General features: G+C 67.3%; 106 protein-coding genes and 2 tRNA genes (2 of these 108 only partly in view). 62 read left to right on the top strand and 46 right to left on the bottom strand.

The window, feature by feature from the left end:
* Together IL252_RS12245 and IL252_RS12240 are read right to left on the bottom strand one after the other, a co-directional pair.
* Positions 1-461, bottom strand: the 5' portion of a protein-coding gene (locus IL252_RS12245) for a hypothetical protein (protein ID WP_208628228.1). 10 nt of this gene lie to the left of the window's left edge; the window shows 461 of its 471 coding nt (coding positions 1-461); the start codon lies at positions 459-461; its stop codon lies off the left edge, out of view.
* Positions 462-629: 168 nt separating this feature from the next.
* Positions 630-3074 carry a glycoside hydrolase family 2 protein gene (locus IL252_RS12240; RefSeq protein ID WP_208628227.1) on the bottom strand — a complete coding sequence of 815 codons (2445 nt, stop codon included), beginning with the start codon at positions 3072-3074 and terminating at the stop codon, positions 630-632.
* A gap of 455 nt (positions 3075-3529) precedes the next feature.
* Between IL252_RS12240 and IL252_RS12235 the strand changes: the two genes are divergently transcribed.
* On the top strand, positions 3530-6727 hold the full coding sequence (locus IL252_RS12235) for a glycoside hydrolase family 38 C-terminal domain-containing protein (RefSeq protein ID WP_208628226.1): 3198 nt from the start codon (positions 3530-3532) through the stop codon (positions 6725-6727).
* Positions 6728-6985: 258 nt separating this feature from the next.
* Positions 6986-7510 carry a hypothetical protein gene (locus IL252_RS12230; RefSeq protein ID WP_153553011.1) on the top strand — a complete coding sequence of 175 codons (525 nt, stop codon included), beginning with the start codon at positions 6986-6988 and terminating at the stop codon, positions 7508-7510.
* Between the two features lie 101 nt (positions 7511-7611).
* On the opposite strand, the gene IL252_RS12225 is transcribed toward IL252_RS12230, so the two are convergent.
* Both IL252_RS12225 and IL252_RS12220 read right to left on the bottom strand, forming a co-directional pair.
* Positions 7612-9111 carry a cobyric acid synthase gene (locus IL252_RS12225; protein ID WP_208628225.1) on the bottom strand — a complete coding sequence of 500 codons (1500 nt, stop codon included), beginning with the start codon at positions 9109-9111 and terminating at the stop codon, positions 7612-7614.
* Positions 9108-10406, bottom strand: coding sequence for a cobyrinic acid a,c-diamide synthase (locus IL252_RS12220; RefSeq protein WP_208628224.1), 1299 nt, complete (start codon positions 10404-10406; stop codon positions 9108-9110). Before IL252_RS12220 ends, IL252_RS12225 begins: the two co-directional genes overlap by 4 nt.
* Positions 10407-10755: 349 nt before the next feature.
* On the opposite strand from IL252_RS12220, the gene IL252_RS12215 reads away from it, so the two are divergent.
* Entirely contained in the window at positions 10756-11544 is a 789-nt protein-coding gene (locus IL252_RS12215; protein WP_208628223.1) for a CbiX/SirB N-terminal domain-containing protein, read from the top strand.
* Between the two features lie 87 nt (positions 11545-11631).
* Here IL252_RS12215 and IL252_RS12210 read toward each other — a convergent pair whose 3' ends face one another.
* From IL252_RS12210 to IL252_RS12200, 3 genes are read right to left on the bottom strand one after another with little or no spacing between them, the layout of a single operon-like run.
* Positions 11632-12390, bottom strand: coding sequence for a cobalt-precorrin-7 (C(5))-methyltransferase (locus IL252_RS12210; RefSeq protein ID WP_208628222.1), 759 nt, complete (start codon positions 12388-12390; stop codon positions 11632-11634).
* Positions 12387-13166, bottom strand: coding sequence for a precorrin-8X methylmutase (locus IL252_RS12205; protein WP_208628221.1), 780 nt, complete (start codon positions 13164-13166; stop codon positions 12387-12389). Before IL252_RS12205 ends, IL252_RS12210 begins: the two co-directional genes overlap by 4 nt.
* Positions 13156-17121 (bottom strand): cobaltochelatase subunit CobN, encoded by a 3966-nt coding sequence (locus IL252_RS12200; protein WP_208628220.1) that lies wholly within the window; start codon positions 17119-17121, stop codon positions 13156-13158. Before IL252_RS12200 ends, IL252_RS12205 begins: the two co-directional genes overlap by 11 nt.
* Before the next feature lie 34 nt (positions 17122-17155).
* On the opposite strand from IL252_RS12200, the gene IL252_RS12195 reads away from it, so the two are divergent.
* From IL252_RS12195 to IL252_RS12180, 4 genes are read left to right on the top strand one after another with little or no spacing between them, the layout of a single operon-like run.
* Entirely contained in the window at positions 17156-19309 is a 2154-nt protein-coding gene (locus IL252_RS12195) for an ATP-binding protein (protein ID WP_208628219.1), read from the top strand.
* 51 nt (positions 19310-19360) lie between these two features.
* The gene (locus IL252_RS12190; RefSeq protein ID WP_153553019.1) at positions 19361-19549 is read left to right on the top strand and encodes a CbtB domain-containing protein; all 189 of its coding nucleotides are present in this window, start codon (positions 19361-19363) and stop codon (positions 19547-19549) included.
* A gap of 2 nt (positions 19550-19551) precedes the next feature.
* Positions 19552-20445, top strand: a complete 894-nt coding sequence (locus tag IL252_RS12185) for a CbtA family protein (RefSeq protein WP_208628218.1) — start codon at positions 19552-19554, stop codon at positions 20443-20445.
* Entirely contained in the window at positions 20445-20774 is a 330-nt protein-coding gene (locus IL252_RS12180) for a ferredoxin (RefSeq protein WP_208628217.1), read from the top strand. The genes IL252_RS12185 and IL252_RS12180 overlap by 1 nt, the downstream gene beginning before the upstream one ends.
* Before the next feature lie 83 nt (positions 20775-20857).
* On the opposite strand, the gene IL252_RS12175 is transcribed toward IL252_RS12180, so the two are convergent.
* The 12 genes from IL252_RS12175 to IL252_RS12120 form a co-directional block, all read right to left on the bottom strand.
* Positions 20858-22120 (bottom strand): PQQ-binding-like beta-propeller repeat protein, encoded by a 1263-nt coding sequence (locus IL252_RS12175; RefSeq protein ID WP_208628216.1) that lies wholly within the window; start codon positions 22118-22120, stop codon positions 20858-20860.
* A complete protein-coding gene (locus IL252_RS12170) occupies positions 22113-22484 on the bottom strand; it encodes a DUF3209 family protein (protein ID WP_170093895.1) in 372 nt (123 codons plus the stop codon). The genes IL252_RS12175 and IL252_RS12170 overlap by 8 nt, the downstream gene beginning before the upstream one ends.
* Positions 22481-23713, bottom strand: coding sequence for a CbiX/SirB N-terminal domain-containing protein (locus IL252_RS12165; protein WP_170093896.1), 1233 nt, complete (start codon positions 23711-23713; stop codon positions 22481-22483). Before IL252_RS12165 ends, IL252_RS12170 begins: the two co-directional genes overlap by 4 nt.
* Positions 23710-24426: a cobalamin biosynthesis protein gene (locus IL252_RS12160; RefSeq protein WP_208628215.1), complete on the bottom strand. Its 717-nt coding sequence runs from the start codon at positions 24424-24426 to the stop codon at positions 23710-23712. The genes IL252_RS12165 and IL252_RS12160 overlap by 4 nt, the downstream gene beginning before the upstream one ends.
* Complete coding sequence (locus IL252_RS12155; protein ID WP_208628214.1) at positions 24419-24661, bottom strand: ferredoxin; 243 nt, start codon at positions 24659-24661, stop codon at positions 24419-24421. Before IL252_RS12155 ends, IL252_RS12160 begins: the two co-directional genes overlap by 8 nt.
* The gene (gene cobJ / locus IL252_RS12150; protein WP_208628213.1) at positions 24651-25625 is read right to left on the bottom strand and encodes a precorrin-3B C(17)-methyltransferase; all 975 of its coding nucleotides are present in this window, start codon (positions 25623-25625) and stop codon (positions 24651-24653) included. Before cobJ ends, IL252_RS12155 begins: the two co-directional genes overlap by 11 nt.
* A 2-nt stretch (positions 25626-25627) precedes the next feature.
* Positions 25628-26614: a precorrin-3B C(17)-methyltransferase gene (locus IL252_RS12145; RefSeq protein WP_208628212.1), complete on the bottom strand. Its 987-nt coding sequence runs from the start codon at positions 26612-26614 to the stop codon at positions 25628-25630.
* Position 26615: 1 nt separating this feature from the next.
* Positions 26616-27608 (bottom strand): cobalt-precorrin 5A hydrolase, encoded by a 993-nt coding sequence (cbiG, locus tag IL252_RS12140; protein WP_208628211.1) that lies wholly within the window; start codon positions 27606-27608, stop codon positions 26616-26618.
* 2 nt (positions 27609-27610) lie between these two features.
* The gene (locus tag IL252_RS12135; protein ID WP_208628210.1) at positions 27611-28474 is read right to left on the bottom strand and encodes a cobalt-precorrin-4/precorrin-4 C(11)-methyltransferase; all 864 of its coding nucleotides are present in this window, start codon (positions 28472-28474) and stop codon (positions 27611-27613) included.
* On the bottom strand, positions 28471-29241 hold the full coding sequence (locus IL252_RS12130) for a cobalt-factor II C(20)-methyltransferase (RefSeq protein ID WP_170093903.1): 771 nt from the start codon (positions 29239-29241) through the stop codon (positions 28471-28473). The genes IL252_RS12135 and IL252_RS12130 overlap by 4 nt, the downstream gene beginning before the upstream one ends.
* Complete coding sequence (cbiT, locus tag IL252_RS12125) at positions 29238-29798, bottom strand: precorrin-6Y C5,15-methyltransferase (decarboxylating) subunit CbiT (protein ID WP_208628209.1); 561 nt, start codon at positions 29796-29798, stop codon at positions 29238-29240. Before cbiT ends, IL252_RS12130 begins: the two co-directional genes overlap by 4 nt.
* 87 nt (positions 29799-29885) lie before the next feature.
* Entirely contained in the window at positions 29886-30455 is a 570-nt protein-coding gene (locus IL252_RS12120; RefSeq protein WP_208628208.1) for a response regulator, read from the bottom strand.
* A gap of 183 nt (positions 30456-30638) precedes the next feature.
* Here IL252_RS12120 and IL252_RS12115 point away from each other — a divergent pair, with 183 nt between their 5' ends.
* Entirely contained in the window at positions 30639-32201 is a 1563-nt protein-coding gene (locus IL252_RS12115) for a TrkH family potassium uptake protein (RefSeq protein WP_208628207.1), read from the top strand.
* Between the two features lie 64 nt (positions 32202-32265).
* Positions 32266-33603 (top strand): Trk system potassium transporter TrkA, encoded by a 1338-nt coding sequence (trkA, locus tag IL252_RS12110; protein WP_208628206.1) that lies wholly within the window; start codon positions 32266-32268, stop codon positions 33601-33603.
* An 82-nt stretch (positions 33604-33685) separates the two neighbouring features.
* On the opposite strand, the gene IL252_RS12105 is transcribed toward trkA, so the two are convergent.
* The 5 genes from IL252_RS12105 to IL252_RS12085 all read right to left on the bottom strand — a co-directional run bounded on the left by IL252_RS12105 (position 33686) and on the right by IL252_RS12085 (position 37710).
* A complete protein-coding gene (locus IL252_RS12105; protein ID WP_208628205.1) occupies positions 33686-34531 on the bottom strand; it encodes a TatD family hydrolase in 846 nt (281 codons plus the stop codon).
* A gap of 34 nt (positions 34532-34565) precedes the next feature.
* A complete protein-coding gene (locus IL252_RS12100; protein WP_208628204.1) occupies positions 34566-35024 on the bottom strand; it encodes an NYN domain-containing protein in 459 nt (152 codons plus the stop codon).
* Positions 35025-35171: 147 nt separating this feature from the next.
* Entirely contained in the window at positions 35172-35681 is a 510-nt protein-coding gene (locus IL252_RS12095) for a hypothetical protein (RefSeq protein WP_208628203.1), read from the bottom strand.
* A gap of 437 nt (positions 35682-36118) precedes the next feature.
* Entirely contained in the window at positions 36119-36406 is a 288-nt protein-coding gene (locus IL252_RS12090; protein WP_208628202.1) for an amphi-Trp domain-containing protein, read from the bottom strand.
* A 122-nt stretch (positions 36407-36528) separates the two neighbouring features.
* On the bottom strand, positions 36529-37710 hold the full coding sequence (locus tag IL252_RS12085) for an MFS transporter (protein ID WP_208628201.1): 1182 nt from the start codon (positions 37708-37710) through the stop codon (positions 36529-36531).
* 120 nt (positions 37711-37830) lie between these two features.
* Here IL252_RS12085 and IL252_RS12080 point away from each other — a divergent pair, with 120 nt between their 5' ends.
* Entirely contained in the window at positions 37831-38859 is a 1029-nt protein-coding gene (locus IL252_RS12080; protein ID WP_208628200.1) for an LLM class flavin-dependent oxidoreductase, read from the top strand.
* Positions 38860-38864: 5 nt separating this feature from the next.
* On the opposite strand, the gene IL252_RS12075 is transcribed toward IL252_RS12080, so the two are convergent.
* Positions 38865-40250 carry an MFS transporter gene (locus IL252_RS12075; RefSeq protein WP_208628199.1) on the bottom strand — a complete coding sequence of 462 codons (1386 nt, stop codon included), beginning with the start codon at positions 40248-40250 and terminating at the stop codon, positions 38865-38867.
* 110 nt (positions 40251-40360) lie between these two features.
* On the opposite strand from IL252_RS12075, the gene IL252_RS12070 reads away from it, so the two are divergent.
* Positions 40361-42520, top strand: coding sequence for a glycoside hydrolase family 3 C-terminal domain-containing protein (locus IL252_RS12070; RefSeq protein WP_208628198.1), 2160 nt, complete (start codon positions 40361-40363; stop codon positions 42518-42520).
* A gap of 9 nt (positions 42521-42529) precedes the next feature.
* Here the strand turns inward: IL252_RS12070 and IL252_RS12065 are convergent, their stop codons facing one another.
* On the bottom strand, positions 42530-42937 hold the full coding sequence (locus IL252_RS12065) for a disulfide bond formation protein B (RefSeq protein ID WP_208628197.1): 408 nt from the start codon (positions 42935-42937) through the stop codon (positions 42530-42532).
* 231 nt (positions 42938-43168) lie between these two features.
* On the opposite strand from IL252_RS12065, the gene IL252_RS12060 reads away from it, so the two are divergent.
* The 4 genes from IL252_RS12060 (at position 43169) to gcvH (ending at position 47195) form a co-directional block, all read left to right on the top strand.
* Positions 43169-44623: a cytochrome ubiquinol oxidase subunit I gene (locus IL252_RS12060; RefSeq protein WP_208628196.1), complete on the top strand. Its 1455-nt coding sequence runs from the start codon at positions 43169-43171 to the stop codon at positions 44621-44623.
* Positions 44616-45605 carry a cytochrome d ubiquinol oxidase subunit II gene (locus tag IL252_RS12055; RefSeq protein WP_208628195.1) on the top strand — a complete coding sequence of 330 codons (990 nt, stop codon included), beginning with the start codon at positions 44616-44618 and terminating at the stop codon, positions 45603-45605. The genes IL252_RS12060 and IL252_RS12055 overlap by 8 nt, the downstream gene beginning before the upstream one ends.
* A gap of 121 nt (positions 45606-45726) precedes the next feature.
* Positions 45727-46818, top strand: coding sequence for a glycine cleavage system aminomethyltransferase GcvT (gene gcvT / locus IL252_RS12050; RefSeq protein ID WP_208628194.1), 1092 nt, complete (start codon positions 45727-45729; stop codon positions 46816-46818).
* Positions 46815-47195, top strand: a complete 381-nt coding sequence (gcvH, locus tag IL252_RS12045) for a glycine cleavage system protein GcvH (RefSeq protein ID WP_208628193.1) — start codon at positions 46815-46817, stop codon at positions 47193-47195. The genes gcvT and gcvH overlap by 4 nt, the downstream gene beginning before the upstream one ends.
* Before the next feature lie 22 nt (positions 47196-47217).
* On the opposite strand, the gene IL252_RS12040 is transcribed toward gcvH, so the two are convergent.
* Positions 47218-47772 (bottom strand): hypothetical protein, encoded by a 555-nt coding sequence (locus IL252_RS12040; RefSeq protein WP_208628192.1) that lies wholly within the window; start codon positions 47770-47772, stop codon positions 47218-47220.
* 125 nt (positions 47773-47897) lie between these two features.
* Here IL252_RS12040 and gcvPA point away from each other — a divergent pair, with 125 nt between their 5' ends.
* The 4 genes from gcvPA (at position 47898) to IL252_RS12020 (ending at position 54335) form a co-directional block, all read left to right on the top strand.
* Positions 47898-49235: an aminomethyl-transferring glycine dehydrogenase subunit GcvPA gene (gcvPA, locus tag IL252_RS12035; RefSeq protein WP_208628191.1), complete on the top strand. Its 1338-nt coding sequence runs from the start codon at positions 47898-47900 to the stop codon at positions 49233-49235.
* A complete protein-coding gene (gene gcvPB, locus IL252_RS12030) occupies positions 49232-50647 on the top strand; it encodes an aminomethyl-transferring glycine dehydrogenase subunit GcvPB (protein ID WP_208628190.1) in 1416 nt (471 codons plus the stop codon). Before gcvPA ends, gcvPB begins: the two co-directional genes overlap by 4 nt.
* A gap of 50 nt (positions 50648-50697) precedes the next feature.
* The gene (locus IL252_RS12025; RefSeq protein WP_015762852.1) at positions 50698-51126 is read left to right on the top strand and encodes a CopG family ribbon-helix-helix protein; all 429 of its coding nucleotides are present in this window, start codon (positions 50698-50700) and stop codon (positions 51124-51126) included.
* Positions 51127-51206: 80 nt separating this feature from the next.
* Positions 51207-54335 (top strand): PAS domain S-box protein, encoded by a 3129-nt coding sequence (locus IL252_RS12020; RefSeq protein WP_208628189.1) that lies wholly within the window; start codon positions 51207-51209, stop codon positions 54333-54335.
* A 2-nt stretch (positions 54336-54337) separates the two neighbouring features.
* On the opposite strand, the gene IL252_RS12015 is transcribed toward IL252_RS12020, so the two are convergent.
* From IL252_RS12015 to IL252_RS12000, 4 genes are all read right to left on the bottom strand, one after another.
* The gene (locus IL252_RS12015) at positions 54338-54703 is read right to left on the bottom strand and encodes a response regulator (RefSeq protein ID WP_208628188.1); all 366 of its coding nucleotides are present in this window, start codon (positions 54701-54703) and stop codon (positions 54338-54340) included.
* 129 nt (positions 54704-54832) lie between these two features.
* Positions 54833-55024: a hypothetical protein gene (locus IL252_RS12010; protein WP_170093928.1), complete on the bottom strand. Its 192-nt coding sequence runs from the start codon at positions 55022-55024 to the stop codon at positions 54833-54835.
* A 126-nt stretch (positions 55025-55150) separates the two neighbouring features.
* On the bottom strand, positions 55151-55321 hold the full coding sequence (locus IL252_RS12005) for a hypothetical protein (RefSeq protein ID WP_170093929.1): 171 nt from the start codon (positions 55319-55321) through the stop codon (positions 55151-55153).
* Positions 55322-55464: 143 nt separating this feature from the next.
* A complete protein-coding gene (locus IL252_RS12000) occupies positions 55465-56199 on the bottom strand; it encodes a sporulation protein (RefSeq protein WP_208628187.1) in 735 nt (244 codons plus the stop codon).
* Positions 56200-56343: 144 nt separating this feature from the next.
* Here IL252_RS12000 and IL252_RS11995 point away from each other — a divergent pair, with 144 nt between their 5' ends.
* From IL252_RS11995 to IL252_RS11985, 3 genes are all read left to right on the top strand, one after another.
* The gene (locus IL252_RS11995) at positions 56344-56877 is read left to right on the top strand and encodes a cob(I)yrinic acid a,c-diamide adenosyltransferase (RefSeq protein WP_153553055.1); all 534 of its coding nucleotides are present in this window, start codon (positions 56344-56346) and stop codon (positions 56875-56877) included.
* Between the two features lie 90 nt (positions 56878-56967).
* Positions 56968-58215, top strand: a complete 1248-nt coding sequence (locus tag IL252_RS11990) for a HEAT repeat domain-containing protein (protein WP_208628186.1) — start codon at positions 56968-56970, stop codon at positions 58213-58215.
* Between the two features lie 46 nt (positions 58216-58261).
* Positions 58262-59872 carry a phospholipase D-like domain-containing protein gene (locus tag IL252_RS11985; RefSeq protein ID WP_208628185.1) on the top strand — a complete coding sequence of 537 codons (1611 nt, stop codon included), beginning with the start codon at positions 58262-58264 and terminating at the stop codon, positions 59870-59872.
* Position 59873: 1 nt separating this feature from the next.
* On the opposite strand, the gene IL252_RS11980 is transcribed toward IL252_RS11985, so the two are convergent.
* Positions 59874-61784, bottom strand: coding sequence for a DHH family phosphoesterase (locus IL252_RS11980; protein WP_208628184.1), 1911 nt, complete (start codon positions 61782-61784; stop codon positions 59874-59876).
* Positions 61785-62008: 224 nt separating this feature from the next.
* On the opposite strand from IL252_RS11980, the gene IL252_RS11975 reads away from it, so the two are divergent.
* The gene (locus tag IL252_RS11975) at positions 62009-62500 is read left to right on the top strand and encodes a Mov34/MPN/PAD-1 family protein (RefSeq protein ID WP_153553059.1); all 492 of its coding nucleotides are present in this window, start codon (positions 62009-62011) and stop codon (positions 62498-62500) included.
* Positions 62497-62925: an adenylyltransferase/cytidyltransferase family protein gene (locus IL252_RS11970; protein WP_208628183.1), complete on the top strand. Its 429-nt coding sequence runs from the start codon at positions 62497-62499 to the stop codon at positions 62923-62925. Before IL252_RS11975 ends, IL252_RS11970 begins: the two co-directional genes overlap by 4 nt.
* 296 nt (positions 62926-63221) lie before the next feature.
* Here IL252_RS11970 and IL252_RS11965 read toward each other — a convergent pair whose 3' ends face one another.
* Positions 63222-64382: a pyridoxal phosphate-dependent aminotransferase gene (locus tag IL252_RS11965; RefSeq protein ID WP_208628182.1), complete on the bottom strand. Its 1161-nt coding sequence runs from the start codon at positions 64380-64382 to the stop codon at positions 63222-63224.
* 34 nt (positions 64383-64416) lie between these two features.
* Positions 64417-64830 (bottom strand): 6,7-dimethyl-8-ribityllumazine synthase, encoded by a 414-nt coding sequence (gene ribH / locus IL252_RS11960; RefSeq protein WP_153553063.1) that lies wholly within the window; start codon positions 64828-64830, stop codon positions 64417-64419.
* 122 nt (positions 64831-64952) lie between these two features.
* Between ribH and IL252_RS11955 the strand changes: the two genes are divergently transcribed.
* The 15 genes from IL252_RS11955 to IL252_RS11885 all read left to right on the top strand — a co-directional run bounded on the left by IL252_RS11955 (position 64953) and on the right by IL252_RS11885 (position 80406).
* Entirely contained in the window at positions 64953-66923 is a 1971-nt protein-coding gene (locus tag IL252_RS11955; RefSeq protein ID WP_208628181.1) for a flippase activity-associated protein Agl23, read from the top strand.
* On the top strand, positions 66920-68083 hold the full coding sequence (locus tag IL252_RS11950; protein ID WP_208628180.1) for a 5-(carboxyamino)imidazole ribonucleotide synthase: 1164 nt from the start codon (positions 66920-66922) through the stop codon (positions 68081-68083). Before IL252_RS11955 ends, IL252_RS11950 begins: the two co-directional genes overlap by 4 nt.
* A gap of 197 nt (positions 68084-68280) precedes the next feature.
* A complete protein-coding gene (locus IL252_RS11945) occupies positions 68281-68709 on the top strand; it encodes a hypothetical protein (protein WP_170093940.1) in 429 nt (142 codons plus the stop codon).
* 50 nt (positions 68710-68759) lie between these two features.
* Positions 68760-69416 carry a 5-(carboxyamino)imidazole ribonucleotide mutase gene (gene purE, locus IL252_RS11940; protein ID WP_208628179.1) on the top strand — a complete coding sequence of 219 codons (657 nt, stop codon included), beginning with the start codon at positions 68760-68762 and terminating at the stop codon, positions 69414-69416.
* Positions 69417-69709: 293 nt separating this feature from the next.
* Positions 69710-70126: an NADH-quinone oxidoreductase subunit A gene (locus IL252_RS11935; protein ID WP_015762872.1), complete on the top strand. Its 417-nt coding sequence runs from the start codon at positions 69710-69712 to the stop codon at positions 70124-70126.
* Positions 70119-70808: an NADH-quinone oxidoreductase subunit B gene (locus tag IL252_RS11930; RefSeq protein WP_015762873.1), complete on the top strand. Its 690-nt coding sequence runs from the start codon at positions 70119-70121 to the stop codon at positions 70806-70808. The genes IL252_RS11935 and IL252_RS11930 overlap by 8 nt, the downstream gene beginning before the upstream one ends.
* Before the next feature lie 16 nt (positions 70809-70824).
* Positions 70825-72507, top strand: a complete 1683-nt coding sequence (locus tag IL252_RS11925) for an NADH-quinone oxidoreductase subunit D (RefSeq protein ID WP_170093942.1) — start codon at positions 70825-70827, stop codon at positions 72505-72507.
* Positions 72507-73562 (top strand): complex I subunit 1 family protein, encoded by a 1056-nt coding sequence (locus tag IL252_RS11920; protein ID WP_208628178.1) that lies wholly within the window; start codon positions 72507-72509, stop codon positions 73560-73562. The genes IL252_RS11925 and IL252_RS11920 overlap by 1 nt, the downstream gene beginning before the upstream one ends.
* A 34-nt stretch (positions 73563-73596) precedes the next feature.
* The gene (locus IL252_RS11915; protein ID WP_015762876.1) at positions 73597-74058 is read left to right on the top strand and encodes an NADH-quinone oxidoreductase subunit I; all 462 of its coding nucleotides are present in this window, start codon (positions 73597-73599) and stop codon (positions 74056-74058) included.
* A gap of 323 nt (positions 74059-74381) precedes the next feature.
* Positions 74382-74651 carry an NADH-quinone oxidoreductase subunit J gene (locus IL252_RS11910; protein ID WP_164731981.1) on the top strand — a complete coding sequence of 90 codons (270 nt, stop codon included), beginning with the start codon at positions 74382-74384 and terminating at the stop codon, positions 74649-74651.
* Positions 74648-74971, top strand: coding sequence for a proton-conducting membrane transporter (locus IL252_RS11905; RefSeq protein WP_153553071.1), 324 nt, complete (start codon positions 74648-74650; stop codon positions 74969-74971). Before IL252_RS11910 ends, IL252_RS11905 begins: the two co-directional genes overlap by 4 nt.
* Positions 74968-75270: an NADH-quinone oxidoreductase subunit NuoK gene (gene nuoK / locus IL252_RS11900; RefSeq protein WP_015762879.1), complete on the top strand. Its 303-nt coding sequence runs from the start codon at positions 74968-74970 to the stop codon at positions 75268-75270. The genes IL252_RS11905 and nuoK overlap by 4 nt, the downstream gene beginning before the upstream one ends.
* A gap of 1 nt (position 75271) precedes the next feature.
* Positions 75272-77347: an NADH-quinone oxidoreductase subunit L gene (gene nuoL, locus IL252_RS11895; protein WP_208628177.1), complete on the top strand. Its 2076-nt coding sequence runs from the start codon at positions 75272-75274 to the stop codon at positions 77345-77347.
* A complete protein-coding gene (locus IL252_RS11890) occupies positions 77348-78916 on the top strand; it encodes a NuoM family protein (RefSeq protein ID WP_208628176.1) in 1569 nt (522 codons plus the stop codon).
* A complete protein-coding gene (locus IL252_RS11885; RefSeq protein WP_208628175.1) occupies positions 78916-80406 on the top strand; it encodes an NADH-quinone oxidoreductase subunit N in 1491 nt (496 codons plus the stop codon). Before IL252_RS11890 ends, IL252_RS11885 begins: the two co-directional genes overlap by 1 nt.
* Here IL252_RS11885 and IL252_RS11880 read toward each other — a convergent pair.
* Positions 80403-81350 (bottom strand): MBL fold metallo-hydrolase, encoded by a 948-nt coding sequence (locus tag IL252_RS11880; RefSeq protein ID WP_208628174.1) that lies wholly within the window; start codon positions 81348-81350, stop codon positions 80403-80405. The two genes, IL252_RS11885 and IL252_RS11880, sit on opposite strands and share 4 nt — an antisense overlap.
* A gap of 89 nt (positions 81351-81439) precedes the next feature.
* Between IL252_RS11880 and IL252_RS11875 the strand changes: the two genes are divergently transcribed.
* The 3 genes from IL252_RS11875 to IL252_RS11865 all read left to right on the top strand — a co-directional run bounded on the left by IL252_RS11875 (position 81440) and on the right by IL252_RS11865 (position 82720).
* Positions 81440-81700 carry a hypothetical protein gene (locus tag IL252_RS11875; protein WP_208628173.1) on the top strand — a complete coding sequence of 87 codons (261 nt, stop codon included), beginning with the start codon at positions 81440-81442 and terminating at the stop codon, positions 81698-81700.
* A gap of 48 nt (positions 81701-81748) precedes the next feature.
* Positions 81749-81822 (top strand) — tRNA-Val (locus IL252_RS11870).
* A gap of 334 nt (positions 81823-82156) precedes the next feature.
* Complete coding sequence (locus tag IL252_RS11865) at positions 82157-82720, top strand: hypothetical protein (RefSeq protein WP_153553078.1); 564 nt, start codon at positions 82157-82159, stop codon at positions 82718-82720.
* A gap of 36 nt (positions 82721-82756) precedes the next feature.
* Here IL252_RS11865 and IL252_RS11860 read toward each other — a convergent pair whose 3' ends face one another.
* Complete coding sequence (locus IL252_RS11860; protein WP_153553079.1) at positions 82757-83119, bottom strand: hypothetical protein; 363 nt, start codon at positions 83117-83119, stop codon at positions 82757-82759.
* A gap of 111 nt (positions 83120-83230) precedes the next feature.
* On the opposite strand from IL252_RS11860, the gene IL252_RS11855 reads away from it, so the two are divergent.
* From IL252_RS11855 to IL252_RS11825, 7 genes are all read left to right on the top strand, one after another.
* On the top strand, positions 83231-84016 hold the full coding sequence (locus tag IL252_RS11855) for a sulfite exporter TauE/SafE family protein (RefSeq protein ID WP_208628172.1): 786 nt from the start codon (positions 83231-83233) through the stop codon (positions 84014-84016).
* A gap of 80 nt (positions 84017-84096) precedes the next feature.
* Entirely contained in the window at positions 84097-85245 is a 1149-nt protein-coding gene (locus tag IL252_RS11850) for a thiamine ABC transporter substrate binding subunit (protein WP_208628171.1), read from the top strand.
* Between the two features lies 1 nt (position 85246).
* Positions 85247-86944 carry an iron ABC transporter permease gene (locus IL252_RS11845; protein WP_208628170.1) on the top strand — a complete coding sequence of 566 codons (1698 nt, stop codon included), beginning with the start codon at positions 85247-85249 and terminating at the stop codon, positions 86942-86944.
* A complete protein-coding gene (locus IL252_RS11840) occupies positions 86941-87999 on the top strand; it encodes an ABC transporter ATP-binding protein (protein ID WP_208628169.1) in 1059 nt (352 codons plus the stop codon). The genes IL252_RS11845 and IL252_RS11840 overlap by 4 nt, the downstream gene beginning before the upstream one ends.
* Before the next feature lie 58 nt (positions 88000-88057).
* The gene (locus tag IL252_RS11835; protein WP_153553083.1) at positions 88058-89065 is read left to right on the top strand and encodes an AIR synthase family protein; all 1008 of its coding nucleotides are present in this window, start codon (positions 88058-88060) and stop codon (positions 89063-89065) included.
* A 68-nt stretch (positions 89066-89133) separates the two neighbouring features.
* Complete coding sequence (locus IL252_RS11830) at positions 89134-89385, top strand: hypothetical protein (RefSeq protein WP_208628168.1); 252 nt, start codon at positions 89134-89136, stop codon at positions 89383-89385.
* A 54-nt stretch (positions 89386-89439) separates the two neighbouring features.
* Positions 89440-90744, top strand: coding sequence for a glycoside hydrolase family 68 protein (locus IL252_RS11825; RefSeq protein ID WP_208628167.1), 1305 nt, complete (start codon positions 89440-89442; stop codon positions 90742-90744).
* Between the two features lie 97 nt (positions 90745-90841).
* Here IL252_RS11825 and IL252_RS11820 read toward each other — a convergent pair whose 3' ends face one another.
* The 4 genes from IL252_RS11820 to IL252_RS11810 form a co-directional block, all read right to left on the bottom strand.
* The gene (locus IL252_RS11820) at positions 90842-92959 is read right to left on the bottom strand and encodes a glycoside hydrolase family 32 protein (protein WP_208628166.1); all 2118 of its coding nucleotides are present in this window, start codon (positions 92957-92959) and stop codon (positions 90842-90844) included.
* 131 nt (positions 92960-93090) lie between these two features.
* Positions 93091-93219, bottom strand: a complete 129-nt coding sequence (locus IL252_RS17745; protein WP_279634285.1) for a hypothetical protein — start codon at positions 93217-93219, stop codon at positions 93091-93093.
* Positions 93220-93488: 269 nt separating this feature from the next.
* On the bottom strand, positions 93489-94598 hold the full coding sequence (locus IL252_RS11815; protein ID WP_170093957.1) for a rod shape-determining protein: 1110 nt from the start codon (positions 94596-94598) through the stop codon (positions 93489-93491).
* A gap of 109 nt (positions 94599-94707) precedes the next feature.
* Positions 94708-95196, bottom strand: a complete 489-nt coding sequence (locus IL252_RS11810) for a FlaD/FlaE family flagellar protein (protein WP_208628165.1) — start codon at positions 95194-95196, stop codon at positions 94708-94710.
* A gap of 173 nt (positions 95197-95369) precedes the next feature.
* Here IL252_RS11810 and IL252_RS11805 point away from each other — a divergent pair, with 173 nt between their 5' ends.
* The 7 genes from IL252_RS11805 to artA all read left to right on the top strand — a co-directional run bounded on the left by IL252_RS11805 (position 95370) and on the right by artA (position 104470).
* Positions 95370-96281, top strand: coding sequence for a ParA family protein (locus IL252_RS11805; protein ID WP_153553089.1), 912 nt, complete (start codon positions 95370-95372; stop codon positions 96279-96281).
* Positions 96278-97570 carry a chemotaxis protein CheW gene (locus IL252_RS11800; RefSeq protein WP_208628164.1) on the top strand — a complete coding sequence of 431 codons (1293 nt, stop codon included), beginning with the start codon at positions 96278-96280 and terminating at the stop codon, positions 97568-97570. Before IL252_RS11805 ends, IL252_RS11800 begins: the two co-directional genes overlap by 4 nt.
* Before the next feature lie 135 nt (positions 97571-97705).
* Positions 97706-98812: a GTP-binding protein gene (locus tag IL252_RS11795; RefSeq protein ID WP_153553091.1), complete on the top strand. Its 1107-nt coding sequence runs from the start codon at positions 97706-97708 to the stop codon at positions 98810-98812.
* 3 nt (positions 98813-98815) lie between these two features.
* Complete coding sequence (locus IL252_RS11790) at positions 98816-99250, top strand: TIGR04206 family protein (protein WP_170093961.1); 435 nt, start codon at positions 98816-98818, stop codon at positions 99248-99250.
* Positions 99251-99294: 44 nt separating this feature from the next.
* Positions 99295-100047, top strand: coding sequence for a VOC family protein (locus IL252_RS11785; protein WP_208628163.1), 753 nt, complete (start codon positions 99295-99297; stop codon positions 100045-100047).
* Between the two features lie 406 nt (positions 100048-100453).
* Entirely contained in the window at positions 100454-103369 is a 2916-nt protein-coding gene (locus IL252_RS11780; RefSeq protein WP_208628162.1) for a BGTF surface domain-containing protein, read from the top strand.
* A gap of 126 nt (positions 103370-103495) precedes the next feature.
* On the top strand, positions 103496-104470 hold the full coding sequence (artA, locus tag IL252_RS11775; protein ID WP_208628161.1) for an archaeosortase A: 975 nt from the start codon (positions 103496-103498) through the stop codon (positions 104468-104470).
* On the opposite strand, the gene dph5 is transcribed toward artA, so the two are convergent.
* Positions 104467-105243 carry a diphthine synthase gene (gene dph5, locus IL252_RS11770; RefSeq protein ID WP_208628160.1) on the bottom strand — a complete coding sequence of 259 codons (777 nt, stop codon included), beginning with the start codon at positions 105241-105243 and terminating at the stop codon, positions 104467-104469. The genes artA and dph5 overlap by 4 nt on opposite strands.
* Before the next feature lie 75 nt (positions 105244-105318).
* Between dph5 and IL252_RS11765 the strand changes: the two genes are divergently transcribed.
* The 3 genes from IL252_RS11765 to IL252_RS11755 all read left to right on the top strand — a co-directional run bounded on the left by IL252_RS11765 (position 105319) and on the right by IL252_RS11755 (position 107985).
* A complete protein-coding gene (locus IL252_RS11765) occupies positions 105319-106320 on the top strand; it encodes a class I SAM-dependent methyltransferase family protein (RefSeq protein ID WP_208628159.1) in 1002 nt (333 codons plus the stop codon).
* Positions 106321-106395: 75 nt separating this feature from the next.
* Positions 106396-106469: transfer RNA gene (locus IL252_RS11760), tRNA-Thr, on the top strand.
* A 310-nt stretch (positions 106470-106779) separates the two neighbouring features.
* Positions 106780-107985: an NAD(P)/FAD-dependent oxidoreductase gene (locus IL252_RS11755; RefSeq protein WP_208628158.1), complete on the top strand. Its 1206-nt coding sequence runs from the start codon at positions 106780-106782 to the stop codon at positions 107983-107985.
* Between the two features lie 19 nt (positions 107986-108004).
* Here IL252_RS11755 and IL252_RS11750 read toward each other — a convergent pair whose 3' ends face one another.
* From IL252_RS11750 to IL252_RS11740, 3 genes are all read right to left on the bottom strand, one after another.
* Entirely contained in the window at positions 108005-108643 is a 639-nt protein-coding gene (locus IL252_RS11750) for a hypothetical protein (RefSeq protein WP_208628157.1), read from the bottom strand.
* Between the two features lie 133 nt (positions 108644-108776).
* Positions 108777-109019 carry a flagella cluster protein gene (locus IL252_RS11745; protein ID WP_208628156.1) on the bottom strand — a complete coding sequence of 81 codons (243 nt, stop codon included), beginning with the start codon at positions 109017-109019 and terminating at the stop codon, positions 108777-108779.
* Between the two features lie 41 nt (positions 109020-109060).
* A complete protein-coding gene (locus tag IL252_RS11740; protein WP_170093983.1) occupies positions 109061-109933 on the bottom strand; it encodes a heme-copper oxidase subunit III in 873 nt (290 codons plus the stop codon).
* A gap of 119 nt (positions 109934-110052) precedes the next feature.
* Here IL252_RS11740 and IL252_RS11735 point away from each other — a divergent pair, with 119 nt between their 5' ends.
* From IL252_RS11735 to IL252_RS11725, 3 genes are read left to right on the top strand one after another with little or no spacing between them, the layout of a single operon-like run.
* Positions 110053-111417, top strand: coding sequence for a hypothetical protein (locus tag IL252_RS11735; RefSeq protein ID WP_208628155.1), 1365 nt, complete (start codon positions 110053-110055; stop codon positions 111415-111417).
* A complete protein-coding gene (locus tag IL252_RS11730; protein WP_208628154.1) occupies positions 111414-111671 on the top strand; it encodes a C2H2-type zinc finger protein in 258 nt (85 codons plus the stop codon). The genes IL252_RS11735 and IL252_RS11730 overlap by 4 nt, the downstream gene beginning before the upstream one ends.
* 57 nt (positions 111672-111728) lie before the next feature.
* On the top strand, positions 111729-112013 hold the full coding sequence (locus IL252_RS11725) for a DNA-directed RNA polymerase subunit L (RefSeq protein WP_015762916.1): 285 nt from the start codon (positions 111729-111731) through the stop codon (positions 112011-112013).
* A gap of 23 nt (positions 112014-112036) precedes the next feature.
* Here the strand turns inward: IL252_RS11725 and IL252_RS11720 are convergent, their stop codons facing one another.
* A complete protein-coding gene (locus IL252_RS11720; RefSeq protein ID WP_208628153.1) occupies positions 112037-112861 on the bottom strand; it encodes a hypothetical protein in 825 nt (274 codons plus the stop codon).
* Between the two features lie 77 nt (positions 112862-112938).
* Positions 112939-112987: the 3' portion of an imidazole glycerol phosphate synthase subunit HisF gene (gene hisF / locus IL252_RS11715; protein WP_208628152.1), read on the bottom strand. It continues 767 nt past the right edge of the window; only the last 49 of its 816 coding nucleotides appear in the window; its start codon lies beyond the right edge, outside the window; it ends in the stop codon at positions 112939-112941.

Genomic DNA, 112987 nt, shown 5'->3' with positions numbered 1-112987 from the left:
CTCCCACCGTCCGTGTCGACGGCGGTGACGGTCGCGACGCCGTCGTCGACCGAGACCAGGAGGCCGGTACAGCCCTCGGCGGCCACCTCCCAGAGGTAGTCGGTCGTCTCGCCGGTGGCGCGCACGCGGGCCCGGAGAACGTGTCGCCCGCTCCGGTCGACGACATCTTCGAGCAGCACGTGTCGGTCTTCGTCCGCGTTTCGGCCCGGTACCGTGACGCGCTCGTCGAACACGACCTCTCGCACGACGAGCACGTCGAGAAACACCGTCAGCTCGACCGTGTGGGGTCGTCCGTCGGCGTTGAGGAGCCGGAGCCCGCCCTGTGACACGCCGCTGTCTGTACACCCGCCGTCGGTTCCGGCCGAGAGGCACCCGCTCAGTGCGGTCAGGCCGCCGAGACCGGCCAGCAGGCGACGCCGCTCCAGTGTTCGCCCGGTGGTGTCGCTGTGCCTGCAAGTCACACAGGTGGATCGCCGCACCACGCTATAATGCTTGGGGACGAGGCGCGCTCGACGCCTCGGTCGAGGGAAACATCGACAGTGGCCCGTCTCATACTGCCGGCTGTCACTGTTGCAAGATATTTCGACCCCGTGGTCGAGAAATCCTTCACAGACGTACAGCCGGCAGTATCAGTACGTCTCGCGGAGGTGTGTCACGTCGAGGGCCGCGAGCGCGTCGGCGATCTCCGAGCGGTCGGCGTCGCTCTCGACGGTGATCGTCCGGGACTCACCGGGGACGAGGTGGAAGTAGTTGTCCGAGAACGGCTCGGACAGCGGGGCGTCGAGTGTCACCCACAGCGCCGGCACGTCCGTCTCCAGGGTCACTCTCCGTCCGTCGACGCGCACCTCGATGTCGGGTACGCGAAGGTCGAGTCGCTTGTAGGGCTCGCGGAACGCGATCGAGGGGTACGACTCGACGGGGCCGTCGAAGTCGGCCCGAACGAGGCAGTTCGACGACTCGACATCCGGGGCGACCGCGTCGACGTCGACGGTCAGTGGCGTCGTACTGTCGAGTGCGGACACGGTCGTGTCGTGTGACGCTGCGTGGATTCGCTCCCCGTTGAGCGTCCAGACTTCCACGGTGAGCGTCCCAGTGACCGCCTCGGGTCGATCGCTGGTCAGCCACACCTCGACGCCGTCGTCGGTCACCGTCGTCGAGACCAGCAGCGGTGCGAAGATCCGGCGAGCGACGTACTGGCTGGCCTTCCAGTCGCCGCCGTACTCGATCGACGACCAGGAGGCACACGGCCAGAGGTCGTTGAGCTGCCAGTACAGCGCCCCCATCGTGTGTGGCCGCTGTCGCCGCCAGTGCTCGATCGCGGTCTGCATCGCCATGCTCTGCTGGATCTGGCTCAGGTACGTGAACGTCTCGAAGGAGAAGGGCGTCCGGAAGTTGTCGGTCATCCGCGAGAGGATCCGGCCGTTGCCGCCGGGGCTGCGCTGGTGGTGTTCCATCAGCGGGGCGGTCGGGTTGAGTTCGTCTGCGGGCAGCACCGACGCGAGCAGCTCCGGCGACGGGAACGACTGGTAGCCGAACTCGGAGACGAACCGCGGTTCGGTCTCCTCGTAGGCGTCGAAGGAGGCCCCGCTGTGCCACACGTCCCAGTAGTGGATGTCACCCCGTTCTGTCATGTAGGGGTCGTCGTACTCGCGACCGCTGGAGGGCGAGGCCGACCAGTAGGGCCGCGACGGGTCTTCCTCGGCGACGATCTCGTCGAGCGTTTCGAGGAAGATCGCCTCGTAGTCGGCTTCGAGGCTGTCGATGTGGTCCTCGTCGGCCCACCAGTTGTGCAGTCCCTCCTCGTTCTCGTTGTTGCCACACCACAGCGCGAGGCTCGGGTGGTTGGCCAGCCGGCGGACCTGATAGCGCGCCTCGGCGGCCACCGTCTCGCGGAACGCCTCGTCGGCGGGGTACAGCGAACAGGCGAACATGAAGTCCTGCCAGACGAGCAGGCCGAGTTCGTCACAGCGCTCGTAGAAGGCGTCGCGTTCGTAGTGGCCGCCGCCCCAGACACGGATCATGTTCATGTTCGCGCTGGCGGCGCTGTCCAGCAGATCGGTGTACTCCGTCTCGTCGACGCGGCCGTGAAGCGCCTCCATCGGGATCCAGTTGGCCCCTTTGGCGAACACCGGCACGCCGTTGACCGCGAAGGCGAAGGACTCCCCGGCGTCGTCTTCCTCGCGGCACAGCTCGATCTTCCGGAATCCCACGCGGTCGGTCGTCCGCTCGGTGTCGTGGTCGCTCTCGACGGTGACCGTCAGGTCGTACAGCGGCTGGTCGCCGTAGCCGTTGGGCCACCACAGGTCGGGGTCGGTGACGGTGAGTTCGAGCGTGTGCTCCTCCCGACCGCCGTCGAGTCCCACCGTTACGGACTCGGTTGTTCCGGCGACGTTCGCGGTCAGCGTCGCCTCGGTCTCTGCCGGCACGTCGAGGCCGACGTCGACGGTCAGGTCGACGCCGTCGTCGTGGTGGTCCTGTCGGCTCTTCGTGTAGGTGATGCGGGGTCCGGAGTGGCCCACCAGCTCTACGTCGCGCCAGATGCCCATCGTCGGCAGGCACGGCCCCCAGTCCCAGCCGTAGTGACAGGCGGCCTTGCGGATGTGGTTGCGGTCGGGCACGTCCTGGGGGTAGCGCATCACCGGCACGTCGTAGGGATGGTCTGCCGCCCGCTGGCTGCTGTACTCGACCGGCGACTGGAACCGGATCTCGACCTCGTTCGTTCCGGGTTCGAGGGCGTCGCCGACGGGAAACTCGTAGCGGCGATGCATGTTGTCCGTCCTGCCGACCCTGGTGTCGTTGACCCGGACCGTGGCGACGGTGTCCAGCCCGTGACAGACGAGCGTCTGTCGTGCCTCGGACAGCAGCGTCTCGTCGACCTCGACGGTTCGCCGGTAGCACCAGTCGCGCTCGGCGACCCACTGGACTTCGAGTTCGTTGTCGGCCTCGTATGGGTCCTGGATGGTGCCGGCCGCCAGCAGATCGCTGTACACGTCGCCGGGGACCGTCGCTGGAAACTGCTGGCCCCCGTCTGCCGGGCGACACTGCCAGCTACCGTTGAGAGAGTGGCGTTCCATGTACGCGCTTATCGCGCTCTGGGCAATAACTCTATCGGGGCCGCCAGCGGTCGTGTTTAGTTGAGCGAATGCGGCCGTTGCTGCACCGAAAGCCCTCGGCACGCTAGACGGATCTGTGCCGGATATTCTTCCGCCGGTCGAATAGTGCCGGCGCAGATCCGCCTACCGCGCCTCGCCCTTTCATCCACCAGGCTTGTTGACAGTGCCACCAGCTACGCCCTGGCGGATGACAGGGCGAGCGTCGTTCCGGGAACCCGGACCCCGAAAGCACCGACCGGAGCGCAGCAGTGGTCCCGGGACCGGAACGGCACGAGGGCTTTCGGTGTCTACAGGCCGGAAGATGCAGCGGCTTATCTGAACACGATCCCGCCAGCGCCCGCTCGCCGGTCCGTGTGGTGTGGCGACGACGACCGAGACCCTCGACACTTAAGGTGATCGCTCGAACAGTGGGTAGCATGCGCGACACCAGCAGCGCGAAACGCGCCGACGAGACCGAGGAGCGCCTCCAGCGCCTCCGGGTCGCACAGCGCAGCGAGATCGACACCATCTCACACCACGAGACGCGAGCGTTTCTGACGCCCGAGCAGGCCCGCGAACGGTCCTTCGAGCCGTGCTCGGTCGGCGTCACGTGGGAGCGGGGCCGGGAGACCGAGCCCGACGACCGTCGGGACGCCGACGCAGACGTGCTCACCGGCCAGGTCTCTGAAGAGCAGGCGGTCGGCCGGAACGTCTGGTTTCGCCTCCAGTGTACCGTCCCCGAGTCGATGGCGGGCCTGCCGGTGTACCTCCGTTTCGTGGCCGAACCGCTGTACGGATCGAGCCACCACGGCGACCCGCGCGTGGAGTCGCTGTGTTTCCGGGACGGGACGCCGGTCAAGTCCTTCGACAACGGCCACGACTCCTACAAGCTCGTCGACGAGGCCGCGGGCGGGGAGTCGTTCGACCTCCTCGTCGAGGCCGGAACGACGACCCTGTGGGGTAACCTCGGCGTCGACGAGTTCACGCTGGAGACCGCCGAACTGTACGCCGAGCGGCCGGCGGTGGCGGATCTCCACCGCCACGTGTCGATCTGTAACGACCTCCGCGAGCAGTACGACGAGGACTCGCCCAACCACGGTCGGCTGCTCGACGCCCTCGTCGCGGCCAGTCACACGTTCGCCTTCGACGCCGACTCCGAGGCCGAGTATCGAGAGAGCGCCCGCGCCGCGATCGAGGAACTGGAAGCAGTCGAGACGGAACTGACCTCGGATCTCACCGGCCAGCAACTGACCGCCGTCGGCCACGCCCACCTCGACCTGGCGTGGCACTGGCCGTGGTCGGAGACGGTCCGCAAGTGCGGGCGGTCGTTCTCGAACGTGCTGACGCTGATGGACGACTACCCCGAGTTCACGTTCATGCAGAGCCAGCCCCACCTCTACGAGTGGATCCGCGACCGCTACCCCGAGCAGTTCGACCAGATCGACCGGCTGATCGACGACGGCCAGTGGCAACCCGAAGGGGCGCTGTGGGTCGAGTCAGACATCAACAACGCGGGCGAGGAGGCCCTCGCCAGACAGTACCTGCTGGGCAAGCGCTACTTCCGCGAGGAGTTCGACGTAGACCCCGAGGTGACGTTCATTCCCGACGTGTTCGGCTACAGTGCCGGCCTGCCGGGGATCGCGCAGGCGGCAGACTGCCCGTACTTCCTCACCCAGAAGATGTCCTGGAGCGAGATCAACGACTTCCCACACAGCACGTTCCGCTGGGCTGGCATCGACGGCTCGGAGGTGCTCGCACACTTCCCGCCGGGGGACACCTACAACGGCCAGATGGACGTCGAAGAGATCACCCACTCGGTGTACAACGACGCCCAGAACGCGACGACGACGGACCGGGCGTACCTGTTTGGCTGGGGCGACGGCGGCGGCGGCCCCACTCGCGAGATGATCGAGAAGGGCCAGGTCGTCGACGACATCGAGGCCCTGCCGGACGTCGAACACGGGTCGCTCGCGGGGCTGTTCGACCGGCTGGAACGCAACTACGACGACTATCCCGTCTGGAACGGCGAGCTGTACCTCGAAAAACACCGCGGGACCCTCACCAGTCAGGCCCAGACCAAGCGAAACAACCGCAAGGGCGAGTACGCTCTCCGGGAGGCGGAGCTGTGGTGTTCGCTCGCGCTGGCGACGACCGACTTCGACTACCCGCACGAACGGCTCCAGGACGCCTGGAAGGTGCTCCTGTTCAACCAGTTCCACGACATCCTGCCGGGCTCGTCCCAGACGGACGTGTACGCCGACGCCGACCGGGACTACGAGCGTGTCTTCGAGACGGCCGCAGACGCGCGGGCGGCGGCGCTCGATGCACTGCTCGGCGAGCCCGCGGACGGCGACCGCCTCGCCGTGACGAATCCCCTGTCGTGGGCACACGAGAGCGTCGCCACCGTCCCCGCCGAGGACGTGTCCGGTGACGCCGACGACCTGGTCGGGACAGCCGACGGCGACGAGCTGGCCGTCCAGTCGACGACTGCCGGCGTCGGCGACGACACGGCGGACGTGGTGCTCGTCGAGACTCCGGAGCTGCCAGCGATGGGCGCGACGACGCTCTCGCTGGAGGACGCTGCCGAGCCGGCCGCGACGCCCTTCGAGGTGTCGACCGACCGGCTCTCGAACGGGCTCGTGACGGTGTCGTTCGAGAGCGACGGCACCGTCTCCGTCTACGACGAGGAACACGACCGGGCGGTCCTCGACGAACCGGGCAACAGGCTGATGCTGTACCGCGACCAGCCCCGCTACTTCGAAGCGTGGGACATCGAAGAGGACGTCTACGAGGTCGGCGACCAGCTCCCGGCCCCGGAGACGACGGTCGTCGAGGACGGCCCCGTTCGAGCCACGGTCCGCCAGCGCCGCTCGTTCGGCGACTCCTCGCTCGTCCAGGAAATCTCGCTCTACCGGGACTCCCGGCGCGTGGAGTTCCGGACGGAAATCGACTGGCAGGAAGAAGAGAAGCTCCTCAAGGCTCACTTCCCGGCCGGCGTGTCGGCCACCAGCGCGACCTACGACACGCACTTTGGCCACCACGAGCGAGACACCCACAGCAACACCTCGTGGGACGCCGCCCGGTGGGAGGAGGCGGGCGGGCAGTGGGTCGACGTGTCCGAGACCGACTACGGCGTCGCCCTGCTCAACGACTGCAAGTACGGGGTCAACGTCGACGGGACCGACATCTCCCTGTCGCTGCTGCGCGCGCCGAACCACCCAGACCCCGAGGCCGACCGCGGCACCCACGAGTTCACGTACACGCTGCTCGCCCACGAGGACGGCCCGGCCCAGGCCGGTGTCGACCGCGCTGCCGGCGAACTGAACGCGACCACGCGAGCCCGCCCGGTCGACGAGGCGGCCGCGGTCGCACCCGTGACCGTCGGTGACGAGGACGTGGTCGTCTCGGCGATCAAGCGCGCCGAAGACAGCGACGACGAACTCGTCGTCCGCCTGTACGAATCGGCCGGCCGCCACGTCGACACGACCGTCGACTTCGAGTTCGCCGTCACCGACGCCCGAGAGACGAACCTCGTCGAAGACACCCGTGACACCCGGACGGTCGACGACTCGCAGCTGTCGCTGTCGTTCGATCCCTTCGAGATCAAGACGATCGCAGTCCAGATAGGCGACTGACGGGAGCGATTCCGCAGCTCTTCTGGTGTATATCTGAATACGAGGGCCAAATCACCTCGGTCTACAATTGAATGCCTCAGTCCCTCATTGAAAATGGCCTCACTCGTACCATATTGAGAAACGAAGGGATTATTTGAGTGTGGGGGTGCCTATCCTGACGGAACTGGCACACGGTGCCACAACGCCGCCACTGTCTCTCGTCCTCTGCCCGCGACCGCAGCCACAGTCTTTTCGCCGTCGGCGGTCGGACGCCCGGACATGGAGCAGTTCGTCGCCGAGAACCTCGACTACTACGCGGAGACGCAGGGTGTGTTGCCCGAACGGCTCGACGCCGTCGGCGAGACGTACCGCGAACAGGGGTACCTGACCCGCGACCAGCTCTACGAGATCGCCTACGAGTCCTCCACGCGCAGCGCCTACCACGTCGAGTCGAACCCGGACGAGCGCTGTCGGGAGGTGACCCGAAACGTCCGCACCGTCGACGGCGACTTCTCGAAGATCCAGTTGCTCACCGGGCTCAGTGGCTTCAAGGCCCCGACCGCGTCGTGCGTGCTCGCCGCACTCGACGGCGACCGCCACGCCGTCGTCGACACGCGCGTCTGGGCGTCCCTGGAGCGAACGGGGTACCTGGAGGGGCGCAAAGAGTCGTTCGACGCGGCCGACTACGTGACGATGATCGAGCCGATCAGGGCCATCGCCGAGGAGACCGGGTATCGACCGGTCGAGGTCGGGTACGCGCTGTTCGCCCACGACGACCGCGTCCGTGAGGGGACGCTCCACTGATACTGCCGGCTGTCACTTCGTGACGATCTTCGCCACCCCGGGGTGGCGAAATCATTCACAGACGTACAGCCGGTATATGGGGAGACCCCTTCGAGCCGCGATCACGACTCGGAGCGGCCTGCTGGGAGATCGAGGGCGGACAGATCGAGTTCGCGGACCAGCGCCGCGGCGTCGTCGAACGGCGTCTGAGCCGACCGCTCGCTGCTCGGCCTGGTCCGGCCGGCGTGTGCGTACACCGCGTCGACGAACGCCGACCGCACCTGTTCGTTCTCGAAGAGGCCGTGGAGATAGGTGCCGAGTACGTCCTGTGTCGCGGCGCTGTCGGGACCGAGTGGCTGGTGGGCCGACGCTGCGACGCTCGTCTCGCCCATGTGGATCTCGTAGCCCGAGGCCGTCCCGGTCGCACCGTCGATTGGGCCGACGCCGTCGACCGCGACAGTGACCTGCTCGACGCGCTTGGTCTCGCTAAAGCGGGTTTCGACCGGGAGGCGGCCGACGCCCGCGACGGTCTCCGCGTCGCCGGTGCCTTCGACGCTGGCGTTCGTGATCCGTTCGCCAAGCAGCTGGTAGCCGCCACAGAGTCCGACGACCGGGCCGGCAAACGTCCGGATAGCCTCGTCGAGACCGGCCTCACGCAGCGCCAGCAGGTCGTCGACGGTGTTTTTCGTGCCGGGGAGGACGAGTCCGTCGACCCGGTCCAGCGCCCCATCGAGTGGGCAGTAGGCGACCCGGACGCCGGGCACGGCGGCCAGCGGTTCGAGATCGGTAAAATTCGAGATGTGGGGCAGTCGGGGGACGCCGACCGTGACGGTCGCCGCGTCCGGGACGCCGTCGTCGGCACCGACGACGGCCCGCTGGTCCCTGGCGGGGAGCGAGAGGCTGTCTTCCGCCGGCAGGCCGGGATCGTCGTAGGGGAGCACGCCGAGGACCGGGACGCCGGTACGGGCTTCGAGTTCGTCGATCCCGTCCGCGAGCAGCGTCGGGTCGCCCCGGAACTTCGTGATCGCGACGCCAGCGACCCGCTCTCGGATGGCTGCCGGCGCGAGTTCGAGCGTCCCGTAGAGACTGGCGAAGACACCGCCTCGCTCGATGTCACCGAGCACGAGGACGCTCGCGTCTGTAAAGCGCGCGGTCTCGACGTTGGCGAGGTCGCGGTCCTGGAGGTTGATCTCGGCGGCGCTGCCGGCCCCCTCGGCGACGATCACGCTGTACTCGTCTGCCAGTCGCTCGTAGGCGTCTCTGGCCGCGCTGCGAGCGTGCTCCCAGTGGTCGTCGTAGTAGGTCCGGGCCTCGTAGTGGCCGACCGCCTCGCCGTCGATCACGAGCTGGCTCTCCCCGTCGCCGCGGGGCTTCAGCAGGACCGGGTTCGTGTCCGTCGTCGGTGTGATCCCGGCGGCGCGGGCCTGGACGTACTGCGAGACGCCGATCTCTCCCCAGTCGCCGTCGGGCGTCGCCACCGCGTGGGCGTTGTTGCTCATGTTCTGGGCTTTGAACGGCGCGACCGAGACGCCCCGCCGTGCCAGCAGTCGGCACAGTCCCGCGACGACGGTGCTCTTGCCGACGTGACTCGCGGTTCCGGCGACGAGGATCGTCGTCGTCATAGGGCGTCGAGGAAGCGATCGAAAGCACCGCTCTCGGGGTGGCAGTGGCAGTACGTCCCCAGTGTCCGATACTCCGTGAGGCCGTCGCTCCCGTCTTCGATCCCGTCGCCCCGCGCTACGTCGAACGCGAAGGTGGCGTCTCGACCGACGGTCGCACTGGAGTAGTGAAACTCGTGGCCCCGTCGGCGCTGTCCCGCTCCGGCCGTGAGCGTGTCCCTCTTGGCGGTCAGTTCGACGTGATCGAGCGCCTGATAGCGGTCGTGCATCGTGACCGTCGCCGGGAGGACGCCGGCCATCGAGTGGGTGTCGCCGTCGGTCGTCGTCAGCGTCTCGGACAGCGTCATCAGCCCACCGCACTCGCCGTAGACGGGGAGCCCGTCGGCCGCTCGGCGGGCGAGCGTATCGAGCGCGGGACTGTCTGCCAGCGCGTCGCCGTGGCGTTCCGGATAGCCGCCAGGGAGGTAGACGCCGTCGCAGTCGGGCAGCGGGTCGTCCGTCGTCGGGGCGAACGTCGTCACGTCGGCGCGTTCCCGGAGCCGCTCGACGGTGGCCGGGTAGTAGAACTGAAACGCCGCGTCGCGGGCGACGGCGATCCGGCGATCCGTCGGCGACGTACTCGACGCAGCGTCCGGGCGGGGCGGTGCGCTGGCGACCTCGGCGAGGCGCTCCGTGCGGAGGTGTGTCGCGGCCTCGGACAGAGCGGTCTCTTCGAGGGGCGCTTCGGTCCCCATGTGGAGCCCGAGATGGCGATCCGGAATCTCCAGGTCTTCCCGGGGCGGGATGCGACCGAAGTACTCGATGCCGTCGGGCAACGCCGTCCGGACGCCCTCGGCGTGACGACCGCCGTGGGCCCGCTGGGCGATCACGCCCGCAACGTCGATCTCGCGGCCGATCGACGCGGCGTACTGCTGGAAGCCAAGCGCCGTCGCGGCGACACTCTCCATGCCGGCGCTGGCGTCGACCACCAGGACGACCGGCAGCGACAGCGTCTCTGCGACCATCGCCGTACTCGAACAGTCCCCGTCGTACAGCCCCATCACGCCCTCGACGACGCAGATGTCGCCGTCGCCCCGGTAGTAGTTGCGCCGGAGCCCGGTCTCGCCTTCGAGCCACTGGTCGAGCGTGCGCGAGGGGCGGCCGGCAACGTGTTCGTGATGGCTGGGATCGATGAAATCGGGGCCGGCCTTCGCGGGCTGGACCGCGTAACCGGCGTCGTCCAGCGCTCGGATCGTGGCCAGCGTCGCGACGGTCTTGCCGACGCCAGAACTCGTTCCGCCCAGGACGAAGCCGTTCATCTGTCTGGTAGCACCAATACACTATGATTAGCACAAACTGACTTTAATTAGTTGGTGTCGGCCGATGCCTCGCCGGGGCCGGTCGCCGCCGTGTTTCACACCGTCCTCGGCGCATCGCGGTCGGTGGTTCGGGACCGTCTGCGTGTCCGCCGACGACCGACACCGTCCATCCTCGATGCTCGCGCTTTGGCCACGAAAGTGGTTCTGAGGCCCCAAACCGTCGGCTGCGAGGATCATCGATCGCCGCCGTGATCCCGGTGACCGCAACTTATTTGATCCTCCCATTCATCGACAATAGCAAGCACAATTGGTATAGTACAAGTTTAATTGTACTACCCACCCTCAACAGATGACTTCCGACGCACTCCTCCTCATCGGCCGGCGCACGACACACGCTCAGGCGACGCTCGGGACCCACGCGGCGCGTCTCGAAGACCGCGACTTCGTCGACGACGTTCACGTGTGTACCTTCGAGAGCGAACCGATCCGCGAACTCCGCGACCAGTTCGAAGCGATTTCGGCCGATCGGGTGTTCGCCGTGCCGATGTGTGTCGCCCACTCCTACGCGACGCTTGACGACCTCCCGGCCGCGCTCACGCACGTCTCCGGAGACGTGCACTACTGTGAACCGCTCGGTGAGAGCCCGGTGGTGACGGAGGTGCTGCGAAGCCGTGCCACCGACGCGATGCCCGCCACCGAGCCCACTTCGCTGGCGCTCGTCGGCTTCGGCAGCAGCTCGAAGCCCCATCACAGACAGACGGCGGAGTACCACGCCGCCCGCATCGCCGAGCAGTCGGCCTACGACGAGGTCGAGACCTGCTATCTCCTCCAGAACCCGACCGTCGAATGCGTCCGCTACAACCTCCGCAACGAACGCGCAGTCGCCGTGCCGCTCTTTTTCACCCGAAGCGAGGCCACGGAGCGACGGATTCCCGAGGCTCTCGAACTGGACCGCGGCGGGATCGAGTACGCCGAACCGCTGGGCGAGCACCCGCGGATCACCGACGCCATCCGCGCGGCGGTCGAGCAACAGCGCGTCCTCGCCGACGGCGACGCCGCGACGTCGACGGCCGCGACGGCCCAGCCAAGACCGGTCGCCACCGACGGCGACGGGCGCTCTACGCCGCCGAACAACTGACACCACCGCTTACAGCACGAGGGCTCCGACTCGCGTGACGGTCACGACGAAAGAGCGATACGGCCACGGCCGGCAGTGACGACCCGCCTACGCCGTTCGCACGGCCAGGACGGAGAGATCGGAGAACGGCGTCGACGACGGCTCGCTGCCGCCAGCGTGACTCGCCAGCTCGTCGAGCGTCGTCGTCGTCCGCGCCTCCTCGTCGTGGGTCAGGTGCTCGAAGACGAGCGCCTCCAGCGACGGACTCGCGCCCGCGTCGAGCAGTTCGGCGGCGATGTCGCCGGGCATCCAGTCGTAGGGCCGGGGCAACACCAGCAGGTGCCGCCGGCCGGCGTCGTCGCGCAACCGATCGAGGTCGGGCGTCACGTCGCCGCTCTTGTGTAGCGTGACGAACGTCGTCGCCTCCATCGGCGTGCGCGCACGGCTGGCGGCGATCTGGAGCGAGGAGATGCCCGGAACGACGGTGACCGGGCGGTCGACCGCCCGCTGGACCTTCCCGACGAACTGGTAGCCAGAGTGGTTCGGATCGCCCATCAGCAGCGCCGTCCCGGACTCGCCGTCGGCCACGCGCTCTGCGAAGCGATCGAGCGTCTCGCTCTCGTCCCGGTAGCCACAGGTCAGCGCGTCGCCCTCGATCACCTCGTCGACGAAGTCGACGACGGTCTCGAAGCCGACGACCACGTCGGCCTCGCGGATCGCGCGCTCGCCCCGCGGCGTGAGGTAGTCGGGGTTGCCCGGCCCGATCCCGACCGCGGCGACCGGCTCGGCGGGCGACTCGACTTCCGGCGACGCCGCGGCGAACGCCGCCGGATCGGGGCCGGCGTCGAGGTCGTAGTCGTCGCTCATTCGTCGCCGCTCTCCCCGCTCGGTCTACCGGCGGATTCGCTCGGTCGGCCTGCGGGTGAGCTCTCGATCGAGAGGTCACCCGCACGCACGTCGCTCGCGACGTGAACGAGTTCGTTGGTCAGCCCCGCCGCCAGACCGCTGCCACCGCGTCGGCCGACGTTCGTGATCGTCGGAACGCCGTGCTCGGCGGCCACCTCCCGCAGGCGCGTGCGGCTCTCAGCGGCCTTGACGAAGCCCACGGGCGTCGCGACGACGACGGCTGGTCGAGTGCCGTCCTCGATGCAGTCGGCCAGCGCCAGCGCGGCGGTCGGCGCGTTGCCGACGACAGCGATCGCGTCCTCGTAGACGCCTTCTCTGTCGAGTTCGAGCACCGAGGCGGCCGTCCGGGTCATCCCGGTCTCGGCGGCCAGTTCGGCCCCGTTGCCGATCGCCTTCCGGACCGGGCAGTCGTGCCCGCGCCCGGTGATTCCCTCCTTGACCATCGTGATGTCGGTGACGATCGGTCGCTCGTCGAGGACCGCTCGCGCGCCCGCACGGACGGGTTCGGAGTCGTCGGTGCCGGTGAACCGCAGCAGGTGCTGAAACTCGGGGTCGCCGGTGGCGTGGACCGACTTCTGGCGGAGCCGATCCGCCAGGGTCTCGTCGGGGACGAGTTCGCGCACGCGGTCCATGCTCGTCTCGGCGATGTCCATCGCGTTCTCGGTGGTCGCGCCGAGGTCGGCGTACTCCTCGAACGACTCGTCGGACTCCTCGGGCGTCGCGCCGTCAGTCGTCATCGCCGGGCACCTCCTGGCCCGCTTCGCCGCCGGCACGCGCCTCGATGTCGCCGTCGACCCGCAAATTCAGATCCCGAAGCCGATCGGCCGTCTCGTCGTCGGCGTCCCAGAGGCCGCGGTCGATCGCTTCCAGCAGCGTGTCGGTGATGCTCTCTAGTGCCCACGGGTTCACGTCCCGGAGCCACTCCTGGCGCTCCTCGTCGAAGGCGTACTGCTCGGCCACGTCGTCCCAGAGGCGGTCGCTGACGACGCCCGTCGTCGCGTCCCAGCCAAGCACCACGTCGACCGTCGTCGAGAGGTCGCCGGCCCCCTTGTAGTCGTGTTCGGTCATGCTGTCGAGCCACTCGGGGTTGAGCACGCGGGCTCGCATGGCCTTGCGGACCTTCTCCTCGTTGGTGTAGACGGAGACGTTGTCCGGGTCGCTGGAGTCGCCGACGTACGACGCCGGTTCCTCGCCTGCGATCTCGGAGACGGCGGTGATGAAACCGCCGTGGAAGGCGTACCAGTCCGAGCTATCGAACTCGTCTTGCTCGGCGGTGTCTTCGATCTTCACCGTGGCGTCGACGCTTCCCAGACGGCGCTCGAACGCGTCGTGGGCCTCGGTCGTCTTTCCACGGGAGCCCAGCGCGTAGCCGCCCCACTGGACGTACACGTCTGCGAGGTCCGAGCGGTCCTCCCAGTTGCCCTCGTCGACGGCCTTGTTCGTCCCCGCGCCGTAGCCGCCGGGGCGGGTCGTGAACACGCGGTGTTTCGCCTGTTTCTCCGGCTTCTCGACGCCCTGCTCGTCGAGTTCCTCGGTGGCTTCCTCGACGTGTTTCTTCACGTAGTTCATGTCGTGGGGCTCGTCCAGTTCGACCACGGCGTCGACGGCGTCGTGGATCACGCTCGCGGCCTGTGGGAACGCGTCGCGGAAGAGTCCGGAGACCCGCGTCGTCACGTCGATGCGGGGCCGACCGAGTTCGTCGAGTGGGATCGGGTCCACGTCGTCGATTCGACCGGCGTCGGTCCAGCGCGGCTCGACGCCCAGCAGCGCGAGCACCTGCGCGATGGTCTCGCCCCGGGTTCTGACGGTCGGCGTCCCCCACGCGACGACGCCGATCTCCTCGGGGTACCCGTCGTGCTCGTCGTGGTGGCGCGCGAGCGTCTGCTCTGCGACCTCGCTGCCGACCTGCCAGGCGCTCTTTGCGGGCACCTTCCGGGGATCGAGCGTGTAGAAGTTCCGGCCTGTCGGCAGCAGATCGACGCCGCCCCGAGTCGGTGCGCCACTGCCCCCCGGCGGGACGTACTCGCCGGCCAGTGCCTCTGCAGTTCGGGGAATCTCCTCGGCGGCACCTTGCACGCGGGGCTGTACCTCGTCACAGATGAACGCCAGTGCCTCCCGCAGGTCGTCGTGTGCGCCCGACTTCGCCCGGGCGTCGCCGAGGGGGTCGATGTCGACCACGAGGAGGTTCATGTTTAGCTCCTCGTCGGGACCCGCCTCGACGTTCGAGGCCGGGAGGTCGAACTCCTGCTCGGCCAGCGTCGACACGAGGTCGATGCTCGTCTCGTACACCTCGTCTGCGGCTTCCGAGAGGGTCATCTCCAGTCGCTCGTCGTAGACGCCGGGCTCGTCGAGCATCCGCTGGTAGTCGACGCCCAGCACGCCCGCGACGCTCTCCCGGAGGCTGGGGCCGCCGGGGTTCTCCAGCCGGGTGAGTGCGACGAGGTACTCGACGAGGCGGTCGTCGGTCGGGGGCTCGCCCATCGTGTGCAGCCCCATCCGGATCTGGGTCGTCTTCACGTCCGTGAGGTACTCGTGGACGCGCTCGACCAACTCGTCGATGGCGAGGTCGTCGCCAGAGACATCGCCCTCGGCCAGCGTCGATCCTGCTTCGTCCGGGCCTCGAACGTCGGCTTTCTTCTCGATCTGGCCGCCGTCTCGCGGGTCGCTTTGCTCCCCGCTCGACTGTTCCGAGGCGCGGAGCGCCTCGCTAATCCCCAGCTCGACCGCCAGATCCAGTTCCTCGACCTTCTCGCGCAACAGCGCTTCGAGCTGTTCGCCGTCGTCGGCGCGGGCGTCTTCCATGCCCGCCTCGCGGTACTGGTCGGCCAGTTCCTCCAGTTCCGCCAGTTCGTCGTAGGTGCCGGCGTTGCTCATGACCGGCGTGAGGTAGTCCACGATGGCGGCGTAGGAGCGGCGCTTGGCCTGCGTTCCCTCGCCGGGGTTGTTGACGATGTAGGGGTAGACGTTCGGGAGGTCGTCGATCAGCTGGTCGGGCGCGCTCGCGCCGTTCAGGCCGACGGTCTTGCCGGGGAGCCACTCCAGGCTGCCGTGCGTGCCGAGGTGGACGACGGCGTCGGCCTCGAACTCCTCGCGCAGCCAGCTGTAGAAGGCCACGTAGTCGTGGGGCGGCTGGAGGTCCGAGTCGTGGTACACCTTCGCGGGGTCCATGCCGAAGCCACGCGGCGGCTGGACCGTCACGAGGACGTTCCCGAACTCGACGCCGGGGATGGCGAAGGGACGGTCCGGTGGGTCGCCCCACTCCTCGCGAACGGCGTCCCGAAACCGCTCGTCGGTCTCGGCGAAGTAGTCGTCGTACTCGTCGGTCGACACCACGTCGACGCTCAGCTCGCGCACGTCTTCGGGCGCGACCCAGCGGTCGTCGAGCGTGAGTTGCTGGGTGAGTCGCTCGACGAGCGCCTGGCCGCTGTCGGGCATCGTCGTCCCCGTGTCGTACCCGCGCTCGTCGAGCTCCGACAGCAGATTGACCGTGCTCTCGGGGCTGTCGAGACCGAACGCGGTGCCGATGCCGTCGTCGCTGGGCGGGTAGTTGTGGAGGACGACGGCGATCTGCTTGTCCTCGTTTGGCGTGTGTCGCAGGCGCGCCCAGTTGACCGCCAGTCGCGCGACGTGGTCGACCCGGTCGTCGATCGGGAAGTGTTGCTTGGGCGCGGTGCCGATGCCGGCCTCGTCGTCGGTGCGTTCCTTCCCGCTGATCGGGTGCGTGACGACGTTGCCGTCGAACTCCGGCAGCGCGACCGAGAGGGCGAGTTCGAAGCCCATCACACCGGTGTCGCTGCTCTCGTACCGGGACCGGGAGCGCATCGTCGTCACGGTCTGGAGCACCGGAACGCCCAGCCTGTCGAGGAACACGGCCTGGGCTTCGTCGCCCTCGTCGTCGGCCGAGCGGCCCCGCTCGTCCATCGACAGCGAGAACATGAACGACGAGCAGACGGCGTCGACGACCGGCTCGCCTGCGGGCCGGGCGCTGTGACCGTCCTCGCTGGCGAGGAGCCACTCTTCGGTCACGCGTTCTGCGTCCCACTGTTCGTCGGTGTCTGTCGCCGGGTTGCAGAAGATCGGCAGGGCGTCGGCCCCCTGTGCCTCGATCGCCCTGACCTGTGCGTCGACGTAGCGGGTGTTCTCGTGTGTCCAGTGGGACTCGTAGAACCACACGGCGACGGTCGGGCGGTCGGCGTCGAACGTCGCGACGAGTTCGGCGTACGACGCGCCCGGGTGGTCCGGGTGGTAGACGCCCTCCGTCGGGAGGTCGACCGGGTCGTCGTACGGGCGGTCGACGCCGCCGTACTCGTCGACGAGGTATCGGATGCAGTTGGCGACGTTGCTGGTGCCGCCCCGTTCGAGGTAGTCGTACACCCGGTCGCGGTCCGTCGCGGCGACGGACGTGTCGTCGAGCGCGTAGGCGTCGCCGGTCGACTTGACGACCAGGGGCACGCCAGCCTCTTCCAGTCGGGCGACCGCGTGGTCGTAGCCCGGCATGCTGTCTTCGGCACCGTGGAGCCAGAAGACGGCCGCGGTCGCGTCCGCTATCTCGTCGAGGAACTCGTCGACGTCGCTCTGGTCGTCCAGGTCGCTCTCCGAGCGGACCACGAGTTCCGCGTCGACTCGCGACGCGGCCCGCTGGACGGCCCCGAGCTCGTTCTCCGTCGCCGTGTACAGGGCGATCGTTGGCATAATATTGTTAAACCTCCATTGTCCTAATACAAGCATGATTGATTTCGGTGGCGGCAAAAAAGCTTCGCCCGGGCGGGCGGGCGAACTCGGGTTCGCCGACATCGTGGGCCAGGCGGAGCTCAAAGAGGCGCTGTTGACCGTCGCGGCCAACGACGACCTCGACGGACTGCTGATTCAGGGCGAGAAGGGCACCGCCAAGTCGACGGCTGTGCGGGCGCTCGCCGCGTTGCTCCCCGACCAGACCGCCGTCGCCGACTGCCCGTACGGCTGTCCGCCGGACGAGCCCGACCGCCAGTGTGAGGACTGTCGCGAGCGAACCGATCCGCCGACCGAGCAGCGTCCGGTCCCGCTCGTGACTCTCCCGCTCGGCGCGACCCGCGAGCGCGTCGTCGGGACCCTCTCGGTCGCCGACGCGCTCGCTGGCGACTACGAGTTCGACCCCGGCCTGCTGGCGCGAGCGAACCGGGGCATCCTCTACGTCGACGAGGTGAATCTGCTGGACGACCACCTCGTCGACGTGTTGCTGGACGCCGCAGCCAGCGGCACCAACCGCGTCGAGCGCGACGGCGTGAGCGTCGCCCACCCCGCCGACTTCACCCTCGTCGGGACGATGAACCCCGAGGAGGGCGAACTACGGCCCCAGCTACGGGACCGCTTCGCGCTCCAGGCGACCGTCACGGGTGCCGACGACCTCGACGACCGGGTCGCGATCATCGAGCAGGCGCTTGCAGACGGCGACGACGGCGACCGGCAGACCGACGTTTCCGACGACGAGCGCTGGACCCAGCTCCGCGAGGCCCGAGCGGGGCTGTCGGCGGTGACGCTGCCCCCCGAGTTCACCACCGAGATCGCCGAGCTGTGCCGCGACGCGGGCGTCGACGGCCACCGCGCGGACATCGCGACGGCCCGCGCCGCTCGCACCCTCGCGGCACTCGACGGCCGCGCGAAGGTCCTCGAATCCGACGTACGGCGGGCGGCCGCTATGGCCCTGCCCCACCGACTCCGATCGCGCCCCTTCGAGGACGCGCCCGACGCCTCAGAGCTGCTGGACGACCACTTCGACGACGAGAGCGGCGGTGAGTCCGAGCGAGACGAGACCGACGCGGACGGCGACGGAGACCCGAGTGAGGACGAGGGGGAGGGTGGTGGCGACGCTGACGGCGAGGCCACAGACGAGGAGAGCGCGGACGACACTGCCGACGAAGAGAGTGCAGGCGACACGTCGGACGGCGACGAGGGGCAGACACAGCAGCCGGCGGCCGACGACGGCGAAGACGACGCCCCGTCACCGCCGCCCGGCTCCGAGGCCGGCGACGCCGGGGACGCCTCCGGCGAGGACGAGTCCGGCGGCGAGAGCGACGAACAGACCGAGGGGACGCCGCTGGTGCCCGGCCAGTCTCCGACGCCGGTCGGCGAGAGCGACGCGCCCGACCTCAGCCCGCCCGAGGCCGTCGCCGAGGGCCGGGCCGGCGGCGGACGCGGTTCGGTCACTCCCGCCGTCGACGGGGAGGGTGCGCGGGTCAGGACCCAGCGCGCGGACTCGGACCGCCAGATCGACGCCGCGGCCTCGGTCCGGGCCGCGACCGCACGAGGCAACTCCGGCGTCGACTCTCGCGACCTCCGCCAGTCGGTCCGGGAACGGGACAGCGCCGTGCTCGTGGTCTTCGCCGTCGACGCGAGCGCGTCGATGCGGCCGGCGATGCGGGCCGCGAAGGGGACGGTGCTGGAACTCCTGAAAGACGCCTACCAGGAGCGCGACGAGGTCGCGTTCGTGACCTTCGCCGGTGAGGGGGCCGACGTGCTCTTGCCCCCGACCGACAGCGTCACGCTCGCGGCCAGACACCTCAAGGACCTCCCGACGGGGGACCGGACGCCCCTGCCGGCGGGACTGCGCGCTGCCGGCGACGTGATCCGGCGGGCCGATCCGGCCGCCAGCGTCGTCGTCCTCGTGACCGACGGGCGAGCGAACGTCGCCGACGGGAGCCCGACCGAGGCGACCCGCGACGCGGCTCGCGAGATCGCCGCGCGCGGAAGTTCCGTCGTGGTCGTCGACGCCGGAGACGACGGCGACACCGGCCTCACGGGGCTGATCGCCGACGAGACCGACGGCCGGTGCGTGCCCCTGGACGCGCTCTCGGCCGAACGGATCGACGCTGCCGCCGGAGCCGCCAGCACAAACGAGATTTAACAGAGACGAAAGTTTTACAATCTCGTTTGTGTTTAGTCAATCGTGGTTTCAATGACGACTACTACCGACACCGTCTCGGGTCGCGTCGCACAGGCACAGACGGAACTGACCCCGACACAGTTACTCGCCGGCATCGCGCTCGTGGCCGCGCTTGGTTTCGCGCTGGTCTTCCTCCAGGCACCGATGGCCCACGACTCGATGCACAACTTCCGACACGCGGCGGGGGTCGTCTGTCACTGATCATGCTCGCCGAATACATCCTCCGCGGCGCGAAAGCGGGGCTGGTCGCGGGCCTGCTGTTCGGACTGCTCGTCGCTCTGGTCGCCAATCCGCTCGTCGCCGCGGCCGACACGCACGGCCACGCCGAGGCCGGAACCTCCGGCGAACACGCCGAAGCGGGCCACGCCGAGGGAGAACACGCCGAAGAAGGCCATGCCGAGGGAGAACACGCCGAAGAAGGCCACGCCGAGGGGGAACACGCCGAAGCGGGCCACGCTGAGGGTGAACACGCCGAAGAAGGCCACGCCGAGGCCGGCGGCCACCACGAGAGCGCCGTCTCGGCGACGGTGACGAACGTCGTGAGCGTCGGTGCCAGCGTGCTGTGGGGCCTGTTGCTCGGGACGGTCGTGTTCGGCGTCGCCGGCTACGTCCTCGAACCGATCGTTCCCGGCGAGGGGGCCGTCCAGAGCGCGCTGCTCGCGGTCGGTGGCTTCGTCACCGTCTCCGGCGCGCCGTGGCTCCTCCTCCCGCCGTCGCTTCCGGGCGTCGAACGCGCCATCCCGACGGACACCGGGATGGTGCTCTACGCCGGCATGATGGTCGCTGGCGCGGTCGTCTGCCTGCTGTCTGCGGTGTGCTACGACCGACTGCGCGACCGGTACGGTCGCCCCGCGGCGGCGGTCGCCGCGCTGGTCCCGTTCGGGCTGCTCGCGGTTCCGGCCACGCTCACGCCGCTCGGACCGGCGACCGGCTCGCTCTCACCGGCCCTCGCCGACGGACTGCTCGGGACGGTCGTCTTCGGCCAGCTCCTCCTGTGGACGGCCCTCGCCGCGACGCACGCGCGACTGGGCGGTGACGATCCGTCGCGACCGGCGACCCCGTCCGCACGGACAGACGCCACCTTCACCGCGGACTGATGGAGGAACGCACGGCCGAGGTCCACGAGCGAGGCTTCTCCGATCACGTCCTCGTCTGTACGAACGGCCGAGAGGAGCACGCCTGCTGTGGCGAGGCCGGCGGCGAGGCAGTTTTCGACGCCGTCGTCGAGTGGCTCCGCGAGCGCGATCTGCTGTGGTCGCGCGTCTACGTCGCCGAGACGGGCTGTCTCGGACTCTGTAGCGCCGACGGCGCGGCGATCGCGGTCCACCCCCGGAGCAACTGGTACGCCGACGTACGGCCCGACGAGGTGGCCGCGTTGCTGGCCGAGGAGTTCGGTCCCGACGGGTCCCGGCTCGGCAGCGACTGATTTCGTCCTCACGAATAGCTTCACCCGACCGGCGTGACGAGACTGCTTCGAGATAGCGTGTCGCGGAGAAACTGCCGGGCGGGCTACCGGCGCTGTGGACTGCTCGCCGACTGGCTTCTCGCCGCACGATCGACGAAGAGACGATACGCACCGCGCTCGGTGCCGTCGTCGTGGTAGACGACCGGCTCTTCGACGGCGACCACGCGGTCTCCGTCGACCGCGACCGCAGTGACGATGCCGTCGGTCTCGCGGCTCGCTACCGGGCCGTCCCGAGCCGACAGCACCCGGAGGCCGTGGCAGTCGACATCGCGCGTCCGGAAGTGCTGTGCGCCCGGCACGACCACGTGACGGTCCGTGACGGCGATCTCGCCGGCAAATCCGCCCACGTCGGCCGACCACCGACGTTGGCCGTCCGGTCCGTAGCCGAAGGCGGTGTGTTCTGCGGGGTGGAGAGCGTCGGTCTCGCGACTGTCGACGGCGTAGGTGTTGCCGGTGACGAAGACGGCCGCCTCGCTGCCGGCGGCGACGTGGTTCGGGTACGCGTACAGCGTCTCGTCGCCGACCGTCGTCCGCGTCGCCAGCTCGGCGCGCCACCGGACGGTGCCGCCGTCGTCGAGGCGGTAGCCACAGTAGTCGCCGTGACTCGCGACGACGGCACCGTCCTCGACGAGCGCGGCGTCACCGACCCGTCGCTGTCCGTCGCCGCCGGGATCCCACTGCCAGTGGCTCGTCCCGCGTTCGGCGTCGAGGACGACGAGACCCTGCTGGTGGTCACCGGGACAGCGGTTGTACGCGACCGCGAGGCGGTCGTCTCGCCGGTCGAGGCTGATCGGCGACGCGTCGGCCTCGAACTGCCAGCGTCGCGTCCCGTCGTCGGCGAACGCGGAGACGACGCTCCGAAACGAGCGTCGGTCGCCGTCGCGCTCGTAGCGGCGGGCGGCGACGTACGCGCGGTCCTCGTCGGTCACGATGTCGGCGACGAACGGCAAGAAGAACCGCGTCTCTCTCTGTGGCTCGCCGATCTCTGTTGCCGTCGCGTGCTGCCAGCGCCGTCGACCCGTCGCCGCCTCGTAGCACCGGACTCGCCCGTCTGGGCCTCGCTCACCGGCCAGCACCGCGTCACCGAACGCCGCGAGCGCGACCACGGCAGCGTCGGACTCCTCGCCGTCCGCGCGCCACTGCTCTGTCAGGGTGGCGTGGTCGAACGCGATCACGTCGCCCGTGGCCGTTCCGACGACGACCAGCTCTCCCGTCAGCGCGACTGCCGAGCGCCGGCCGGCGTGGCGCGACCGCGCCGGGGGTGGATCGCCGAGGCCGACCGACTGTGGCTCCGGCCGGTCACTCATCGACCGGGAAGGCTTCGTGGAGCACGTCGTGGGCCTCGCCCAGTCCGTCGAGGACGCTCTCGCCCTGGCTCGTCAGCCGGTGGACCGCCCGCTCGGCGTCCCGGACCGCGACGAGTCGCCCTCGCATGTAGTCGTACTCCTGGCTCTCCGGGTCGGCCTCGGCGATCTCGGCTTCGAGATCGACCAGCGCCGCGTCGAGGTGGCGCTCGATGGCCGAGAGCGACTGGGCCTCGGCCAGCGCCTCGATCGGTCCGTCGAGTTCGCCCTCGAGCTCTCGCTCCGCGTGCTCGCGCGCGTGTTCGTCTTCACTTCCCAGTACGTTCATCAGTCCGAGTCGGAGTGCTTCGATTTCGTAGCAGCTCATTGTGAGAGTGTTTGATCGACGAGTTCCGAGACGATGCGATCACGGTCGAGGTGCGAGGAGACGATCCGTTCGGCGTCGTCCTCGCCGACGCCGCCGTACCAGACGCCGTCGGGGTAGACGGCGACCATCGGCCCCTCGCCACAGCGACCGAGACACGAGGAGCGGGTCACGCGGGCGTCACAGGCCTCCGAGTCGCGTTCGGCCTGCCGGAGCCGCTCCAAGACGGCGGCCGAGCCGTCGGCCGCGCAGGTCTGGTTCGTACAGACGGCGACGTGTTTCTCCGGGGCGTCGTGTGCGTGGGGTTCGTCGTCGACGTTCTCGCGGTCGGCGTGGGTCTCCTGGTGGGTCAGCGCCCGGAGCATCGCCCGCGCGCCGCCCACGTCTTCCTCGTAGCCGTCGAGTTCGACCTTGTACTTGCAGGTGTCACAGGACATCTCGACGCTGTCGGTGCGGGCCTCCTGCCAGCGGTCGCCCAGCACGTCCAGCAGCCGCGAGTCCGTCCCGAGGGGATCGCCGGCCGCGGCGTCGACGTAGGGGTACTCCTCGTCGAACGCGTCGGCGCGGTCTCGAATCCGCTGGGTGAGGACCCCGTCGCCGAGCATGTAGGGGAGGACGACGACGCCGTCCGGTCGCCGCTTTGCGACCGTGTGCAGCGTGTCTTCCAGGAGCGGCTCGGTCACGCCGATGAAGCTCGTTTCGACGTGGTCGAATGCGCGGCCCTCGTACAGCAGGCGCGCCAGCTTGTGCGCGTCGCTGTTGGCGTCGGGGTCGCTAGAGCCCCGCGCACAGAGGACGACCGTCAGATCGTCCGCCGTGCGGTCGAGCCCGAGTTCCGCCTCGACCGTCGCCGCGCGGTCGTCCAGCAGGTCCACGATCGCCGGGTGGACACCGAGGTGTGCCCCGTTGTGGATCGTCAGGTCGGGATGAGACGAACGGGCCTGCTCGACCGCCAGCGGCACGTCGTTCTTGACGTGGCTCGCGGCAAAGAGCGAGAGCTGGACGACGGTGACCCGCGAGACCGACGCCGCCAGTCCCGCGATGGCCTCGTCGATCGAGGGCTCGGCGAGTTCGAGAAAACCCGCGTCGGTCGGCACGCCGAGGCGCTCCTCGACGGCCGCGGCCAGCTCCCGGACCTGTTCGTTCGACTTCTCTCGTCGGGAGCCGTGCCCGACCAGCAGGACGGCCTCGTCGTCGAGCGAGACCGGCGTCGCGGCGGCGTCGGCGGTCATTCCAACCCCCCCACGTCGCTCCCGGTGGCGCGTTCGACGCTGCGCCGGAGCTTCTGGCGGCGCTCCGCCGAGTAGAGTCCCGTCTCGTCGCTGCCGGCGTACACCCACTCTGCGAACGCCGCCACGTCGGCGTCGTCTGCGAGTCCGAACCAGTAGCCCCCCGAGGACGTCTCCGAGCGGTCGTCCGTCGGCACCGTCGGCGCTGCCTCGGCGAGCAGCGACTGGATCGTCGCCAGCAGGCGCTCGTCGTCGTGGACGAACGAGACCCCGACCGACCCGGCAGACTCGCGGAAACAGACCGTCCCGCAGGCCTCCAGCAGGCCACGCACCAGCGCCGCCCGCTCCTCGCTGAAGGCGTCGAAGCGGTAGCCACCGGGCTGGCCGTCAAGCGGGAGGCCGAGCGCCGCGCTCGCTCGGTCCGCGGGCGGGCCGAACACCTGGAGCTCGTATGCGTCCTCGTACCGGACGATCGAGGCGTCGTGTGCGGACTCGCGCTCTGCGACGCGGTGATCGCGGTCGGTGCGGTCGGCACCGGCGACTGCCGCCAGCGCGTCCGCAGCCGTCTCGTCGCCCGCCCGGACGGTCACGCAGTCCGCGGTGAGATCGCCGTCTCCGGCGACCCGACCCCAGAAGTACGCCGTTCCGGGCGTGACCGTCAGCAGGTCCTCGGCGACTCTCGGCGTCGTCGGGTCGGGGCTGTCGGCGTCACTCATCGTCGTCCTCCCGCACCGAGATCGCGTCGACCGGACACGCGGCCGCGGCCTGTCTGGCGTCCTCGATCCGGTCGTCGTCGAACGTCGCGACGACGGTCTCGTCGGGGTCGCTCGCTCCCGCGCCGATCGTCGCCAGCCCGTCGGCGGCCTCGACGAATCGATCGTCACGGACGAGACAGGCGAAGATGCCGTCGCAGGCCTCCCGGTCGAGCGCCACGCGGTACTCAGTAGTCATACTTGGACTCGTACCCCCGCGGCGTCACCATCCGGTCGTCCCAGACGTAGGTGTCCTCGTTGCCCACGAGGATGGTCGTCGTCATGTCGATCAGGTCGGTCTCGCCGAGGTCTTCGAGGTCGCCCAGCTCGACGATCTCGACGGCCTCGTCCTCGCGGCCCGCGCCGTGGACGATCCCCACGGGCGTGTCGGGCTCGCGGTGTTCCAGCAGAATCTCACAGCACCGCTGGAAGTTCTCCCGTCGCTTGCGGCTCCAGGGGTTGTAGATGGCGATCGTAAAGCCCTCGCCAGCGACGGCGTGCAGGCGCGACTCGATGGTCTCCATGGGCGTCAGGTGGTCAGACAGCGAGACGCTGACGGTGTCGTTGACCAGCGGCGCGCCCAGCCGTGCGCCACAGGACTGGGCCGCGGGCACGCCGGGGACGACCTCGAAGTCGACGGCGCTCGCCGTCCCGCCCTTCGATTCGAGGATCTCCAGTGCGAGGCCGGCGAGCGCGTAGACGTTGGGGTCGCCGCTGCCGATGATCGCCACGTCGTTGCCCGCCAGCGCGCGGTCGATGGCCTCCTCCGTCCGAGAGACCTCGCCACACATCGGCGTGTCGTACAGTTCCTCGGCCGACTCGGTGACCTCCTCGGGCAGCAGGTCGACGTAGGTCGTGTAGCCGACGATGTGTTCCGCTTCGAGCAGCGCGCCCCGCGCTCGCTGGGTCATCCCCTCTGGCTGGCCGGGACCGAGCCCGACCGCCACGAGGCGACCGGGCGCTGCGTCGAAGTCGTCGACGGTCGCGCCGACCTTCTCGTCGGTCGTCGAGTCCGAGCCGCCACAGCCGGAACTGGACGACGAGCTGTCGGTGCTCGCGCCGCACTTGGACGTACTGTCGTCGCTCCCTGCGTCGGTGCTGCTGGCACCGCACTTCGATTCTGCGTCTGTGCTACTCGCGTCGGTGGTGTCGTCAGTGCTCATTGTCAGAAGTCGTCGACGTCACGCCCGCCGCGCGGGGTGACGAGGTGTTTGCCGTAGTCGTTCTCCCAGACCTCGGTCTCGTGGTTGCCCACGAGGATCGAGGTGCCCATGCCGCCGACCTCGTCGTCGTGGTCGGTCGCTGCGCCAAGCGTCGTGATCGTGTGGGTCTCGTCCTCCAGATTCCGACCGGCCGCGCCGCGGCCGGCGTCGTTGAAGATGCCCACCGGCACGTCGTCGGCCCGCTCCTCTCTGAGCACCTCGATGGCGCGCTCGTAGTCGCGCCAGCAGTTGTAGAGGACGACGACGAAGCCACTGATCGCAGCGGCCCGGAGCTTCTCTTCGATCTCGTCCCAGCCGCGCCACTTGTCGGACAGCGAGATCGTACAGAAGTCGTTCGAGAGGGGCGCACCGAGGTTGGCCGCGCCGCCGAGCGCCGCCGTCACGCCGGGGACGACCTCGATGGGCACGTCGGTCGCGCCCTCGGCCTCGGCCATCGTGTACAGCAGATCGCTCTTGCCGTAGACGTTCGGGTCGCCACCGGAGACGTGGGCCACGTCCTGGCCGTCGCGGACCCGCTCGAAGGCCTCGCTGGCGAGTTCGATCTGGCGACCCATCGAGGACCGTACGAGCTCCTGGCGGGTCCCGTTCGGTCGTTCGAGGAGGGTTCCCGACTCGCTCTCGGTCCCGCCGTCGGACCTGTGGCCCGACGAGGTTCCGCTCGCTTCGCTCGCGGAACCCCCGTCTGCGGCCGCCTCGACCGCCGCGCTCTCCGGGGGCAGGGTCCCGTCCTTGCGGAGGAACTCCTGGTAGAGGTTGGAGGCGATGACGCAGTCCGCGGTGCGGATCACGTCTTTCGCTTCCTGTGTCATCGCGTGGGGGAGGCCGGGACCGATGCCGACGACGGAGAGGGTCCCGTGGTCGTCTGGGGGTTCGCTCGCGGGTCGGCTCTCGCCGCTCGCGTCCGAGTTGTCGGGCGACTCGCCCGCCATCCTACCGCCCCACCGCCACGGTGACGGCGTCGTCGAAGCGCTCCTTCTCGCGGGCGAGGTCGTGCTCTCGGCCGCCCGCGATGGCCGAGGCCTCCGCGATGCCCGGCCAGCCGATCAGTTCCTTCGACCGGGAGGGCGAGGGGCCCTCGAACGCTTCTAGGGTCTCTTTCTCGAAGAGGACGACGCCGGCCCCGATCTCCTGGGCGGCCTCGTAGAGGCCGTCTTCGCCCTCCTTGCGGGTCCCGGTCGCGACGAACTCCACGTCCGAGCGGTCGAGTCCCAGATCGTCGAGCGCGGCGTCCCAGGCGTCGAGCACCTGCTGGCTGTCGACGCCCGAGACCGTTCCGGTCCCCAGCACCACGCCGTCGTCTTCGTTGCGCTTGAGCACGGTCACGTCGTCGCCCACGAGGACGGCTTTCGGGCCGTCGAGGCGGGCGACGGGACCCAGTTCCTCGTTCAGCACCGCGAGGTTCGTCGCCACCGTCGAGTCGCCGTTGACGACGTGGGTGTCCAGCGCCTTGGCCTTGCTCTCGACGCCCTGCTTGCCCGCCGCCTCGCTCGCGGTCGTCATCGCCGGGACTGCGCCCAGTTGCGCGAGGTCGTTGGCGACCTGATTGGCACCGTGGTGGCCCCCGGTGATCGGGATGGCCCACGTCAGGGCTTCGTCGATCACGACGATCGCGGGATCGTCCCACTTGTCGTCGAGCAGCGGCGCGGTCTTTCGCATCGCGATGCCGGAGGCCATCAGGCCGACGAAACAGTCGTACTCGCCCCAGTACTCCTCGAACACGTCGCCGTGGTACTCGACGATGTCGACGGTCTCGTAGTCGTCGCCGATCTCGGCGACGATCTCGCGTGCGGTGTCGAGCTTGCGCTCGAAGCTGATGATCGCGATCTCCTCGGCCACTTCCCCGTCTGAGTCGGGCGTCGAACAGTGGCCGCTCGATCCGTCGCTCGATGCGTCCGTCTCGGTGTCGTCGTTGTCGATGCTCATTGTCAGTCGTCTGCCTCGCTCTCGCTTTCGTCGCGATTCGCCCAGCCGTCGTACAGGTAGGACCGTTCGTAGCCCGCCTTCCGGGCCGCGTCGCCGATCACCACCAGCGCCGAGGCGCGGTAGCCGGCGGCCTCGACGCGGTCGCCGATCGTCTTGACAGTCCCCTCGATCACGTCCTCGTCCGGCCAGGAGGCGTGATAGACGACGGCGACGGGCGTGTCCGGGTCGTGGCCGTCGTCCAGCAGGCGGTCCATCGTCTCGGCGACGGCGTGAGTCCCCAGATAGAGGCAGGTCGTCACGTCGCCCATCTCGACGAACTCGCTGATGTGGTCGTCCTCGGCGTCGAGGGTCTTGCCCTGCGGACGGGTGAAGGCGACGTGGTTCGCCACGCCGTTCAGGGTCAGCTGGGTCCGCAGCGTCGCACTCGCCGCGAACGCCGAGGTCACGCCGGGGACGATGTAGGTCGGAACGCCCTCGTGTTCCAGCGCGTCCATCTGTTCCAGCGCCGCGCCGTAGATCGCCGGATCGCCGCTGTGGAGCCGCACCACGTCTCGTCCGTCCTCGTAGGCGTCTCGCATCAGCGGCACCAGCTCTTCGAGGTCCTTGCCGATGCTCGAAACCTGCTCGGCGTCCGCACAGTAGGCGTCGAGCAGCTCGCTGTTGACCAGTGAGCCGGCGTGGACGACCAGATCGGCGTCCTCGACGAGCTCCCTGCCGGTGACCGTCAGCAGTCCCGGATCGCCGGGGCCGGCACCGACGAAGGGGATCCCGTCCTGTACGTCGCCAGCGGCGTGGGCCTGGATCCGGTCGTCGCGGTCCGCGCGGTCGTCTGCGGCCGCGTCGATCGCGTCCTGTGGGTCCGTCATCGCTGTCCCCCCGCAGACACGTCGGCGCTGGCATCGCCGTCGGTCGTCTCGACGGCCGTCCCGGCCTCCCCTCGCTCGTCTGCCGTCTCGAAGGTCGCCGTCGCCGGTTCGGCGTCGAGTTCTCGCTTCTCGGCGTAGGCCAGCGTGTAGTAGTCCCGTTCCGTGAGTTCCTCGGGGTCGTCGGTGACGACCGTCTCGCCCTGTTCCATGTAGAGCCGGCGGCCGTAGACGACATCGTAGCCGGCGTCGACGAGTCGCTCGTGGGTCGCCGGCACGTCCGTCACCTTGAACAGCACCATCCGATCTGGCCCGGTCGGGGCCGCGCCGCGGGCGGCCTCGTGGAGCGTGAGGCTCGCGCCGGCCGCCACTTCGACGCCAAGCGCCGTCGTGAACGCGCTGACGGCGCTGACGCCGGGGACCGTCTCGACGGTCACGTCGGGGTGGAACGCGTCCAGCGTCCGGCGCAGGTGGCCGAACGTCGAGTAGACGTTCGGGTCTCCGAGCGTCACGAACGCCGCCGTCCCGTCGCGGGCTCGCGGTGCGATCTCGGCGGCGGCCGCCTTCCAGGCCCGGCGGAGTTCGTCCTCGTCGCGGGTCATCGGGAAGTCGAGGTCGCCGATTCGGTCCTCGTCGACGTACGTCGTCGCGACCGACCGCGAGAGCCTGCCGGGCGTATACACCACGTCGGCGGTTTCGAGGACCTCGCGCCCGCGCACGGTCACGAGGTCGGCGTCTCCGGGGCCGAGCCCGACGCCGTAGAGGGTCACTGCTCTCCCTCCCGGTTCCCCGCGCCGCCGACGAGCATGTACACCGGGTTCTCGGCGTCGAAGCTCGTCGCCCCGGCGAGTTCGTAGCCGTGACTCACCTGGAACTGGACGACCTCGTCGAGGAGTTCTCGCTCGCGGAACGCCGCCGTCGCGGCACCCGCCACTTCGAGCCGCGAGACGTTCATCACGACGCGGTCGACCTCGGTCTCGACGGCGTGGTCGAGGATCGCCTCGTAGTTCCGACTCCCGCCCAGAAAGAGCGCGTCGGCGTCGTCGGGGAGTCCGTCGGGGGCCTCGGCCTCGCGGACGGTCACGTCGACGGCCGCGTCGTTGGCCGCGAGGTTCTTGCGCGTCGTTGCAACCTTACTTGCCTTGCGTTCCAGTGCGGTGACCCGTCCGGCGCGGCGACTCGCCTGGATCGTCACGGCACCGGTACAGGAGCCGACTTCCGCGAAGTGGTCGTCCGGGCCGAGAGCGAGCTTGTCGAGCAGGACGGCCCTGACTTCCGGCTTCGTCGGGCCTGCCTTGGCGTCGTGAGGAAGCGATACGTGCGCCATCGGCGAACACAAAGCTCGTTGCGCGTAAAACAATTTTGATTGTTTTACCCCAAGGGAACTTTCCCTGTGCCGGTCCCGACGGCGGCCCTAGTTTCCCCGCTCGATCTGTTCGTGGATCTCGACGACGCTCTCGAAGTCGTCGATCTCGGCTTCGAGCTGGCCGCGGAGTTCGCTCGCCCGCCGCTTTAGCTCCTGGTACTCCTCGCTGTCGGCCAGTTCGTACTCGGGGTGCTCGGATTCGAGCACGTCGAGTTTCGACCGGAGTTCGAAGAACTCGTCGAGTCGCTCGTCGGGCTCTCGATCGACGTGCTGGGCGATCGTCTCGCGTAGCGTCTCGTTGTCGATCGGTTTCGTCAGGTAGTCGTCGAAGTCCATCTCCAGAATGTTGAGGTCCGGACCGACGGCGGTCGCCATGATCACGGGACAGTCGTACCCTCGCTCGCGCAACTCGGCGAGCACTTCGTCGCCGTGCATCTCCGGCATTCGCCGGTCGAGCAACACGGCGTCGATGTCCTCGTCGATGGCATCGAGCGCGGCGGCTCCGCCGATCGCGACGCGTGTCTCGAACGCCTCGTCGAGGGCGAGCGCGTACGTCTCGGCCACGCTCTCCTCGTCTTCGACGACGAGGACGAGCGACTGGTGATCCGTTCGTGCCACGTCTGTAGTCGTAGGGACCCTGACGCAAAGAAGCTGACTGCAGTCGGGACACTCCCTCGTGGCGTCCTCGGTCGCCGTCGATTCGCATCGCCTTTCTCGTCACGAAACCACCACGAGCGTTCCGGTGATTTGATAGTGTCCGGCAGTCGGATACCCTATAGTGATGTACGGGCGTGGTCGGCCGTGAGCTGGGGCGTCGACTGGCGGGCCAGCACGAGCCTCGTCGGCACCGTCGTGAAGTACCTCTCGTTGACGATGCTGGTGCCCCTCGTCGTCGCCATCATCTACGGCGAGGACATCGCCGTCTTCGTCGTGTCGATCGCCGCCACCGCCGTACTTGGACTGGCACTCGAACAGCTCGATCCAGAGCCTGACGTCGGCCCCCGCGAAGCGCTCGTGTTGGTCTCGTTCGCGTGGCTGGCCGCGGCCGTCGTCGGGACGATCCCCTATCTGATCGCCGGGAACGGCATCCCGTTCGTGATGGCCCCGAGCGCGCCCGCGTCGACGCTGGCCAATCCGGTCAACGCGCTCTTCGAGTCGACGAGCGGCTTCACGACGACGGGGGCGACGGTGCTGGGCGAGATCAGCACGGATCGCCACTCTCACGCGGTGATGATGTGGCGACAGCTCACCCAGTGGCTGGGCGGCATGGGGATCATCGTCCTGATGATCGCGATTCTGCCGGAGCTGGCGGTCAACGGCGCACAGCTGATGCAGTCTGAGGCCCCCGGTCCGGAACTCCAGAAGCTCACCCCCAAGATCGTCGAGACGGCCCGCGCGCTGTGGCTGATCTACTTCGGCTTCACGGTGCTGTACGTCGTCGCGATGTACGGCCTCCAGTTCGTCGGGCTGGCCGAGAACATGACCCTGTACAACGCGATTTCCCACGGGTTCTCGACGATGCCGACTGGCGGCTTCTCGCCCGAGGCCGACAGTATCGCCGCGTTCAAACCGATCGTCCAGTGGGTCGCGATCCCGTTCATGGTCGCGGCTGGTGTCAACTTCGCCCTGTTCTGGCACGTCGTCCGCGGCGAGTTCCGATCGCTTCTCGAAGACACGGAGTTCCGGGCCTACGCCGGCGCGACGGCGGTACTGATCGCCGTGCTGTCGGCGCTCCTGTTCCGCGGGGCCGCACCGCCGCTCGAACTCGGCGGGACGACGGCCGGCGCGACCGAGAACGCGCTGCGCCAGGCGGCATTCCAGATCGCTTCTCTGCTGAACTCGACGGGATTCGCGACCAGCGACTTCGCCCAGTGGGACGACCACACGAAGATCTTCCTGCTGTTTACGATGTTTATCGGTGGCTCGGCCGGATCGACCGGCGGGGGCGTGAAAGTCGTCCGGTGGCTCGTCGTGTTCAAAGCGGTCCGTCGAGAACTGTTCACGACGGCGAATCCAAACACCGTTCGTCCGGTCCGGCTCGCGGGACAGGTCGTCGACGAGGACGCGATCCGTGGCATCATGGGATTTACGCTGTTGTACTTGGTGCTGTTCGGTATCAGTGCAGTCTTCCTCGGTCTCGATTCTGCGCGAGTGGGGTACGACCTGACCGTCCTCGAGTCGGTCAGTGCCTCACTGGCAGCACTGGGAAACATCGGCCCGGGATTCGGCCGTCTGGGGCCGTTCGGGAGCTACCTCGATCTCCCGGGCACCTCGAAGCTGTTGATGGTGTTCCTGATGTGGATCGGCCGCCTCGAGATCGTCCCCGTACTCGCGCTGTTCGTCGGCCGCCTGGACCGATCGTAGCGGGTCCGTAACGTACTTGCCGACACCTCCGGAAGGTTGTGGAAATGACACGGGAGTGGACCGTATGCGCGTGATCGTCGTCGGGGCCGGTGAGGTCGGCCGCTCGATCGCCGCGAACCTCGCCGACGGACACGACGTCGTGGTCGTCGAACGCGACGCCGAACTCGTCGAAGAACTCACCTACTCGCTGGACATTCTCGCGATCGAGGGGGACGGTACCAAACTCGACGTTCTCCGAGAGGCCGGCGTCGAAGAGGCCGATATGCTGATCGCCAGTACCGACATCGACGAGACCAACATCGTCGCCTGCGGTGCGGCAAAGGCGATCTCTGACGCGTTCACCATCGCGCGGGTGAAGCGCCGGGACCTCCTGGAGACGTGGCAAAACACGAACCGGGCGTTCGATGTCGACTTCATGGTCAGCTCCGACCTGCTGACCGCAGAAGCCATTTTCCGTATCTCCGGCGTGCCCGGTGCCCAGGACGTCGACACGTTCGCGGGCGGAATCGTCCGGATGGCGGAGTTCGAGATCGACGAGGACAGTCCGGTCACTGGCCAGTCCGTCAGAGAAGCGGACCGCTACGCGTCGCTGACGTTCGCCGCCCTGTTCCGAGACGAGACGGTCATCATTCCGACCGGCGACACCGTCATCGAGATCGGCGACCGGGTGGTCGTCATCGGGAGCCCGGATTCGATCGCCGACTTCGCGACCGACACGGTCTGTGCGGGCGACGAGAACGGGGCCGACTCGGTCGTCATCGTCGGCGGCAGCAAGATCGGGTTCCAGGTCGCGCGCCTGTTCGAAGAACACGGCTACTATCCACAACTGATCGAGCGCGACGAGGATCGGGCCCGCGAACTGGCCGAACAGCTCCCGAACACGACCGTCCTCCAGAGCGACGCGACCGATTCGGAGTTTCTCCTCCAGGAGCGCGTCGACGAGGCAGACGTCGTCGTCGCTGCCCTGGAAAGCGACGAGAAGAACCTGCTCGTCTCGCTGCTGGCAGAGCGCATCGGCGTCGACCGAACGATCGCCGTCGTCAACCAGGTCGAGTACGCCGACCTGTTCGAGACCGTCGGCGTCGATATCGCCGTCAATCCCCGCGAGGAGACGGCCGAGGAGATCGTCCGTTTCACGCGGGACAACCGAACCGAGAAGATCGCAATGCTCGAACACGACCTGGCGGAGGTCGTCGAGATCGAGATCGAGTCCGACAGCGTGCTCGCGGGTCGTCGGATCGCCGATGCCGTCCAGGACCTCCCGCCGGGCGTCGTCGTCGGGGCGGTCTCCCGCAGCGGCACACTCGTGACGCCACGGGGCGATACGACGATCGAAGTCGGTGACCACGCTATCGTGTTCGTCGAATCGGCAATCGTCGACGAGGTCAGCGCGATTATCTGAGCCGTCGTCGCCCCGGTGGGTCACGGTCGCCGGCCGCTAGTCTCGCCGTCCCAACCAGCCTCGTGGGGCCTCGGGGGTGTCCTCACTCGTCCAGCGTCGCCTCGGTGTCGATGCCGTACACGCGGGCGGGCGTCTCGACGTGCGCCCGGCGGACGGCCTCGTCGTGGCCCTCTTCGAGGAGCCACCGGACCCGCCGCGGGACGGTCTTCGGTCCCAGCACCGCGCCGGGACGGTCGGGGTCGTCGATGTAGTCGGTCTCCATCAGGAACGGCTCGCCCGTCTCGACGGCGTCTGCGATGTCCTCGGTGTTCGCGATGACGCTCTTGACCGGGCCGCGGACGCGGCCGTTCGAGTAGTGTTTGACGACCTGCTCGCGGGGCAGCCCCTCGCTCTCGGCCCACTCGGCGATCTCGGTGAAGTCCTCGCCACCCTCCGTGTGGAGCTGGACGACACAGCCCACCTCGCCGGCCAGATCGAAGGCGTGGCGCATCACCGCGTTCGACGCCTCCCAGACGGCGTCGTCGACCTCGTAGTGGGGCCGTCCGGACTTGATCGCCAGCGCCGGGCCGTCGGCGACGTACTCGGCGGCCACGTCCAGCCCGGCCTGCATGATGTCCCGTGCCTCTGCGGGCGTGTAACCCTCGTCGACGAGCTGGCTGATCAGCGCCGGGTGGACCCCCAGCACGGGCCACGCCCGCCCGGGCAGGACCTCGTCGGCGGCCTCGGTCACGTCGACGGTCAGGTCGAAACACTCCCGGAAGATCGACTCGTCGGTCGCCGCCTCGACGAGGTTCCACGACGGCTTGTTCAGCACGTTCAGGTGAGTCCCGCCGTGGTCGGCGAACTCCCCGACGGCTTCGACGCCGCGGCCGTTGACCGGATCGAGGTGCAGGTGGTTGTCCAGCACCGGCGTGTCGAGTTCGTCCATACGCGGTCGTGGGGTGGACGGCCCAAAAGGAGTTCTACTCCTCCAGCGTCGTCGCGTTCTGGGCGGCGTTCCTGAGGGCGTCCGAGCGGCCGTGTTCGCCGGGCGCGATCGCCAGCGTCTGGATGCCCCGCTCGCCGACACTCTCCAGGACGGGCTTGAAGTCGGTGTCCCGCGAGACGATCGCCAGCAGGTCGATGGCCCCGTCGGCTCCCGCGGCGGTCGCGTCGACGGCCAGCTTCACGTCCACGTCGCCACTGGTGACGATGACCTCGAAGCCACGCGCCTCTGCGGCCTGGATCAGGCCCGGCGTGGCGTGTTCGTCCACGTAGAGTCGCGTGATCGCCAGCCGCCCCCACTGCTCGGCCTCCTCGCGCACGTCGTCGAGATCCACGTCGAACTCGCTGCGGAGCACGTTCGGTCCGTCGACGAACAGTCCCACCCGTGGCTCACCCGTCTCGCCGTCGTCCCCGAGGAGCCGACCCAGCAGTTTCATACCTGCCGGTCCGACCCGACGCCTAAAGGGGTTACCGCTCTGGTGGGTGATCGAATCGCCACCGCCGCTTTTTCCCAATGTCCGTCGTGCTGCCGATACGCCCGGACAGCGGAGACAGCAGCCCCATCACGACGCACGTTACGCCAATCAATCAGTACATGTCTGCACGTCGTCCGGCGGAAATTCGACGGTGACTGATGCTCGACTCGGGATGTTCCCGAACAATGATTTGCTCCAGACGTTTACCATAACCCAGTTTGCCGATTCCTCAAGTGGTTCCGGCCACTCATCGAGAGGAATCTCGAACGTGACTTGGTCCCCGTCGATCGAGTGACGAGGGCACCAGCCCTTGTTTCGCCCCTCCTCGGTGAGTCGGAGGGTGGATGCAAAGACTGTCAAAAACGTCTCGCCAGGGTCGAATTGAAGATGGTGTTCGATATCGTCGATGTAAGAGATATCGTCGTTTATCGCTTCGTTCGCATCGTCTGGCGTCTCGAAGACAGCCGCCGTAAACGGGGTATCGTCCCACCGACTCTCATCCTCGAATAGTGGTTCTTCCGTGGTAAACTGGATACGGGACTTCGAACTTGTACCTCCAAGACAGCCGGCAACGGCCGCTGTCCCTACTGTAGCGATATACTTCCTTCTTGTTGTCATTATCGATGGTTTAAATGACATTCGCAAAACTATTAAAAATACGGCATGTCTAAAGCCAGCGCTGAGATGAGAATTTAGCGCGACGGACAAGCCGCCGAAAGGCCTCGGCGCGTCGGCGGTCGCTGATCGACATGTCTGCACTTGCTGCACTCGTTTCGATAGTGGTCCATCAGGCTACTCGCGAGTGGTATAGTAACAATTGAAACGATTTACACACCGATCGCACTGCTGTCGTGCGATCGGGTGTACATGGACTTTCAATGACTACTATAAATCCGAATGAGATATTGCCTGATACTGCCGGCTGTACGTCTGTGAAGAATTTCGCGACCACGGGGTCGCGAATATCTTGAAACAGCGACAGCTGGCAGTATGAGGAAGCCCTCGATGCATCGGTAAGCCGTCTCGAAGAGCTATCGACGACATCCTCGGTTATCTCACTCGATTTCGAGCGTCCCGCTGGCCGACGCGTCGGCGTCGGCGTTCTCCGGCCACTCCAGTTCGAACTCGACGCTGAGTTCGCCGTCGGCGTCGACGGGCCCCTCCCGTTCGGCTTTCACCTCGAACTCGACAGTCTCCGGGGGCTCCATCGTCACCGACTGGTCGCCCGAACGCAGCGTGATCGGCCCGCCCTCGTCGAGGCTGTCGGCGACCCGCCGGAGGTACGTGGCAACGTCGCGCTTGCTTTGCATCGCTTCGGACTCGAAGAGGACTTCTTCTGGCATACGTCTCTGTTGGAGCCCCGTACTGATATAGTCTCACAACAGTTGAATTGGTTGACATGATCGCCCAACCCCCGTCCGTGCGACCGAGCGCGTCGACCCTCCGTGGCGACGAGAGCGGCCGGCTACGCGCTCGGGGCCGCGCCGCGGCGACGCCAGTGGAGGAACACGGGCAGGGTCAGGGCCGCGATGGCGATCTCGATCCCGCCGGTGACGAGGAAGGCGGTGACGTAGCCGGCCCGCTCCGCGACGGTGCCGCCGATCAACACACCTGCGAGGAAGCCGACGCTCCCGAAGATGTTGAACCCCGCCATGGCCGCTCCGCGTTCTTCGGGGGCTGCCAGGTCGGTCACGAGTGCCATCGTCGCCGGAGCCATCAGCGCGCCGATGATCCCCACCACGACCATACCGAGCCCGACCAGATCGATCCGGGGCGCGAGCCCCACGCCGACGACCGCGACGCCGTAGCACGCCGAGCCCGCGACGATCGGACCCGTTCGCCCGATCCGGTCCGAGAGGACGCCGAAGGGGTACTGCAGGAGCGCGAAGGGCGCGAAAAAGAGCGCGAGCACGATCCCGGTCGCGCCCGGCGAGAGGTCGAAGGCCGTCCGGAAGTACAGCGTCCCGACCAGCGCGAAGAAGCCGGCGGTAAAGCGGTCGATGAAGCCGTAGGCGTAGGGGACGACCAGCCGCGGCCGTGCGGTGACGCTCTCGACGGCTGCGCCGAGGCCGCGCCGGTCCGTCGGCGCTCGGTCGGTCACCGTCACGGCCAGGACCGCGCTACAGGTCAGGAGGACGCTCGCGCCCGCCACCGGGACCAGCGGGCCGATCTCGTACAGCTGCCCGCCCAGTGGCGCACCCAGTGCCGTTCCCGAGCCGATGGCGATCCCCGCCGCTCCCATGTTGCGGCCGTGGCCCCCGCCCAGGTCCATCAGCATCGTCATCGCCAGCGAGAACGCACCGATCGTCATCGCTCCCTGGGCGATCCGCAGTCCGAGGACGGTCAGGAAGGCGGGGCCGAGCCGGGGGGCGACCAGCAACGCGGCGTAGCCAGCCGCGCCCCCGAGGGCACCGGCGACGATGTAGGGCACCCGCCTGCCGGTCGCGTCGCTTGCGAGCCCCCAGACGCCGGCACAGAGCACGAAGGCACCGAACTCGGCGGCGAGAAACCACATGCTGGCCCGGAGGTCGGTCGTCGCCCCCAGCGCAGCCACGAGCCTGTCGATGCCCGGGTAGAGCAACACCTGCGCCAGCAACACCAGGAACACGACGCCGGCCAGCGCCCCCCGCGCTCGTCGCTCGCTCACGGTCGCCGATTGGGTCGCGAGGATAATACGAATGTCGGGTTCGGACCGCCCGCGGGCGAACTACCGGCCGGGACGGGCGCGAGCCAAACCGTTTTCCGTCGGACTCTCTGGGCTGTGGCTATGGACCTCTCAGTTGTCGACCTCTCGCCGGTCCCGAACGGCGGCACCGCGACCGACGCCTACGCCAACACCGTCGCGGCCGCACAACAGGCCGAACGACTCGGCTACTCCCGGTTCTGGGTGGCCGAGCACCACGGGATGGGCGACCGGCTCGCCGGCACGACGCCGGAGGTGTTGCTCGGCCACCTGGCCGCCGAGACGGCGGAGATCCGCCTCGGATCGGGCGCGGTGTTGCTCAACCACTACAGTCCGTTCAAGGTCGCCGAGCAGTTCGGCGCGCTGGACGGGCTCGCGCCCGGTCGGATCGACGCGGGGCTGGGCCGGGCCAACGGCTCGCCGGCCGTCGACCGCGCGCTGGGGACCGACCGCCACGTCCAGAACCCCGACGAGGACCACGCCGAGAAGATCGAGGCGGTCGTCAACCACCTCTACGACGACTATCCGCCGGAACACGCCTACAGCGACGTCGAGATCCCGCGATCGGACGCGGCCCCTCCCGCGCCCTGGGTGCTCGGATCGAGTCCGTCGAGTGCGACGATCGCTGGCGAACTCGGTCTGCCGTTTTGCTTCGCGGCGTTCATCCGTCCGCAGTTCGCCACGCACGCCTTCGAGGCGTACCGCGAGGCCTTCCAGCCCAGCCGGCTCGCCGGTGGTATCGACGAACCCGACGGCATGATCGCGGTCAACGCGGTCGCCGCCGAGAGCGACGCCGAAGCGGCGCGGCTCCGCGCCGTGGCCGAGGCGTCGTACAAACGGATGGAGCGAGGCGTCGTCGGGACGACGCCGTCCGTCGAGGAGGCCATCGACGAACTCGGGGCCGTTCCCGAACCGACGCCGGCCACGCTCGACGACGACGAGTGGCCCCGCGCCATCTCTGGCAGTCCGGAGACGCTGGCCGGCCTGCTCGAACAGCTCTCGGATCGCGTCGGCGTCGACGAGGTGATGATCCAGCACGTCGTCGCGGACCACGACGACGCGATGCGTTCCCACGAGCTACTGGCCGAGGGCGTCGGGATCACGCCCCGGTAGCGACCCTACGCGTAGGCCTCGAACTCGCGGCCGAACGCGAGAAAGACGACGACGCCGACGACGCCGATCGCCGAGGCGACGGCAAACGCCAGCTTCGGGCCGGCGGCGATCGTTCCGACGCCGGTCGTCAGCGTCCAGTCGCTCCCGTAGAGCCACCCGCCCAGCGCGGCGCTCGGGATCACGAGCGCGTTGCGCAGGAGGTAGTAGGTCCCGGTGACGCGTCCGCCGGCGTCCCGCTCTGCCGGGCCGACGATCAGCGCCTTGTGTGCCGGCAGGCCAGCGAACCGCAGCCCGGAGAAGGCAAACAGCAGGACCAGCACCCACTGGTCGGCCGGTGCGAAGATCAACAGGTGCGGGAAGAGGGCGTAGACGATGAAGCCGACGGCGACGACCGGCTTCAGCCCGGTCCGCTCGGCGAGCTTCGAGACGGGGATCATCGACAGCAGCGCGACCACCATCTCGACGCCCAGCAAGAGGCCGAAGAAAGCGTCCGGCCGCAGCGAGCGGCCGGCGATGTCGAAACCGACGGCGAGGAAGTCGGTGACGACGATGACGAAGAAGACGTACACCATCCCGTTGGCGAAGCGCACGAGCGTGTCGGCGACCAGCAGCGGCCGCAACGTCGCGGGCATCGCTCGGAGGTCGGCGACGACGCCGGAAATGCCTTCGAAGGACTCGCCGATCGTGTCGTCGCTGGCGTCGTAGCGGACGTGCTGGGTGACCGTCGCCACCGCGCCGAAGGCGACGGCGACGAGCAGGAGCCACTGGAAGCCGGTGACGAAGTCGGCCGCGACGGCGAGCAGGCCGGCCGCGAGCAGCGGCCCCAGCAGGAAGCCGATCCGGCGGAACACCTCGGTGCTGGCGAACCCCATCGCGAGGCGGTCCTGCGCGACGCTTTGCTTGACGACGGCGAAGGTCGCGCCCAGTCCGAACGACTTCCAGGCCTGCGTGAAAAAGAGCCCGACGAACAGCCAGACCCACGGCTCGACGGCCCCACCGACCGCTACCGTGCCCGCGACCGGCAGGGCGAACTCGACGACCGGCACCGAGATCGTCGGGACGAACGAGGCGAGGTACCACAGCAGGAAGCCGGCCGTCGCGACCGTCCCAAACAGCGTCAGCGCGAGCCGCGAGCCGATCCGGTCCGAGAGGGCGCCGCCCGGATAGGGGTAGACCGCACTGACGAGGTTGCCCACGCTCCCGTAGAGACCGATCACCCCGGCGCTCGCGCCCAGTACGTTCAGGTACTCCGGGACGTATCGGCTCGTCATCTGGAAGGCGAGGCTGAAGGCGAACATCGCCAGCGAGAGGACGAGTACGTCTCGTTCGAGTGCGAAAAACTGCCGGAAGGGGGCCAGTACGCTCGCGTCGTCGCTGGCGTCCGCCGTCATGGCTCTCCGTTCGCACTCTCGGGCCTAAACGTGCGGGAACCGGCAACCACCTGTCGTGGCCGGCCGGAACCGAACGCTTAAGCCGAAGCTGACTGAATGGTCAGTCAGATATGAGCGACAGCGAGCAGTCGGTCACCCACACCATCGAACCGACCGATCGGGTCGCGACACTCGTCGACGACCTCACCGCCGAAGAGAAACTCTCGCTCGTTCGGGGAGCCGTCGATCCCGAGGGCAACGCGACGGGGTACCTGCCCGGTGTCGAGCGACTCGACGTGCCGGAACTGCGCCTGGCCGACGGCCCCCTCGGCGTCAGAACGGAGGAGTCGGCGACGGCGTTCCCGGCCTCGCTCGCGCTGGCGTCGACGTTCGATCCCGCGCTCGCACGACGCCAGGGCGAGGCGATGGGCGCGGAGGCCAAAGCCCGAGACCAGGACGTGTTGCTCGGGCCGGGACTGAACCTGATTCGGGTGCCCCACTGCGGGCGCACCTTCGAGTACTACAGCGAGGACCCGATCCTGACGGGCGCGTTCGCGGGTGCCGCCGTCGCAGGGATCCAGTCGACCGGCGTCGTGGCGACGCCGAAACACTACGTCGCCAACAACCAGGAGACGCGCCGAGCGTCCGTCAGCGCCGCGGTCGACCAGCGCGTGCTCCGAGAGCTCTACCTCCCCGGCTTCCACGACGCAGTCGACGCCGGTGCGCGCTCGCTGATGACCGCCTACAACCGAGTCAACGGCACGTACATGAGCGAACAGCGTCACCTCCTCGGTGACGTTCTCAAGGGTGAGTGGGGCTTCGAGGGGTTCGTCGTCTCCGACTGGTTCGGGACCGAGTCGGCCCAGCGCGCCGCCAACGGTGGGCTCGACGTGGAGATGCCCGGCGTCTCTCTCGAAGAGCAGTTCGCCTCGATGGGGATGGACCCGTCGGCCGTGGCCGACGAGATGGACCCGGAGATCGCCGAGGGGATGCCCGACATCGGCGCGGGCGGGCACTTCGCCGACGATCTCCTCGACGCCGTCGCCGCCGGAGACCTGCTCGAGGCGCGCCTCGACGACATGGTCGCTCGCGTCCTGAGCGCGATCGAGTGGGCGGGACTGCTCGACGACCGCCGGGACTCCGGGACCGACGACGAACTCGCCGACGAACCCGAACACCGCGATCTGGCCCGTACCATCGCCACGCGGGGCACGGTCCTGCTGAAAAACGAGGACGCGCTCCCGCTGGACGACGACGCGAGCGTCGCGGTCGTCGGTCCGAACGTCGACGAGGCGATCCTCGGCGGCGGGGGCTCCTCCGAGACGACCCCCTTCGACGAGACGAGCCCAGTCGAGGGCATCACGGCGCGGGCCGACGGCGATGTGGCCGTCGCACGCGGTCTCGCCCCGGTCGAGTCGGTGTCGATGTTCGACGGCATGCTCGGGGGCGACGACGCCGCGAGCGAGGCCGACGAGGAACCCGATCCCGAGATCGACGCGGCGGTCGCCGCCGCGAGCGAGGCCGACGCCGCCGTCGTGTTCGTCCGTGACGCGGCGACGGAGGCCGCGGACCGCGACACCATCGCGCTCCCCGGCGAGCAGGACGCACTCGTCGAGCGCGTGGCCGCGGCCAACGACGACACGATCGTCGTTCTGAACACCAGCGGTCCCGTCGAACTCCCCTGGCGCGAGGACGTCGCCGCCGTCGTCTCCCAGTGGTATCCCGGCCAGTCCCACGGCGAGTCGATCGCCGCCGTCCTCTACGGCGACGCCGACCCCGGCGGTCGCCTCCCCGTCACGTTCGCCCCGGAAGATGCCTATCCGGCCGACACGGCCGAACAGTTCCCCGGTGTCGACGACGTGGCCGAGTACTCCGAGGGACTGCTCGTGGGCTACCGTCACTTCGACGCGACCGACGCCGAGCCGACGTATCCCTTCGGCCACGGCCACTCCTATGCCTCCTTCGCGTACGAGGACCTCGCGGTCGAGGGAGAGACGGTCTCTGTTACGGTCTCGAACGAGAGCGAGCGGGCCGGCCGCGAGGTCGTCCAGGCCTACGTCGACGCGCCGGACGCGCCCGACGACCTCGAACGCCCGCCCCGCGAGCTGGCCGCGTTCGAGGCCGTCGCGATCGAGGCGGGCGAGACGGTGACGGTCGAGCTGACCCTCGACGACCGCGCGCTCGGTCGCTACGACGCCGCGGACGGCTGGACGATCGACGACGGCCGCTTCACCGTCGCAGTCGGGCGCTCCTCGCGTGACCTGCGGCTGTCGGCCGACATCGAGCGATAGCGTCGCCGATCACCGCGTGGCGGCGACGACGGCCAGGGTCACGAGCACGAACCCCACCAGCGCGAGGTTCGGAATCGTCAGCCCGAGCAGCGGCGACTGCCACTGGACCGCTGCACACGGGCCGTTCAGCGTGCAACTGTCCACTGTCGCCTGCAGGTACGAGTGGTACGCCGCGACGCCGCCTCCGAGCACCGACAGCGGCAGTGCGGTCCGCCACACCCCCGGTCGGTCCTCGATCGCGGCGACGCCGAGGACGACCACCAGCGGATACATGAGAATGCGCTGGTACCAGCACAGCTCGCACGGCACCAGCCCGAGCCCGAGGCTGAACCAGAGGCTCCCGGCCGTCGCGATGGCTGCGACGATCGCTCCGGCCGCCAGCCAGTGACGTGACCGCCCGTCGGTCCGTGCGTTCATTGCACATTCGTTTCACCAGTCAGTGCTTAGTTTACACGGTTCGAGCTGCTGTGCTCTCTTCGCCAGTGTCGGCCGGGAGACGGCGGCGTCCCGCGATCGGCGGAGAAACCGCTCTGGGAATTTCGACGGTTGTACCACAACTATCCACGGAGACGATTCCCAGTTCCTGAAAACCGATGAAACCGCTATGTGTGGGAGGGAAGTAGTACTGAGCGGAACGAGGAGATCACAGTGTCCGCCACAGGAGCCCTGGTCGACGGCACAGTATTGCTCGCACAAAACAATATTCTACTGTCTCCGGAGCTCGCCAGCCGGCTCCAGTTCGGGTGGACGATCACCGTCCACATCCTCTTTGCGGCGCTCTCGATCGGGCTCGCCCCGTACATCGTCTATTTCACCTGGAAGGACGTTCGAAGCGACGACCCGGCGTACACGCGGCTCCGATCGTTCTGGATCAACGTGTTCGCCGTCGGCTTCGTGATGGGCACCGTGACGGGGATCCCGATGAGCTTCCAGTTCGGGACGAACTTCCCGCGCTTCGCGGCGGTCAGTGGCGAACTGATCGGCGGCCCGCTGGCGTTCGAAGCGAAGATGGCGTTCTTCCTCGAAGCCGTCTTCCTCGGGATTCTCCTGTTCGGCCGTGAACGGGTCTCCGACCGGACGTACGTCCTCTCGTCGATACTGACCGGCGTCGGCGCGTGGCTCTCGGGCTTCTGGATTCTCGTCGTCAACGCCTGGATGCAGACACCGCGTGGGTTCGAACTCGTCGAGCGAAACGGCGTCGAGATCGCCAGACTCACCGATCCCGTTGCCGCGTTTTTCACGCCGCGGATGCCCTGGATGTACGTTCACATGATGAACGCGTCGGTGATCGCCGTGACGCTGGTCGTCGCCGGGATCGCCGCGTACTTCGTCTGGCGGAATCGCGACTCCGTGGCCTGGAACACGGCCCTCCGCATGGCCGTCGTCGTCCTGTTGATCACTGCTCCGCTGCAGGCGCTTCACGGGGACGCGTACGGGCGACACGTGGCCGACACCCAGCCCCAGAAGTTCGCGGCGATGGAAGCCCACTACGAGACCGGGCAGGCGGACCTCCACCTGATCGCGATTCCGCGGAGTCTCGACGCGCTGACCGACCCCCGGACGGACAACCTCTTTACGATCAGTCTCCCCGGGCTCGGATCGTTCCTCGCCAGCGGGGGTGACTTCTCGGCCGAAGTCGTCGGGTTACACGAGTACGACGAGAACCCTCCCGTCGCGCTCGTGTTCTGGTCGTTCCGGCTGATGGTCGGACTCGGCTTCCTGTTCGTCGGGCTGGCGCTGTGGGGCGGCAACCGACTCCGCAAGGGCCGCCTTGCCGACTCCGGGCGGTACTTACGGGCGATGATGCTGTCGAGCCCACTGGGCTACGTGGCGCTGCTGACCGGGTGGTACGTCACCGAGATCGGCCGTCAGCCGTGGGTCGTTCAGGGCGTCCTCAAGACCAGCGACGCGGTCTCGCGGAGCCTCACCGCCATCGAGGCCACCGGGACACTGGTGGCGTTCGTCGTGCTGTATCTCGCCTTGCTCGCCGCCTTCGGTGCCGTCCTCAAGTGGCTGATCGAGGGCGAACTCGAACGCATGGGCGTCCGTACGGTCGACGACACCAGCCGGCCACGCCTCCCGGGGGTGAGCGGCGATGACTGAGTTGCTGCCCGTCGACCGGTATCTCGTCGACTCCTTGCCGACGATCTGGTTCGGCGTCGTCGTGTTCTCGCTGGCGATGTACGTCGCTCTCGACGGCCTGGACTTCGGCATCGGGATGCTGTACGCGACTCGCGACGAGCACGAGCGAGAGACGCTCCTCGCCGCGTTCGGTCCGATCTGGGACGCCAACGAGGTGTGGCTGGTCGCCTTCGGGACGACGCTGCTCGCGGCCTTCCCGCCGATCTACGCGCGGCTGCTGAGCGGGCACTACCTGCTCTCGATCGCGATCGTGATGGGACTGGTCGTCCGCGGCGTCGCGCCGGAACTGCGCGAGCAGCGTGACGATCCCGACTGGCGACGGCGCTGTGACCGGCTGTTCGTGTTCGGCAGCACGGTGACGCCGCTGCTGCTCGGCGTCCTCGTCGGGAGCTGGGCGTTCGGGACGCCGACGCTGAGCGTTCCGAGCCTGCTGACGGGCGTCGGCCTGGTCGCGCTCTGTGTCACCAGCGGCGCGGCCTTCGTCGCCGCGAAGACGAGCGGCTCGCTGGCCGACGCGATGGTTCGCTACGGAACCACGGCGACGGTCGTCTACCTCGTCGGCGTCGTCGTCCTGCTTGCGGTCGTCGCTCTCACGAACCCGTCGAACGTCCGGGCGCTGTTGCTCTCGGCCCCGGCGCTCGGCGCTGTCCTCGCCACCGTCTCGTTCGCCGGGGCGGGTCTCGCCGCCGCCCGCCTCGACAGGCACCGCCTCTGGTTCGGGACGGCGTTCGGACTCTCGTTCGCACTCGTCGGCCTCGTCGCAGTGTTGCTCTATCCGAGACTGCATCCGGCCAGCGGGCTGACAGTCGACGCCGCCGTCGTCTCCCCGCTCGCGCTCAACCTCACGACCGTTCTCGGGCTGCCGGTGTTGGCGCTCGTGCTGTGGTACTTCAAGTTCCTCTACGGGACGTTCGCCGGACCGGTCGACGGCTCGGAGGCATAGCGCGGGGCGGCGTCGCTCGGAGCGCCGAGCGCTATTCTATATCGCGGAATATAGTTTATACACCGCTGATCGAACGCACGAAAGACCAAACGATAAGCCCGCGCCGGGCGAGCGCAGCGACATGGGTCTACGAGCACCCCCTCTTGACGACGTTCACGCCGCGGCCGAGGCGAGCTTCACTGACTTCGGCGGCTGGGAGATGCCCGTCGAGTTCGACTCGATTCGGACCGAACACGCCGCCGTCCGCGAGACGGCCGGCAAGTTCGACGTGTCTCACATGGGCGAGATCGTCGTCTCGGGGCCCGACGCGACGGGGCTGATGCAGCGGCTCACGACGAACGACGCGACCGACCTCCGGCCCGGACAGGCACACTACGCGGCGATCACCCGCGAAGACGGGGTGATGCTCGACGACACCGTCGTCTACCGGCTGCCAGAGGCCGTCGAGGGCGCGTACCTGTTCATCCCCAACGCCGGCCACGACGAGCAGATGGCGACGCGGTGGCGCGAGTACGCGGCCGAACACGGTCTCGACGCCAGCGTCGACAATCGGACGACCGAGTACGGCCTGATCGCGCTCCAGGGACCCGACGCACCGTCGCTGCTCGCAGACGAGACGACGCTGTCGCTGGACGAACTGGGCCGCTTCGAGATCGCCACAGCCACGGTCGCGGGCGTCGAGACCCTCGTCGCGACGACCGGATACACCGGCGAAGCGGGCTACGAACTCGTCGTGCCGTGGGACGAGACCGGTACCGTCTGGGAGGCACTGGCCTGTCAGCCCTGCGGACTGGGCGCGCGGGACACGCTCAGACTGGAGATGGGCTTTCTCCTCTCCGGGCAGGACTTCGATCCCGACGACGACCCCCGCAACCCCTACGAGGCAGGGATCGGCTTCGTCGTCGACCTCGACACCGAGTTCGTGGGTCGCGACGCGCTGGAAGGCGTCGACGTGGAGGGTCCCGCGGAGAAGCTGACCGGCCTGTCGCTGATCGACCGCGGCGTTCCGCGTGCGGGCTACGACGTGACGACGCCGGACGGCGACCACCTCGGCACGGTCACCAGCGGGACGATGAGCCCGACGCTGGGCGAACCGATCGCGCTCGCGTATCTCGACGCCGACGAGATCGAACCCGGACGGATGGTCCGGGTCGTCGTTCGGGGCGAACCGAAGAAGGCACGTATCAGGACCACGCCATTCCTCGATAGATGAGCTTCGACGTTCCCGACGACTGTCGGTACCTCGACTCCCACGAGTGGGTGCGACAGGCAGACGACGCGACGATCGGCATCTCTGACTTCGCGCAGGACGAACTCGGCGACGTGGTCTTCGTCGAACTGCCCGACGAGGGCGAGGAACTGACCGCCGGCGAGGAGTTCGGCGTCGTCGAATCGATCAAGGCGGTCTCGGACATCTACGCGCCCGTCTCCGGGACCGTCACCGCGGTCAACGACGCCCTATTCGACGAGCCCGAACTGGTCAACGACGATCCCTACGGCGACGGCTGGCTGCTGGCACTCGAACTGGCCGACGAGTCCGAACTGGACGACCTGCTCTCGCCCGGCGAGTACCGCGACCAGATCGCCTGACCGGCTCGAACCGCCGGCCGTCTCACTCCGTGGTCGTCGTCTCGGCCGGCGCTCCCGGTGGCTCGGCGATGGCCAGCTCGAACTCGACTTCGATCGGGTCGTCGGTCGCCGGTGTCTGCTGGTCGGTGTTGTCCAGCGCCAGGAGCAGCGCTCGGTCGTCCAGTCGTTCGACCAGCGCCGTCTCACTGACGTTCTGACGGGTGTACTCGTCGACGACCGACACGTCTCGGGCCCCGCTCTGGTAGGCGTCGTAGGCCGCGCGCTCGAACACCAGTACGTCGACGGTCGCGTCGTCGACGACCGACACCTCGTAGCTCAGATAGGAGCCACCAGCCGCGTCGTCGTTCTGTAACTGGTGGGCGCTGAACTCGCCCGGCGCGAGCTCGACGATACCCTCACTGCTGCTCGACGTGAACGCTCGACGAGGGTCGTCGGGGTAGTCGTCGGCGCGGTCGGGAACGCCGTCGTCGTCGCCGTCCGGCGGTGTGGGCGTCGGCGTCTGCTCGCCGCCCAGCGCCGAGCAGCCGGCGAGCAGTGCTGCGCCGCTCAGGAGGAGTTCGCGACGGGGGACACGCATGGCGCTCCGTTCCGAGAGCACGCCGGTAGGCGTTTCGGTCGCCGCGACTGCTCTGGAACGCGCACACTAATGTAGGCCCAGCCGTAAGCCTCGCCTATCACGTCCCTACGGGGACGACCTACATCATGAGCGAAGACGATTCTCGCGGGACACCGTACGCACCGCACACGGCGGCGACGACGGCGGCGATGCTCGACGCCGTCGGCGTCGACAACGAGGCCGCACTGTTCGACATCCCCGAGTCCGTTGCCTTCGACGCGGACTTCGACATTCCGGAACGCTCCGAGCGGGAGACGCGCTCGCACGTCGAGGGGATCCTCGGGCGCAACGACGACCTGACGGCGTTTTTGGGCCGAGGTCACTACGACCACTACGTCCCCAGCGTCGTCGACGACCTGGCGGGCCGCTCGGAGTTTCTGACCTCCTACACCCAGTACCAGCCAGAGATCGCACAGGGGTTCTTGCAGGCGCTGTTCGAGTACCAGTCGATGCTGGTCGAGCTGACGGGCCTGGGCGTCGCGAACTGCTCGATGTACGACGCCGCGACGGCGCTGGGGGAGGCCGCGACACTCTCTCAGCGGCTCCGGAGCATCTCCGGTGACCGGGTGCTCGTGCCGGACCTGCTGCGAGCGGGCAAGCGCGCCGTCCTGGACAACTACGCCGCGGGGCCGGGGCTGACCGTCGAGACGTACCCGACGACGGACGGGAACGTCGATCTCGACGCCCTACGGGAGGCACTCGACGACGACGTGGCGATGGTCTACGCCGAGAACCCGACGGTCCGGGGCACTATCGAGGAAGGGCTGGCCGCCGTCGGCGACGCCGCCGACGACCACGACGCGCTGTTCTGTCTCGGGACGGACCCGGTGGCGATGGCGCTGCTCGAAACGCCGGCAAGCGTCGGCGCGGACGTGGTCGTCGGCGACGCGAGTTCGCTGGGGACCGGCACGGCCTACGGGTTCGGACTCGGGCTGTTCGTCACGCGTGAAGAGTACCTCCGGCAGGTCCCGGGACGCCTCGTCGGCGCGGCCGAAGACGACAGCGGCCGGCGGGCCTACACGCTCACGCTCCAGACGCGCGAACAGCACATTCGCCGCGAGCGAGCCACGTCGAACATCTGTACGAACCAGGCCTGGGTCGCGCTGCGAGCGGCGATGCACGCTGCCTGGCTCGGCCCCGACGGCCTGCTCGACCTCGCGGAGTCCTGTGTCACCCGCGCTCGCGATCTCGCGGCGCGGATCGACGGGATCAGCGGCGTGCGAGCGCCGGTCCACGACCGCCATCACTTCCGCGAGTTCGTGGCCCACACCGACCAGTCCGCCGAGGCGATCCGCGCCGACCTCGCGGACGAGGGGTACGCGGTCCACGCGGTCGGCGACCACGAGATACAGATCTGTGCGACCGAGACGACCGAACGCGCCGTCGACGACTTCGTCGACACCCTCGCGGAGGTGGCCCGATGAACTACTCACAGGCCCGCTGGATGGACGACGACGACCGGTACGAACCGCTGCTCTCGGAGAAGTCCAGCGAAACGGTCTCGACCGCGGACGGACCCTTGCCCGACGATCTGACCCGCGACTCCCTGACCCTGCCCGACGTGAGCGAACCCGAGCTGGCCCGCCACTACACGCGCCTCTCACAGACGAACTACGGCGTCGAGAGCGGCCCCTTCCCGCTGGGATCGTGTACGATGAAGTACAACCCCTCGTTCACCGAGGATCTGGCCGCCAGCCCCGACGCGGCCGTCCATCCGGACCAGCCGACGGAGACGACGCAGGGAACGCTGGAACTGCTGTACCGCCTCCAGGACTATCTCGGGCGGATCGGCGGGATGGACGCCGTCTCGCTCCAGCCCCCCGCCGGTGCGGCCGGCGAGTTCGCGGGGATCCTCGTCGCGAAGGCCTACCACGAGCACAACGGCGAGGACCGGAGTGAGGTCCTGATCCCCGAGTCGGCCCACGGCACCAACTTCGCCAGTGCGGCGATGGCGGGCTACGACGTGGTCTCGCTGGCCGGCGACGACGACGGCCGCGTCGACCTCGACGCGCTGGCAGCGGCTGTCGGCGAGGAGACCGCGGCGCTGATGCTGACGAACCCGAACACGCTGGGCCTGTTCGAGCGCGACATTGAGGCGATCGCCGAGATCGTCCACGACGCTGGCGGCCTGCTGTACTACGACGGTGCGAACCTCAACGCGCTGCTGGGCCGCGCTCGACCCGGCGACATGGGCTTCGACGTGATGCACTACAACGTCCACAAGACGTTCGCGACGCCCCACGGCGGCGGTGGGCCGGGCGCGGGGCCGATCGGCGTCACCGACGAACTCGCGCCGTTTCTCCCCGCTCCGCGGGTCGCGGCATCCGGCGGGGGCTACGAGTACGTCGATCCCGACCACTCGATCGGCAAGGTCCACGGCTTCTACGGCAACTGGCCGGTCCTGTTGAAGGCCTACGCGTACATCGCCCGGCTGGGCGACGCGGGGCTCGCCGACGCCAGCGCGAAGGCCGTCCTCAACGCGAACTACCTCGCCGAGCAGATCGACTACGAGATCCCCTTCGGTCCCTTCCATCACGAGTTCGTCGCCAGCGCGGGCGAACAGGACGCCGCGGACGTGGCAAAGCGGATGCTCGACTACGGGGTCCATCCGCCGACGACGAAGTGGCCCGAGATCGTGCCCGAGGCGCTGATGACCGAACCGACCGAGGCCGAGTCTCGACGGACGCTCGACCAGCTGGCCGAGGCGTTCGACGCCGTCGCCGGGGAGAGCGACGAGACGCTCGCGAGCGCCCCGGAGTCGACCGCGGCCCGCCGGATCGACCAGGTTCGCGCCGCTCGCGAGCCGCGCCTCAGTTGGCAATCGCTGGACGAATAGTCGCCGGAAATACGGAATCCTTATTATTTTACTGGCGCTGAGTTAACAACATGGCCGTCGTTAGCGTCTCGATGCCCGACGAACTGCTCGAACGGATCGACGAGTTCTCCGAAGACCACGGTTACACCGGCCGGAGCGAGGTGTTCCGCGAGGCTGCACGGAACCTCCTCGGCGAGTTCGAGGACCGCAAGCTCGAAGATCGCGAACTGCTCGGCGTCGTCACCGTCCTGTTCAACTATGAGACCACGAGCGTCGAAGAGCGGATGATGCACCTGCGCCACGAACACGAGGGGTTGGTCGCCTCGAACTTCCACAGCCACGTCGGCGACGCCTTCTGTATGGAACTGTTCGTTCTGGAGGGGCAACTCGACGAGATCTCTGCGTTCGTGGGCAAGATCCGAGCGACCAAGGACACGCTGACCATCGACTACTCGGTGACGCCGGTCGACGGCTTCGAACCGACCTTCGAGGGCGCGTGAACGCCTCGATCCTCGCTTCGTTCCGGTCTGGCGTTGACCGGTTGATATATCTCCCTCCACGCGTTATCTGACGCCGTTCGATGTCCGCTCTTCGCGTCCTCCACGTCAGACCCGCCGACTGGTCCGGCCCCGAACTCGGTGACGGCTTCGCGGTCACCGTCGTCCATGGGATCGACGGCGCTGACTTCGAGACGGCGAGTCTGGACTGTGCCGTCGTCGAGGCGGCCCTCGGCGACGAAAACGGCCTCGACGCGGTGACGGCGCTGCGCGAACGATCGCCCTCGCTGCCGATCGTCCTCTGTACGGCGGTCGCCGACGGGACCCTCGCGGCCGCCGCCACACGGCACGGCGTGACCGAGTACGTGCCCCGAGACGGCGCGGTTCGGGTCGCCGACCGGGTGCGAGCCGTTGTCGCCGATCGCGCAGCCGGCGATGCTTCCGCGCCCGAGCCAACGGGAGAGTCGGCGGCTGCCAGCGCCGCTATCTCGGAACGCGAGCAACGCCGGCACGCGCTGACGGCGACTAACGAGGCACTGGAGTCGCTCGCGACGCTGGCGTCGCGAAACGATCTCACGCAGACAGAACGGATCCGTCGGGCTCTGGCGATCGGCCGCCAGCGTCTCGGGCTCCCCTTCGGGTACTTCACCCGGATCGACGGCTCGACCCAGCGGATCGAGGTGACGGCCGGTCGCTCTGATCTGGTCAGGGCGGGAATGTCTGCGCCCCTGTCGAAGACGTACTGTCGGCGGACGACCCAGCAGGACGGTCTGCTGACGATCGCCGACGCCGAGCGGGATGGGTGGAGCGACGACCCGGCCTTCGAGAGCTTCGGCGTCTCCTGTTATCTCGGCGGGACCGTCGTCGTCGACGGCGAGACCTACGGTACGCTGTGTTTCGCCGCGATGGATCCCCGAGACCGGTCGTTTACCGACGCCGAGAAACGCCTCGTCAACCTGCTCGTCGAGTGGGTCGGCAACGAGATCGAGCGCCACCAGCGAGAGACGGAGCTCCAGCGATACGCCGACATCATCGAGGCGGTCGACGACGGCGTCTACGCGCTCGACGACGAGGGCCGCTTTACGCTGGTCAACGACGCGATGACGGATCTCACGGGCTACGACCGCGAGACGCTGCTTGGCTCGCACACGGCCCGCATCAAGGACGATGCGACCGTCGACCGCGCCCAGTCGATCCTCGTGGAGATGCTCCGCGGGGTCCGGGCCGACGAGGAGACGTTCGAGCTTTCTATCCAGCGCGCCGATGGGACCGCCTTTCCCGCACAGGATCACATGACGATTCTGCGCGACGACGGCGCGTTCGCCGGGACTGCCGGCGTGATCCGTGACGTGACCGCACAGCGAACACGCGACGAGGCTCTGGAGGGGCTGTTAGAGACCACTCGATCGCTGATGGCCGCCCAGACACCGACGGAGGTCGCAGAGATCGTCGCCGGTGCCGCGAGCGAGACGCTGGGATTCGAACTCAATCTGGTCCGACTGCACGACCCCGTCGAGGACACGCTCGTTCCGATGGCCACGGGGGGTGACGGTGCCACCGAGATCGATCGGCCGATCCGGGACAGCGACGAGGGGTATCCCGGTGAGGCCTTCACGACCGGGGAGACGCTCGTCGTCGACGACCTGAACGACCGCGCCGGCTACGACAACGGGCCGGCGGCGTCGGCGATCTACCTCCCACTCGGTGAGTACGGGGTCTGTACGGTCGCCAGCACTGAGCCACGCGCCTTCGACGACAGCGACCGATCGATCGCCGAGATTCTCGCTTCGAACGCCGCGGCGGCGTTCGAGCGCGTCGATCGCGAACAGGAGCTGTTACGCTACGAAACGGCCGTCGAGAACGTCAACGACATGCTGTACGTCCTCGACGACGAAGGCCGATTCCAGCTGGTCACACAGCCGCTGGCGACGTACCTCGGCTTCGACCGGTCCGAACTCCTCGGGGCGCGCCCGGAGATCGTCCTCGACGACGCGACGGTCGGCCGGTTCGAAGCCGAGATCGGATCGCTCCGCCGTGGAGACGCCGACCACGCAGACGTACAGACCGAGCTGTCGACGGCAGACGGCAACGACCGACCGGTCGAGATCGAAATCTCGCTCATCGCCGGTGAGGGTGCGTTCCAGGGAACCGTCGGCGTCGTCCGCGACCGGACGGAACTCCAGCAGACCCGCGAACGGCTCCACCAGGAACAGACTCGCTTTTCTTACCTCTTCGACGCGCTGCCGGACCCGGTCGTGGAGGCGGAGCTGATCGACGGCGAGCCGGTCGTTCGATCGGCCAATCCCGCGTTCGCCGAGACGTTCGATCTCGGCGACTCGTCGCTGTCGGGTCGGACGCTCGGTTCCCTGCTGCGGGGGCCGGACGACTCGGAGTCGACTGATCCCTCGCTGTCTGCGGTCGTCGACGGCGAGTCCGCCCAGGGCGAACTCAGACGCTGGACGGCCGACGGGTTCCGAGACTTTCTCTTCCGAGCGGTCCCCTATCAGCGGGGCGACGGCCGGCAGTTCGCCTTCGGTATCTACACCGACATCACAGAGCAGCGCGAGCGCCAGCGGCGGCTCGAAGTCCTGAATCGCGTGTTGCGCCACAACCTCCGCAACGACATGACCGTCATTCTGGGGACGGCCGAGGAACTGGTCGGCCGCGCCGACGACGAGGAGAAACGCACCCTCCTCAAACGACTCCTTCGAAAGGCCGAGGGCGTCGTCTCGCTGTCGGACCGGGCCCGCGAGATCGAGGCGGCCGTCCGCCGGGACCCCGCGACGACGGACTCCGTCTCGGTACCAGACATCGTCGAGAGCGTCGTCGACGAACTCGCGACCGAGCACCCCGAGGCGACGCTCCGGACCGACTGTGAGCCCGTTCCACCCATCGCGGACCCGCGGCTCCGAACGGCGCTGTACGAGACCGTCGAGAACGCCCTGGAACACAACGAGGCACCGACCGTCTCCGTCGACGTGACGGCCGACGCCGAGAGCGTCTGTATCCGGATCGAGGACGACGGCAGCGGCATTCCGGCGGACGAACTCGCCGTCGTCACCGGCGACGCAGAGATCACGCAACTGACACACGGCACCGGGCTGGGCCTGTGGCTCATCACGTGGCTGATCGAGTCCTACGGCGGCACCGTGACCTTCGAGAACACTGCCGGAACGACGGTGACGCTCCGCGTGCCCCACACAGACCGCTGAACCTACAGGGCCTCTCGGATCTCTCGGGCCAGGGCCGCGTACTGCTCGGTGCCCGTGCTCTTCTTGACGAACGCGGTCGGGCAAGCGGCCGCCGCGTCGTCGATGTCGCCCTCGTCGCGGCCGGTAAACACCAGAAACGGGATCTCCGGCCGACTCGCGCGGATCTCCTGACAGAGTTCGAGTCCGTCGAGTTTGGGCATCGTCAGGTCGCTCACGACGGCATCGAAGGAACCGCCACGCACCGCCTCGAGAGCCGCTTCCGGATCGCTCTCGGTCGCGACCGTCAGTCCGTCCTGTCTCCCCAGAAATGCCTCGGTGATCTCGAGTACGTCTTCGTCTTCGTCTACGATCAGGACCTCGATTGCCATCGTCACATGTGAATGGTACACACTGGGTTAAACCCCAGGGTCGCGGAGTCTCTTCCTGCCGGCTGTCGCTTTTTGGGGTGACTCGCCACCACGCGGTGACGAGAGCGGTCACGCTGTCTGTCCCCAGTATCACCGCATCGCGGCCAGGTCCTCGAACACGTCCCGGTCGGCACTCAGCCAGGTGGTCGTTCGCTCACCCTCCTCGACGCTCCGGGGCGACACCGTACAGCGATCGGGAGCGTCGTCGTACTCGACGACCGTCGCTTGCAATTCCAGGGCTCGACCAGCGCATGCCGTCGCGCGGGTGCCGTGCAGGCTCATTCAGTTCGGCACTCATAGCGGAAGGCAAAAACGGCTACTAAGAGTGCTATCGAGAGCTATAGTCGCTATTGACCACGCCGACGGATTGTCGTCGGTGGCTCCGCCCGTCCGCGCCGTCGTTGCCGATCAGGCCGTCGCGCCGGTGTCGACTTCGCCGTCGATGCGGACGAAGCCGTACTCACACTCCTCGCAGTGCCACTTCGTCTTCGTCCCCAGATGCATGGTCGTACTCGCGACTTTCCAGAACGTCCGGTACTCCTCGCACTCGGGACAGTAGTGCTCAAGGTCCATTGCCATACGACCGGCTTTTTCGCGGGTGTAATTGAAGCTCCCGGTTCTCGATCGATAAACGAATATCCGCGATATCGAATCGATGGCCGATAGCCTCGGGATGCGCCGCTGGGAAGCTCGAACGCGAACGCAGAAACCGGGCTGCCTGGTCAGGCGTGCTGTTCGATCGCGTCGCCGAGTTGCTCTCGCACGGCCGCGCGATCGGTCGACGTGATCGTCACCCGAGTCGTCCGTTCGTCGGTGTCTGTCATCTCGCTCAGCAGGCCGCCCTTGCGGTCGATCTCGACGAACAGCTCCAGTTCGTCGGGGCCGGGTCGGGCGACGAGTTCGACCTCGTCGAGGTCGCCACGGAACTGGCCCGACTGGACGCGGAACTCGAACTCCTGAACGAACCGGCTCCCGGTGTAGCGCCCGTATGGGTCGGCCTCGCACTCGGCGGTGTGGAGGGTAAAGCCCAGCTCCTCCATCGCGTCGAAGACGGTCTGGAGACGGTCGGTCGGGCGCACGTCGAGGTAGTCCGTGTCTTCGGGGTCGACCGCGAGGTCGATGTCCAGTTCGGTCTCGATCCACACGTCGACGTTACCGATCGTCACCGGCGTGTCGTACGGCACGTCGATCGATACGTCACGGGTCTCCTCCTGATCGGGCTCGATCGTCAGCCCTTCGGCGAGAGTGAAGCGGTCGACGTCGACTTCCTCGTATCCCTCGTCGGTCAGGTACCTGGTCTCGATCTCGAAGCGGATCGTCCCGATCTCCTGTTCGGCGTTGCCGCCGACGATCTGTACTTGCGCGTCGACTGTCTCGCCCGGCTGGACGGTCTCGGAGGGCAGGACTGTGTCGACGGAGGCGTTACCGATTCCGATACTCGCGAGGACGTTCTTCATGGCTCCGTCGGAGATGCTGCGTCGTTCGACATAAACTTCGTGTCGGTGGCGATGTGCGATCCGGGTGCATTCACTATCGCGGATACTCGTTTATCGATCGCTGCCCCGGGCGGCTATAAGTCACTGGCCGCCCCAGCGTCGACCATGACGATCTACACGGGCCGTGGCGATCAGGGCCAGACCGACCTCCGGAACATGGAGCGGGTTTCGAAGGACAGCAAACGGATCGAAGCCTACGGCACCGTCGACGAGGTCAACGCGCTCGTCGGCGTCGTGCGGCCGACCGGCCACGACGACATCGACGAGAAGCTCCGGGCGATCCAGAACCACCTCCACGTCGTCCAGGCCGACTTCGCGAACCCTGCGCCGGAGGACGACGATCCACAGATCGGCGAGCGCCACGTCGAGACCCTGGAGTCGTTCATCGACGAGGCCGACGCCGAACTGGAGCAGCTCACGCAGTTCATCCTTCCCTCCGGCTCCGAACCGGGCGCGAAACTTCATCACGCTCGTGCGGTCTGTCGGCGCGCCGAACGGCGGGCGGTCTCGTTCTCGGCCGAAGAGCCGGTCAACGAGACCGCGATCGTCTATCTGAACCGACTGTCGGACGCGCTGTTCACGCTCGCGCGGCTGGTCAACAAACGCGAGGGTGTCCGCGAGGAGAATCCCGAGTACTGACCGCCGCTGCCGGCGTGGCCCGCTCGTCGGCGGTCGTCCTCACGGCTGCGGATGGAAACGCCTTTGATCCGGACAGACACACATCCGAGCATGAGCAACGGGGACGACGACGGCGAGGACGCTGCACTCGACGTGACTCTCGACAGTCGCCTCGACGACGCAGCCGAGGCCCTCGAGGCCGCAACGACCGAGTCGGCACTGGACGACGTCGAGGCGACCCTCGACGAGATCGAATCGGACCTCGAAGACGCCGAGCTACCGGAGCCCGACGAGGACGACGAGGACGCCGAGGACCCGCGCGAGCAACTGGAGTCGCGCCTCTCGGAGCTGCGCGACGACCTCGAAGATCAGCGCGGCCCCTACGTCGAGGACGTTGCCGAGACTGTCGATTCGGCGTCCTCGACCGTCGCGGACAGCGAGTGGACCGACGACGGGGAACGAGAGGCCGTCGCCGCCGTCGAGTCGTTCCTCGACGCTGCTGGCGAGCACTACGACCTCGACGCCGACGCGGGCGACACGCCCGAGAGCGCGTCAGACGCGCTTGCCGACGCCGCGACGGCGCTCGAAACGTCCGGCCTCGACCCCGACGAAGACGCCGACGCCATCGCCGGACTGGTCGAAGCCGCGGCCGCGCTCGAAGACGATCTCGACGCCGCGGAGACGTGGGACGATCTCACCGTCCAGGAACAACTCGACGCTCGGGGCTTCTACGACGTGCTGGACAACGAGAACCGCAAGGACTTCCCGCCGGAGTGGTCGGCCCTGAAGATCTACGCCAAGCAGGGCGAGGTCGAGCCGATGCTGTTCGCGCTGGGGAAGCTGGACGACTCGGAGTTCATGGAGGAGTACGTCCTCGATCAGTTCCTCCACATGGGCAGCGAGGCGACCGACGCCTTCGAGGAGCTCCACCAGCGCGCACAGAAGCGCGACAAGCTTCCGATCCGGATCCTCGGAAAGATGGGCGACGAGCGTGCCGCCGACACGCTCCACGACTTCATCGAGGGCGACGGCGATCCGGCGCTCCAGAAGGTGACGCTGCGCGCGCTGGGTGAGATCGGTAGCGCCGACTCCGTCCAGCCCGTCGCCAACCGGCTCGTGGCCGAGGACGACGAGGTCCGCTCGGTCGCGGCCCGCGCGCTGGGCCTGCTCGGCGACACCCGCGCGATCGAGCCGCTCGCCGACGTACTCGGCGAGGACGATGTCGACTCCGTTCGGGCCTCTGCCGCGTGGGCACTGCGCCAGATCGGCACGGCCCGCGCGCTGGACGTGGCCGGCGAGTACACCGACGACGAGGCCTACCTCGTCCAGGCCGAGGCCGAGAAAGCCGCCAGCGTCTGAGCGTCTCGCCCGCAGTTTATCAGGGAAGACGGCCCATCCCGTCTCGATGGTCCGTTTCGCCCCGCTCCTCTGTGTCTGCTGTCTGTTCCTCGCAGCGAGTGCTCTCCCGGCCGTCGCACAGGACGAGACGGCACCGTCTGATCCGCACCCGGAGATCGTCGCCGCGTACCCGGACCCGATCGCCGACGGCGACGCGGGCGAGTTCGTCGTCCTCCGGCTCCCCGCCGAGATCGATCTCGCCGGCTACGTCTTCACCGACGGCGACACGACCGTCTCGCTGTCGAACGTCTCCCGGCGCGGGCGGGTCGCTCTCTCTGCCGGACCCGATCGCGCTCGCAATCACACGGCCGCGCCGGTCGTCGCGGTCGATCGACTCGGACTCGCCAACAGCGGCGAACACCTCCAGGTGCGTCGGAACGGCACCGTCGTCGACCGAGCCGTCTATCGCGACACGGCGGCGGGCGAACGCGTCACCTGGAACGGGACCGAGCCCGTCTGGCGACCGATCGGTGCGACGAACCGGCCAGTGGTGTCGGCGGACGGCGGCCACGTCCGTGCGTTCGTGCTCCCGGACGGTCCCGCCGTGCCGATCCAGACGTTGCGTGACGCCGACGACCGCCTCCTCCTGGCGGGATACACACTCACCTCCGACCGGGTCACCGACGCGCTCGTCGCGGCACACGAACGGGGCGTCACGGTGCGGGTCCTGCTGGAGGGCGCGCCGGTCGGCGGGCGCACGCGCCAGGGCGCACAGCGACTCGACCGTCTGACCGAGGCCGGCGTCGAGGTCCGACTGATCGGCGGCGAGTACGCACGCTACGACTACCACCACGCGAAGTACGCGGTCGCCGACGAGCGCGCGCTCGTCCTCACCGAGAACTGGAAGCCGAGCGGGACCGGCGGCCACAGCAGCCGCGGCTGGGGTGTCCGAACGAACCAGTCCCGCGTCGTCGACGGCCTCGTTGCGACGTACCGGGCCGACGCCAGCGGTCGCGACGCGCGCCCCTGGTCGCAGTTTCGCCGCGGCCGCTCCTTCGAACGGGGCGCGGTCTCGAACGCGAGCTACGAGACGACCGTCGCTCCCGAGACCGTCCCCGTCGAGGAGACGACGCTGCTGGTAACTCCGGACAACGCCGAGCCGCGACTGGTCGATCGGCTGGACGGAGCACAGAGCTCGATCGACGTGATACAGGTGTCGGTGGGCTGGGACAGCACCCTCGCGGCCGCGCTCCGTCGCGCCGCCGACCGCGGAGTCCGCGTTCGCCTCCTGCTGTCCAGCGCGTGGTACGTCCGTGAGGACAACGAGCGGCTCGCCGAGCGCTTCGAGGAGTGGGCCAGCGCCAACGACGCGCCCCTGTCAGTTCGCCTCGCCGACCCTGCGGGACGCTACGAGAAGATCCACGCGAAGGGCGCGATCGTCGACGACCGCCGCGTCGTCCTCGGGAGCCTCAACTGGAACGACCAGGCGGCCGCGAACAACCGCGAGACCCTCCTCTTGCTGCGTGGCTCTGCGGTGGCCGACTACTACGGGACGGTGTTCGACGCCGACTGGCGGGGCGGTCGCTCGCCGCTGCCCTACGGATTGCTCGCGGCGGTCGCTGGCTGTCTCGGACTGGCCGCGATCGTCGGCGGGAAAATCAGGTTCGAACGGCGATAGGTCAGTCCTGGCTCAGCACGCCCGTACTCTGTAGCTCCTCGTCGATTTCGGCGTCGGCCATCTTCTCGACCAGCGCGTCGATCACCTGCTCGCGCATCCCCTTGACGAACTTGATGGAGCCGACGACGAGGTGGCCCCCGCCGCTGACGCCGCCGCCGTCGATCTCGTCGGTCAGCTCGGTGACGTACTCCGGAATGTCGAGGCGGACGCCGTCCGAGCGGAGGACGGCGAAGTCCGGACCGTAGCCGATCGTGATGACGGGATCGCCCGTCTTCTCGACCTTGCGGTCGTGGATCTTGCCCGTGGTCTTGCCCGGCGCGGGGTAGGTAAAGCGATGGGCGTGGTGTTCCACGTCGATCTGGTAGAGGTGTGCGCCGTTGTCCAGGCGCTCGTGTTCGAGGTGGTCCATCGCGGCGTCGAGCTGGGTGTCGACGTCTCGCTCGGCCCGCGTCGAGAGGAACTCCACGATCTCCTCGTGGCGGTCGCGGTCGTCGCAGTTGACGTTCAGCGCGTCGTCGATCAGTTCGCGACCGTCGTCGTACTTGAGCCAGAAGGTGGCGTAGTCGAGTGCTTCGCCGACATCTCGGAGATCTGCCTCGTCGTAGCCCTCCTGTCGGGCCAGCTTGACGTACTCGGGCATTGCCTCCCCCTCGGAGCGGTCCGAGACGCCGGCGACCGCCGGGACGTGGCGCAGCTCGTCGGTCAGCGACGGGTCGATCATGCGGGCGAGTTCGACACACATCATCCCGGTCGTGATCCGGTAGTCCTCGTCGTGGAGGTAAGGGTTGACGTGGGCGTCGATCAGCGGCTCGACGGCTTCCGGGTCGGGGTGGTGGTGGTCGACGACGACCACCGGGATGTCGTAGTGCCGGAGGTTCCGGTAGGCCGGCGTGTCCTCCTCGGTCGAGCCGTTGTCGAGCATCAGGACCAGCGGGAGCTTCTGGCCGTGACGCTCGCGGTTCTCCAGCGCGAAGTTGAGGTCGCGGGTCACGTCCTCCAGCTCGTAGTAGGGTGCCTTGCTCGGCAGCCGCTTGAGCATGTGTCGGCCGGCCTCGTCGTCCTGGTAGTGCTGTGCGACGAACCGCTCCAGCGCGAGCTGTAGCGGGACGCTGGCACAGAGGCCGTCGCCGTCGGCATGGTGTCGCATCCGGATCGGCCGCCCTTCGAGGACGGTCCGACGGAGCTGTCGGGCCACGTCTCTGAGATCGTCCCACAGCTTCTCGAAGGCCGGCCACTCCACGAGGGGGTCGATATCTGCGGGCTCGGCCGCAGCGTCCAGCGCCTCGTCGATGTCGTCACGGACCGCCTGCTCGCGGTCGCCCTCGAGGACGGTCAGCTCCTCGACCTCGACCTGGACGCCGCCGTTGCGGCTCTCGACGCGGCCGGTCACCTCGGCCACGTCGCCGAGGTCGACGGCCGGGAACGCCCGAACGCCGGCCTCGTCGAAGGCCGCGCAGGGCACGACGCCGCTCTCGTCGCGCAGCTGGAAGATCGTCGGCCCGCCGGTCTGTTTGATCTGGAGAACTTCGCCTCGGACCGTGACGGTCTCGCCGGTCGCGTCCGCGAGATCGTCGACGACGGCGTCGGACCCGCGGCCGACCGATTCGGTCGTGTAGTCGGCGAACTGGACCTCTTCGAAGCTCACGTCGCCGTTCTCTCTGACCTGGGCGAGTTCGACGACGAGTTCGTCGCCCACGTCGTAGTCGCCGACGAGGTTCGAGTCGTGGACGAGTCCAGACAGTTCCTCGGAGAGATCGACGAAGACGCCGTACTCGACGACGCCGTTGACTGTACCAACGTAGCAGCTGCCTTCCTCGACGTCGTCGAGGGTGCAGCCGTCAGCGAGTTCGTAGACGACGGTTCCCCCGTCGGGAACCGGGGCACCCGTGTCGGTGCCGGCTGGCGGAGACATTTGACCTGTCTTGGTCGCTACCGCGCTTTTATGCTTCGGTATCGGCGCGTCAGCTAGCAGCGGCTGAGTCCCGGGTGATTGATGATGCTGACACACCGAACACAGTGCGGAAGGGCTCGAAAGCCGAGCGAAGTCTTTCGGTGTGTTCGCCGCTCGCGACGTTCGCCACCGTCCCCGACACGTTCCTCGGAAAGTTTAGAAGGCGCGATACCACACGTTCAGACATGGGCCTGTTTCGCTCGAGCGGGATCCTCGGCATCGCCGACTCCGCGCTCGAGTTCGCCCTCGCGGCGTCGGAGGAGAGCCACCCCAACGAGTACATGGGGATCCTGCGCGGCGAGGACGCACGCAAACTCGGGCTGGACGAGGACGGCACGGTACTGTCCGACGTGCTCGTGATCCCCGGAACGGAATCGAACCCGGTGAGCGCGACGCTCAAGACGAGCATGGTACCCAACGACCTGCGGGCCGCGGGATCGATCCACTCCCACCCCAACGGCGTGCTCAAGCCGAGTGACGCCGACCTGCAGACGTTCGGCCGCGGCGACGTCCACATCATCGTCGGCGCTCCCTACGACAAGGGCGACTGGCAGGCGTTCGACAACGAGGGCCAGCCGATCGAACTCGACGTGCTGGACGTGGAACCGCCCGAAGAGGAGTTCTTCGACTTCACCCAGGCGGACATCGACGCCGAGTTGCGGGAGGACGAGTGGTGACCCGCGACGTCGTCGCCCAGGGGACATTCGACATCCTCCACCCCGGCCACGTCCACTACCTGCGCGAGGCGAAGGCGATGGGCGACCGACTCCACGTCATCGTCGCCCGCAGCGAGAACGTCACGCACAAAGCGCCACCGGTCGTCCCCGACCGCCAGCGCGTCGAGATGGTCGAGGCGCTCGATCCCGTCGACTACGCCCGACTGGGCCATCCTGAGGACATCTTCGTCCCCATCGAGCAGATCGAACCCGACGTGATCGCGCTGGGCTACGACCAGCACCACGAGGTCGAGGGGATCGAGACGGCGCTCGACGAGCGCGGCCTGGACTGCGAGGTCCGCCGGGCCGGGCCGCGAAAAGCCAGCGAGGAGGAGATCCTCTCGACGGGCTCGATCATCGAGAAGATTCTGGACGAACGGAGCTGACTGGATCGAGGTCGTCGTTCTCAGTCTCGCGCACAGCGGCTGATCCGTGAGTGTGCGCATCGACCTTTTCTGCGTCGGGTTTCCTCACTCGCTGCGCTCGTTGCGGGAACCTCTCCTCGAAAAACGTCGGTGAAAAAGGCCGACGGCTCGACCACTGGTCTCGCCGTCGGTGAACTGCGCTCGCGCCTTTTTCACCACCGGGAGAGCAAGCTCTCTCGAGCCGTTCAGGAGGACCACGTTTTTGCGCAAGCGGTTCGCGAGCACAGCGAGCGAACCCGCAGCAGAAAAAGGTGCTCTTACAGCAGGCCGGCGTCGTCGAGTCGCTCGACGGCCGTTTCGAGTCGTTCCTTGCTGTTGGCGTAGGAGATGCGCGCGTACCCGGGCGTCCCGAAGGCGTGGCCGGGCACGGTCGCGACGTGGGCTTCCTCGATGGCTTCCTCGCACCACGCGTCGTCGTCGCCGTCGGGCGCGACCTCGGGCATCATGTAGAAGGCTCCCTGGGGGTCGGGGACGTGGACGCCTCGCTCCTCGAAGAGGTCCTTGAGGAAGGTCCGGCGCTCGTCGAAGGCCTCGACCATCTCCTGGACTTCGTCCTCGGTGTTGCGGATCGCCTCGACGCCCGCGTGCTGGACGAAGTTGACGGCACAGGAGACCGAGTGGCCGTGGACCTTCCCGGCCTCGTCGATCAGCTCTTCGGGGCCGGCGAAGTAGCCCAGCCGCCAGCCGGTCATCGAGTAGGCCTTCGAGAAGCCGTTGAGCGTGATCGTCCGGTCTTCCATGCCCTCCAGCGTCCCCAGCGAGGTCGCCTCGCGGCCGTCGTAGGTGATCTCCTTGTAGATCTCGTCGGAGATGACCTGGAAGTCGTGCTCGATGGCCAGGTCGCGAACGCCTTCGAGGGCCTCGTCGGTGTAGACCGCACCGTGGGGGTTGCCCGGGGAGTTGACGACCAGCAGTTCCGTGTCGTCGCTCACCGTCTCGGCGAGGTCGTCGAGCGCGCCCGCGAGCTGGAAGTCGTGGGCCGCGGTGTCGACGCGTTGTAGCGAGCCGTCGGCGAGTTTCACCATCGCCTCGTAGGAGACCCACGCCGGGTCCAGCAGGACGACCTCGTCGCCGTCGTCGATCAGCGTCTGGAAGATCTCGTAGAGGGCCTGCTTGCCGCCGGGCGTGACCATGAGGTTGTCCTCGTCGTACTGGGTCAGCCCGTCGTCGTGGAGCTTCTCGGCGATGGCCGTCTTGAGCTCGGGGATGCCACTGGTGGGCGTGTAGCCCGTGTGGCCGGCGTCGAGGGCCTCCTTGGCGGCGTCTTTGATGTTCTCGGGCGTGTCGAAGTCCGGTTCACCGACGCTCAGGTCGACCACGTCGACTCCCTGGGCCTCCAGTTCGGCGGCCTTGTTGCTGATCGCGAGCGTCGCGCTCGGTTCGACTCGTCCTACACGTGCGGCGAAGTCCTGTGTCATTGTAGTACTCTCTGTCGTTGTCGTCGCTGCGCGCTCACTGTCGCAGTTCCGTCGCGAGCGAGACGGCACTGTCGACGGCGTCGCCGCCTTTGTCGGTTCGTGCCGTCGCCTCGTCCTGGCTCATGCCCGGGCCGATGACGCCCATCGTCACTGGGGTGTCGCGGTCGAGGCTGACCCGCGTCAGTCCCTGCGCGGCGGCGTCGGCGATGACCTGATCGTGGTCGGTGTCGCCGGTGACGATCGCGCCCAGCACCGCGACGGCGTCGATGTCGTCGCGCCGTGCCAGCCGGTCTGCGGCCAGCGGCGTGTCGTAGGACCCCGGCACCTCGCGGGTCGCGACGATCGTCGCGTCCTGGCCCTTTGCGGCCTCGCGAGCCGACGCTTCCATCGCTTCGATAACCTGCCCGTGTTTGTCGTACTGGGCGACGACGAGCCCGAGCTGCACCATACCCGAGTGGCGAGTGGGAGAGCTAAAAGAAGTACCGCTTACGGCCGAGTCCGCGACGATCGGCGGCGTCGATCTACCACGAACCAGAAGTATTCTAAACGGCCCTCGTTTCAGTGGCCGGTATGCATTCGTCGGGCCCCGACACCGACGCCGAGCGCCCTCCACAGGAGACCGACGGTGGTGCCGGCGACCCCAGCGACGACGGCCGATCGCTCCGGACGCTGGCGACGACGACTGCCGGTCTGATCCTCGCGGTGACGATCCTGGGTCTCGTCCTCCGGCTGGCCTTCCTGGGTGATCGCATCGCCCACTGGGACGAAGCGCGCGTCGGCTACTGGATCACCTACTACGTCGAGACGGGGTCGTTCGCCTACCGCCGGATCATCCACGGTCCCTTCGTCCAGCACGTCAACGGCTGGCTGTTCCCGCTGGTGGGTGCCAACGACTTCACGATGCGGCTCCCGGTCGCGCTGATCAGCGCGACGCTCCCGCTGTCGGCGCTGCTGTTTCGCGAGCACCTCCGCAGGGTCGAACTGCTCGCGATGGCGCTCTTTCTGGCCGTCAACCCCGTCGTCCTCTACTACTCGCGGTTCATGCGCAGCGACCTGCTGGTCGCGACGTTCATGTTCTTCGCGCTGGGCGCGCTGGTGCGGTTCTACGACACGCGGCGCTGGCGCTACGTCTACGCCGCCGGGGCGCTGATGGCGTGTGGCTTCGCCTCGAAAGAGAACGCGATTCTCTACGTGCTGACGTGGCTCGGCGCGGTCGGTCTGCTCGCCGACCAGGCGCTGTATCGCCCCCGGAACGACGCGAGTGGCGCGCGGCTCCTCCTGGCGAAACTGCGGGCGCTGGCCGGTCGCGTCCGCGGGGGCGCGCCGACGGACGGCGGTTCCCCGTCGGAGCGGTCTCCGGGCTGGCGCTCCCGAGGCGGGCGGATACTGCTACATCTCGTCGGCGTCGCCGCGGTCTTTCTCGCGCTCAGCCTGTTCTTCTACGCACCGCGAGGCGCGGGCGAGGCGGGACTGTACCACCCGCCGGGGACGACAGAGCAGGTGATGCTCTGGCAGGCCGTCGGGGACCCGGCGCAGTTGCCGACGCTCCTCGAAGAGACCTGGGCCCACGTTCGGTTCGAGTACGGCGAGTGGTTCGGACAGGCCGGCGAGAGCGGCGAGGAGAGCATCGCCAGCACGTACGTCGAGTATCTCGGCCGGTTCGTCCGGGTCATGGGGCTGAAGGCAGCGCCCCTGACGGTGCTCTCGGTCGTCGGGTTCGCCGCCGAGCGATACGGGCGCGCGGAGAGCCGGAACCTCGTGATGCTCGCCGGCTACTGCGGGTTCGTCTCGGTGCTTGGCTACCCGCTGGGGACGGACATCTTCGGGGCCTGGCTCGTCGTCCACGCGCTCGTCCCGCTCTCGATTCCGGCCGCCGTGGGGCTCGCCCGGATCGTCGACTGGGCGCGGGGCGCGTTCGTCGCGGACGACGCGGTCGGGCTCGCGACCGCCGCGGCCGTTCTGCTGCTCGTCGGCGGCGCGACCGCGGGCGTCGTCACGAACTCGGTGTACCTCGACGACCAGTCCGAGGACAACTATCTGGTACAGTACGCCCAGCCCGGCGACAGCCCGCGGGCCGAACTCGAAGCGATCGACCGGGCGGCCGACGACGACCGACCCGGGCCGGACGTGTTGCTGTTCTACGGCGAGGAGGGGGACCGCTGGGCCGACGACGAGGCCCTCGTCGAGCGGGACCGGGCCGGCTGGAACCGCTCGAAGTTCAACTATCGACCCCTCTGTAGCAAGTGGTTCAACGCGCTGCCGCTGCCCTGGTACTTCGCCACCAGCGACGCCGACGTGGACTGTGCGAGGACGCCCGGCAACGTCACGGACCGACTGGACGACAGGCCGCCGGCCGTCGTCGTCACGGTCGCCTCGGACCAGACGACTCCCGAGACGGCGCTGGATGACGCGTACAGCCGAGAGACCTACGAGATGCGAGCGTACGGCACGCGGATGGTGTTCTGGGTCCACGAGGACGTCGAGCGCGACCGTTCCGTGAGGCAACGCTTAAGCGGGTCGGTCGGAACCCCTCGCACATGACCATCTCGACACCAGGCGTGACGCTGGGCGTCGTCGGCGGCGGTCAGCTCGGACGGATGCTGGCGGAGGCCGCCGCGCCGCTGGGCGTCGATCTCGTCGTGACCGATCCGACCGAAGACCCGCCGGCCGGCCCGGTCGCGAGCGACGCGCTCGTCGGCGAGTTCGACGAGGTCTCGACGATTCGAGCCGTCGCCGAGCGCGCCGACTACCTCACCTTCGAGATCGAGCTGACCGACCCGGACGCACTGGAGACGGTCGCGGCCGAAACCGGCGTCCCGGTACACCCGAAGCCGGACACGCTCCGTCTCATTCAGGACAAACTCGTCCAGAAGCGCCGCCTCGGCGACGCTGGCGTCCCGGTCCCGGCCTTCCGGCAGGTCGACGACGAAGACGACCTCCGGGCGGCGGGCGAGGAACTGGGCTATCCGCTGATGCTCAAAGCCCGCGAAGGCGGCTACGACGGGCGCGGCAACTACCCGGTCGAGTCGCCCGACGACGTGACCGACGCACTCGACGCGATCCAGGGGCCGGCGATGGCCGAGGAGATGATCGACTTCGAGCGAGAGCTGGCCGTGATGGGCTGTCTTGGGGCCGACGAGCGCGACACGTTCCCGGTCACCGAGACGATCCACCGCGAGGAGATCCTCCGAGAGACGGTCTCTCCCCCGCGGGCCGACGACGACGTTCGAGAGCGGGCCAGAGCGGTCGCGCTCGACGTACTCGACGCGATGGAGGGGCGGGGCGTCTACGGGATCGAGCTGTTCGAGACGAGCGACGGCGAGATCCTGCTCAACGAGATCGCGCCCCGCCCCCACAACTCGGGCCACTGGACCATCGAAGGGTGTCACACCTCGCAGTTCGAACAGCACGTTCGGGCCGTCACCGGACGAGCACTCGGGACGACCGAGCGCCGCGGACCGACGGTTTCGACCAACGTGCTGGGCGACGTAGCGGACCGCCAGCGGGCGACACTGTCCGGCGAAGACGCGGTCTTCGAGACGCCTCGGGCACACCTCCACTGGTACGGAAAGCGCGAGGTGTACCGGCTCCGGAAGATGGGACACGTGACCCTCGTCGGCGACGGCGAGACGACGGGCGAACTACTCGCGGACGTTCGGGAACTGCGAGAGCAACTGACCTTCCAGTCTCGCTCGCAGTGAGCACTGTCCGTCTCGGTTCGTGTCGAGCGTGGCGAGGCCATGTCCAGTCCCCGCCACGGGAAGAGAGTCGTGCCGCGTGCCTCTGATAGGAACCGCACTCTCAGTTTCGTCCCGGTCGAGATAAATCTCAGTTACAGTTCCGCGAGGCGTTTTGCTAATAGTTAGTACTTTTCTGAACGGCTGTCGTACTGTCTGACATGTCCGAGTTACCAGACGACTTTCCCGAGTGGCTCACGGCGGAGCGCCACGCCCACTACACCCGGCCGCCGACGCTCGCCTACCAGCTCTCGCGCGCGTACCCCAACATCGACACCGAGTCCGAGCTGTACCGTGCGGCCCACCGGGACATCGTCCGCCAGTACGAGGCCGGCACGACTCCGGAACAGATCTTCTCGAACTTCCTGTCGATGGTCCGCGATGCCGGGGGCGTCCTCCCGGTCGCGCTGGTCGACCGCCCCGACGGTGACCGGCTCGTCGCCGACCCCGGTGGCGACACGCTGCTGGAGTTCGGTCTCGACGACGAGGAGTACATGGAGTTCCGCGAACTCTCCCGGACGGACTTCGACGACATGAGTCGCGAGGAGCTGATCGATCTCCTCGTCTCGCTCCAGGACGCCGTCGAGTGACCGGCGACGGATCGCCCACACTTACGGCCCAGCGGGACGGAGAGCCGCTCATGACAGAGCCAGAGAGCGTGCAGTCGCTGATCGACCAGCTCCGCGAGGAAGCCGAGATGGACCGCCCGGACGAGGCGACCCCCGACGTGGGGATCATCATGGGCTCGGACTCGGACCTGGCGACGATGGCCGGCGGCAAGGGCAAGCGTCCGGGTGCCTACGCCGCCCTCGCCGAGGAACTGGACTTCGCCGAACAGACCGACTTTACCGACGCGCCCGAGGCCCGCTTTACGTTCGAGTCGTTCGTCGTCTCGGCTCACCGGACGCCGGAACTGATGTACGCCTACGCCGAGACGGCCGAGGCCCGCGGTCTGGATGTCGTCATCGCGGGCGCGGGCGGGAAGAGCGCGGACCTCCCGAACATGACCGCCTCGATCGCCTACCCGCTACCGGTGATCGGCGTTCCGGTCCAGGAGAAGTCCGTCGACAGCGTCATCGGAATGCCACAGGGTGCGCCGATCACGGCGGTCGACGCCGGCAAGTCGTTCAACGCCGCTCTCACCGCGGCCCAGATCCTCTCGCGGAAACACCCGGAGCTCCGCGAGCGCCTGCAGGCGTACCACGACGAACTACAGGACGAGGTCGGCACGGTGTCTCGCGATCTGCACGAGCTGGGGACGCCGGGTTTCAAAGCCGAGTACTGGGACGAGGAGTAGGGCGGCCCGAGCGAAGCGAGTGGACGCTTTTTGACCCACGTTTTTGCGCGAGGGTACCCGCAGCGAAGCGAGGATACCCGACGCGGAAAAAGGTGGAGCTGCACGAGCTGGGGACGCCGGGTTTCAAAGCCGAGTACTGGGACGAGGAGTAGGGCGGCTGAACCGGCTCTCGACGTGTTCCCAGCACCGACGGCCGGGCGTGGCTGTCGTAGGCCACTGAAATCCCCGGAAATCACAAGAATCAACCCTTATATGCCAGCGGTCGATAGTCACAAACGATAGGAGATTCCGGAATGAGTAATCCATGGATTGCGATCGGCGCGCTCGCGCTCGTCGGCGTCCTGATTCCGTTGAGCATGATATCGGTATCGGCGCTGTTACGACCGAGCGTGCCCGAACAAGGCAAACGCGCCACCTACGAGAGCGGTGAAATCCCGACCGGCAGCAGCCAGCAGATCAGATTCAACATCCAGTACTACATGGTCGCGCTGCTGTTCGTCGTCTTCGACATCGAGACCGTCCTCATCTTCCCCTGGACGGTCATCTATCGGGACGCGGTCGGTGCCCTCGGCTACGAGCAGGTGCTGTTCCCCATGCTTCTGTTCCTCGGGGTCCTGGTCGCGGGGCTCGCCTGGGCGTGGCGCAACGGCGCTGTACAGTGGGTCAAAAGCCCGCGGGCAACTCGGCAACTGAGTACGAACAATGAGTAGTGACCAACCAACACCCGGCGACGCACAGTCTACACAGGAAGCCCGGATCGGGAGCGGTGCCGACGACCGCTTCAACTCGAAGCTTCGGGAGGCGTTCGGTTCGACGCCGTTCATCCTCACGAAGTTCGACAAGTTCATGAACTGGGTGCGCGGCTCCTCGATGTTCATGCTGCAGTTCGGGATCGCCTGTTGCAGCATCGAGATGATGCACACCTACGCGGTCAAACACGACCTCGACCGCTTCGGTGCCGGCGTCCCGCGCGCCTCGCCACGACAGGCGGACGTGATCATCGTCCCCGGGACGATCGTCTCCAAGTTCGCCCCGCGGATGAAGCGGGTCTACGACCAGATGCCCGAGCCGAAGTTCGTCGTCTCGATGGGATCGTGTACTATCTCTGGGGGCCCGTTCCAGGAGGGGTACAACGTCATCAAGGGTGCCGAGGAGGTCATTCCGGTGGACATCCACGTCCCCGGCTGCCCGCCCCGCCCCGAGGCGCTGATCTACGGCGTCGCGAAACTCCAGGAGCGGATCGCCAACGGCGAGTCCGCGCCGGTCACGGTCAAGCCATACGAGCTCGAACAGTTCGGCGACCTCGAACAGGACGAACTCGTCGACAAACTGGCCGCCGAGATCGACGAGGAGGACCTCGTGATGCGGTACAACTGGGCTGATTCGCCATGACTCGGAGGTGTCTCGCATGAGTCTCGAAGAACCTGAACCGTCGACACAGCTCGACGTCGGCGTCACGGACGACGGACTGGACTACGACCAGATCGAGGCGCTGATCGACGACTACGTCATCGGTCGCGAGAGCCACGTCAACGCAGAGGGATTCGTCATCCGACCCGACGACGTGCAGGCCGTGCTCTCGACTCTGAAGACCGAGGCCGGGTTCGACTTCTGTTCCTGTGTCACCGCACAGGAGTACCAGGACCGCTACGAGTCGATCTACCACCTCAAAAAGTACGACGACCCGACCCAAGAAGTCAGCGTCGTCGTGCCCTCGCCGCGTGACGATCCACACAACCAGTCCGGGGCCGAGGTCTTCGAGACCGCCGACTGGCACGAGCGCGAGGCCTACGACCTCGTGGGGATCGAGTACGACGACCATCCGGATCTCCGCCGTATTCTCCTCCCCGAAACGTGGCAGGGTCACCCCCTCTCGCTGGACTACAACCAGGACAAGCCACAGATCGTCCCACTGCGGGAACACGCGAACCCGCTGCAAGACGACAAGCGGAGCCCGAACGACCCGGACACGATGTTCGTCAACATCGGGCCACACCACCCGGCGACTCACGGTGTGCTCCACATCAAGACCGCACTCGACGGCGAGCAGATCGCCGATCTCGAACCCGACATCGGCTACCTCCACCGCTGTGAGGAGCAGATGTGCCAGCAGGGGACCTATCGCCACCAGATCATGCCGTACCCGGACCGCTGGGACTACATCTCGGCCGGCCTGCTCAACGAGTGGGCCTACGCCCGCGCGGCCGAGGACCTGGCGGACATCGACGTGCCGGAGTACGCGCAGGTCATCCGAACGATGGGCGCAGAGATGTCTCGGATCGCCGCACACATGCTCGCGGTGTCGACGTTCGCGCTGGACATCAACGGGGACTTCACCGCGACGTTCATGTACGGCATCCGCGACCGCGAAGTCGTCCAGAACCTCCTCGAAGACCTGACCGGCCAGCGGCTGATGTTCAACTACTTCCGGCTGGGCGGCGTGGCCTGGGACCTGCCCGAGCCCCGCGAGGAGTACTTCGAGAAGGTCCGTGACTTCGTCGACGGCCTCCCGGAGAAGCTCACCGAGTACCACGACCTGCTGACGAACAACGAGATTCTCCAGATGCGGACCGTCGACACGGGCGTCCTGCCGCCGGAAGACGCCAAGAGCTACGGTGCGACGGGCCCGGTCGCACGCGGTTCCGGCATCGACTACGACCTCCGTCGGGACGACCCCTACGGCTACTACGACGAACTCGACTGGGACGTCGTCACCGAGGACGGCTGTGACAACTTCTCGCGCCTGCTCGTCCGCATGCGCGAGGTCGAGGAGTCGGCCAAGATCATCGAGCAGTGTGTCGACCTGCTGGAAGACTGGCCCGAAGACGAGCGCGAGATCCAGGCCAACGTGCCCCGCACGCTGCGCCCGGATCCCGACCGCGAGATCTACCGCGCGGTCGAGGGTGCGAAAGGCGAGTTGGGGATCTACATCCGCTCGGACGGTACCGACAAACCGGCGCGGTTCAAGATCCGCAGCCCGTGTTTCAGCAACCTCCACACGCTGCCGACGATGTCGGAAGGCGAGTACATCCCTGACATGATCGCCTCGCTGGGCAGCCTCGACATCGTGCTCGGGGAGGTGGACCGGTAATGCAATCCGAGACGCCGCTTCCCGACACGCTCGCGAACCTGCTCGGACTGGACCCGTCGAACCCGCTGGTCCTGTTCGTGATGGCGGTCGTCGCGTCCGGTGTGATCGCGTCGGGTCTGCTCGCCCTGGTCGCCGTCTCGGGGATCTGGGGCAAGCGAAAGATCACGGCAGCGTTCACCGACCGGATCGCGGTCAACCGACACGGGCCGGCAGGCATCCTGATCATCCCGGCAGACGCGCTCCGCCTCCTCTCGAAGGAACTGATCATTCCGGAGGGCGTCGACCGTCCGGCCTGGGACCTGGGGCCGCTCATCATGGTCTTCTCGGCGCTGGCCGGCTTCGCCGTCATTCCCATGGGGAACGGCATCCAGATCGCCGACCCGGAGACGGGACTGGCCTACGTGTTCGCGATGGCCTCTGTCGCCTCGCTGGGCCTCGTGATGGCCGGCTACTCGTCGAACAACAAGTACTCGTTCCTCGGGGGGCTGCGCGCGGTCGCGCAGAACCTCGCCTACGAGATTCCGCTGATCCTGACGGGGATGTCCGTGGCGCTGTTCGCCGGGACGCTCCGCCTGAGCGAGATCGTCGCGGCCCAGAGCACGACGCTGTTTAGTCTCGGCGGCCTCGCGATCCCGTCGTGGTACGCGTTCGTCAACCCCTTCGCGTTCGTGCTGTTCATGGTCGCGAACCTCGCGGAGGTGGGACGGAACCCGTTCGACATTCCCGAAGCGCCGACCGAGATCGTCGCCGGGTGGCAGACCGAGTACTCCTCGGTGTACTTCGTGCTCGCGTACCTCTCGGAGTTCATCCACATCTTCCTCGGCGGTGCGATCATCGCGACGATCTTCCTGGGCGGTCCGGCCGGCCCGGTGCTGCCGGGCATCGTCTGGTTCCTGATCAAGATCGTCGGGATCTACCTGTTCACCCAGTGGGCGCGTTCCGCGATCCCACGGGTCCGGATCGACCAGCTCATCGAGATCGGCTGGAAGGGGCTGCTCGTGCTTGCCTTCGCGAACCTGCTCCTGACGGCCGGAATCGTCGGGGTGATCGCCTGATGAACGCGACGACCACAACCCGAGGTGACCTGCTATGATCGGAATCCTGAAATCGATGGCAACGACGATGAAGCACGCGCTGGACGGCGAGACCTTCACGGTCTCGTACCCCGAAGAGGTACCCGAAGTGAGCCCGCGCTTCCGCGGTGTCCACAAGTTCAGCCAGGAGCGGTGTATCTGGTGTCGCCAGTGCGAGAACGTCTGTCCGAACAACACGATCCAGATCGTCACGGACGACCAGCGCAACGGCGAGCAGTACAACCTCCACATCGGCCAGTGTATCTACTGCCGACTCTGCGAGGAGGTGTGTCCGGTCGACGCCATCCTGCTGACCCAGAACTTCGAGTTCACGGCCGACACCAAAGACGAGTTCGCCTACAACAAAGAACAGCTGAAGAACGTCCCGTGGTACAAGGACATCGACCCGCTGCAGTCGCGTGAACCCGACCGCGGCGCGTGGATCGGCGAGGGCGACGGCGAAGTCGACTATCAGTAGACAGTCGTCGCCGGCGACTGTGTCGCCGGCTCACTCGCTTGCGCGAAGTTCAGGGCACCTTTTTAGGCTGTCAGAGAACCCGTTCGAGAGCGACGCGACGAACCCGACCGCAGGCCCTTTGTCGGGCGCTCGCCGCGCGCGCCGCGTGCCGGCCGCAGATTCGGAGAGGGTGGTCGCCGGACCAGACCACTATTCTGTGGGGCTTTCCCCCTCACTCGGCAACATTATCCGGGAATTGCTGTTAGCGAGTGCCAAACCGGCCGTGTTCTGACGAACGGAAAGAGGAATCTTCAAAAGCGCGCCGGCAAGACTGTGCAACAATGATGGGACTGTACGAGACAATAGCGTTCGTGCTGTTCGCGGTGGTTACCATTGCGAGCAGCTGGGGCGTCGTGCTCGTCCGCGACGTCTGGCACTCGGCGCTGTTACTGGGCGTGGCGTTACTGAGCGTCGCGGTCCACTACCTCATGCTCAGGGCCGAGTTCGTCGCCGCGATGCAGATCCTCGTCTACGTCGGCGGGGTTCTGATCCTGATCACGTTCGCGGTGATGCTCACGCGCAAAGACGAGAGCGTCGTCGAGGTGGGGGCATGAGCCGTCCACAGCTCCACACCGGAACTTCCCTGTGGCCCGGACTGGCGGCGGTCGCGCTCTTTGGGGTCCTCGCGGCCGCGTTCCTCGGGGCGTCGCTGCCAGAGCCCGCTGGCTTCGGGGCCGACGCACAGATCGTCAAGAGCATCGGGGCGGCGATGTTCAACATCGACCCGACGGCGATCATGGACGAGGGTGCGATCCCGAGTGAGGGCTTCCTCGCGCTGTTCCTCATCATCGCCGTGGTGCTCGACGCGGCACTCGACGGCGCGCTGATGCTCGCCGAACGCGACGAGGACCACTCCGGAGGTGAGAGCCGGTGATCCCCACGCAGTACTATCTGTTGCTCTCGGCCGCGGTCTTCTGTATCGGGATCTTCGGCGTCCTCACCCGCCGGAACGCGCTCATCTTCCTGATGTCCGTCGAGCTGATCCTCAACGCCGCCAACATCAACCTCGTGGCGTTCTCGTTTCAGTACGGGAACCTCTCGGGGCAGGTGTTTGCGCTCTTCGCGATGGGGCTGGCGGCCGCAGAGGTCGCCGTCGGGCTCGGGATCGTCCTCGTACTGTACCGCAACTTCTCGGACATCGACGTGACCGAGGCGACGACAATGAGGTGGTAACATGACTGCATTCGACTACGCACCCGCGATCGCGTTGCTTCCGTTCGTATCGTTCCTCGTCGCGCTGTTCGGCGGGCAGTACCTCCCGAAGAAGGGGGCTCTGGCCGGGATCGCAGCCACGGCCGGTTCGCTAGTGCTGTCGGCGTGGGTCGCGCTGACCGTCGCCGGGGGCCAGACGTACAACGAGGCGCTGTACACCTTCACGGCGGGGCTGGAGACGTTCGAACTCCACCTCGGGATCCTCATCGATCCGCTGACGGCGCTGATGCTGTTGATCGTCTCCTTTATCGCCCTGCTCGTCCACGTCTTCTCGCTTGGCTACATGAACGACGAGGGCGAGACGGGCCTCCCACGCTACTACGCCGGGCTCGGGCTGTTCACCGCGAGCATGCTCGGGTTCGTCTACGCCGACAACATCCTGATGGCGTTCATGTTCTTCGAGCTGGTCGGCCTCTGTTCGTACCTCCTGATCGGCTTCAACTTCCGGGAAGCAGGCCCGCCAAGCGCCGCCAAGAAGGCGTTCCTGGTCACTCGTTTCGGTGACTACTTCTTCCTGATCGGCGTCGTCGGCATCTTCGTCACCTTCGCTGGAGCGACCCAGACGCCCGGTCTGTTCGCTGGCGAGGGTTCGTTCCCGGTCGTCGCAGAACACGCGATCATGGACGGCGCGACCGAGGGGCTGAACACCTTCGGCTTCGAGCCCCAGACGTGGTTCACGATCCTCGGACTGCTCGTGCTCGGCGGCGTGATGGGCAAGTCCGCGCAGTTCCCGCTGCACACGTGGCTGCCCGACGCGATGGAAGGTCCGACGCCGGTCTCGGCGCTGATCCACGCGGCGACGATGGTCGCGGCCGGTGTCTACCTCGTCGCGCGGATGTACGGCTTCTACGCGCTGACGCCGACGACGCTCGCGGTGATCGCGCTCGTCGGCGGCTTCACGGCCCTGTTCGCGGCGACGATGGGCGTCGTCAAGCAGGAACTCAAGCAGGTGCTCGCCTACTCCACGATCTCACAGTACGGCTACATGATGCTCGCGCTGGGGTCGGGTGGCTACATCGCCGCCGTCTTCCACCTGACCACCCACGCGGTGTTCAAGGCGCTCCTGTTCCTCGGTGCCGGTGCGGTGATCATCGCGATGCATCACGAGGAGAACATGTGGGAGATGGGCGGACTCAAGGACAAGATGCCCGTCACCTACTACACGTTCCTCGCGGGCTCGCTCGCGCTGGCTGGCATCGTTCCCTTCGCCGGCTTCTGGTCGAAAGACGAGGTACTGTACGAGGCCCTGATCCACGGGTTCGGGACCGAGGGCGGTCTCGGTACCGTCTTCCTCGTCGCGTACGCGATGGGACTGCTCGCCGTCTTCTTCACCGGCTTCTACACCTTCCGGATGGTCTACCTGACCTTCCACGGTGAGCCCCGGACCGAGACGGCCAAGAAGCCCCACGGCGTTCGCTGGAACGTCAAGGGACCGCTGACGGTCCTGGGCATTCTCGCGACGACGATCGGCTTCGTCAACCTCGCCCCGGTCAAGAAGCTCACCGGCCTCGAGGTCGACTTCCTCCACAAGTGGCTACTCGGTGGGGAAGGGTCCGGCTGGGAGGCACTGCTAACCGGCTACCACCACTACGAGGCGGTTCTCCACGACGGGCCGGCACACGTCCTCGTCGGTGAGCCACTCGGGGCGACGGGGACGCTGATCGCCTCCGCGCTCCTCTCTCTCGGTCTCGCGGTCGCTGGCGTCCTCGCCGCACGCTCGCTGTACAAGGTGCCCGAACCGGTCGAACACACGGACAAACTCGGCTCGATCAAGACGCTGCTCATGCACAACTACTACCAGGACGAGTATCAGGTCTGGCTCGCGACGGGGTTCACCTACCCCCTCTCACGGGCCGCAGACAAGTTCGATCAGGGCGTGATCGACGGCGTCGTCAACGGAATTAGCAGCGTCAGTCTGTTCTCCGGCAGCCGCGTTCGCCGCCTCCAGACTGGCGTCGTCACCAACTACGCGCTGTTCATCACGATCGCACTGGTCGTGTTACTGGTCGTCTTCGGCCTCACAGGGGGGTGGTTCTAGATGGTCGCCGTCGCCGCACTGCTGGCCGTCACGCTGCTGGGTGCCATCGCGACCTTCCTGGTCGACGACCGCTACGCCGCGAAGTTCGCGACCGCAGTGAGCACGATCCCGCTCGTGGGCTCGGTGTGGATGTACTACGTCTACCTCACCGAGTACCAGGGCGTCGGGAACGCCTTGCTCTCGCCCGACACGGTCGCTTTCAGACAGACGATCGACTGGATCGAGCTGGGCGGCTACACGATCCAGTACTCCGTCGGACTGGACGGCGTGAGCATGCCGCTGCTGGCCCTGACCGGCATCCTGACGACGCTCGCACTCGTGAGCTCGTGGACGCCGATCGACGAGCGCCAGTCGCAGTTCTACGGACTGATGCTCCTGATGGAGGTCAGCCTCATCGGCGTCTTCTCGGCGCTCGATTTCTTCTTCTGGTTCGTCTTCTGGGAGGGCGTCCTCATCCCGATGTACCTGCTGATCGGGATCTGGGGCGGCCCGCGCCGGAAGTACGCCGCGATCAAGTTCTTCGTCTACACGAACGTGGCCTCGCTGGTCATGTTCGTGGGCTTCTTCGCGCTGGTGTTCTCGCTTGGCGACTCCATCGCGACGCTCGGCCTGCCCGAGATCACGCAGGCCCTCGTCGCCGGTGAGATGGGATCGCTGGCCGGTATCGGCGTCGCGGACCTGAAGCTGCTGGCGTTCGTGCTGATGTTCGTCGGCTTCGCGGTGAAGGTACCCGTCTTCCCGCTGCACACGTGGCTGCCCGACGCTCACGTCGAGGCACCGACGCCGGTGTCGGTGATGCTGGCCGGCGTCCTCCTGAAGATGGGGACCTACGCGCTGTTGCGGTTCAACTTCACGATGCTGTCGGACGTGGCGACGGGATCGGTCCTCGCGATCATGCCGGTCGCGATCGCGGTGATCGGCGTGTTCAGCGTCATCTACGGTGCGTTGCTCGCACTCGCACAGCGTGACCTCAAGCGCATCGTCGCGTACTCCTCGATCTCGTCGATGGGCTACGTCATCCTCGGCCTCGTCGCGTTCACGCCACACGGCATGGGCGGGGCGACCTTCCAGATGATCTCTCACGGCCTGATCTCCGGCCTGATGTTCATGGCCGTCGGCGTCATCTACAACGAGACGCACACGCGCATGGTCGGAGACATGTCTGGCCTCGCAGACCGGATGCCGTGGACGGTCGGCATCTTCGTCTCGGCAGCTTTCGGTTACATGGGGCTGCCCCTGATGAGCGGGTTCGCCGCCGAGGTGTTCATCTTCCTCGGCTCGTTCGGTGCGACCGACACGCTGGGGACGCTCGCGCCGGTGCTGACCTCCATCGCGATGTTCGGCATCGTCATCGTCGCCGGCTACCTCCTGTGGGCGATGCAGCGGACCCTCTTCGGTGGCTACGAGCTCGAAACGGACTACGAGCTCGACGGTGCGGCGTTCCACGACGTGGCACCGCTGGCAGTCCTGCTCTTGCTGGTCATCCTGCTCGGGGTCGCTCCCGACCTCTCCTACGGGATGATCCAGGAAGCGGTTAATCCGATCCTCGACATCGGAGGTGGTGTCTAATGGTACAACTTCCAACGTGGACGGCCCTCAGCCCGACGCTCCTGCTCGGTCTGACGGCGATCGTCCTCCTGCTCGTCGATAGCATCGATCCGGACTCCTCGAACAACGAACTGCTGGCCGGCGTCGCGGGGCTCGGATCACTCGCCGCCGCGGCGACGAGCGTCTGGTTCATCGTCGCCGGCACGGGCCTGCCGGCCGAGAACGGCGCGTTGATCTCCCTGTTCGACGACCAGCTCGTCGTCGACCAGATGGCGCTGTTCTTCTCGTTCCTGGTCGCCAGCGTCCTCACGCTGGTGGTCGTCGCCAGCTACGACTACATGGCGGACAAGGCCCGTCAGGCCAAGTACTACTCCCTGACGGTCATGGCCGCGACGGGGATGAGCCTGCTGGGCAGCGCCAACGGCCTCGCAGTCGCGTTCGTCGCCCTCGAACTGGCTTCCCTGCCGTCGTACGCGCTCGTGGCGATCCTCAAGACGAACAAGGGAAGCGTCGAGGCCGCACTGAAGTACTTCCTCGTCGGTGCGCTCTCCTCGGGTGTGTTCCTGTACGGCATCTCGCTGGTGTACGGTGCGACCGGCTCGCTCCAGTTCGACGCCGTGGCAGCGGCACTGACCGACGGCGTGCCCGCGGGCATCCTCGGCATCGGCGTCCTGATGATCGTCGGCGGCGTCGCGTTCAAGACCGCGAGCGTCCCCTTCCACTTCTGGGCACCGGAAGCCTACGAGGGCGCGCCGGCTCCGATCTCGGCGTTCCTCTCTTCGGCTTCCAAGGCCGCGGGCTTCGTGCTCGCGTTCCGCGTGTTCGTCACCGCGCTCATGGGCGATGCGGTCCTCGCTGCCATCGACTGGGTGCTGGTCTTCCAGGTCTTGGCCGTCGTGACGATGTTCGTCGGGAACTTCGCGGCCGCGACCCAGGAGAACGTCAAGCGGATGCTGGCCTACTCCAGCGTCGGCCACGCCGGCTACGTGCTGATCGGACTGGCCGCACTGACCGGCGGGAGTACCGACGCCTACGTGCTCGGGTCGGGGATGATGCACCTACTGGTCTACGGCTTCATGAACACGGGCGCGTTCCTGTTCATCGCGCTGGCCGAGTACTGGGACATCGGACGCACCTTCGAGGACTACAACGGGCTCGCGACCCAGGCGCCACTGGCCTGTGCGGCCATGACGGTGTTCCTGTTTAGCCTCGCTGGCCTGCCCATCGGCGGTGGCTTCTTCTCGAAGTTCAATCTGCTGATGGCGACCGTCCGCTCGGGGACGTGGTTCCTCGGTGCGGCGCTGATCATCAACAGCGCGCTGAGCCTCTACTACTACACGCGGGTCGTCAAGGCCATGTGGATCGAAGAGCCCGCCAGCAGCCTGGAGATCGAGCGGTACCCGATCGGGCTGTACACCGCAGTGCTCGTGGCTGCGCTCGTGACGGTCCTGCTCCTGCCGGGCTTCAACGCGGTGTCTCAGACCGCAGAAACCGCTGCGAGCCTGCTCTAAGCGCGCTCGTAGAGCAGGACGCCGCCGCTCTCCGCTCGCTCGACGCGACCTCGTTCTTCCAGCACGTCCAGGTGGCCGACAGCCTCGCTCATGCCCGAGAACTGCTCGGTCACGGGGAGATCACCGAACAATTCCTCCATCACGTTGACCGGCGTCGTGGGACTGTCCAGGAGCGCCTCGACGTCGTCGGTGCGGTCCTCGTGTTCGGCTCTGATGGCCTCGATGCGCGCGCTTGGCTCCTCGATGTCTCTTCTGTGGCCCGGGAGGAACCGATCGTACCCCGCCGTCGCGAGCCGATCGAGCGAGTCGTTGTATTGCGGCAGCACCCGCGGCCGCGGCTCGTCGTCGTCGGCCGGCGGCTGGAGGAAGGGGTTCGGTGTGATGTCGGCGAGGACGTTGTCGCCGACGATCGCTCGGCGTTCGCTGTCGGCCTCGAACGCGAAGAGGACCTCGCCGACAGAGTGGCCGACGAGATCGTCGACCGTGACGAGGCTGTCGTCGACGGTGATCTCGTCGCCGGCAGCGACCGACCGATCGACCGTGACGCTGGACGCGTAGTTGAGGAACGCCTCGGGCAGCTGTGTGACGGTCTCGGCCGTCTCGGCCGCCATGCCACAGCGCTCGAAGAAGTCCACGAAGTACGACTGCTCGTGATCGAGTCGTCCCGCGAAGTCTTCGAGGATCGGCGTCGCGGCGTCGCTGGCGACGATTCGAGCACCCCGTTCGCCAAAGCGGTGGGCTAGCCCGAAGTGGTCCGGGTGAGGGTGCGTGATCAACACCTGCTCGATATCGTCGGGCGCGAGCGACCGCGCCTCCAGCGCCGTCAGCAGCTCCGACCACGCTTCCTCGCTGTCGGGGCCGGGATCGACGATCGTCCGACCGGCGAGGTAGCTGTTGACTGGGCCGACCTGAAACGGCGTCGGGAGTGACACACGGCGAAACATACCACCCGTAGTTGCTCACGCTGGAAAACAGTTCTCTCAACTCCAGTCGCGCCACAAACGATTTATTCGTCCTCACCCAAAGGTCAGATATGAATCGGCACTTCGAAGACACACGGTACTACCTCACGCGCGCCGCCACGACAGCCAAGCGAGGGTTCGCCGCAGAACTCGAACCGGCCGTGACGAGAGTCCGCGAACTGATCGGCCGAGAGCCCGACCCTCCGGCCGGTCGTCTCGACGAGGTGTCGCTCGACCCGCGCGCGGTGCGAACCGCGGTCGTCGAGAGGGCCACCGACGTGATCGGGACCGTGCGCGACCGCGTCACGGCCCGACGTGGGAACGAGCGCTGATCCGGAAGACAATTCTTAAGTCTACCCCTCGAATAGCCTGCACTGTCCGGGTTGGTGATCTAGTCGGTTATGATACCTCCTTCACACGGAGGAAGTCGGCGGTTCGAATCCGCCCCAACCCATTTCTGCGACGAACGGACGTGAGGAGTGAATGCACCTCGCGGATTCGGACCCTGCGAGACGAACGCAGTGAGTCTCGCTTCGGTTCGAATCCGTCCCAACCCATTTTTGACGACACAAACCAGCGAGCGAAGCGAGCGGTCCGTGTCGTCAAAATTGGTGACACGGATTGGAAGCAGACGAGACGAGCATCGCGAGTCTCGGCGCGGTTCGAATCCGCCCCAACCCATTTCTGCGACGAACGGACGTGTGGAGTGAATAGATCTGCCGACTCGCTTTTCGACGGTCCACTCGGCGGTCCCCAACACGTAATCCGCTGGCGGTCGGGGGAGTCGTATGGGCGACGATCCACTGCACGAACGGATGGCCCGCTACGAGCAACTCGCCAGCGAGGCCAGGGAGCGTGCCAGCGAACGCGACGCCGTCGGCGACGAGGTGGGCGACCGACTCGCCGACACGATCGCCGAGGCGGTCGACGAGGCGGGTGTCTCCATCGAGGCCGTCGACCGCTCGCGAGACGGCCACAACTACCGGTTCACGGCGCGACTCGACCGCGCGGCGCTGGTCGCGGCCCTGACCGACGCTTTGCCGGCCGGGTTCGTCGTCTCGCACGTCAACGACGACGGATCGCTGAGCATCGAGTGGACGGGCTCGGACCGGACGCCGTCGAAGCGCGAACACGGGGCGGTGCTGAAAGCGATCGTCGCCGAGGCGACCGAGACCGACGCCGACGGACTCATCGAGTCGGTGCCGTCCCGGACCGCCGTCCTCGACCGGGCCGAACAACTGGGGATCGATCGGGAGGACGCTGCCGATCGGCTGAGTCGACTGGCGACGCTGGACGTGGTCGACATCGCCGACGGTCGAGTCTACCCGGACACGAACTTCTCGCGGTACTGAGTGGCTGGTGATCGACGATCCCGGCCGCTCAGTGTGTCACTCGCTGAGGTCGACCGTGCCCTTCGAGTCCCAGATCTCCATCATCAGCTGAGCGAAGGTGGCCGTTCGGACGGGGTAGCCGTCGGTGTTGGTCGCGTCGACGGGCTTGCTGGCGAGTTTCTCGACGATCGTCTCGTTGTAGTCCATGTCCGCGAGCGTCTCGCGCACGTCGAAGGTGAACGTCCCGTCGTCGTCGGTCGTGAGCCATGCGGCGGCCTGTGCCTTCTCGCTGTACTCGATCGTGTACGTCTCACCGCCGACGAGGTCGCAGATGTCGTCGAGGCGTCCGATTTCGAGATCGTCGTCGCCGACCTCGACGAACAGCGTGTCGTCGTCGATGCGGGTGTCGTACCGCTCCATACCCCTACTCGGACGGTGGGGCTCAAAAGACGTGCCGCTTTCCGGCGAGGTCGTGTGTCGCTCGCGAGATCCGCCCCCACTGTCTTGGCCCTCTGTCGCGAACTGACGACCGTGTCGCTCGCACTGACACCCACGACGGTCGCGGTGTTCGTCGGCGTCGTCCTGATCGCCGGAGCGGTCAACGGCCTTGCCGGCTTCGGATTCGCACTCGTCGGGACGATGGCACTGGCGACCGTGGTCGAACCGACGACGGCGGTCGTGTTCATGATCGTGCCGATTCTGGCGGCCAACGCCTCGCTCGTTCGGGAACTATCGGTCGAGGACGTACGCAGCTGTGGTCGCCGGTTCGGTCCGCTGCTGGCCGCGGCCCTGATCGGCACCGTCGTCGGGCTGGCCGCGGTCGACCGACTCCCCGCGGCCCCTCTCAGAGTCGGGCTCGGTGTGGTGACGCTCGGCTTCGTCGCGACGGCACAGCGAGCGGTGCCGATTCCGTGGTTCGACCGGCTGAAAGCGGGCTGTTTCGTCGAGACGCCACTGGCGATGGTCGCCATCGGCGGCGTCTCCGGCGTCCTCTTTGGCGGGACCAACGTCGGCGTCCAGCTGATCGCCTATCTGCGGAGTCGCGACCTCTCACACGAGCTGTTTGTCGGCGTCGCCGCGATGATCTTCCTGGGTCTGAACGCGGTGCGGGTCGGCGCTGCCGGGGCGCTCGGACTGTATCCCGACCTCACGACGGTGGCCCTCTCCGTCGCGGCCGCAGTGCCAGCGGTTGCAGGCGTCGCCGTCGGCCAGCGGCTTCGAGTGCGGATTCCAGAGCAGGCCCGCCGTCGCTTCGTCCTCGGGCTGCTGGCCGTCGTCGGCGTCCGGCTCGTGCTCGGCGGGCTCGGACTCGCCTGATCGCGCAGTCCTGTCGACTCTCTCACCCCTTGCCGGCGAGAGCGTGCGGTTCAAGTATTCCTCGGTGTAACAACTGGGAAATGAGACGACGGAACTTCCTCACGCGAACCGGAGCCGGCCTCGCAGGCCTGACTGCGCTGTCGGGCTGTACCGGCGACGGCGGCGACGGGACCGAGTCGGCGAGTACCGAGAGCGCGACCGACACCGAGGCCACGGAGAGCGCGACCGAGGCGGGAACGACGACCGGGACCGTCGAAGAACTGAGCGGGACGCTGTCGGTCGCGACCTACTCGTCGTTCGTCGGCGACGGCGCGGCCGGCAACTGGCTCAAATCCGAGTTCGAGTCCGAGCACCCGGAGGTGACCGTCGAGTTCGAGACGCCCGAGAACGGGCTCAACCAGTACATCCAGCGCAAGTCCGAGGGCGCGCCGATCGACGCCGACCTGTTCGTCGGGCTCAACACGGGGGAACTCGTCCGGGCCGACGAGCAACTCGACGAGACGCTGTTCGCGACCGCCAGTGACCGCATCGACGGCGCGGACACGGTCAAGTCGGAACTGCAGTTCGATCCCGACGGTCGCGTCGTCCCCTACGACACCGGGTACATCAGCCTCGTCTACGACGAGGGCGAGGTCGACGCGCCGGGCACCTTCGACGCCCTGCTCGAACCCGCCTACGAGGACGCGCTGATCGCCCAGAACGCCCAGCAGTCCGACCCCGGTCGCGCGTTCCTGCTGTGGACGATCTACAACAAGGACCCCGACGGCTATCTCGACTACTGGGAGGGGCTGGTCGACAACGGCGTCACGATCCTCTCGGACTGGGAGCCGGCGTACAACGCGTACTCGGACGAGGAGGCCCCGATGGTCGTCTCGTACTCGACCGACCAGGTGTTCTACCACGGCGAGGGCGTCGACATGTCGCGCCACCAGGTCGGTTTCCTGAACGATCAGGGCTACGCCAACCCCGAGGGGATGGCCCAGTTCGCCGACAGCGACGACGCCGAACTGGCCCAGGCGTTCGCCTCCTTCGCACTGACAGCGCCGGCCCAGCGCGAGATCGCCACGCGAAACGTCCAGTTCCCGGCCGTCGAGGGCGTCGACCCCGGCGGCGACTTCGGCGAGTACGCGCTGGAGCCCCCCGAGCCGGTCACCTTCACCTACGACGAGCTGTCGGGCAACGTGAGCGGCTGGATCGACGAGTGGGCCCGACAGATCGCGAGCAACTAGGATGGACGCCCGGGTCGACAGACTCGCGCTGCCGGTGGGGGTCATCGCGACACTGGCGACGCTGCTGGTCGTGTTCTACTACCCCGTCGGGAGCGTCCTCGTCGGCGCGGTCCGTGTCGGCGGGGTGCTCTCGCTTGAACCGCTGGGGGCGGTCTTCGGCGACCCGTTCTACGCGGATCTGTTCGGCTTTACGGCGTACCAGGCGCTGCTGTCGACGGTCGCCAGCGTCCTCGTCGGACTGCCGGGCGCGTACCTGCTGGCTCGCTTCGAGTTTCCCGGCCGGCGCTTCCTGCGCTCGGTGACGATTCTCCCCTTCGTCCTGCCGTCGATCATGGTCGCGGTGGGTTTTCTGGCGATGTTCGGCCGCACCGGGCTGTTCAACGACCTGCTCGCCGTCGTCGGGCTCGGCCCGGTCGAACTCACCTTCACGCTGGAGATCATCGTGCTGGCCCACGCCTTCTACAACGCGCCGCTGGTGACGCGACTGGTGACGGCCGCCTGGGAGTCGGTCGACGCGCGACGTGTCGAGACCGCCCGGACGCTGGGTGCGTCACCGCTCGTGGCGTTTCGCGACGTGGTCGTCCCGCAGTTGCTCCCGGCGCTGCTGACCGCCGCGGTGCTTACTTTCCTCTTTACGTTCATGTCGTTCCCGATCGTGCTGGCGCTTGGCGGGCTCGAATTCGCGACCGTCGAGGTGTGGCTGTTCGCCCGCGTTCAGAACCTCGCGCTGACCGAGGCGGCGACGCTCGGCGCTATCGAGACGGCGCTGTCGCTGGGACTGATCTACGTCTACCTCCGGTTCGAGGCGATGCAACTCGGTGCCGGCGGGGGATCTCGTTCGATCGATCGAGAGCCGCTGTTGGCCGGTTGGCGGTCGCTGGTCGATCCGCGCCGGCTCGCGCTCCTGTCGTACGGCGGCGTCGTTCTGGTCCTGTTCGTCGGGCCGCTGGCGAGTCTGGTCGTCGAGAGCGTCACGACGCCCGAGGGACAGTTCACGACCGACTACTACGCCTTCCTGCTGGCCCAGCAGGCCTCGGCCGCGACCGGGACGGTCCAGCCCGTGCCGGCGATCACGAACTCGCTGCTCTTTGCGGCCGGCGCGCTCGTGCTCGCGCTCCCGATGGGCGTCGTCGTCTCGGTGGTCGCCGCCCGCGAGACGCGCGGCTCGCGGATCGCCGAGGCGCTGCTGACGGCACCGCTCGCGGTCAGCGGGATCGTCCTCGGTCTGGGGATGCTCCGGACGCTCGTGTTCGGGACGGAGCTGTTCGGCCACCGGCTGACGGTCACCGGCCCGGTCGCGATCGTCGCCGCCCACGCGGTCGCGGGCTACCCCTTCGTCACCCGGACGGTGACGCCGGCACTGAGTGCCATCGACGACCGACTCGTCGACGCCGCCCGCTCGCTGGGTGCGAGCCGGACGACGGCCCTCCTCGACGTGGAACTGCCGCTGATCGCCGCCGCGCTCGTGGCCGGGGCGGCCTTCGCCGTCGCCATCAGCATCGGCGAGTTCGACACGACGGTGTTGCTCGCCGAGGGCGTCGACAGCGCGACGATGCCGGTGGCGCTGGAACGATACACCGGGAACCGCTCGCTGGGGCCGAACCTCGGACCGGCGACGGCGATGGGGACGGTGTTGCTCGCGGTGACGACCGTCAGCTTCGTGGTGACCGATCGCGTGGGCGGGCGGTGGGAACGATGACGACACCGGGCGTCGAAATCGAGGGACTGACTGTCGGCTACGACGACGTGACCGCGCTGGACGACGTGTCGCTGTCGGTCGCCGACGGCGAGTTCTTCACTCTCGTCGGCCCCTCGGGCTGTGGGAAGACGACGACGCTGCGCTCGATTGCGGGCCTGGAGTCGCCCGATCGCGGGATCGTCTCGATCGGCGGCCGGGACGTGACCGGCGAGCCGCCCGAGGACCGCGAGACGGGGATCGTCTTCCAGAACTACGCGCTCTTTCCCCACATGAGCGTCCGCGAGAACGTCGCCTACGGGCTCCAGTTTCGCGACAGTCCCGCGCGCGACGACGACGAGCGCGTGACGGAACTGCTGGAACTCGTCGAGGTCGCCGACCTCGCCGACCGCGACCCCGACCAGCTGTCCGGTGGCCAGCAACAGCGGGTCGCGCTGGCGCGTGCGCTCGCACCCGAGCCGGCGGTGCTCTTGCTGGACGAACCCCTCTCGGCGCTGGACGCACAGCTGCGCCAGCGCCTGCGCGTCCAGCTCAAACGGATCCAGTCGGAGCTGGGGATCACCACCGTCTACGTCACCCACGACCAGGCCGAGGCGCTGGCGATCAGCGACCGCGTGGCGGTGCTGCGCGAGGGCCGCGTCGAGCAGGTCGCGACGCCGGAGACGGTGTACCGCGAGCCGGCGACGCGGTTCGTCGCGGAGTTCGTCGGCGACAACAACGTCTTCGACGGCGTCGTCACGCCGGACGGGACGCGGGCAACTGTCGGCGACGCTGCCATCGCGCTCCCGGCTGGCAGTGACTGCGACCGCGGCGAGTCCGTCGTCGTCGCCGTTCGGCCCCAAGCGATCGCCGTCGGCCGGGACAGTGCGGACACGCCGTCCACGGAGCGGGCGGTGTCCCTGCGGGCGACGGTCGAGACGGTGGAGTTCCTCGGTGACGCCTACCGAGTCCACTGCGAGTGGCAGGGCCGGACGCTCGTCGTCAAGACCGACGCCGACGAACCGCCCGCGGGCGACGTGGCGCTCCGCGTCGACCCGGCGGACGTGCGCGTCCTCTGACGACAGGAGCGACGCCCGGATGGCTGGCCCTTTACCTCCCCGCCACCAACGCCGCTCCATGACAGATCTGGGCAAGATCGACGCCTCGTTCTTCGACGAGACGATCTATCCGAACCTCGGCGCGTCGCGGGCCGACGTGACCGTCGGGCCGCGCCACGGCGTCGACTTCGGGGTCCTCGACGTGGGGGGGCAGGCGGTCGTGATCGCGACCGATCCGGTCTCGCTGCTGCCGGAACTCGGGCTCGAACGCGCCGGCCGCTTCGCCCTGGAGATCGTCCTGACCGACGTGGCCGTCTCCGGTGTCCCACCGACCCACCTGGCGATGAGTCTCACGCTCCCGCCGTCCTGGAGCGACGACGACCTCGCGACGGTGTGGCGGGCGATCAGCGACCACGCCGAGCGCCTGGGCGTGAGCATCGTCTCGGGCCACACCGCGCGCTACCCCGGCATCGACAGCTCGTGGGTCGGGGGTGCGACGGTGCTTGGCGTCGGCGACCACGACGACGTCGTCCGGCCCGACGGTGCGACGCCCGGCGACCAGCTCGTCGTGACGACCGGTCCGGCGGCCGAGGTGACGGGCCTGCTCTCGACGCTGTTTCCCGAGCGGCTGGGCGTCGACGCCGAAACCGTCGCGATCGCACAGGAGCGCGTCGACGACATCGCGGCCGTGGCCGACGCGCGGACGGCCTTCGCCGCCGGTGGTGTCACGGCGATGCACGACGCTACCGAGGGGGGCGTCGTCGGGGGGCTGACCGAGATGGCGACCGGAGCGGGCGTCCGCTTTACCGTCGACAGCGATCGGATGCCGGTCCAGCCCGGCGTCGAGCGGGTGTGTGACGCCCTCGACGTGGATCCGTGGCTGGTGACGAGCGCGGGCACGCTGCTGCTGACCGTCGAGCCGGAGGCCACAGACGACGTGGTCGAGGCGTTGCGTGACCGCGGGACGCCGGCGGCGACCGTCGGCGAAGTCGTCGCCGGTGAGGGGGTCGTCCGGGACGGGGAGCGCGTCCACCCGCCCGACGGCGATCCCTCGTGGGACGCGTTCGACCGACTGAGCGGGGCCTGACACTGCCGGCAGTACGACCTCGCCGACGAGTTCGGCACGCATTTACTCGCGGGGCCCCTTGTGTGGGTATGGTAGCGGACACGAGCGGTCATCGGAACAAGATCGCCTTCGGCCTCGCGTTCGCGACGGTCGTGATCGTTCCCGGACTGGCGAACTACGCGCTCTCCGGGATCGGACTGGACACCCTCGGAAGCGCCGTCTGGGCGATCGGCTACGGGCTCGGTGCGATCGCGATGTGGTCGATCTGGATCAGGCCACTGGAGCTGACCGGACCCGACGGCGTCGACCCCTCGGAGACCAGCGAGGAACACGTCGACTGAATCAGATACAACGGCTGTAGTAACTCTTTTCAGCCAGTCGGCCACACGTGCAGTATGAGCAAGGACAGTGCTGGGACCGCCGTTCCGGGCCACGGCGCGCGCTCGGGCTGGTCGCGCGAACAGGCGAGTCGTATCGAGCGAACCGACGACACGACGGCACCGATCTTCTACCCGCCCGCGACCGATCAGGCACCCGACGTTCACGTCTGGGACACCTGGCTGTTGCGCGAGCGCGACGGCACGGTCGCCACCGTCGACGGCTACCGGGTCGCGTTCTCGCTGACTGCGCCGGCCGACCTGTTGCCGGGCAAGCGCCACGACGTGGCGACGGTCCGGTACTTCTACTCGGCCGACGGCCGGACGTGGCAGCCCGGCGGCGTCGTCTTCGAGGAGCCGCTGGGCCAGCGCACCTGGGCGGGATCGGCGCTGTTCGACGACGGCGACATCTACCTCTTCTACACCGCGGCCGGGGAGCGCGGGGCCGACGAACTCACCTACACCCAGCGCATCGTCGGCGCGTCCGGGGGAACGCCCCGGACCGACGGCGACTTTGCCATCGAGGGACCCTGGACCCACCACGAACTGCTCCGCCCGGACGGCGACCGCTACGAGCGCCAGGCCCAGTCTCGCGGGATGACCTACACCTTCCGAGATCCGTGGTTCTTCGAGGACCCCGCGACCGGCGAGACGCACCTCCTGTTCGAGGCCAACACGCCGGTGCCCGAGGGCAGCGACGCCTGCGGCGGCGACGCCGCCCACCAGGAGTTCAACGGCAGCGTCGGCCTCGCCCGCTCGCCGACGGGCGACCCGCTCTCCTGGGAGCTGTGTGACCCGCTCCTCGATTCGGTCTGTGTCAATCAGGAACTCGAACGTCCCCACGTCGTCCGGCGGGACGGCCGCTACTACCTCTTCGTCTCCAGTCACGACCACACCTTCGCACCGGGACTCGACGGCTACGACGCGCTGTATGGCTTCGTCGCCGACTCGCTGCGTGGCGACTACGTCCCGCTCAACGACTCCGGACTCGTCGTGACCAACCCCGCGAACGCTCCCTTCCAGGCGTACTCGTGGATGGCCGTTCCCCACCGCGAGGAAGTGCTCGTCCAGAGCTTCTTCAACTACTACGACTTCGACGCCGACTCGATGGATCGGGTCGCAGACCTGCCCGAGTCCGAGCAGATGCGACGCTTCGGCGGGACGCTCGCGCCGACGCTTCGCCTCCGGGTCGAGGGGACCCACACGGAGATCCTCGGGACGCTCGATCACTGGCAGATCCCGCTGCCCGACGAGGACCTGCCGCCGACGGACCGCGAGTACTTCGCGGGCGAGAGCGGCGACGGCGGATCGTACCGCCGCTAGAGGGTGATCTGCGCGTGGGTGTGGAAGGTAAAACGCTACGTGCAAATCCCTCTCTGAGTCAGTCCCGATCGACGCCGGAGCATGGATAACCGATGCGCTACCAGATCGACGCCAGATCCCAGGCGTCGACTGTCGGCAGTCGGGCGCGGCCGCCGACGGCTGCGAGGTCGACGCCGGTCGCGTCGTCGCCGGTCGGATAGACGCGGCTCGTCAGGCAGTGGCGCTCGTTGGCGAACAGTTCGACGACCGATCCGTCGACGAACACGCGCAGGTCCAGGGGCTCGTCGTACGGTGTGACGGACACGTGCTGACTGTCGCTCGTCGCGCGCGGGTCGGTACTGGCGCGACTCCGATCGACTTCGAGCACGTCGTCTCTCGTGTATCGCAGCGTCGTGCGCTCGTTCTCTGCCGTCGTCCCGAGCAGCGTCACCTCGACGGCGTCGGCGTCGACCAGCGAGAGGCGGGTGGCGAGTTCGAACGCGCGTCCGTCGGTGTCCAGTCGGATCGACTCGCCGTCGTCGAGCGTGACGCTCTCGCGGGACTCGCGGTCGCCACGGAGCCGCGTCAGTTCTCGGGCCGGTCGCTGTCGGAGGCGGCCGTCGTCGCCGAGGGACAGCTCCCGCGGGAGCGACATCGTCCCCGACCAGCCGGCGTCCCACTGGGCGCTCACGTCGCGCGCCTCGGGGACCCACCCCCAGGTGAGCAGGCGGCCGTCGTCGGCCCGCAGCGACTGCGGGGCGTAGTAGTCGCCGTGATCCAGCGTCCCGCGCCGCTCCGGCTCGAAGGTCGTGCCGTCGAACTGGCCGAGGAAGTAGATCACGTCCTCGTAGTTCGAGACGTGCAACAGCTGCTTCTCCCCGAGGTCGAGTAGCTCCGGGCACTCCCAGACGGTCTCCTGGGGCGTGTCGCGGTCCCCCGAGAGGATCGGGCCACAGTACTCCCACTCACGGAGGTCCGGGGACTCGTACAGCAAGACGACGCCGCCGCCGTCGGCCAGTCCGGCCCCGATCAGCTGGTACCAGGTCCCGCCGTCCTGCCAGACGCAGTGATCGCGGAACTCCCCGTTCCACTCCTCGGTCGAGAGCAGGTCCGGTTCGGTCGGGGGCGCTTCGATGATCGGATTGTCCGTCGCTTTCTCCCAGCGCCGCAGGGAGGGGTCGTCCGTCGTCGCGAGACAGGGCAACTGGTCGCGGCCGCGCCCACCAGTGTACACGAGCGTCGCCGTGCCGTCGTCGTCGACCGCACAGCCCGACCAGCAGCCGTCGCGGTCGGGACCGTCTGGTGACGGAGTGAGCGCCACGGGTTCGTCCTCCCAGTGGAGGAGATCGTCGCTGACCGCGTGGCCCCAGTGGATCGTGTCGTGGTACGGGCCGCCGGGATTGTACTGGTAGAAGACGTGGTAGCGACCGTTCCACTGGACGACGCCGTTGGGGTCGTTGAGCCAGTTGGCGGGCGTCGAGAGGTGAAACTGCGGGCGGTGTGGGTCGTCCTCGAAGCGATCGCGCAGGGCGGCGATCTCCTCGCCCGTCCGTGGTCGTTCGGGGATCGCGCTGTCGGCGGCGTTCGTCAGGACCGCACGGGCGAGCCTGTCGCGCTGGTCGTGGTCGCCGTCTTCGGCCGCGAAGACGAGGCCGTCGCCGAGGCCGACGACGGAGCCATCACCCAGCGACCAGCCCACGACGGTCACGAGGTCGGGCACGTCGTGGTCGGCGCTGACAGTGCTTGCCAGCACCTCGCCACGTTCCGGGAGGATCGAATCGTAGCGCGCCAGCGTCGCGTCGGTGCCGCCTCTGGTGAGCGGCCGGCGCGTGGCCAGTGGCTCGAACAGAGGGTGGTCGTCGTAGGCCGCCTTGATCAGCGGACCAGTCGGGCCGCCGTCTGGATCCGGCCCGACCGCGTCGGGAGCGACGGGATCGATCCCGAGATCGCTCACCGCGGTCAGCGCTGCCAGCGAGAGGACGAGCCCGCCGCCCGAGCGGACGAACGCTCGGAGGACGCCGCCGAGGTCGGCAGTCGATCCCAGTTCCGGGGGCTCGTCGGCGTGCCACCAGCAGGTGTCGAACGCCGCCAGCGAGCGGTCGCCGTCGACGAGGTCGCTCACGGCGACGGGCGTCAGGTCCAATCCCGCCCTCGCGGCCCACTCGTCGGCCGCGATCTGCTCCACGGACCGCCCGCCGTCGTGGAGCGACGCGACACGCACTGCCGTATCAGTCATAAGCAAACAAAGACAAGCACAATCAAAAACCTCCCGCTCTCCGTGGCACCGTCCCGTCTCCCCGATGTGCCGGCTGTCAGTCCCGAAGTGACGAGACCGGTCTCAGACGGACAGCCGACGGTCGGACCGGGCTACGGAGCCACCCGCGCCCGAGACTTGTACTCGATGATCGTCTCGTGACACCGCGGGCAGACGAACTCCGTCAGCTTCGTCGTCTCGTCGTTGTAGCTCATTCTGACGCCACACGCCGGACAGTCCATTATAGTTCATGATAGATTCTGCGGTGAGTTAAAGCTTCCGTGGCGGCGTCGTCGAGTGGCGTCTGCTCTCCGAATGACGACCGTCTGACTGAGCTTTAGGTGCAGTTCTCCCTAACAACGAGTCGAATGTTCGACCGTCGTGACACTGACTGTCAAACAGAGTCGCCGATAGTTCGCATCGATCCGACGGCGTTCGAGACGCTGTCACTGTCGAGACCGGCGGATTCTCCGTCGATCGTCCGGTGGTTCGACACGCTGGCGGGCGGCTCCTAGGCGTTCTCGCCGAGGCGCTCTGCGATCCGCTGGGCACCGATCGTCGGGGCGATGTCGGGCTGGTCGGCGGCGATGGCCTCGATCTCGCGGTTCAGTTCCTCGCTGAGCCGGCGCTCGAACTCCTCGACGATCCCCGGGATACAGGCCATCCCGCCCGTGAGGACGACCGGCCGGTCCAGGGCCAGCTGGTACACTTTCATGTAGTCGTTGGCCAGCTCCGGGAGGAACGTGTTGGCGACTTCCTCCACCGCGTCGTCCAGGTACTCGTCGACGGCGTCCATCACGGAGCGTTCGATCGTGAACTCGTGAGAGCCCCCGCCGGGCTGTTGGATGATGTCCGTGAAGGGCTCGAAATCGACGAAGTCGGCGTGTTCCTCTTTGTACTCGCGGGCGGTCTGGGTGTCGATGTTGACCCGCCCCTGGGTCTCTTCCTCGACGTAGTTCGCGATCATGCGGTCGACCTCGTTGCCGGTCACGGCTCCGGTCGTGAACGGCGCGAGCTGTTCACCGCGTCGGTAGGCCGACGCTTCGAGGTTCGTCGAGCCCATGTTGACCGCCAGGAAGATCTCGTCGATGGCTTCCAGATCGTCGCCGAAGGCCGGGATCGCACCACAGAGGGACTCGGGGTAGCTCTCGACGAGGCGCTTGCCGATCGAACTGCCCTCGATGACAGAGCTGAGGTTCTCCAGGCCCCGTGGGTTGTCGATCGTCGGAATCGCGTAGACCACGGCGCTGTACTCGGGGAGGTCGTTCTGGTCGATCAACGCCTGGAAGAACGTCTCGGTCAGCTCGGCCCGGTCCTCGTCTTCTGGCAGTCCCGACCGGAGCATGAACTGGACGCGGTCGGGGTACTCTGCGGCCGCTTCCTCGCCGTAGAGGACCTTCTCCTCGCCGGTCAGCGCGTCCTCGTAGGTCGCGAGACAGGTCAGGGTCCTGATGATCTCGTCCTCGGCACCACGGGCTCCGGGGACGGAGATGACGGTTCGGGTACTGCCGAGCTTCACGCCGATGGGCACTGCCGCCTCGGCGTCGCCGGCCGGTGATTCCTCGTCGACTGACTCCGACTGGTCGCCCGTCGAGGCGTCGTCTGCCGCGTCGTCACTCATGTGCCAGTGGTTTTGCCGCGTCCGATATATATCCCCCGACCGAACTAACAGAGCTGATAATCGAACTGCCAGCAAGCGCGCCGCTCGACCATCCGTCCGCGCGACCGGTCTACGCCATCGAGTGGAGCTTCGCGACGTAGACGAGACTCAGCATGTGATCGTCCACCTCGAGGCTGGCACCGTCGTTGGTCCCCGACTCGTCGATGCCACGGAGGTAGTCCGACAGCGACGACTGGACGTCGTCGGTGATCCAGTCGATGTCCTCGTAGTAGTCGAGTGCCTCCTCGGCTCCCTGGTACCCCGAGTGCATCAGGAGGAACTCCAGCCACTCGAAGACGACGAACTCGGCCGCGTAGTTCTCGGGCAACGCCGCCAGATACGGCTTCTCCGTACCGTCCGTGCCGAGGAAGGGCAGCAGCTCCCGGTAGAGGCCGGCACGGAACGAATCGCCCGCGGGAGCCTCGCCGCCCTCGTCCATCGCCATTCCCAGCTCGGCCGGATCGAGCGTCTCCTCGTCGCCCATCCCGTTGCCCGGCCGCTGTTGCTTTGCCATCTTCCGTAACTCGTCGAGATCGTAGTCGCGCGGATTGATGGTCATGATACTGCCCTGTTTCCCCTGCAACGTGTTAAATCTTGCACACAGTCAGACGACCGTCTGACACGCTGAACGACTCGTTCTCTCGCGGGGCCTCGCTGGCTCCCAGTCCAGCCGTTGATAATCGGGAGCGTATTTTTATATTCGGCTAGCGACGAAGTCCTGGTACTTCGACGATGAGTCGCCAATCTGGGTCCACTGTAGCGCGCCTGTGTGTGACGAACGCCAAAGGCGGCACCGGGAAGACGACGGTCGCCGTCAACGTGGCCGGCGCGCTCAACGAACGCGGCCGTGACGTGCTGTTCGTCGACCTCGACCCGCAGGGCAACGCCACGGAGGCGCTGGGGTTGGTCGAGAGCTACGACGCCCAGCCACCGACGCTGTTCGACGTGCTGACGAGCGCCGACCAGCGCTCGTCGATCGCGGATCTGATCGTGGACCACGACGAGATGGACGTGGTCCCGAGCAACATCGACATGCTCCAGGTCGAACACGAACTGACAATCGCCGACCTCGTGGCGCGGGTCCAACACGACGACTCGATCGACATCGACCCCAAGACGCTGAGTGACCTCTCGTTGAACGTCACGCCCGACTCCGTTTCGGGCGCGCACGCACTCGACGTACTCGACGAGGCACTCGCCGTGGTCGAAGACGACTACGACTACGTCGTCATCGACTCGCCGCCCTTCTACGGGAAACTCACAGACACCGGTATCTACGCGTCCCAGAACATCCTCGTCCCGGCGCTGACCGAGGCCTCCTCGGAACGAGCCATCGAACTCCTGATCGACCAGATGGCCGCGCTGGAGGGCCAGACCGGGATCACGGTCAACACGCTCGGCGTGGTCGCCAACCGGGTCGAGAAGACCAACGAGGACGAGACGATGCTGTCGTGGCTCGGCGAGGTGTTCGAGGAGTTCCCGATCTGGGAGGTCCGCAAGCGCGTCGCGCTCCAGCGGGCCTTCACAGCCGGCAGTTCTATCTTCCAGTACGAGGAATCCGTGGACATGGAATCGGTCTTTCTCGACGTTGCGACGGAACTGGACAGACAGTTCGGCCTGCTGGACGAGGAGGTGCCGGCATGAGCGACGACGACGAGCGCATGGACCGCGCCAAACGGATCCGCCGGATGCGAGAGGGCCAGCGCTCTGGCGACGACGCCGACGATTCCGAGGAGGTAGACACAGACGATGCAGCGACCGACGAAGAGCCAGCACCGGAAGCAGACGAGGAGTCAGAAGCGCCAACGGACGACGAGCAGCCGGAAGTGGCGGACGCAGACGACGAGACAGAGGCGACGGAAGCGACCGCAGAGCAGTCTGACACTGCGTCCGAGGCAGTCGGCGACACGGAGACAGACGAGGAGTCGGCCACCGAGGCAGACGACGCAGCGACGGAAGCCGGCGACGACCCAGCAGCGACCGGCGAGGCGTCACCGTCGGAGACGGAAGCCGACGATCGACCGACGGACAGTAGCGACACGGCCGTCGAGACGGACGAATCGAACGAACGAACGCACGCTACCCCACAGAACGAGGCGGTCCAGCAACCAACACGAACGGACGGGGCCTCAGAGGGGACGGACGGTACACAGACGAGCGACGACAGTATGAACGAGGGCACTTCGGCGAGCGACCCGGAGGAATCGAACACGACCGACGAGGGGTCACCCGACCCCGAGGCAATCGCACAGCGGGCCGCACAGGCGGCGGCCAGTGTCTCGGGTGGCGGGACAGAGGCCCAGTCGTCTCAGACAGGTGGGAGCGAACCGACGCCGGCAGAGACTGCCGCCGCGGTCCAGGAGGCCAGCGGCGTCGAACTCCCCGACCAGGAACAGATCGACGCTGCGCTGGCGGAGGCCGACGAGTCGATCGAGGACGCCGCGAGCACGGACACCGCCCCGTCGGCGGTCGAGTCGGAGAGCACGACGACCGAGGAGTCGACGCGCGTCCTGGAGTTTACGCTCGGCGACGAGCACTACTGCATCGACATCTCGCTGGTCGAGGAGATCGTCAAACTCGATACGATCACGCGCGTGCCCAACACCGACGAGTACATCGAGGGCGTGGTCGACCTGCGGGGCCAGATCACGACGATCCTCGATCCGAAGGCGCTGCTCGACATCGACGCCGAGGGCCAGGAATCCCTGATGATCGTCTTCGATCCCGAAGCGTTCGACGACCAGGGCGCGATCGGCTGGATCGTCGACGAGGTCCGGCAGGTCGCTCCCGTCGTGGAGTCCGAGATCAACGAGCCCCCGGTCAACGAAGAGTACATCCGGGGCGTCGTCGACCGCGACGACGGGTTCGTCATCTGGACGAAACCCGAGGTGGCGATCAAGCTCGCGACCGCCGAGGAGACCGACGACGGGTAGCCGCGGTCCTCTGTTTTGTCGGGACACTACTGCCGGCCGGAACGCTGCGTCTCGCTTCTCGACCCCCTGGGCTGGGAACACCGCACGACAGTATGAGGAAAGCCTTATTCGGAACCGAGGGCGGATATACTGTTGATGGGGCTCGAAGAGGAGATCCGCGAGATCGAAGAGGAAATCGCCAGCACGCCCTACAACAAGTCCACAGAGGCTCATATCGGCCGGCTCAAGTCCAAGCTCGCGGAGAAAAAGGAGAAGCTCGAACAGCAAGACTCCTCGGGCGGTGGCGGCGGCTACGCCGTCGAGAAACACGGCGACGCCACCGTCGCGCTCGTCGGCTTCCCGAGCGTCGGGAAGTCGACGCTGTTGAACGCCCTCACGAACGCCGAGAGCGAGACGGGCTCCTACGAGTTCACGACGCTCGACGTGAACCCCGGGATGCTCCAGTACCGCGGGGCCAACATTCAGATGCTGGACGTACCCGGACTGATCGAGGGTGCGGCCGCCGGCAAGGGCGACGGCCAGGCCGTGCTCTCGGTCGTCCGGACTGCGGACCTGATCGTGTTCGTCCTGTCGGTGTTCGAGATCGACCAGTACCAGCGTCTCAGCGAGGAACTGTACAAGAACAAGGTCCGCGTCGACCGGGAGCCACCGCGGGTCTCGATCCGGCGCAAGGCCAAGGACGGCCTCTCGATCAACGCCAGCGTCGACCTCGATCTCGACGAGGAGACGATCAAGGGCGTCCTCCGCGAGCACGGCCACGTGAACGCGAACGTCACGATCGGCGAGCAGGTCGACATCGACCGGCTCATCGACGGCGTGATGGACAACCGCGTCTACGTCCCCTCCGCCGTCGTCGTCAACAAGGCGGATCTCATCGAACCCGACTACAAGGAGACCGTCGACGCACAACTGCGCGACTACGACGTCGATCCCGACGACGCCGTGTTCATCAGCGCCGTCGAAGACCGCGGGCTGGATGCGCTCCGTGAGCGGATCTGGGAGGAACTCGGACTCATCCGGATCTATATGGACAAGCCCGGCCGGGGCATCGACAAGGACGAGCCGCTGATCCTTCGGCGGGGCCAGACCGTCGAGGACGCCTGCGAGAAGCTCGGCGGCGACTTCGAGGAGCGCTTCCGCTTCGCTCGCGTGAGTGGCCCCAGCGCCATGCACGAGGAACAACAGGTCGGCCAGGACCACGAACTCGAAGACGAAGACGTGTTGCGGATCCTCACGGAGTGACGGATGGATCGACGCCTCGGCGCGATCTGTCTGCTGGCAGTTCTCCCGTGGTCCGTAGCCGTGGCCGGGACCGTCACGTTCGTGTTCCCCTTCGCGCTGGTCGACCCCAACACCGGCGCGATCACCACCATCGACGCCTACTACTTCCGCCAGACGACAGTGCTCCCGCCCTTCTTGCAGGCGTGGGGAATCGGTGTCGTCCTCTATCTCGGTGCCGTCGCCAGCGCGCTCGCCGGGCGTGTGCTGGGCCGCGAGGACCGCCGCGTGACCGACGGGCTGCTCTTGCTCGCCGGACTGACCCAGCTGTCGCTCGCACACGGGTTCGGTCGCCAGCCCGGCCGCTTCGCGATCCCGCTGGGGACGGTGCTGTGTGTCGCCGTCGTCTGGTGGTTCGACTGGTCGACGGTCCGCGCCGGTGTCGGGCTGTCATCGGAGTGATGGCTGGCACTAGGCTTTTCGGCTCGCACCGTCTTCGTTCGCACATGGGACTGACCCTCGACCACACGATGATCCGTGTCGAAGACCTCGACGAATCGCTCGACTGGTACACCACACACCTCGGTTACGAGGAGAAGGGTCGCTGGGAAGCCGAGACGTTCACCAACGTCTTCCTCGGTCCCGAGGACGTACACGAGGACGGTGCCCTGCTCGAACTCACGTACAACCACGACGGGCGCACGTACGAGATGGGCGACGCCTGGGGCCACATCGCGGTCCGCGTCGAGGACGTGACCGAGGCCTACCACGAACTGATGGACGAGGGCGTCGACGACTATCGCCCGCCCGAGGAGAACCCCGGCTACGCCTTCGTCAAAGACCCCGACGGCCACGAGATCGAGATCGTCGAACGCGACCACGGCGCACGCTACAGCCTCGATCACACGATGCTCCGCGTCGAGGACGCCGACGCCGCGATCGGCTGGTACGCCCGGAAGCTGGGCTTCGAGCCCGCCGGGCGCTGGGAGGCCGACACCTTCGCGAACTACTTCATGGCCGACCCCGACGCCGCCCAGGAGGCCATGACCGTCGAACTCACGTACAACTACGACGGGCGCACGTACGAGCTGGGCGACGCCTGGGGCCACATCGCCGCCCGCGCCGACGACCTCGAAGCGACCTGGGAGTCGCTGCTGACCCGCGAGGCCGAGGACTACCGCGATCCCGAGTCCTGTGACTACAACTACGCGTTCACGAAGGACGCCGACGGTCACGAAGTCGAGATCGTCACGTCGTAGCCGACGACACGAACCGGACACCTCTGCTGGACCTTCTTCCCGATCGTTGCCGCTGGGTGACTGTGCCGTCCGAGCAACAGCCGGATCAGTCACACGCTCGCAAGCGCACGCGTGGTCCGTAATCGGTGACTCGGACACTTCCTCGCTGACCGAGAGGTACCGACTCACTGACGGCGTCGCCCGAACGACAATTCCGCCGATATCGCCCGCCACAGGCCGTGAGTATGTGTGTCACCCTCGCATAAGTGACCACAAAGCATTTATAACACCCGCCTAACGTTTTGACTGTACCCCTACCCATGGTGTCAGTAGCGAGTATGCCGGTTCGGTCTGTACGCGGTTCGCCACAAGAGCCGCGTCCGACAGGGAGAAAGCTGCTGGCTCCGATTGCAACACACAACAAACTATGACAGGAACTAACGACAAGGTTCGCAGCCTGTTCCTCTCTGCGCTGATGGTCATGTCCGTCGTCGCGATGGGCACGGCTTTCACCGCAGGAGCAGTTGCGGACACTAGCGGAAATGCCACCGCTGAAAACGTGGATCTGTCCAACACAGATCTCGACATCACCGGGGCAGACGAACAGACTCAGACAATTAGCTTCGACGCCTATCTCGAAGACGGTGACGACACCGAGACGGTCACCATCGACACGAGTGGTGCCGAGAACGCCGACCTCACGCTCAACGATGCAGAAGTCGTGACCGGCACCGGCATCGCGTCCGTCTCCGAGGAAGACGATGACGAAGTCGTCGTCGAACTCGACAGTTCCGGATCCGTTTCCGGAACGACTGTCGAGGTCGAACTCGACTGGGACGTCACGGATGCTTCGAGCGCAACTCGCGCGACGCACGATCTCGAGGCAACCGGCGACCAGGACGGCCCGTACACGGCTGAACTGGCCTACCGAGTCCTCGGCGATTCGTCTGTCACCGTCGACACTACTGACGGCGTCGTCGGTGGGGACTCCTTCTTCCGTGGAGAGAGCGTCCGATTCGAGGCTACTACGGACGATTCCATCGTCATCTACGACCGCGACACGGACGAGAGTGACAACCGCGGTGCGGAAGTCGACACTCTCAACACTGGCTCCCTGTCCTCCGCCATTGTGTGGGACTCAGGTAGTTCTAACCTCGACACTGGTGAGTCCTACGTTATCGCTATCGATGGTACCAACGTTCAGGACCCCCTCCGTGTCAAAGACCTCGGCCTTGGTGCCGAGGCGGACAGTGAGTCGATCACCACCGAGGACGAAATCGCGGCCAGCGTTAACTCGTCCGCACCTGGTGACACTATCGACTACCGACTCCTCGACGATGACGGCGATGTCGTCACGGACGACGACGACAACGACATCGAGGACTCGACGACTCTCGACGGTACCGGAGACGCTGACATCGAGTTCCCGGCCGCCACGAATTCCGACTACGGCACGGGTAACTACTCGATCGAAGTTGAACACGTCGCAACCGGTATCACTACCGAGACCGACTCCATCGAGATCACGGAAGCCGGTGACGGCGACGTTTCCTTCGCTGGAAACGGCGTCTTCACCGAAGAAGCCGGTGACATCGCGAACGTCACGGTCGAGATGACCAACACCGACGAAGCGACAGTCACCATCGGTACCGAAGAACAGGGTTACTACATCGTCTACCAGGTCACCGACGAGAGTGGTGACGGTCAGGTCTCCCTCGAATTCAACAGCTACACCGCGGGCCGCGCATCTCAGGAGAACGTCGTCGATGTCGCAAACGGTGACGACGAGATCGACTTCGTCACGCAGGGTGGCGACTTCACTGACACCACCGAAGCTGTCGGCTCCGACACCCTCGACCCGACGGAGTACGAGATGAACGCCACCGTCGGCCACGTCGAGATGGGCACTGACGCCTACGCCGACTCCGACGCGCTCGGCACGCTCTCGCTGCAGCCGCGCTCGACTGACGGCATGCAGTCGTGGGTCACGCCGAAGGGCACCGACCTCGACGACCTCAGCGACGATGTAGGCAACATCTACGACGAGATCGGCTCGTCGATCACCGAGTCCGGTGAGGCTGCCTACGACGACGAGGACGATGACGGCGACACTGTCCTCCTCCAGCTCGAAGCTGGTGGTCTCGAAGGTGCTGTGGACAACGCAGGCGGTTTCGAGACCTTCATCGGCAACAACCAGGGCAACGCTGACGACGAAGCGATCGACCTCACGATCGAGCAGACCAACGAGGATGCCAACCGCAGCCCGAAGGAACTCGATCTCGTGAACGACGACGCGATCTCGGTCATCGAAGACCCCGAGAACAACTCGTACTTCGTCGCAGTCGAAACGTCGAACCTCGACCAGCCCGCCCGCGACCTCGCGGAGGGTGACAACTTCGAGGCGACGTTCACCATCGAACAGGACAACGTCCTCAACACGCTCGACGATGACGAGTCCGAAGAGGTCTCCAGCGAGTTCACGCTCGTCGAACCGAGCACTGACCTCGTCACGAACACTGAGGACGACCTCATCCTGATCGAGTCCGCGTCTGGTCAGACCATCTCCGGTCAGACCAACTACGCGCCTGGCACCGACCTCACGGTTCGGGTCCAGTCCAGCGACAACGCGAGTCCGTTCCAGACTCGACCTGAAGCAACCGTCCAGACGGACGGTACCTTCACGACGGAAGGCGCTGACTTCAGCGACGTCTCGCCCGGGACCAACCTGACGCTGCAGACGCGTCGCGGTGGCTCCCCGGTCGGTGACGAGTACGACGGTCGCATCGGCGAAGTGCCGACTGCCTCCGTCAGCATCAGCAACCAGACCACCGACGGCTCCACCGTGACGGTCGACTCGGTTACGACCGAGAACGGTGGCTTCGTCGCGATCCACCTCAACAACGCCAGCGGTGAGGTCATCGGCAACTCCGAGTACCTCGACTCTGGCACCCAGCAGGACGTCGAGATCAGCCTTGACTCCGCTCTGGACGAGAACGCGACGGTCGTCGCGATGCCCCACCAGGACACCAACGACAACGAAGAGTACGACTTCGGCGATGGTGATGGTGCGGACGGTCCGTACACCGAGAACGGCTCGGCAGTGACCGACAGCGCGACGGTCACGATCCAGACCACCGAGGACACGGACACCCCGACGCCTGAGCCGGAAACGGACACCCCGACGCCGGACGAGGACACGCCGACTCCGGACGAGGGTGACGACACGGCGACTGACGACGGCGGCGACGAGACCACCACCGGCGACGGTGCTGGCTTCGGCGCAGTCGTCGCACTCGTCGGCCTCCTCGCTGCTGCGCTGCTCGCGACGCGGCGCAACAACTGAGGACACTAACTAACCGGACTTCGTCCGGTCCCTGATTCGCGATTTTTCTTCGGACGCTACTTCGATAGTGCCGACAGCGGACACAACGGCAAAGCATATACCCGCGATTGCGTAACGTAGCAACACATGGTCGGTGCCGCCCCGCTTACGTCGGTCGTTGGCGACCCGCTCGCCGTCGCACGGCCGCTCTCGTGGCTGCTCGTGATCAGCTTTCTCGCGACGGGCGTCCTCGCTGCCCACACGGACGCACGCGAGCGAGCCCGACAGCTCGGCGCTCTCACGTGGGGAGTCTTCGGACTCTTCTGGCTCGTCCTGGTGCCCCACTTCGTCCTCGTCCAGAAGAGCATCGTCGAGGGGATCGGTAGTATCGCTGCCGTCCCACTGTCGCTGTACGTCGGCTACCTCCTCTGGAACGGTCGCGACTCGCTGTTCACTCTCTCGAAGGCGATCGGGTACATGGGGCTGCTCTATCTGCCCTTCACCTACCTTCCGCTGCTGGAGTCGAACCCGCTTCGCAAGTGGATGATCGAGGTCGTCGCCGCACAGACAGGGACGCTCCTCTCGCTGATCGGCGTCGAGCCCGAACTCGTGCGAGGGACCAGCGTCCTGAGCGAGGTCCCGTCCTCGGACTACAGCTATCTGAGCACGTTCTACTTCCCGGGCAACGAGCGGCCGATCACCTACACGATCATCGTCGCCTGTACGGGCGTGGGGAGCATCTCGATTCTCGCCGGTGCGATCCTCGCCGTCGAGGCTCCGCTGGGTCGGAAGGCCCGCGCGCTGGCGGTCTCCGTGCCGGTGATCTACGGGTTGAACCTGGTTCGGAACGTGTTCATCGCGACGATGTTCGGCCAGCAGCGAATGCAGTGGTTCGTGGGCACGATCACCGACCTCTTTGGAACGGCCGACGAGCAGATGGTGTCGTACTACATCGCCGACCGCCTGCTCGCGCAGTTCGGTTCGGTGATCGCGCTCGTGGGCATCACGTGGCTGGTGGTGAAGGTGCTGCCGGAGATCCTCTCGCTCGTCGACGACGTGGCGTATCTCGTGACCGGGACGGAGTACGACCTCCGGGAAGAACTGACGACCGAAGGTGACTAGTCGTCCAGCGGCGCGTCGGCGAGCGTCGTGAGTGCGTCTCGTTCCATCTCGTGGAGGTCGGCGGGGACGACCAGGAGGTGCAGCGGGCCGCCGTAGTCGCCGTCGGCGAGCGCGTCGAGGCTGTCTGCTTCGACGACCGGGTTCGCACTGCCCGCTCGTGCGACGACGACGCCGAGCGTGTCGAGGTGATCTGCGAGCAGGCCGGCGGCGTGGTCTGCGGTCATGAACTCCTGTTCGCCCTCCCAGTGGGGGTCGTCGACTTTGATGTCCAGGTAGACGAGGGTGTGGAGGCCTCGCTCTTGGTTCGCCGTGATCGTCTCGACGACGCTGTCGGGGACGCCGTCGCCGCCGTGGGCGTCTTCGAAGGGGAGCGTCGTCGCCTTCCCGAAGCGGTAGTTCTGGAGTCCGGTCAGTGAACTCGCGGCGGTCTGTGCGGTCGTCCCGTGGATCACTCGCGTGTGGATGCCACGCTCTTCGGCCCGCAGGCGGAGGTCGACGTGTGTCGTCGAGACCATCGTGTCGCCCGCCGTCACGAAGGCCACGTCGCCGTCTTCGGCGGCATCGAGGAGTTCGTCGGGGGTCTGTTCGACGGCTGCGCGATCGAGCACTTCGACGTCGATGTCGTGGTAGTACTCCAGTTTCTGGATCGTCGTGCCGATCAACTTGCTCGTGTAGAACTCGGCGTAGATGTCGGTCGCAGTCTGGAGGGCCTCTTTCCCTTCGACCGTGATCGAGCGCTCGTCGTAGAGTCCGAGACCGACGAATGTGAGCATACCCTGTGTCGGCGTCGCCGGCCAATAAAGGGCGCGAAGCGTCAGGCTTACCGCCCACGGGTGGCCAGTGGCGATATGGGCGTTCCCTGCGTGCGTGTCGACCGCGAAGCCGGCGAGGAGAGCCGACAGCGCCTCGCGGACGCCGATCTGGTCGCAGAGGGCTACGACATCGTGGTCGACGAGGCGACGATCTACATTCCGGTCACGGACCCCACGGCGGTCCCGAACGAGTTCGACGTGATCGAGTACGACGCGCCGGTCCGCGAGTCCCAGACGATGCCGGCCGACCGGCTCGACTTCGAGCCCAGCTACGAGCGGATCGGCGAGGTGATCGTCGTCGACGAGGACGACCCGGAGCGTGCGCGAGTGATCGCCGACGCGATCGTCGCGTCCGATCTCCCGGTCCGGACCGTCCTCAACCGCGCTTCGAAGGTCAAAGGAGAGACCCGCGTCCGTGACTGGGACGTACTGGCCCAGCCCGACGACGAGCCGGATCGGCCGGCCACCGAGGTCGTCCACCGCGAGTACGGCTGTGAGTTCCTGGTGGACCTCGACGCGGTGTACTTTTCCCCTCGTCTGGCGACCGAGCGCCACCGCGTCGTCGAGCAGGTGGGCACGGACGAGCGTGCGCTCGACATGTTCGCTGGCGTCGGTCCCTTCGTGGTTCCTTTCGCACAGCGCGGTGCGACAGCCGTCGGCGTCGACGTCAACCCGACCGCGATCGAGTACCTCCGCGAGAACGCCCGGCGCAACGGCGTCGCCGACCGCGTGACCGCTATCGAAGGCGACGTACGGGCGGTCGCTCCCGACTACGAGGACTGGGCCGACCGGCTGGTCATGAACCTCCCACACAGCGCCGACGAGTTCCTCGACGCCGCCGAGACGATCGCCGGTAGCGACTGCGTGCTCCACTACTACGACATCCAGCACGAAGACGATCCCTACGGGCCGGGCGAGCGGGCGATCCGGGCGGCCTTCGAACCCGACTACGACGTGACCGTCGAGACCCGCCACACGGTCCGCTCTTATGCCCCCCACGAGCACAACGTCGTACTGGACGTTCGTCTCTCCCGGTAACTGTGTCTCGGTGTCCCATAATCGCCCGACTTCGGAACCCTTATGATCGTCTTGGGCATCATTCCGTATGCCCGCGCCGGTGTAGCTCAGACTGGCAGAGCGAATCCTTCGTAAGGATTAGGCCGAGGGTTCAAATCCCTCCACCGGCTTTCTGCGAGGAACGACGGTGACGAGCGACAGCCAACGTGGGATTTGAACGAGCGAAGTCGCAGCGCGAGCGCAGCGAGCGATCGTCTTCACGTGGTTCACGATCTCTCCACCGGCTTTCTACGAGAAACGTTACTGACGAGCGGTCCCATTCTGGAGCGAGCTGATCTGTCGCGGTGCAGGGCTCCAGCTCGGCCGCTCGCTTCGAGCGGCAGAGACTCCTCGTCGTGGCGCGCTCTCTGGCACGCTCGGCCTCGCCACTGGCACTCGACCGCAACCTACTACCCGATTTGTGCCCCAGTGTAAGCCGAGATGGAGTCGTACGATATCGTCGTCGCAGGCGGTGGGCCGGCGGGGTTGCAGTTCGCCCGGTCGGTCGTCGGGCGGTCGGACCACTCGGTCGCAGTGCTCGAAGCAAACGACGAGCTGGCGGACAACGACAAGTCGACCGGTGGGACCTTCCACCAGGTCGTCGAGGGCTTTGGCGTGCCCGACGACGTCGTGATGTCCGAGTCGGCCACGGTCCAGTTCGAAGGGCCAAGTGCCCGGGCGACCCTCGACATCCCCAATTACGTGCTCGATTTCCCGGCGTTCCTCGAATTTCTCGGCGCGGACGCGGCCGCCGACGGGGCCGACATCCACACGGGAGTTCGCGTTCGGGAACCGATCGTCGAGGGTGGCACCGTCGTCGGCGTCCGCGGGACCCGCGACGGTGAGTCGGTGACCTATCGGGCGGATCTGGTCGTCGACGCGACGGGACCGGCGGGGACACTGACGACCCAACTGGACATGTGGGACCGCGAGGCGGCCCAGCGCGGGATCGGCAAGGAGTACGAGGTGACCGGCCGGTACGACCTGTCGTCGATGCTGTTCCGGTTCGACCACGAGTACGCGCCGGGCGGGTACGCGTGGGTGTTTCCGGGCGGTGGCGACGTGTTCAAAGTCGGCGTCTGCTGGATCGACGACTTCTACGCGCGTCACAGTCCGCCAGACGACGGGGCGATCGACGACTACGTCGAGCGGTGGGCTCGCAACGACCCCCGGTGGGAGGTCGACGACGTACGGGCCGTCCACGCCGGGCAGGCGATCTCCGACAACTCGATCAACCGCCGTGCGACGGACGGGCTGGTCGCCGTGGGCGACAGCGTCTCCAGCATCAACCCCCTCTTTGGCGAGGGAATCCGGTCCGGGATGGAGTCGGCCGAGATGGCGGCCGAGGTCGCGACGCGAGCCCTCACCGCCGGTGACGTGTCCCGGTCGTTCCTGTCGGCCTACGAGCGCCGCTGGAACCGCGAGAAGGGGTCGAACTGGAAGCGCCAGCGCATCGCCGGGGAGTTGCTCTACGACTTCGACGCGGCCCAGCAGAACAGATTCGTCGCCAACAGCGGCCGTCTCTCGGACGCACAGCTCGATCGCCTCCAGCGGTACGAGCTGACGCTGCCGGATCTGCTCTCGTTGTACCCGTTCCGGCTCGACGACGTTCGGAAAGCGCCGACGCTGCTGCGACACCTGTGGTGAGTGTCGCGGTCGACAGCCGTCAGGTTCGGCGTGCGAGGAGTCCCACCACGAGAGTGACGGCCACGAGCGTCCCGACGACACCGACGCCGGGGCCGGAGCCGGAGTCGGGGACCGGACTCTGTGCGCGGATCGGCGATTCGATCGCCTCGTCGCTGTCGTAGCGCCACGTCGCCGTCGCACCCTCGACGGTGTCGGCGTTACTGTCGGTGACGTTGGTCGGCATCGTGACCGTGTAGGTCAGCGCGTAGCCACTCTGAGAACCCAGCTGGCCGCTGTTCTGGACGAACGAGCGATCGACGAAGGTGACGTTGCCCTCCTCGACGGTCGTCTCGACGCCGCTGCTCGGTCCGGGATTCCACGACGACAGCCGCAGATCGACCGTCACGTTGCCGTCGTCGGTGAGGCTCTGGTTGTACGACACCGACTCCGCGCGGCTCTCGTTGACCCCACGGAGCAGGTACCGCTCGACCGAGCCGTACCCCTCGTTTTCGGCCGTCGACTGGAGACGATCGTAGGTCGAGGGGGGCATCTCGATCGTCGTCTCGTAGGACTCGACCGTGCCGTCGCCGCCGACGGTCGCGTCGACGGCCACGTCTGCACAGCCACTCAACACCAGGAGGACACCGACTGCGAGTGTCGCGAGCGATTTTCGATCCATGCTGTCGCCTCTGGACCACTCGGTAAATGCTTTCTCCAATACCGTGTCCGTTTGTCCCCGTTCTCTCTGGAGCCGTCGCGGTACAGCCCGTGACAGCGGGCTGGGACCGGGCACAACCGGGTAGTCGACAGTCTCAGTGAGTCAGCAAGAGGAGTCGCTCGTCGGTCTGGACGAGACAGATCGGGCTGTCGGGGTTGCCGAAGGTGTTCTCGCGACGCCGGGAGACGAACAGCTTCTCGAAGGCCTTTCCACAGGCTGGACAGGCAAATTCCGCGCGGTTTTCGAGGGCCATCGTCTCTCGGTCCTCCTTGAGTAGCTTGAGGCCGTGACGATAGTCGTGGACGTCGAAGCCGTCGCTCACGTCGAGTTCGTCCATACGGATAGCTGGTGAGAATCTTGCTTGAAACTACCGGCGGCTCAGATCGACAGCTCTGCACCCACGTACAGCACGACGACGAGGAAGATCCAGACCACGTCGACGAAGTGCCAATACATCGAGGCCGTCGAGACCGAGGTGTGTCGTTCTGCGGAGTACTGACCGTAAATCGCCCGGACGAAGACGATGCCCAGCAGGACGGCACCCATCGTGACGTGGAGTCCGTGCAGTCCAGTCAGCCCGTAGAACGCGGAGGCGTAGGCACCTTCGGCGATGGTGAAGCCTTCGCCGACGATGAACTCGTAGTACTCGTAGGCCTGTCCGCCGATGAAGATCACGCCCAGCAGCAGCGTCAGCCCGAGCCATCGGACGAAGCTCTGTCGGTCACCGTCGAGGAGCTTGACGTGTGCGTAGTGCAGCGTCAGGGAACTGATCACGAGGATGATCGTGTTGGCGATGACGAGGTTGCCGAACACGTTTCCGCCGTGAGGGAGCAGCTCGGCCGACCACACGTTCGCGCCGCGAACGAAGAAGTAGTAGACGAAGCCGGCACCGAAGGTGGCGACCTCGCTGCCGAGGAACAGCAGCATCGCGAACCGGAGGGTTCCGCCGGAGTGGTGATCCGTCCCGCGTTCCCAGAAGTTGGCGACGAACGCGTGGTAGAGCCAGCCATAGAGGCCGGCCAGGAAGATCCCGACGGTGGCGACGGTCGTCCCGGCGGCGATCAGCTCGGAGACGACGGGATTCTCTGCCTGCGAGAGGACGAACAGGCCGGCAGCGACGTAGATGCCGGCAGCGCCGATGGCAGTGATGAAGGGCCACCAGCTGGCCTCCCCGAACCCGCGGGGCCAGTCCTCGACGGCGGGGAGATGGTGGTCCCCGTGCTCCTCTGACGTGTCTTCGGCTACGGTCATACGCGCTTCTTGCGAGTGGACCATCAAAAGCGCTTCCAACTCCGTGCGCTTCGTCCGCGTGGCTGGCCGGTCGGGCGCGAACCGACGCCTTCTCCCTCGCCGAGCCGAACAGTCGAGTAATGCTTCGGCGTCGCGCAGTCGCAGTCGTCGCGCTGGCGGTGCTGGCGGTCGGTCGTGCCACCGCTCACGGGGGCAGTCTGGCCCAGGACATCCGCGAACCGCTGACGATACCGACGTGGTTGTTCCTCTCGACGGGCGGGGCGGCGGTCGGCGCTTCCTTCCTGCTGGCCAGCTTCGTCACGGATCGGGAACTGATCGACGCGATCCACGACTGGCGTCGCGGCGCAGCCGTTCCGGGCCGGCGCGTCGCGGTCGGCCTGCTGCGGGCGGCGGGGATCGCTGGCGTCGTGCTCGTCGTCGTCGTCGGCTACTTCGGGCCGACGGACGCCCGCTCGAACGCCGCGATCTTGCTGGTCTGGGTCGGCTGGTGGGCTGGGCTGTCGATGAGCGCGTACCTGCTGGGCAACAGCTGGAGCGTGCTCAATCCGTGGCGGACCGTCGCCGAGCTGGTGCCCGCGCTGGACCTGCGGTATCCCGACCGGCTCGGTGCGTGGCCCAGCGTCGTCGGGCTCCTGGCGCTCGTCTACCTGGAGGTCGTCAGTCCGCTGGCCGAGAACGCGTCGCTGCTCGCGACCACTGTGGTGGCGTACTCTGCGGTGACACTCGTCGGCGCGGTGGCGTTCGGTCCGGAGACGTGGTTCGGAAAAGTCGACCCGCCGGCTCGCGTGTTCCGCTACTACGGCCGCGTCGCTCTGCTCTCGTCCGACGGCGACGGGCTGACGCTTCGCCTTCCGGGAACGGCGCTGTCCGAGCGGCGACTGGTCGACGGTCGCGACGAGGTCGCCTTCGTCCTCGCCTTGCTGTGGGTGACGACCTTCGACGGGTTCGTCTCGACGCCCGCCTGGCGCGGGCTCGCGGGCCCGTTCGTCGGGCTCGGGATCCCGCCGCTGGGCGTCTACCTGCTCGCCCTCCTGCTTGGCTTCGGGCTGTTCTGGAGTCTCTACGTGCTCGCGGCCAGGCTCTCGCGGTCGACGGCCGAGACCTTCCTGACGCCCGCCGCGCTGGCCGCTCGGTTCGCGCCGCCGCTGCTGGCGATCGTCGCCGGCTACCACTTCGCTCACTACCTCGACTACTTCCTCGGGCTCGCACCGGCACTGGGCCAGACGCTGGCCGCGCCGCTGACGGCCCGGAGTACGGTGCTCGTGCTCTCGATTCCGGGGTGGTTCGGCGGCGTCGCGATGGCCAGCATCATCGTCGGCCACCTGCTGGCGATCTGGGTGGCCCACGCCGCGGCCTACGACCTGTTTCCCGGACGCCTCCAGGCGATCCGGTCGCAGTATCCGTTCATCGCCGTCATGGTCGTCTACACCATGACGAGCCTCTGGGTCATCTCCCAGCCAGATATCCCACTCCCCTACCTATGAACGAGGACTACCACGTTCCCACGTCGGCCCCGCTGTACGAGTGTGAGTACTGCGGTCGTCCCTTCGCCCGCGAGCGGTTCCGGGCGCTCCATCGCGGGCTCGAACACGCCAGCGAACTGGACGACGAGGAGGTCGAGCGGTTCCGCGACGCCTACCGCGAGGAAGAGGAGGCAATCGGCATGTTCCGACTGAAGGCACTGGCGGCGCTGGTGGTCGTGTACTTCGGCCTGCTGATGATCTACGCCGTCGTGTGAGGGCACTCGAAACCGCGAAGCGAAGCTTTCATGCGCCCGAACGGAATACGGACGGGCATGGATCTGCGCGTCATCGAGAAAGAAGAGACGATGCTCTCGATCGAGATTGCCGGCGAGGACCACACGTTCATGAACGTCCTGAAGGGGGCGCTACTGGAGACTGACGGCGTCACGGCGGCGACCTACGACATGAACCCCGAACAGTCCGGTGGCCAGACCGACCCCGTGCTGACCGTCAAGACCGACGTCGACGTGAACGCGCTCGACGCTCTCGAAGCCGGTGCGGACCGCGTCATGGAGAAAGCAGACGACTTCGAGGCGGCCTTCGACGCCGCGGCCTGACGCTTCGGTGCTCTCTTCTGCTGTTAGCAGACCGCCACAGTGACGAACACGCGGTCGTTCGGCGCGACGTGGACGTCGACGCCGATCCGCGTCTGTGACTCGACGAGTGCTGCATCTATCTGGTCCCAACTGTCCAGCAGCGTCCCGGCCAGCGACGCCTCGCTGTCGAAGTCTTCGACTGGTCCGGTCGAGAACACGGTGTACCGGTCGACGACCGGGTTCTCACAGTAGTCCCGCACGCGAAGCATCTCTTCCCTGGAGAGCGCCGATCCGTCGCCGGTCGCGTTCTGGACGGTGCGCTTGTTGACGTAGGCGGCGTACCACGCCAGATCCGCGTCGTCGGTCAGCGGGTCGACGCTGGCCGCCTCGCGGCGCTCGTTCGACTGCTCGACGTAGGCGGCTTCGACGTCTGCGATCGAGAGGTCGCCGACCTGATCTCCCGCGCCGGCCACGTCGTCGGGCACCGGTGGTCGCCCCATCCCCGGCAACGTGACGACGCCCGCGTACGCGAGGATGAGCGTGATCCCCAGGACGGCGGCGATGGCGTAACCGGCGACGTACCGGGGTTCGAGCACGTCGCGGTACGAGGTGCCGCCGAGTTCGTCGAGGTCGTCCCAGTCGGGCTGGCGCTGTTCTAACTCGACGTTGCCACAGCGCTTGCACGGCGGGGAGTTTTTGGTGTGTTGACGGCCACACTCCGTACAGACCCAGACGGGATCGGTCGGGCCGTCGGTCTCGGCCGGTGGGACCTGTTCGACCGCTCGCTCGAACTTGTTGTGCCCGCAGTTGTCACACGGCGGATCGTTCTCTTCGTGGGGTTTGCCACACCAGGTACACCGCCACTCCATTATCGGATAGTCGGGGAGTGGGGCGCAAAAGGGTAGCGGTCGCGGGGATAGGGCGGTCGAGGCGAACGCTGCGAGGGTTACAGACGCACCGGCACGCCCATCTCGTCGAGGCGCTGCTTGGTCTCT

Origin of the sequence: Halomicrobium sp. IBSBa, assembly GCF_017612575.1 — an archaeon.
GTDB lineage: Archaea > Halobacteriota > Halobacteria > Halobacteriales > Haloarculaceae > Halomicrobium.
This window is presented reverse-complemented; position numbering and strand designations above follow the sequence as displayed.

Bases quoted from the DNA above. Each gene is read 5' to 3' on its own strand.
- IL252_RS12240 (WP_208628227.1), bottom strand. From the start codon at position 3,074: ATGGAACGCCACTCTCTCAACGGTAGCTGGCAGTGTCGCCCGGCAGAC.
- IL252_RS12235 (WP_208628226.1), top strand. From the start codon at position 3,530: ATGCGCGACACCAGCAGCGCGAAACGCGCCGACGAGACCGAGGAGCGC.
- IL252_RS12230 (WP_153553011.1), top strand. From the start codon at position 6,986: ATGGAGCAGTTCGTCGCCGAGAACCTCGACTACTACGCGGAGACGCAG.
- IL252_RS12225 (WP_208628225.1), bottom strand. From the start codon at position 9,111: ATGACGACGACGATCCTCGTCGCCGGAACCGCGAGTCACGTCGGCAAG.
- IL252_RS12220 (WP_208628224.1), bottom strand. From the start codon at position 10,406: ATGAACGGCTTCGTCCTGGGCGGAACGAGTTCTGGCGTCGGCAAGACC.
- IL252_RS12215 (WP_208628223.1), top strand. From the start codon at position 10,756: ATGACTTCCGACGCACTCCTCCTCATCGGCCGGCGCACGACACACGCT.
- IL252_RS12210 (WP_208628222.1), bottom strand. From the start codon at position 12,390: ATGAGCGACGACTACGACCTCGACGCCGGCCCCGATCCGGCGGCGTTC.
- IL252_RS12205 (WP_208628221.1), bottom strand. From the start codon at position 13,166: ATGACGACTGACGGCGCGACGCCCGAGGAGTCCGACGAGTCGTTCGAG.
- IL252_RS12200 (WP_208628220.1), bottom strand. From the start codon at position 17,121: ATGCCAACGATCGCCCTGTACACGGCGACGGAGAACGAGCTCGGGGCC.
- IL252_RS12195 (WP_208628219.1), top strand. From the start codon at position 17,156: ATGATTGATTTCGGTGGCGGCAAAAAAGCTTCGCCCGGGCGGGCGGGC.
- IL252_RS12190 (WP_153553019.1), top strand. From the start codon at position 19,361: ATGACGACTACTACCGACACCGTCTCGGGTCGCGTCGCACAGGCACAG.
- IL252_RS12185 (WP_208628218.1), top strand. From the start codon at position 19,552: ATGCTCGCCGAATACATCCTCCGCGGCGCGAAAGCGGGGCTGGTCGCG.
- IL252_RS12180 (WP_208628217.1), top strand. From the start codon at position 20,445: ATGGAGGAACGCACGGCCGAGGTCCACGAGCGAGGCTTCTCCGATCAC.
- IL252_RS12175 (WP_208628216.1), bottom strand. From the start codon at position 22,120: ATGAGTGACCGGCCGGAGCCACAGTCGGTCGGCCTCGGCGATCCACCC.
- IL252_RS12170 (WP_170093895.1), bottom strand. From the start codon at position 22,484: ATGAGCTGCTACGAAATCGAAGCACTCCGACTCGGACTGATGAACGTA.
- IL252_RS12165 (WP_170093896.1), bottom strand. From the start codon at position 23,713: ATGACCGCCGACGCCGCCGCGACGCCGGTCTCGCTCGACGACGAGGCC.
- IL252_RS12160 (WP_208628215.1), bottom strand. From the start codon at position 24,426: ATGAGTGACGCCGACAGCCCCGACCCGACGACGCCGAGAGTCGCCGAG.
- IL252_RS12155 (WP_208628214.1), bottom strand. From the start codon at position 24,661: ATGACTACTGAGTACCGCGTGGCGCTCGACCGGGAGGCCTGCGACGGC.
- cobJ (WP_208628213.1), bottom strand. From the start codon at position 25,625: ATGAGCACTGACGACACCACCGACGCGAGTAGCACAGACGCAGAATCG.
- IL252_RS12145 (WP_208628212.1), bottom strand. From the start codon at position 26,614: ATGGCGGGCGAGTCGCCCGACAACTCGGACGCGAGCGGCGAGAGCCGA.
- cbiG (WP_208628211.1), bottom strand. From the start codon at position 27,608: ATGAGCATCGACAACGACGACACCGAGACGGACGCATCGAGCGACGGA.
- IL252_RS12135 (WP_208628210.1), bottom strand. From the start codon at position 28,474: ATGACGGACCCACAGGACGCGATCGACGCGGCCGCAGACGACCGCGCG.
- cbiT (WP_208628209.1), bottom strand. From the start codon at position 29,798: ATGGCGCACGTATCGCTTCCTCACGACGCCAAGGCAGGCCCGACGAAG.
- trkA (WP_208628206.1), top strand. From the start codon at position 32,266: ATGCGCGTGATCGTCGTCGGGGCCGGTGAGGTCGGCCGCTCGATCGCC.
- IL252_RS12105 (WP_208628205.1), bottom strand. From the start codon at position 34,531: ATGGACGAACTCGACACGCCGGTGCTGGACAACCACCTGCACCTCGAT.
- IL252_RS12100 (WP_208628204.1), bottom strand. From the start codon at position 35,024: ATGAAACTGCTGGGTCGGCTCCTCGGGGACGACGGCGAGACGGGTGAG.
- IL252_RS12095 (WP_208628203.1), bottom strand. From the start codon at position 35,681: ATGACAACAAGAAGGAAGTATATCGCTACAGTAGGGACAGCGGCCGTT.
- IL252_RS12090 (WP_208628202.1), bottom strand. From the start codon at position 36,406: ATGCCAGAAGAAGTCCTCTTCGAGTCCGAAGCGATGCAAAGCAAGCGC.
- IL252_RS12080 (WP_208628200.1), top strand. From the start codon at position 37,831: ATGGACCTCTCAGTTGTCGACCTCTCGCCGGTCCCGAACGGCGGCACC.
- IL252_RS12075 (WP_208628199.1), bottom strand. From the start codon at position 40,250: ATGACGGCGGACGCCAGCGACGACGCGAGCGTACTGGCCCCCTTCCGG.
- IL252_RS12070 (WP_208628198.1), top strand. From the start codon at position 40,361: ATGAGCGACAGCGAGCAGTCGGTCACCCACACCATCGAACCGACCGAT.
- IL252_RS12065 (WP_208628197.1), bottom strand. From the start codon at position 42,937: ATGAACGCACGGACCGACGGGCGGTCACGTCACTGGCTGGCGGCCGGA.
- IL252_RS12055 (WP_208628195.1), top strand. From the start codon at position 44,616: ATGACTGAGTTGCTGCCCGTCGACCGGTATCTCGTCGACTCCTTGCCG.
- gcvT (WP_208628194.1), top strand. From the start codon at position 45,727: ATGGGTCTACGAGCACCCCCTCTTGACGACGTTCACGCCGCGGCCGAG.
- gcvH (WP_208628193.1), top strand. From the start codon at position 46,815: ATGAGCTTCGACGTTCCCGACGACTGTCGGTACCTCGACTCCCACGAG.
- IL252_RS12040 (WP_208628192.1), bottom strand. From the start codon at position 47,772: ATGCGTGTCCCCCGTCGCGAACTCCTCCTGAGCGGCGCAGCACTGCTC.
- gcvPA (WP_208628191.1), top strand. From the start codon at position 47,898: ATGAGCGAAGACGATTCTCGCGGGACACCGTACGCACCGCACACGGCG.
- gcvPB (WP_208628190.1), top strand. From the start codon at position 49,232: ATGAACTACTCACAGGCCCGCTGGATGGACGACGACGACCGGTACGAA.
- IL252_RS12025 (WP_015762852.1), top strand. From the start codon at position 50,698: ATGGCCGTCGTTAGCGTCTCGATGCCCGACGAACTGCTCGAACGGATC.
- IL252_RS12020 (WP_208628189.1), top strand. From the start codon at position 51,207: ATGTCCGCTCTTCGCGTCCTCCACGTCAGACCCGCCGACTGGTCCGGC.
- IL252_RS12015 (WP_208628188.1), bottom strand. From the start codon at position 54,703: ATGGCAATCGAGGTCCTGATCGTAGACGAAGACGAAGACGTACTCGAG.
- IL252_RS12010 (WP_170093928.1), bottom strand. From the start codon at position 55,024: ATGAGCCTGCACGGCACCCGCGCGACGGCATGCGCTGGTCGAGCCCTG.
- IL252_RS12005 (WP_170093929.1), bottom strand. From the start codon at position 55,321: ATGGCAATGGACCTTGAGCACTACTGTCCCGAGTGCGAGGAGTACCGG.
- IL252_RS12000 (WP_208628187.1), bottom strand. From the start codon at position 56,199: ATGAAGAACGTCCTCGCGAGTATCGGAATCGGTAACGCCTCCGTCGAC.
- IL252_RS11995 (WP_153553055.1), top strand. From the start codon at position 56,344: ATGACGATCTACACGGGCCGTGGCGATCAGGGCCAGACCGACCTCCGG.
- IL252_RS11990 (WP_208628186.1), top strand. From the start codon at position 56,968: ATGAGCAACGGGGACGACGACGGCGAGGACGCTGCACTCGACGTGACT.
- IL252_RS11985 (WP_208628185.1), top strand. From the start codon at position 58,262: ATGGTCCGTTTCGCCCCGCTCCTCTGTGTCTGCTGTCTGTTCCTCGCA.
- IL252_RS11980 (WP_208628184.1), bottom strand. From the start codon at position 61,784: ATGTCTCCGCCAGCCGGCACCGACACGGGTGCCCCGGTTCCCGACGGG.
- IL252_RS11975 (WP_153553059.1), top strand. From the start codon at position 62,009: ATGGGCCTGTTTCGCTCGAGCGGGATCCTCGGCATCGCCGACTCCGCG.
- IL252_RS11965 (WP_208628182.1), bottom strand. From the start codon at position 64,382: ATGACACAGGACTTCGCCGCACGTGTAGGACGAGTCGAACCGAGCGCG.
- ribH (WP_153553063.1), bottom strand. From the start codon at position 64,830: ATGGTGCAGCTCGGGCTCGTCGTCGCCCAGTACGACAAACACGGGCAG.
- IL252_RS11955 (WP_208628181.1), top strand. From the start codon at position 64,953: ATGCATTCGTCGGGCCCCGACACCGACGCCGAGCGCCCTCCACAGGAG.
- IL252_RS11950 (WP_208628180.1), top strand. From the start codon at position 66,920: ATGACCATCTCGACACCAGGCGTGACGCTGGGCGTCGTCGGCGGCGGT.
- IL252_RS11945 (WP_170093940.1), top strand. From the start codon at position 68,281: ATGTCCGAGTTACCAGACGACTTTCCCGAGTGGCTCACGGCGGAGCGC.
- purE (WP_208628179.1), top strand. From the start codon at position 68,760: ATGACAGAGCCAGAGAGCGTGCAGTCGCTGATCGACCAGCTCCGCGAG.
- IL252_RS11935 (WP_015762872.1), top strand. From the start codon at position 69,710: ATGAGTAATCCATGGATTGCGATCGGCGCGCTCGCGCTCGTCGGCGTC.
- IL252_RS11930 (WP_015762873.1), top strand. From the start codon at position 70,119: ATGAGTAGTGACCAACCAACACCCGGCGACGCACAGTCTACACAGGAA.
- IL252_RS11925 (WP_170093942.1), top strand. From the start codon at position 70,825: ATGAGTCTCGAAGAACCTGAACCGTCGACACAGCTCGACGTCGGCGTC.
- IL252_RS11920 (WP_208628178.1), top strand. From the start codon at position 72,507: ATGCAATCCGAGACGCCGCTTCCCGACACGCTCGCGAACCTGCTCGGA.
- IL252_RS11915 (WP_015762876.1), top strand. From the start codon at position 73,597: ATGATCGGAATCCTGAAATCGATGGCAACGACGATGAAGCACGCGCTG.
- IL252_RS11910 (WP_164731981.1), top strand. From the start codon at position 74,382: ATGGGACTGTACGAGACAATAGCGTTCGTGCTGTTCGCGGTGGTTACC.
- IL252_RS11905 (WP_153553071.1), top strand. From the start codon at position 74,648: ATGAGCCGTCCACAGCTCCACACCGGAACTTCCCTGTGGCCCGGACTG.
- nuoL (WP_208628177.1), top strand. From the start codon at position 75,272: ATGACTGCATTCGACTACGCACCCGCGATCGCGTTGCTTCCGTTCGTA.
- IL252_RS11890 (WP_208628176.1), top strand. From the start codon at position 77,348: ATGGTCGCCGTCGCCGCACTGCTGGCCGTCACGCTGCTGGGTGCCATC.
- IL252_RS11885 (WP_208628175.1), top strand. From the start codon at position 78,916: ATGGTACAACTTCCAACGTGGACGGCCCTCAGCCCGACGCTCCTGCTC.
- IL252_RS11880 (WP_208628174.1), bottom strand. From the start codon at position 81,350: ATGTTTCGCCGTGTGTCACTCCCGACGCCGTTTCAGGTCGGCCCAGTC.
- IL252_RS11875 (WP_208628173.1), top strand. From the start codon at position 81,440: ATGAATCGGCACTTCGAAGACACACGGTACTACCTCACGCGCGCCGCC.
- IL252_RS11865 (WP_153553078.1), top strand. From the start codon at position 82,157: ATGGGCGACGATCCACTGCACGAACGGATGGCCCGCTACGAGCAACTC.
- IL252_RS11860 (WP_153553079.1), bottom strand. From the start codon at position 83,119: ATGGAGCGGTACGACACCCGCATCGACGACGACACGCTGTTCGTCGAG.
- IL252_RS11850 (WP_208628171.1), top strand. From the start codon at position 84,097: ATGAGACGACGGAACTTCCTCACGCGAACCGGAGCCGGCCTCGCAGGC.
- IL252_RS11845 (WP_208628170.1), top strand. From the start codon at position 85,247: ATGGACGCCCGGGTCGACAGACTCGCGCTGCCGGTGGGGGTCATCGCG.
- IL252_RS11840 (WP_208628169.1), top strand. From the start codon at position 86,941: ATGACGACACCGGGCGTCGAAATCGAGGGACTGACTGTCGGCTACGAC.
- IL252_RS11835 (WP_153553083.1), top strand. From the start codon at position 88,058: ATGACAGATCTGGGCAAGATCGACGCCTCGTTCTTCGACGAGACGATC.
- IL252_RS11830 (WP_208628168.1), top strand. From the start codon at position 89,134: ATGGTAGCGGACACGAGCGGTCATCGGAACAAGATCGCCTTCGGCCTC.
- IL252_RS11825 (WP_208628167.1), top strand. From the start codon at position 89,440: ATGAGCAAGGACAGTGCTGGGACCGCCGTTCCGGGCCACGGCGCGCGC.
- IL252_RS11820 (WP_208628166.1), bottom strand. From the start codon at position 92,959: ATGACTGATACGGCAGTGCGTGTCGCGTCGCTCCACGACGGCGGGCGG.
- IL252_RS17745 (WP_279634285.1), bottom strand. From the start codon at position 93,219: ATGGACTGTCCGGCGTGTGGCGTCAGAATGAGCTACAACGACGAGACG.
- IL252_RS11815 (WP_170093957.1), bottom strand. From the start codon at position 94,598: ATGAGTGACGACGCGGCAGACGACGCCTCGACGGGCGACCAGTCGGAG.
- IL252_RS11810 (WP_208628165.1), bottom strand. From the start codon at position 95,196: ATGACCATCAATCCGCGCGACTACGATCTCGACGAGTTACGGAAGATG.
- IL252_RS11805 (WP_153553089.1), top strand. From the start codon at position 95,370: ATGAGTCGCCAATCTGGGTCCACTGTAGCGCGCCTGTGTGTGACGAAC.
- IL252_RS11800 (WP_208628164.1), top strand. From the start codon at position 96,278: ATGAGCGACGACGACGAGCGCATGGACCGCGCCAAACGGATCCGCCGG.
- IL252_RS11795 (WP_153553091.1), top strand. From the start codon at position 97,706: ATGGGGCTCGAAGAGGAGATCCGCGAGATCGAAGAGGAAATCGCCAGC.
- IL252_RS11790 (WP_170093961.1), top strand. From the start codon at position 98,816: ATGGATCGACGCCTCGGCGCGATCTGTCTGCTGGCAGTTCTCCCGTGG.
- IL252_RS11785 (WP_208628163.1), top strand. From the start codon at position 99,295: ATGGGACTGACCCTCGACCACACGATGATCCGTGTCGAAGACCTCGAC.
- IL252_RS11780 (WP_208628162.1), top strand. From the start codon at position 100,454: ATGACAGGAACTAACGACAAGGTTCGCAGCCTGTTCCTCTCTGCGCTG.
- artA (WP_208628161.1), top strand. From the start codon at position 103,496: ATGGTCGGTGCCGCCCCGCTTACGTCGGTCGTTGGCGACCCGCTCGCC.
- dph5 (WP_208628160.1), bottom strand. From the start codon at position 105,243: ATGCTCACATTCGTCGGTCTCGGACTCTACGACGAGCGCTCGATCACG.
- IL252_RS11765 (WP_208628159.1), top strand. From the start codon at position 105,319: ATGGGCGTTCCCTGCGTGCGTGTCGACCGCGAAGCCGGCGAGGAGAGC.
- IL252_RS11755 (WP_208628158.1), top strand. From the start codon at position 106,780: ATGGAGTCGTACGATATCGTCGTCGCAGGCGGTGGGCCGGCGGGGTTG.
- IL252_RS11750 (WP_208628157.1), bottom strand. From the start codon at position 108,643: ATGGATCGAAAATCGCTCGCGACACTCGCAGTCGGTGTCCTCCTGGTG.
- IL252_RS11745 (WP_208628156.1), bottom strand. From the start codon at position 109,019: ATGGACGAACTCGACGTGAGCGACGGCTTCGACGTCCACGACTATCGT.
- IL252_RS11740 (WP_170093983.1), bottom strand. From the start codon at position 109,933: ATGACCGTAGCCGAAGACACGTCAGAGGAGCACGGGGACCACCATCTC.
- IL252_RS11735 (WP_208628155.1), top strand. From the start codon at position 110,053: ATGCTTCGGCGTCGCGCAGTCGCAGTCGTCGCGCTGGCGGTGCTGGCG.
- IL252_RS11730 (WP_208628154.1), top strand. From the start codon at position 111,414: ATGAACGAGGACTACCACGTTCCCACGTCGGCCCCGCTGTACGAGTGT.
- IL252_RS11725 (WP_015762916.1), top strand. From the start codon at position 111,729: ATGGATCTGCGCGTCATCGAGAAAGAAGAGACGATGCTCTCGATCGAG.
- IL252_RS11720 (WP_208628153.1), bottom strand. From the start codon at position 112,861: ATGGAGTGGCGGTGTACCTGGTGTGGCAAACCCCACGAAGAGAACGAT.